Origin of the sequence: Microbacterium sp. Au-Mic1, from assembly GCF_021341785.1 — a bacterium.
Lineage (GTDB): Bacteria > Actinomycetota > Actinomycetes > Actinomycetales > Microbacteriaceae > Microbacterium.
Genome location: NZ_JAJTTF010000004.1, coordinates 56612 through 171954, shown reverse-complemented (window position 1 = coordinate 171954; position 115343 = coordinate 56612). Strand labels below are relative to the sequence as shown.

The following is a 115343-nucleotide window of genomic DNA, read 5'->3' as shown; positions in this document are numbered from 1 at the left end:
ACCTGGCGAGGGCGCGCCGCCGCAGTCGCGCCGGCAGACGGCATGACCACTCCGCGGCGGCGCCTGGCGAGGACCCTCGCCTCGGTCGAGATGGCGCGCGCCTACACGACCTGCGCGCTGCTGAGCGTGTTCGGATCGTTCGCGATCTCGGCGTTCACCTCGTCGCTGACCCTCAACACGATCATCGCCGTGCTCTGCGTGATCGGCATCGGGATCCTGTGGGTGCGCCGCGAGGAGCTCACCCCGTTGCGGATCGCTCCGTCGACGCTGCTCGCCTTCCTCGCGTGGACCCTCGCGAGCGCGGTGTGGTCGACGGCTTCGACGTCGACGTTGAAGGCCTGGGCCGCACTCGCGGGGTACGCGGTGATCGCGGTCGTCGTGGGACACATCCGCGATACTCTGCAGACCGTGCGCGCGCTCGGCGATGCGTTGCGGATCCTGCTCGGCGCATCGCTGGTCGCCGAGATCATGAGCGGGATCCTGCTGGACATGCCGTTCCACTTCCTGGGCATCCAGGGCGAGATCGCCGCCGGGGGTCCGATCCAGGGCCTGTTCGGCACCCGGAACATGCTCGGCCTGATCGCCGTCATCGCGGTTATCACGTTCGTCGTGGAATGGCGATCTCAGTCGCTGTCGGCGGCGATCGCCATCCCGTCGGTCGTGCTGGCGGGCTTCCTGGCGCTCTTCTCCGCCTCCCCGACCGTGCTCGTGCTCGCGGCCGTCGTGGGCGCGGCGAGCGTCGCACTGGTCATCGTGCGCCAGGCTCCGGTGGCACGACGGCGCCCCCTGCAGTGGGCGATCAGCGGGGTGGTGCTGGCCGCGCTCGCCACGGCGGCGATCTTCCGGAGCCGGATCATCGCCCTCCTCGACGCGGGCAGCGACTTCAACATCAGAGTCGAACTGTGGAGCAACCTGCTCACCTACGTGCAGCAGCGGCCGGCGCAGGGATGGGGCTGGTTCGGTCTGTGGAGCGACGCGCTGTACCCGTTCAACTCGATCAACTACTTCACGAACGACCACCACGGCAGCGCGTTGAACGCGTACTTCGATGTCCTCCTGCAGGTCGGAGCCGGCGGACTCCTGCTGTTCTGCCTGCTCGGCGGCATCGCGCTCGTGCGCTCCTGGCTGGTCGCGAGCGTGCGGCGCTCCGTGGTCTACGCATGGGCGCCGCTGGTGCTGGTCGCACTCGCCGTCGACTCGGTCTTCGAGAGCTTCACGATCGTCGGCGCGGGATGGTTCCTGCTCGTGCTGTGCGCCCTGCGCGCCGGCCAGTCGCGGTCCTGGCGGGAGAACATCGACGCCGTGCAGACGAGCTCGACGCCGCTGCCGGATCACTGAGACACCGCGGCGGGGCCGGACGCGCGTGGCGCGCGCACGCGTTCGCAGGGTTGCCCAAGTCCCGCGGGTAGGCTGGAGGCCTCCCCAACCTCTCTGGAGCGACATCCGTGACCCCTGACCCCCAGAACGCCGCCGCCGGCTTCGACCCGGCCACCGCGACGATCGTCGTCGTCACCTACAACCGCTCGCACCTGCTGACGGGGCTGTTGGACAGCATCGTGCAGATGGATCCGAAGCCGGGGCGGGTCGTCATCATCGACAACGCGTCCTCAGACGACACCACGGACGTCGTGGACTCCTACCGCTCGCGGATCGACGCGGAGATCGTGTACCGGCGCCTCGAGACGAACACCGGCGGATCCGGCGGATTCAGCGAGGGCATGCGCACCGCGTACGAGCTGGGTTCCGAGTGGATCTGGATGATGGACGACGACGTCGAAGTGCTGCCGGACGGCCTGGCCAGGATGGGCGCGTGGGCGCCGCGGTTCAAGAGCATCCAGGGGCGCCGCTACGACTACGACGGCAGCGCGTTCTACTGGCAGTACCGGATCGCCGAGCGCATGGGCATCCCGATCCCGTTCGCCCCCGCCGGTTTCGACGCCACGGGCTTCAAGCCGATGAACAGCGGCTGCTTCGAGGGCATGTTCATCCACCGCTCGATCGTCAAGGAGATCGGTCTGCCGGATCCCCGGTTCTTCATCTACTGGGACGACCAGATGTACGGCTGGCTCGCCTCCCGGCGCACCCAGGCCGTGATCGTGGACGAGTTCGTGCTGCGACGCACCCGCGAGATCAAGCAGTGGGACATGGGCGTGCGGCACATGAACGCGTCCAGCAACGCCTACCGCTACTACATCATGCGCAACCGCGCCTATCTGAAGCATTACTACCGCGCGCACAACGTGTACAACCCGGTGCTGTTCGGCCTCGGCACCTCGATGACCTTCGCCAAGGAGCTCATCCGCCTGGTGTTCGTCGAGCGCACGGTGCGCGGCACCAGCAACCTGTTCCGCGGGCTGCGGGATGGCGGGAAGATCGGCCGCGACCACAGCTGGCGCCCGATGCCGGCCCTGGAGGACTGATGAGCGAGCAGAAGCCCGAGGCGGTCTGGATCTTCCCGGAGGAGCCGAAGAAGCGCGGTGGTCGCATCGCTCTGATCGTCGGACTCATCGTCGCGGTACTGATCGTGGCGGCCGTCGTGGTGCTGTTCCTCATCCCGCGCGACGACGGCACTCCCTCGCCGACGGCGAGCCCCACGACGACCAAGACCGCGACCCCGACGCCCAGCGCCTCGCCCACGTCGACGACCGGCCCCAGCGGCGCGCCCACCACCTCGCCGACGACGCCGCAGACCGCTCCCCCTCCGGTGCCGGATCCGTCCGTCGATCAGTTCCGCACTCAGGTGCAGCCGCGCCTCGACGACGGGTCGACCGGCCTCGACCTGGTGCAGAACCAGAGCGGCGACGCGGCGGTGCAGGTCGTCGACTCGCTGCAGAACGATGCGCAGAACCTCGCGGGCCAGCCCGCGCCGTCCTCGATCGCGACGCAGTGGGGCCAGTCCGTCAGCACCTACGCGTCCACGCTGCAGTCGCTGCGCTCGGCCTACGCCGGCGGATCCGACCCATCCGGCCCCCTGGCCGACGCTCGTGCGGCGCTCGGTCAGCTGCGCTCGCTCGTGGGCCTCTGATCGAGCCCGATCCGTCGGCTCGCCGCGGCTCCCGTCGGCGCATCGCTCCGTCGTGGCCGGCGGCGTTTCACGCGTTGTCGGCGTTGTAGCGGTCCAGCACCTCGTCGATCGGCGCGTCCAGCACGAGCCCGCCCTTGTTCAGATACAGGCCACGCGTGCAGAACCGGCGCAGGTCCTTCTCGTTGTGCGAGACGAAGAACAGCGTGCGACCTTCGGCGAGAAGCTCGTCGATGCGCTGATAGCACTTGTCCCGGAACGCCTTGTCCCCCACCGCGAGCACCTCGTCGACGAGCAGGATCGGCTCCTCGAGCTGGGACACGACCGAGAACGCAAGGCGCACCTTCATGCCGTTCGAGAGATGCTTGTAGGGGGTGTCCTGGAACTTCTCCAGTTCGGCGAAGTCGATGATGTCGTCGTAGCGCGCGGTGACCTCGGCGCGGCCCATCCCGTGCAGGCCCGCGGTCAGTCGCACGTTCTCGCGCACGGTGAGGTCGCCGACGAAACCGCCCGTGAGCTCGATCAGCGGTGCCACGCCGCCGTGCACGCGCACCTGCCCCTCATCCGCGAGGAGGACGCCGGCGACGAGCTTCAGGAGCGTGGACTTGCCCTGGCCGTTCCGACCCACCACGCCGATCGCCTCGCCCTGCCGCACGCGGAAGGAGACATCGCGCAGCGCCCAGAACTCGCCGGGACGGTTGCGCCGCTTCTTACCCGCGAACAGGTCCTTGAAGCTGCGCCGGCCGCGCCGGCCGAGCCGGAACCGGACGCCGAGACCGTCGACCTCGATCGCGGACTGCTGCTCGGTCATCACAGCTCCTTCAGCACGTCGCGCTCGAGCGAGCGGAAGGTGAACAGTCCGAGGACGAGGAAGATCACCGTCACGATGGCGCCGATGATGACCGGCTCCGGCTGCCACTGCCCCGGGAACAGCCCGACGCGGTAAAGCGTGAAGATCCCCGACAGCGGGTTCAGCGCTCCGATGATGTGCAGCTGGTGCGGCAGGTCCTTGAAGCCGTAGATGATGGGAGACACGTAGAACAGCGCACGCAGGATCAGCGCGGTCGTGCGCTCGAGATCCGCCCACAGCACGCACAGCGGCGCGACGAGCAGTCCGAGGCCGATCAGCAGCACGGTCTGCCAGATCATGGCGACCGGGAACAGCAGCAGCGACCAGTTCGGCTTCGCCCCGGCGAACACCGCGAAGAGCACGAGCACCGGGATCGCGAACGCGAACTCCAGTCCCTTGGTGAGGATCACGCGCACGACCCAGATCGACCGAGGGATCGCCGTGGAGCGGATCAGACGCGCGTCCTTCTTGAAGGCGCGCGTGAACTCCCCCACCGCCGTGTTGAACCACACCCAGGGCAGCAGTGCGGTGATGAGGAACACGATGTAGGGCTGCTCCCCCACCTGACCGCGGTGGAACACCTGCGTGAACACGAACCAGTAGATCGCGCTCATGACCAGCGGATCCAGGACCGACCACAGGTAGCCGAGCACGCTCGTCGCGTACCGGACGCGGAGGTCGCGAGCCGACAGCAGCCACAGCGAATGGAAGTAGCGCCGGGGCGTTCCGGGTGCGCCGGCCGTCGTGTGACTCACGGATCCGAGTCTAGGCGGCGTCGATGATCGTCCCTGCGTCACGGCTTCAGGAAGTCGCCCAGCTGCTGGTCGAGAGCGGGCGCGAGGGTCTTGACGAACGGGAAGCTGAGATGGTTGTTGTCGAGGTAGACCGAGACGTGTCCGAGCTCCGTGTAGCAGGTTCCGTTCGGGCATATCCACGGGGTGAAATCGATGAGACCGATGCGAGCGGACAGACCTTCGGCCGGGTTCGTCTCGGCGAGGGCCCCCGACAGGGGGAAGTCGCAGGGCTCTCCGTTGTACGCGCACTCGTAGTAGTTGTAGATGCTGCTGCGCGGATTGTCGCGGACGCCGAACATCGGGATGCCCGCTGCCGTGACCTCGTCGATCACCTCGTCGATACCGTTGATGACGCGCTCGTCCGGGCTGTCCGGGGCCGCAGCGGTCACGATGGTGAACATCGCGTCGGGATGGATCGCGATCAGCTTGTCCAGGGCCGCCCGCTGCCAGCCGCCGCAGTAGCCGTCGGCCTCTGTCCCCTCATCGTGCTTGTCCAGTGAGCACCAGGGCCGCATGAGCATGACGATGCCCCAGTCCCTGTCCTTCGCGACCGGCTGCAGCGCGCCGGCGAACTCGTTCGCATGAGAATCGCCGATGACGACGACGAGGTGCTTCGCCGTCTCGGCGTTCGACGTCTGCGTGCAGCTCTCCTGCACCTCGGCGATCTCGGACGCGAACCGGCCCTCGCAGGCGCGATCGAGCTTCGCCCAGCGGCTCTCGTCATCGCCGGGGATCGGGATCACGGGGATGCCTCTGCCGTCCCGCGCCGTGTCGCCGCCCATGGCTCCGGTGTACTCGTCCGCGTACGTCGTCTGCTGCGCGGCGGCATTGCTCGTCGTGAGCAGCTGCCAGGGCAGCAGCACAGCCGCCACCAGAGCCGCGCAGACGAGGATGACGCCGGCGTTGCGCCATGCCGAACCGCGCTGTCCCGATGGCAGACGAAGGGGCTTCTCGACGAGCGTCGTCACCAGCCGCGCCAGCATCAGGGAGATAGCGATGATCGCGACACCGTCCAGCAAGGAGGCCTGAGGGCGCTCGCGGACGTTCAACCAGAGGATCAGCACCGGCCAATGCACGAGATACAGTGCGTACGCGTCACGGCCGAGGAGAAGCACCGGACGGGTCGCCAGCATCCGGGAGGGCCCGAACTCTCGCATCTCGGGGTGCTCCCCCTTCGACCTCGTCCCCGCAACGATCACGAGAGCCGCCGAGACGATCGGCCACAGCGCCAGGAACCCGGGGAATCCGCCGCGGACGTCGATGACCATCCCGCACACGACGATGCCGGCCAGCCCGATCCAGCCGAGCCCTGCGCGCAGGAAGCGGTTCATCCGCAGATGGGGAACGGCCAGTGCCAGCAGAGATCCCGCGGAGAACTCCCAAAGCCGCGCACCGGTGTCGAAGTACGCGAAGGTCTGCTGCTCGGCCGTCTCCCAGACCGAGAACGCCAGCGATCCGGCGAACACGAGACCGAACAGCACTCCCATGACTGTCGTGACGGATGCCCTGGTCGCACGGACCGCGAGCGTCCCCACCAGGAACAGCAGCGGCCAGAGCACGAAGACCTGCCCCTGCACGGACAGCGACCAGAAGTGCTGGAGGGGGGACGCCAGCGCGGAATCATGCGCGTAGTAGTCCACGCCGTCGACCGCGAGCACCCAGTTCTGCACATAGCCGAGCGAGGCCCATCCTTCCTTCCACAACTGCGGCCAGGCCGTCTGCGGCAGCAGCAGCCAGCACGCGCCGAGCGTGGCGGCGAGGACGGTCGTCGCCGCCGGCATGAGCCGGCGGAACCGGCTCAGCAGGAAGGTTCCGACCGCCAGAGGTCGACCCGCTTCCATCCGACGCACGAACGACCCCGTGAGGAAGAAGGCCGAAACCATCAGGAACACGTCGACGCCGCCGGATACGCGTCCGATCCACACGTGATAGACCACGACCAGGAGGATCGCGACGGCGCGAAGCCCATCGATGTCGCGCCGATAGCCCCGCGCGCTCTCGGCGTTCGTGGCGGTGCGCGCCGCCGTCCTCAGAGCCCGTCGGGAATCTGCGTCGACCGTCATGCCAGCTGGTTGTTCCACATCGACAGAGCGGACCCGATGGCCATGTGCATGTCGAGGTACTGATAGGTGCCGAGGCGCCCGCCGAAATGAACCCCCTGCTCACCCTTGCCGAGCTCGCGGTACGCCAGCAGACCGTCGCGGTCCGTCGCCGTGTTGACGGGGTAGTAAGGCTCATCACCGCGCTCGGCGAACCGGGAGAACTCCCGCATGATCACGGTCTTGTCCGTCGGGTACCGGTCCGCACGCTCGGGGTGGAAATGCCGGAACTCATGGATCCGCGTATAGGGGACCTCCGCGTCCGGGTAGTTCATCACGCTCGTGCCCTGGAAGTCGCCGACGTCGAGGACCTCTTGCTCGAGATCGATCGTGCGCCAGCCCAGCTCGCCTTCGGCGTAGTCGAAGTAGCGATCCACAGGCCCGGTGTAGACGATCGGCAGCTGACCGACCGTCGCCTTCTTGCTCAGAGGCTGCGCGTCATCGAAGAAGTCGACGTTCAGTCTCACGTCGATGTTCGGGTGGTCCGCCATGCGCTCCAGCCATGCGGTGTACCCGTCGGTGGGCAGGCCTTCCCAGGTGTCGTTGAAGTAGCGGTTGTCGTAGTTGTAGCGCACCGGCAGCCGACTGATGATCGACGCGGGAAGCTCGCGAGCGTCGGTCTGCCACTGCTTCGCCGTGTAGTCGCGGATGAACGCCTCGAACAGGGGCCGCCCGATCAGCGCGATGCCGCGCTCCTCCAGGTTCTTCGCCTCGTGCGCGTCGAACTCCCCCGCCTGCCCGGCGATGAGCGCTCTGGCCTCTTCCGGGCTGTAGGCCGAGCGGAAGAACTGGTTGATCGTGCCGAGGTTGATCGGCAGCGGGTAGACCTCACCGCGGTGCGTCGAGTACACGCGATGCACGTAGTTCGTGAACGTCGTGAAGCGGTTCACGTACTCCCACACGGTCGCGTTGGACGTGTGGAACAGATGCGCGCCGTAGCGATGCACCTCGATGCCGGTCGTCGGCTCGTCCTCGCTGTACGCGTTGCCGCCGATGTGATGACGGCGATCGATGACGGTGACCTTGCGACCGGACGCGGCGGCGCGCTCGGCGATGGTGAGGCCGAAGAAACCCGACCCGACGATGAGGAGATCCATCCCCTGCCCTTCTAGACGGTGCGATTCTGCGAGCATCGGGAGCGATCGCAAAACACATCAAGCCTACGGGTCTTACCTCAACGATGGCTGGGCCGCGCCCGAGAGCCGGGATGATGAGGAGAGTTCGCGCACAGATTGCGTGCGGGCCCTCCCGATAGCATGGACTTTCGCTCCGGCCGAAGCTCGAACGGCGGCCGCCGACGAAGGATGTTTCATGACTCTGGAGATCTTCTGCCCCTTCTGGGGCGATCCCGACCTGCTCTTCGAGACCGTCGATTCGGTCCGCGCCCAGCGCAACGGCGACTGGCGACTCATCGTCATCGACGACTGCTACCCGGACGAGACCGTCGCGGGGCGCTTCGCCCAGATCGAAGACGAGCGCATCACTTACGTGCGCAACGAGAAGAACCTCGGGATCACCGAGAACTACCGTGAGGCGATCCGTCGCGCGAGCACGCCGTACATCGCGATCCTGGGCTGCGACGACCTGCTGCACCCGAACTACGTCGACGTCGTGCTGCGCACCATCGCCGACGCGCCGGAGGCGGATGTCATCCAGCCCGGCGTCGTCGTCATCAATGAGCACGGCGCCCGCGTGACGCCGCTGGTCGACCGCGTCAAACAGGGACTGCTGGCACCCAGGACAGACGGGGCGACCGCCGTGCTGACGGGGCAGGAGATGGCGAGCAGCCTCATCCGCGGTGACTGGCTGTACTGGCCTTCCCTGGCCTTCAGGACCGCGACATTGAAGCGCATCGACTTCCGGGAGGGGCTCCCCATCATCCAGGATCTCGCCCTGCTGATGGACATCGCATTCGACGGCGGCACCCTCGCGTACACCCCCGAGGTCGCGTTCTCCTACCGCCGGCACGGTTCGAGCGCGTCGCAGAAGACCCTCATGGACGGAAGGCGCTTCCGCGACGAGCGCGCCTACTACCGCACCGCTCGGGGTCTTGCCAAAGCCAAAGGCTGGCGGCAGACGGCCCGCGTCGCCGCGATCCGAATGATGTCGCGCCTGCACGCGGTGACCGAGCTGCCGGGCGTCATCCGGCACGGCAACGGGGCTGCGCTAAAATCGACGCTGGCACACATCTTCGCGGGCTGAGGCCTTGCCGACGCGTCGAACCGCCGAGCACTGTCTGACCGTCCCGAGGAGAGCATTTCGATGTCGGAACACGTCCTGATCACCGGAGGAGCCGGATTCATCGGCACCCGTCTCGCTGCGAGGTTCGCCGCCGACGGCCACGCCGTCACGGTCCTGGACTCGCTGATCGCACAGGTGCACGGCGACGACCCTGCGACGACGTCCCCGCTGCTGCGCTCCCTCGACGGGATCGCCGACGTCATCACCGGCACGGTGACGTCGAAGGATGACCTGCGACAGGCGCTCGCCGGCGCGACCATCGTGATCCACCTCGCCGCGGAGACCGGCACGGGTCAGTCGATGTACGAGATCGACCGCTACGTCGACGCGAACGTCGGCGGCACCGCGAAGCTGCTCGACATCCTCGCGAACGAGGAGAACTCCGTGCGTCGGGTCGTCATCGCCTCGTCTCGCTCGATCTACGGCGAAGGCGCGTACGAAACCCCGGACGGTCGCCGCGTCTACCCCGGTCATCGCGCTGACAGCGACATGGCGGCCGGAGACTTCGATGTGCACGTCCCCGGAGAGGGAGCACTCCGGCTCATCCCCACCGATGAGTCGGCGCTGGTCCATCCGTCGTCGGTGTACGGCATCACGAAGCAGATGCAGGAATCCCTCATCATGACGGTGGCGCCCACCATCGGTGTCGAGCCCGTGTCCGTGCGCTACCAGAACGTCTACGGGCCCGGTCAGTCGCTGAAGAACCCCTACACCGGAATCCTCTCGATCTTCTCGACCCTGATCCGCCAAGGCAAGGACATCAACATCTTCGAGGACGGCGAGGAGAGCCGCGACTTCGTGTACATCGACGATGTCATCGAAGCGACCTTCCTCGCTGCCACGGTCCCCGCCGCCGCGGGCGGCATCTTCAACGTCGGCTCCGGCGTCGCGACGAGCGTGAACGAGGTCGTGGCCGCACTGTTCGACGCGTACGGCACGGAGGTGCCCACCCACATCTCCGGCAACTATCGTCTGGGCGACATCCGTCACAACGTGGCCGACACCACGGCCCTGCGAGAGGTGCTGGGCTTCACCCCGCGAGTCGCCTTCGCGGTTGGGGTCAAGCAGTTCGCAGAGTGGGTGCTGACCGAGCCCATCGAGGCGGACGGGTATGAGCGCTCGCTCAAGGAGATGGCGGATCGGAAGCTGCTCAAGTGACTCTCGCCGCCCTGCGCGGCCGGCCGTTCCCGTACCGTGACAACAGCCTCAACCTGTTCCGGCTGGTCCTGGCCGGCCTGGTGCTGATCGCGCACTCGTTCTACACCACAGGCAACGGCGTCGGTCCGCAGCTGCACGGAGAGAACATCGGCGGCTGGGCGGTCGCCGGCTTCTTCGTCATCAGCGGGTTCCTGATCACGCGATCGCGCCTGCGCAGCACGGCAGGCGATTACCTCTTGCACAGGATCGTGCGGATCTTCCCGGCGTTTCTCGTCTGCCTGATCGTGACCGCCGTGGTGTTCGCGCCCGTGGCGATCCTGATCCAGTACGGCACGCTCCGCGGCTACCTGTCCACGCCGGTCACTCCCCTGCAGTTCGTGTGGAGCAACATCACGCTGTTCATGAACCAATACGGGATCGGGCGTTCTCTCAGCGCCGTCCCCTACCCCTCCGTGTGGAACGGCTCGCTGTGGACGCTCTACTACGAGTTCCTCTGCTATGTGCTGGTCTGGCTGCTCGGCGCGCTCGCGTGGTTCCGCCGCAACGCCGTGCTCGCAGCGATCGCCTTCGTTCTCGCGACGGCGGCGCACGCGCTGGAGTCCCAGGTCGCACGCCTGGGTCTCGATGTGAGCTTTCTGCTCTTCCTGAAGCTCGCGCCGTTCTTCCTCGGCGGTGCTCTCGTCTACTTCCTGATCGATCGCTGGGGCGTTAACCGCTGGGTCGGCATCGGATCCCTCCTCGTCGCTGCAGGACTCGCGGTGGGCATCCCGGGGTGGGGCGGCCAGATCGCGGCCCCCTTCATCGCCTACGGCCTCCTGTGGCTGTCGACGGTCGCGCCTCAGCCGACGTGGATCTCCCGGAACGACGTCAGTTACGGCTTCTACATCTACGCCTGGCCCGTGCAGCAGCTGCTCGCGCTGGTGGGATTCGGAGTGGGTGCCGGGGCTCTCGGCCTCCTCGCCTATGACGTCGTCGCGATCGTGATCACCTTCTTCCTTGCCTGGCTCAGCTGGGTCCTCATCGAGCGCCGCGCGATGGCTCGCGTGCGCCGCTCACCGCATTCCCGGTCGCCGCTTCCTCAGCTCGACCCCCGAACCTAAGGCTGCACCGATGCCCCGCGTCCTCGTCGACCTCCTCTCCTACACCGGCACCAAAGGCGGGATGGAGACCTACGCCAGGGAGCTCTACCGCACCCTCGGGACGATGCCCGGCGACTGGGAGTACGTGGGCTTCGTCTCGAAGGAGGGCGCGAAGCTCGACCTGTCCTGGTTCCCCGGAAGGATCGTGGAATCGGGAATCAGCGGTGAGAACCGGTTCATCTGGGCCTGGGGAGAACTGACTCAGGTGGCGCGCGCCGCTTCGCGAGAAGGGGCGGACCTCGTGCATTCGCCCGCAACGCTCGGCCCGCGCCGCACGAAGATGCCCTCCGTGGTCACCATGCACGACATGCTCTACTGGAGCCACCCGGAGCTGATGACCACTCCCCTCTACACGGCACCCGTGAAGTGGATGGAGAAGCAGACCTCCCGCAACGCCACCCGCATCGCGACCATCAGCCCGACCTCGAAGAACGAGCTCGTGAAGTACTTGGGCGTTCCGGCCGATCGCATCGATGTCACACCGCTCGCTGGTCAGGCGCCCGCGAACGTCGACCGGACATTGGCCGGCACCGAGGGGCCCCTGATCCTAGCCATGGGGAACCGTCGCCCCCACAAGAACTGGGGCGCGCTGATCCGCGCCGTCGCGCTCCTTCCCGAATCCCAGCGTCCGCGCATCGTGATCACCGGCGGCCGCGGCGAGGATCCGCTGGCGCCGCTCGTCGACGAGTTGCAGGTAGGCGAGTGGGTCGACCTCCGGGGCTGGCTGGACGACGCCGAGGTCGCTCACCTGTACTCCACGGCGACGGCCCTGGCCATCCCGTCCTTCGCAGAGGGGTTCTCGCTTCCTACCATCGAGGCGATGGCCGCCGGGATCCCTGCACTGCTGAGTGACATCGAGGTGCACCGCTACGTCGGCGGTGAGGCCGCGCGCTACTTCGATCCGTCCGATGATCGCTCCCTGGCAGACCTGCTCGCGAAGATCTCCTCGGATCCGGCTCTCATCGCCGACATGGTGGCATCCGGCTACGAACAGGCCCAGTTGTTCACCTGGGAGCGGACGGCCAGGGAGACGCGCGCCGTCTTCGAGGCCGCCCTGGGCGATTCCTCGCGCCCGTAGGAGGTGCACCGTGCCCCGATCGGACCGGTCGTGCACACGGATCATCGCACCCCTAGTCGTCTGCCTGAACCGGTCCGCTCGTCGTCCGCGCCAGGCCCACGGCGTGCACCACGGCGCCGAGGACGGGCGCGGCGACGAGCGCGAGGAGGATGCGGGTCAGAGCATCGGCGGGGCTCGAAAGGACGCCGACCGTCGCGAGCGCACTGAGCAGCCAGCCCGCGACGTACCAGCGATGTCTGCTCGCCGCGAGCAGCGCGGGACCAGTGATGCAGAGCACGCCCGTGAGCCCGGCGCTGGCGACGATCGCCGCGAAGACCGTGCCCGAGAGCGGCTCGAACCCCGGATAGACCGCGTGCAGGATGATCGGCCCCAACCAGGCGGCGAGGGCCGACAGCGCGGCGACCGCGACGAGCAGCCCGCCGACCCAGCGCAACACGGTGGACGCGTGGTGTCTGCTCTCCCGGAAATGCACCAGGAGGTAGCCCTGCAGCGCGACCAGGGGCACCACGAGCGGGGCGCGCGTGAGCGAGATCACCAGGATCAGCGAGGCCAGCTGCCCTTCGCCGGCATCGGACGCGAGGGCACGCAGAAGCAGCGGGAGTCCGCTGATCAGCGCCCCCGTGGCGAGGGACGCGACGAGGGTCGCGGAGGCGTTGCGGAAGAGTTGCGCCATCCCGACGTCGAGGTGCAGATGCGCAGCGATCCGCCTGCCGCGCCACGCCCAGATGATCAGGACCGCGAGGAGGAAAGGCACAGCCACCGCCCACCCCATGAGCGCCGCGCTTCCGCCCATCAGGACGGCGAGCCCCAGCGCCACAGCGCGGATCAGCGAATCGGAGACGGTCATGCCGCCGACTCCGCGCCAGTCCTGAACCCCGTACAGAGCTCCGCTGACCGCCGCGATCAGGCAGTACCCGAAGGCGGCGACCGTGATGGCGAGCACCAGAGGGGCGGTGTCGGAGGGGAAGACTCGCGGACCGATCACCGCGAAGATCGCTGCCACGATCGCGGCGGCGGCGATCGCCGCCGCCACCGCGAACACACGCCATGTGGGGTAACCGCTGCCGTCGGGTCCCGACCGCGAGGCCCGCGTGAGCTCCTGCTGCACGCCCGCAAGGCAGGACACGATCAGGTACGTCGCAGACCAGAACGTCGTGAAGGCGAGGTAGTCGCCCTGCCTCAGCAGCGGCGGGATCGCGGCCTGGATGACGTAGCCGATCCCTCCGGCCAGGACGGTCGCGACCAGGACGGTCCGCAGCCCTCCGCCGGGCCGAGCCTGGTCAGTCATCAGTGAGGGAGGCGCCCGGACGGTCGCTCTCACCCGACTCGAGCACTTCGATGCGGCGCACGAGACCATCGTGATCGGCCCGCAGAATCGCGAGCTCCTCCGCCGCACGACGTATCTCATCCTCCGCCTGGGAGAGTTCCCAGGAAAGATGGAGTGCGACCCCCAGGAGCAGCAGGATCGCCATGGCGAAGAGCAGGTTCGCCGGCAGGACCACGCCGAACGCGGAGGTGAGTCCCAGGAGGAGGCCAGGGAAGACTCCGAGGACCAGCATTCCCAGACCGATGATGATCCACAGGGCGGCGTACTTCTCCCGCAGGCGCCGGGTCAACAGCAACGTCGTGACGATCACGAGCATCGCGAGCCCGAGCACGATTCCGGTGACGGCGATCATGCGGTCTCCTCCGCTCGACGGGGCGACCGCGGACGTCGCAGCAGGGCGAGTCCCAGCGCGAGCACGGATCGGGCGAGATAGATCGTCGAGCCGATGGGCCCCTGGCTCGGCGTCCCGTGCACCCGCGGGCGCATCGCGACGGGCACCTGGGTGACGGTGAGTCCGGCATGGCATGCCACGACGAGGGAGTCCAGCGTGTCCCCCAGATACTCGGCGGGATAGTAGCTCACGTACTGGTCGATCGCCCGAGAGTTCGCGGCCCGGAAGCCGCTCGTGACGTCGGTGAGTCGCGTGTGCGCCACCCGTGAGACGATCCCCGCGAGCACGACCATCGCCCATCGGCGCGGCCCGCGCACCTTGTAATCCCCGACGTCGCTGAATCGCGCGCCGATCGAGATGTCGGCGTCCGCGAGCCCGTCGAGCACACGTTCGATGTCGGCGGGGTTGTGCTGCCCGTCCGCATCGACCTGGATCGCCCGGCGGTAGCCCTTGCGCTGCGCGTAGGTGAACCCGGTGCGCATCGCCCCCCCGACGCCGAGGTTGAACGGGAGGGTGAGGACCATAGCCCCCGCGTCCCGTGCGACCCGGGTAGTCGCGTCGATCGAGCCGTCGTCGATCACGGCGACGTGATAGTCGCGCCCGGTGGCGAGGATCTCGCGCACCGTGTTGCCGACGTTGCGCTCCTCGTTCCAGGCCGGCACGATCACCAGCACGGTGTCAGGAGTCTGCGTCATAGTGCCTCCAGTCTATCGACGCGGTCCGGTGAACCGAGCGGAGCCCGCGGCTCGTCCCGCTTCCCTGACGCCGCCTCGGCTCAGCATCCCGACGAATGCCCGCTGGTAGTGTGTGGGGCGCATCGAGCGGCCGCCGACACGATACGTGGCGGCGATGACGCCCGCACCGCACAGGATCACCCCGGAGGAGAAGCAGTCGTGAGCAAGCGTGCACTGGTGACAGGGATCACCGGCCAGGATGGCCATCATCTCGCAGAGCAGCTCCTCGAGAACGGCTACGTTGTCCACGGCCTGATCCGGGGGCAGAACAACCCGAAGCGCGCCGCGTTCGAGGCCGCCTTCCCTGACGTGCGTCTTCTCGAGGGCGACCTCACGGATCCCGCCGCGCTCGTGCGTGCGGTGGAGGACTCGGATCCGACAGAGTTGTACAACCTCGCTGCGATCAGCCACGTGGGCTACTCCTTCAAGAACCCCTCCCTCACAGCCGATGTCACGGGCAAGGGCGTCCTGAACGTCCTGGAAGCCGTGCGCGTGACGGGGCGCGCCGAGTCCACGCGCGTCTATCAGGCGTCGACGTCGGAGATGTTCGGCGGGCTCGACTACAACCGTCCCGGCAGCGGCTACGACGAGCAGTCGCTGTTCCACCCGCGCAGCCCCTACGGGGTCGCCAAGCTGTACGGGCATTGGATCGCCCGGAACTATCGCGAGAGCTACGGCATGTTCGTCTCGTGCGGGATCCTGTTCAACCACGAGGGCGAGCACCGCGGACCGGAGTTCGTTACCCGGAAGATCACCCGCGCCGTGGCACGGATCAAGCTGGGCCTGCAGGACAAGATCGTCCTCGGGGACCTGTACCCGAAGCGGGACTGGGGGTACGCGGGCGACTACGTGCGCGGAATGTGGCAGATGCTGCAGCACGACGAACCGGACGATTTCGTCCTCGCGACGGGCGAGACCCACTCCATCGAGGACTTCCTCACCCGCGCGTTCGCCGAGGTGGGGATCGACGACTGGCGCCCGTATGTCGTGCAGGACCCGGCCTTCATGCGTCCCGCGGAAGTCGACATCCTGCTCGGCAACCCCGAGAAGGCCGAGCGCGTGCTGGGCTGGCGCCGTGAGACGTCGTTCGAGGGCCTGGTGTCCCTCATGGTGAGCAACGACCTCGCGCTCGAGGGCGCCGGCACCAGATGACGACCGACGCGAAGCGCTCGATCGTCGTCACCGGCGCTTCCGGCTTCGTCGGACGTCATGTCATCGCGGAGGCGCTCGGTCGAGGCCACGACGTTCACGGCATCGCACGCGCCGACGCGTCCTGGCCCGATCGCGACCGGCTGAGCTCCTGGCACGTCGCCGACCTGAGAGACGGCTGGCCGGCCGGCCTGCACGCGGACGCCGTGATCCACCTCGCCGGACTCGCCGCCGTCGGCCCTTCCTTCGCCCAACCGCAGCAGTACATCACCGCGAACAGCGCCATGATGACCGCTGTCGGAGAAGCCGCTCTCGCCGGAGCGATCGGAGGCCGTATCCTGGTCGTGAGCACCGGAGGCGTCTACGCCGGCGGCGGCGAGACGCCACTCACCGAGGACTCCCCTCTCGCCGCGAGCTCACCGTACGCGGTCAGCAAGATCCTCGTGGAGCAGCAGGCCGACTACTATCGGCGCCGCGGCATCGACACCGTCGTCGCACGCCCCTTCAACCACATCGGCCCCGGCCAGGCCCCAGGATTCCTCGTGCCGGACCTCTACACGGCATTGCGAGCGCTACCCGTGGGCGCACCGCTGTCCACGGGAAACCTGTCCACCCGACGCGACTACACGGACGTGCGGGACATCGCCCGCGCCTACCTCGACCTCATCGACGCCGAATCACTGCAGCACACCACCTACAACGTCAGCAGCGGCGCCTCCCTCTCCGGCCTCGAGATCCTCGCGCTCGTCTGCGAAGCGATCGGCCACGACCTTCCCGACCTCGTCGACGACCCCGCACGATGGCGCCCCACCGATCTGATGGAGATCACCGGCTCCAGCGCCCGACTGCGCGACGAACTCGGATGGGCGCCCCAGCGCACACCCCGCACCGCGATCAAGGATTTCGCGGCTAGTCGGCTCACAGCATCCGACCGCATCTGACACCTGGCCCGGTCGGTGCCCCGCGACGGCGTGCAGAGATCGTGGCGACGTCGAACACGCCTGCGGACGGGTCCTCCAGATCGCATCGGTAGCATGGTCGCGTGTCCCCATCGCGTTCCCGCTCCCAGTCCGCGCGCTTGACCGCCGTCATCGCCATCCCTCTTCTGGCGGTGCTTGCACTGTTCTCGTGGTCGTTCAGCTCCGCGGTAGGGTCCAGCCCGGACGACGATTTCCACCTCGCATCCATCTGGTGCGGGCTCGGCGATCGACCCGGACTCTGCGAGGAACCCACTGGCACCAGCGGATCTGTCGAGCGCAAGGTGCCGACACCGGTCGCTCAGGCGATCTGTGCGGCGCAGCACTCCGACATTAGCGGGAGCTGCTGGAAGGAGGACGCCCCCGGACTGGCGCTGGTCAAGCGCGCGAACATCGATCATCTGTACCCCCCGGTGTTCTACGGGGCGATGTCGGTCTTTGCCAGCAAGGACGTCGCCGCGTCCGTGGTCGCGATGCGGCTCGCCAACTCGGTCATCGCAGTCGGGCTCATCACCGCGGTGTTCCTGTTCCTGCCACGACGCCTGCGCCCGGCGCTTGTCATCTCGGTGATCGCAGCATCGGTGCCGCTCGGCCTCTTCGTCTTCGCCTCGACCAATCCGTCGTCCTGGGCTCTGCTGTCCGCCGCGACGGTGTGGGTGTCGCTGTACGGCGCACTCATCGCTCCGGCCCGGAGGCAGACGGTCGTGCTGACCTCGCTCGCCGTGCTCGCAGCCCTGCTCGGCGCCGGCGCCAGAGCCGACGCCGCGCTGTTCGCCGTCTTCGGCGCGATGATCGCTCTCTGGCTCGGTCTGCGACGCGGCCGCGGCCTACTGGTCCCGCTCGTGGGCGGTGCGGCCGTCGTGGTCCTCAGCGCGGCACTGTACCTCTCCGCGTCTCAGAGCAGTGCGGCCACAGGAGGACTCGGCGGCTACGGCAGCCACCTCAGCGGCGGCGAGCTGGTCCGCAACGCGCTGGACATCCCCAGCCTCTGGATCGGCATCTTCGGATACTGGCCCCTCGGCTGGTTCGACACCGGCGTTCCCTCTGTCGTGTGGGTTCTCGGGTCGGCCGTCTTCGGCTTCGTGCTGCTCACAGGTCTCCACGGCGCCACCCGACGCCGGATCGTCGCTTCGCTCGCCACGCTCGCCGCGATGTGGTTCGTGCCGTTCTACATCCTCTGGCAGTCCGGGGCGCATGTCGGCCAGGGCGTGCAGCCTCGCTACATCATGCCTCTGATGATCATCGCGCTCGGTGTCTCGGCAGCGAACGAGAAGGCACGGACGCTGTGGCGCGGATGGCCGCTGATCATCTCCGCGGCCGCCCTGGCGCTGACTAATGCGGTCTCGCTGCACATCAACATCCAGCGCTACACGACGGGCCTCGACGTCACGAATGTGGATCCGGGTTCGCACGCCGAGTGGTGGTGGGGCTGGGCGCCTTCGCCGATGGGAGTGTGGCTGATCGGCTCGGTCGCCTTCGCGCTGCTCCTCGCCGGTCTCCTCTGGGCCAATCGCCTGTTCTCCGACGACGCGGACAATGAGCCCGCGGATGCCGACTCCGCGAACGAGCTCGCGTCCGTCTACGACTCGTCGAAGACGGAGAACCAGGTGGCCGCGCTCGACAGCGACGCCGCGTCGGCGCGGTAGCGCCGCGCCAACGCGGGCCACTTCCACCAGAGCACGATGACGGAGCGCAGCGCACCAAGGAAGTGCTTCGCGGCACTGCGCCGATCGCGGCGCAGCAGGAATCCGCTGCTCCCCGTCGCGCTCTGCAGGAATGCGGTATCGACCAGACCCAGGGACCACCACTTTCCGTGCTCGCGCCGCAGCGTGACGACCTCGCGCATGGGAAGTCCGCCCGGCGCGCCGACCCGGCGTCGGAGCTGATGGGCGAGGACTCGCAGAAGCCGTCCCGCCGTGGCCACCGCGCCCCGCGGCGCGACAGGTACCGCGACTTCCTGCGCCACGGACAGATCTTCGCGGGTCTGCAGAGCCTGTCCCTCCTCGGCGAGGATGGCACGGACACGTCCGGGCGCGCTCCGCAGGCCGGTCACGAGATGACCGGGGCCCTCAAGCACATCGCGCACGGCGGCTCGTCGCACCGCAGCGGATCCGTACTGCAGGCACAGCACATGGTTGACGTCGAGGGCGAGCATGTCGGGCAGCAGAGCGCCGCCACGTCGCCGCGGCGAATGAAGCAGCGCGGCGATCAGACGATTGCGCAACTGGTAGTAGGCCTGCCAGTCGAGCCCGTCATCCTTGGCCGTCCAGGGCACGTGCCAGAGCGCTGCGCCCGGAAGCGTGATGGTCCGATGCCCCGCCGCCGCGGCGCGCAAGCCGAACTCGGCGTCGTCCCATTTGATGAACAGCGGCAATGACGCGCCCACCGACTCCACGACGGAAAGCGGGATGAGACACATCCACCAGCCGTTGAAATCGACCGGACAGGGCTCGCTCAGGACCGGCAGCCGATCCGGACCCGCTTCCGCCAGATCGAGACCGGCGAGCTCGGGGTGCACCGGCTCCCACCAGAACCGGCGACGATTGACCCGCTCGCCCCAGGAATGCAGGCGCGTCGGTTCGGTGAGCCGGAGCATCTGCGCTCCGATCAGCGGCTCGTGCTGCGCGTGCTCCGCGCGCGCGAGCATCCGCAGCAGCGATTCCGGCTCCAGGTTCACGTCGTCATCCAGCACCAGCACGTGGCTGGCGGGGGTGCTGCGGGCCTCCAGCATGCCCCGGCTGAATCCTCCGGAGCCCCCGAGGTTGTCCTGCTCGATGACTCGGAGCAGAGGCCCCCAGGGCCGGGCCGCCTCCGCGAATCCGGGGTTGCTCCGGATCTGCTGCGTGCCCTGATCGGTCACGACCACCTGCAGGATCCTCTTCTTCACCTGGGGATCAGAAGCCAGCCGTGCGATCAGGGCCACACAGTCATCCGAGCGGTTGAAGGTCGTGATCGCGATGGACACGCTCGTCTCCGGTCGCGCTGGTTCCGGGGCCGACCACTCGGCGTCGTGCAGCGTGACCGGCCCAGAGGCGTCGACATCGAACCAGATCCAGCCCGCGGAGCGCTCATCCAGAGGCAGCTCGAGAGACCAGTCCCCGGACGCGGACGAGTCCGCGAGATCCCGCACCATGCCGGCCGCATCGGTTCCCCGCACGTGTATGCGCGCTTCTCCGTCGATGCGCAGCGACAGCCGAAGGCGGTCGAAGCCTGTATCGGCCCACGCCACGCGCGGAAAGCCGCCGAAGTACGTCGCGAATGATGCGTGCGCCTCCGCCCCGAGACGGAGCGAGGTGCGCCCGACGATCTCGGATTCGCCGTCCACGCGCACGTACAGGTCCCGCGTGCCCGGGGGCACGGCATCATCCGGAAGCACGATCCGCTGGACCGGGCGCCACGTGATCTCCGGCCGCGCGCTCATCGCATCCGCCGTGCACGCCACCGGCGCCGAGCCGCGCCGACCAGGCGTTGGCCGATCGTCCGCCGCTCATCCAGCTGACGGGACACCTCGTCCTGCACGTATCGCGCCAGGAACAGCGCAAGCCCATCGCCATGTCCTGCGACGTACGCGCGCAGCGCCTCGTCCCGGATCCGGCGGTCGTAGTACTCGTGCTCGCTTTCGAGCAGGAACATGCTGTTCCCCAGAGCGCCGGTGGAGTTCGGGCGCTGCATCCAGTACGCGAGCACTTGGTCTCCGAGGAATCCGATCGGGTGCCGCGCCGCCACTCGCAGGTTGAACTCCCAGTCCTCGGCCGCGTGGACGTCTTCCCGGTAATAGCCGACCTCATCATGCAGGGAGCGGCGGTAGAGATAGGCGATCGGGACGAAGCGGTTCACCTGCAGGAGTTCCGCATAGGTGATCGCCGTCAGAGCCGGCCAGAACGGCACGCGGCCGGTCTCCTCGAGCCCCGTGGCCGTCTCACGTTCGTACACGATTTCAGTACGGGCCACGACACCGCCATCGCCGGGATTCCGATCGAGCCAGTCGACGGTCGCGGCGAGGAAGTCGGGATGCCAAAGATCGTCGTCATCATGCAGCACGACGTAGTCGCCGGTGAGAGCCTGCACTCCGATGTTCGCGGCCGCTGACCGTCCCCTGCTGTCCGAGTGGTGGACCGCAGAGATCCGCCCCCGGGCCGCACCACGAACCGCGGCGATGACACGGTCGACCGCCGCGGAGTCTCCCCCGTCATTGACGATCACAGCGCGCCAGTCCTCGAAACGCTGCGACAGGATGTCGTCCAGCGCACGAGCCAGCATCGCGGGACGATCCTTAGTGCGCACCACGATGCCGACGCGTTCGGACGCGGCGTCGAGCGTCATGGTCTCGTCCCCGGAACTCGTACTCACAGGCGCTTCCCTCCCGGCCGACCGAACCGTCCGAGGCTATCATCCGCATAGACTTCCACCGTGCTGAGCATGCTTCGGGCGCAGTGGCGCCGATCCCGATCCCTGCCCGTGCTGGGGAGTCTGCTCGCCGCCGCCGACCGGTTCTGGTGGGCCCGCACGATCCGCCGTGCGCGCGTCGTCGATCTCGAATTCGTCCGCGCCCAGCATCCCGGACGTCGGATCGGCATCCGCCGGGCCGTGCGTGCATACGTGCGGGGCGGGTATCGCAACGGACTCGTCCTCAACCCCCTGTTCCTGGAGGGACAGGTCTCCGCACAGCTGCCGGATTCGGATCGGGTCCCCGCGCTCTACGCCTACCTCGTCTCCGATCCAACCGAGATCGAGACCACCGCCGCCTGGAGCGCTCCCGATCATGCGCGCCATCACCCGAGAGCGATCGGAGCGGCAGGCGGCCCCTTGGGGCATGCGTGGCGCATGCTGGAGGACGGGAGCACACTTCCGATGCGCTCCGGCTCGCGGCTCGGTCTGCGCGAGATACGACAGGCGGCCCTCTCCGCGCAGAGGACTCCGTCGGCCGGCGCTCCGGACGAAGGCGGATCCGGGACGTCCGGTGCGGACGCCCTCCTCGAACTCGATCTCGGCGTCGGAGACGAAGACGGCCGCATTCTCGCGGTGCTCACGGCGTTCCTCGGAACCAGGGAGCACGATCGCGCGATCCTCGACCTTCGGGCGGCACGGCAGGATCTGCGGGTCGCCGCGCGGCTGCTCGCGCTGGCCGACCCCCGTGTCGACATCCGGGGCCGCACAGCAGTGGTGCCCGTGGAGGGCACGCTCGTGCTCCGCCGGCAAATCGGCGTGGACGTGGATGCGCGCACGTTGAGGGCCCTTGTCGACGGCGCCGTCGACGGCCCCGTCGCACCTCTGCTTCTGGCCGCGGACGGCACCGTGGCCTCCGCGGGCGTGGTCGCGCACGACGAAACCGGATTCGCACTGCTCGCCGGCTTTCCCGCAGAGGATGCACGCGCTCTCGGCTCCACGGGGCCGTCGGCCGCGCTGCACGCGCCGGTCTCCGCACGACGTGACGGCGATGCCGGCTCGCCGCGTGTCCTGCTCGACCTGACCGTCATCGCCTCGGAGGCGTTCCCGGACTCCATCGCCCTTCGAGGGACCGCGGAATCGGTGCTTCCGCAGCTCGGCCGCGGGCTGGCCTTCAACGGGTGGACCCCGCGGGGCCCGGCCATCGGGCGGACTGCCCACACGTTCGAGCTCCCCGACGGCACCGCGGTTCCGCGGCTCCGCTGGGCGATCAAGACGGCGGCGCCGGCAGGCGCGAAAGGCGAGAGCTGGGGCGACACGCATTTCGCTCGAGCCCTGGCTGCGGCGCTCGAGCGGATCGGGCAGTATGCCGCGGTCGATGCCCGTCCGGCCGCACAGCGCAGCACCACGGAGTACGACGACGTGACGCTCGTCCTGCGCGGGCCGCACCGGATCGCGCCGCCGTCGACGGGAGTGCGGCTGCTCTGGATCATCAGCCACCCGGACGAGATCACGTCAGCCGAACTCGCCGACTTCGACCTGGTGTTCGCCGCGTCGCGCCCATGGGCGCGCGAGGCCGCCCACCGTTTCGGCCGGCCGGTCGAGCCGCTGCTGCAGTGCACCGATCCGACCCGTTTCCACCCCACCGGTGCTCGCCGGGACGGATCCATCGTCTTCGTCGGGACCGCACGTGGCCTGCATCGCCCTGCCGTCGTCGCGCCGATCGCAGCCGGCCTGCCGCTCCGGGTGTACGGCCCCGACTGGCGCGGCTACATCCCCGCGGCGCACATCGCAGCCGCCGGGATCGCGAACGACGATCTGCCCTCGCGCTATGAGACGGCCGGCGTCGTGCTCAACGACCACTGGCCGGCGATGCGGCGGCACGGCTTCATCTCGAACCGGCCCTACGATGTGCTCGCCGCCGGCGGCCGCGTGATCAGCGACGAGGTCGACGGCATCGCGCAGGAGTTCGAGGGCGCCGTGCCGACCTTTCAGGACGGCGACGAGCTCGTCGCCCTCCTGAACGGCGACCTGGACTCGCTGTTCCCCGACGCCGACGAGAGCGCGCGGATCAGCGCGCTCGTCCGCGAGCGCGACTCCTTCGATGCGCGGGCGCGGGCACTGCTGGACGCCGCGCTCACTGCACGCTGACGCTGCCCCCCGCGGGTCCGATCGTCTGCGCCGATCCCGCCACCGTGAAGCTCGCGCCGCCTTCGAGAGAGTGTGCACTCGGCGTGCTGAGACCGACGACATTCGCATTGACGACGTAGCGACCGGATCCGAGGCGGGCATCGCTCACGCGGAGTTCGACGCTGCGCTCGCCGTCGATCGGCTCCAGCTCGACCCCGGCCAGATCCGTGTTGGACGCCAGAGCCATGTGACCGGACCCGGTGTCCACGCTGAAGCCCAGCGCCCAGGATTCGACCCGCACATCGGAGCGGACTCGGATCCGGACGATGAACGGTGATCCGGAGCTGATCTCGTCGACCTTCCGCCCCGACTCATCGCACACCTCGATGCCGAGCACCTTCATCGACTGCATCGACAGGTTGTGCTGCCCGTCGCGCTCCGAGCCTTCTTTGAGGATCTCCCTGAATCGCTCTACCGCCGTCTCCGGGATGCCGTCGAAGACGACCTTCCCGTGGTCCAGCAGCAGCACCCGATCGCAGAGTTCCTCGATCTGTCCCAGCGCATGGCTGACGAAGATGATCGATCGGCCCTCTTTCTGGAACTCCTCGATCTTGTCCATGCACTTCTTCTGGAACGCCTCGTCCCCGACCGCGAGCACCTCGTCCACGAGAAGGATGTCGGGATCGGTGTGGACTGCGACGGCGAACGCGAGACGGACGTACATGCCCGAGGAGTAGAACTTCACCTGCGTGTCGATGAAGTCGCCGATGCCCGAGAAGTCGAGGATCTCCGCGAATCGGGACGCGGTTTCCTCGCGTGTCAGACCGAGCAGGGAGGCGTTCAGGTAGACGTTCTCGCGACCGGTCAGGTCGGGATGGAACCCGGCTCCCAGCTCCAGGAGCGCTGCGACGCGTCCGCGTTGCCGCACCTCGCCCGACGTCGGCTGAATGATCCCGCCGATCACTTTGAGCAGCGTGCTCTTGCCCGAGCCGTTGTGACCGATCAGGCCCAGCGTGCTCCCGGCACGGATCTGCACGGATACGTCGTTCAGCGCCCAGTAGTCCTCGCGATGGCGGCGTCCGGCACGACCGAGCGTGACGATGCGTTCCTTCAACGAAGAGTCGCGGCGTACCGTGAAGCGCTTTGAGACATCGGCGACGTCGACCACCACCGGGCGGTCGAGCACAGCGGGCGCGGCGTTCATCATCTCGTCCATGCTGTCACTCACAGTTCCTGCGCGAAGTTGCCCTGCAGGCGCAGGAAGACACGGTGGCTGAGCACCAGAAGAACCAACCCGACGACCAGTGCGACGAGCTGCCGCAGCAGCAGATCACCAGGCTGGGGCAGGCTGTCGCCGGCCACCCAGAAGGCCTTCTGGAATCCGATGACGGCCAGCGTGAGCGGATTGTTCGTGTAGATCTCGAGGATCCAGGGGTGCTTGATCAGGCCCTTGACCATCGACCACGCGTACACCACGGGCGACGCCCAGAACAGCAGCATGGTCGCAACCTCGACGAGATACTGGATGTCGCGCAAGTACACGTTCAGAGCGCCCAGGAGCAGCGCGAATGCGAGCCCGTAGACGATGATCAGAGCGAGCGCCGGAATGACGTATGCCAGCTGCGGATGGATCGGCGGCTTGCCGGCGACCACGGTCGCGACCAGCAGGACCAGCAGCTGAACGCCGAAGTTGAACAACGCCGATCCTGTCGACGCCAACGGGAACAGCTCGCGCGGCACATAGACCTTCTTGACGAGGCCGGCGTTCGCGAGGATGGAACCGGTGCCGCCGACGGCGATCTCGGTGAACAGCCCCATCGCGGTCAGTCCCGAGAAGATGAAGATCGCGAAATCGGGGATGCCTCTGGCCGCGCCGATGAACTGCCCCAGCACGACGAAGTAGATCAGCAGCTGCACGAGCGGACGAGCGAGCGACCAGAGGAAGCCGAGCGCGGAGTCCTTGTAGCGCGACTTCAGATCGCGCTTGATCAAGAGGTCGAGCATCTCTCGGTGCGCGAGGATGTCGCGGATCGAGCCGGCGAAGCCGCGGGGTGTGAATGGACGAAGCCCCCCGACTTCGCGAAGGGGAAGGGTGCTCAAGCGCGTATAGCGCTCCGAGGCCGATCCGGGTTGGGCCACAGACATAACGTGCAGTTTACCGATCTGGTTGTCGAGCATGCGGGAGGCGGGAGGTTCTCAGCGGTTGCGCCACGAGGACGGATGCCGAAGCCTCCAGAGGATGCCTCTGGCCTGCTCCGTCCGGCGATAGACGCCCTTGGCACGGTCCCGCAGCTGCGGTGCATGGAGGGTGACGAACATCCGACCGAGATCACGAGCCGTGCCGTAATCCCATTCGCCGAGTCGGCGCAGCAGCTGAATCTTGTCCATGGTGGTGCCCGGCATGGTCATGGACAGCTGATCGAGATTGTAGCTGAGCGCCGTGTAGCTCATCGAGAGATACTCGGATGTCGCAATGGTCCGGGTGTGATAGCCGCGCTCACCTGCCGCATAGGACGGCATCCGCTCCAGCACATGCGCGAGCCCTCCGTCCTGATAGGCATCGGCGCCGCCGAAGCCCTCGTAGGTCCACGCATGCTCGACCAGCAGACGCAGCGCGTCGGGCCGTGCGAAGTACATCGACCCGAATGGCGCGAGCGGCGAGCCCTCGTCGAGGGGCACGCGGATACCGAGCGTCCGGCACCACTCCGCGAAGGCGGGCTTGTTCTGCCACCAGCCATGTCCGATCGTGGGATGCCCGAGGTGAACCGTCGGTGGAAAGGCCAGGCCGAGACCCGGCTCGCGCTGGAAGAGCGCGACCACGTTCGCGGCGTAGCCCGGCGAGTTCAGCAGATTGCCGAACTGCTGCTCCTTGAAATGCGCGCCGACGGCCGGTGCGTCCTGCGGGGTCTTCTTGGAGTGGATCTTGACGAGAAGGTCGTATCCGCCGTTCAGGATCTCGTCGCGGCATCCGACCAGGAACGCGCCCTGATCCCGGCCGTTGTTGGACTCCAGGACCCGCACCTGCGCATCGCCACGGAGCGTCCGAGCCGCGAGGCGCTCACGGATGTCGACGGCGCGTGACTCCTCAGGAGTCGTGATCAGCAGATCGTACGCTCCCGGCAGGTTGTCCGCCCGGTCGAGCATCTCATCGGTCATCTCCGGATAGAAGACGTGCGCGATCACCAGAGTGCGCAGCGGCGCAGCCGGGTCGTACGAGTCGTCCTCCTCTGGCAGTACGGACAGCAGAGCCGCCCCCGCGTTCATGACACGAGGCGCGACGTTCCTCGCCATGTCCGCATAGATCAGGTCGATCGGATATCCGTATTCCTGGGCCGAATCCAGCGTCCATCGGCTGACGACGCCCGATTGGTCGAGATACGGCGGCCACTGGAAGAAGGCGCGTCGTTTCAGAGTGGGGCAACCCGCTTCGAGAAGCTGTCGCGCATAGAGCACCGGGTAGTTCTCCGGGGTGTCCAGGAGCAGCGGGAACGCGACGTCCCCGACGAAACCGTGCCCGGTGAAATGCTCGGTGAACACGCCTTCATGCTTGACGACGGCGTCGGAGTAGGTCGTCATCTCGGGCAGATCGCGCCAGTACTGCGCCCACTCCGGCGAAAGGATCATGTCGCGCCGGACCGCGACCCAATAGGACTGCAGGTGATACGGCAGGTACCCGGTGTGGGTGAACGGGTGCGGCTCCACACGAGCGTGATCCGTGAGACCCCAGAAGTGCACGGCACGCTCATCCATGCGTTCGAAGACGTCGGCGAACGAGCGGACAGGACCGTACCAGGTGTCGTTCGCAATGACGACCTCGTCGTACTCGGCGATGCCGTCACCGATGTGATCGAGGCCGAATTTGTAGCCCCAGATGTCGTAGCCGCGGTTCTCGCGTTCGACGACCTCGTCGCTCACCGTCGCGAGACGTTCACGTCCACGCCCGGTCAGGCTGCCGTTCACCACCGCCAGGATGCGCGCCGAGTGTGCACGCAGAGCCGTCAACGCGTGCAGCACGTAGTCCTCGACGTCCCCCCTGGGGTCGTAGACCACGTAGATGAGCAGGCGCCTGCCATCCCTCGGGAAGACCTCGGCCGCGCGCGGATACGCCGGGATCAGCTCGCTCGTCGCGGTCATAGGTCTCCCCCGTCGTCCTTGTGCTCGTTGCGCACCGCCGAGAGGACGCGCTTCCCCATCAGACCCGCGTTGCGCGCCGTGCGATACAGCGGCTGCATCACGCTCGCAACCCGAGGATGGTTCAGATTGATGTACATCCGCGTGAGAGCCACCACCCCGCCGTAGCCCGTCCAGCCGGCGCGGCGCAGCAGGTGGATCTGCTCGACCGGATATCCGCGGGTCGTCATCGAGAGCTCGTCGAGCTTGAACTCGAGAGCGGTGTGCGAGATCTGGGCATGCTCGCGGTTCAGCACCGTGCGGCAGTGATAGCCCGCCTCGGCGGCCGCCAGCCCGAGCAGCCGCTCCTGGACGCGGGTGAGCTCGACCCAACGCGCGCGGCGGCTGCGGTGGTAGTCGCCCACGGTCCAGTCATGCTCGGCGAAGATCCTGAGGGCGGACGGGCGGCCGATCCACATCCCGCCATAGGGCGCGAGAGGCGACACCTCGTCGAACGGGACCGTGATCCCGAGCACGTCAGCGAGATCCTCAGCGGGCTCACGGTATGCGCCCCAGCCCCGCCCCATCGTCCCGTACCCGATGTGCACTATCGGCGGGAACACCATCCCCAGCCCGGGTTCTCTGCGGAAGAAATCGAAGATGCGCTGCACGTATCCGGGGCCGCTCAACAGGTTCTCCAGCTGATATCGCCGCCCGTACTCGCGGATGTTGAGTGTCTTGCGTCGCGGCTCGCGCCCGTGCACGCGGATGACGAGGTCGTAGCGATCGGACAGCAGGATGTCGCGGCAGCCGATGAGGAGAGCCCCCATGTCGCGTCCTCCGGGGACCCACGTCACCCTGACTTCGGCGTTCCTGGCCCAATCGCGCTCGCTCGAACGCAACCGCGCCTTCAGCTTCGCCGCCTTGCGCCCGTCCGTCGTGGTGACGACGAGATCGAAGGGTCCCGGGATCTGTCGGAGCCGCTCAGCGAGCTCGTCCACGAAACCGAGGTGCGGTACATGCGCCAGCACCACGACGCGCAGCGGAGCATTCCCCTTGGTCTCCGCATCCGCTCCCGGAGCCGCGTCGGGCAGTATCTCGAGCATGCCCGCCAAGGCGTTGAGCGCAGCCGGGGGCGTGGTGCGGACGACGGCACGCCAGAGGAGTTCGACCGGATAGCCCTGTCTGTCCATCTCGGCCACGATCGGTCGCACGAGCACGGCGAACCTGTCCAGAAGAGGCGGGAACTGTGCGAACACCGCTCTCAAGAGCACGGGGCATCCCGCGTCGATCAGCGCTCCGGGAGCGAGGACACCGGGATTGCCACGGGGTCCCAGAACGGCGGAGAAGGCTGTGGAGCCGCGTACGCCCCGCGCTTCCAGAGCCTCCGCGAACGCGTCCTCACCGTCCTCCCGCGGGACCGCCCAGTATTCCTGCCAGGCCCGCGAGTCGACGGCGTCCGCGCTGACGGCAGTCCATGTCCACGGCATGAGGGGCCGCGAGAATCCCTCGAGGGGGAAGGCCTCGGGATGACGATCCGTCGTCTCGATCAGCCGCCACACTCCTGCGTCCGATGCGGCCATGCGACCGACGACGTCGTCGAAGGATCCGATGGGGCCGAACCATCCGTTGCCGGTGAACAGCACTTCCTCATAAGGCGTGACATCGATGGTCTGAAGAGCGGTCCTGTAGGCCCTGGCATCGACGGCGACCCCGTCGTGGCGCACGATCTCATCGCTGAGTTCGGCGACGGCGTCGAGATGTCCTGCCGCGAGTCCGGGTTCGACGATCACCACAAGCCGCGCGGCCAGCGGGCGCAGTGCCTCGAGCTGATGCCGAGTCGCGTCGTCGGCGTCACCGCGATCCGAATGCAGCGCAAAGAGGACGATTCGACCCGCGCCGGGGCGGATCCCCGCCTCCGGCTCCACGTGACCCGTCCCGGTCATGCCTGCTGCGCGGGAAGCTGACGACCCTGCGCGAGAGCCTTCAGCAGATAGGCTCCGTAACCGCTCTTGACGAGTGGCTCCGCGCGCTCCCGCAGCTCGTCGTCGCTGAGGAAGCCCATGCGCCACGCCACTTCCTCGGGGCACCCGATGGAGAGTCCCTGACGCTTTTCGACCGTGCGAACGAATTCCGTGGCCTCGGCGAGGGAGTCGAACGTCCCGGTATCGAGCCAGGCGGTGCCACGCGTCAGCAGCTGCACCTGCAGCTTGCCGCGCTCGAGGTACTCACGGTTGACATCGGTGATCTCGAGTTCGCCGCGGGGCGAGGGTTTGAGGTTCTTCGCGATCTCGACGACGTCGTTGTCGTAGAAGTACAGGCCCGGCACGGCATAGTTGCTCTTCGGCTGGGCGGGCTTCTCCTCGAGCGAGACCACCCGTCCTTCGGCATCGAACTCGACCACGCCGTACGCGGTCGCGTCATCGACCCAGTAGCCGAACACCACGCCGCCGTCCAGCTCGGTGTACTTGCGCAGCTGCGTTCCCATCCCCTGGCCGTAGAAGATGTTGTCGCCGAGCACGAGCGCCGCCGATTCGGATCCGATGTGCTCCTCGCCGAGGATGAAGGCCTGAGCGAGACCGTCCGGTGACGGCTGCGTCTTGTAGGTGATGGACACGCCGAAGCGCGAGCCATCACCAAGGAGCCGCTGGAACGCCTCCGCATCATGCGGAGTCGTGATCAGCAGGATGTCGCGGATGCCCGCCAGGATGAGCGTCGACAGCGGGTAGTAGATCATCGGCTTGTCGTACACCGGGACGAGCTGCTTCGACGTGCCGAGGGTGATCGGGTGCAGCCGGGAGCCGGTGCCACCGGCCAGGATGATTCCACGCATGCCCCCATTCTCTCGCATGACGTGCACTTTCCTGTGAATTCGCCGTCGCCCGGCTCATGTTCCGGCCGCACGCGCCGCTACCCTGGAAGCCATGCAGAGACTGCTCGTCACCGGCGGGGCCGGCTTCATCGGTTCGAACTTCGTCCACCACGTCGTGGAGAACACCGACCACCACGTCACGGTGCTGGACGCCCTCACCTACGCCGGCAACCGCGCCTCCCTCGACGGGCTGCCCGAGGACCGGGTGCGGTTCGTGCACGGCGACATCACCGACGCCGAGCTCGTCGACACGCTCTTCGCCGATGCCGACGCCGTGGTGCACTACGCCGCCGAGTCGCACAACGACAACTCGCTGCACAGCCCCCGCCCGTTCCTGGACACGAACATCGTCGGCACCTACACGCTGCTCGAGGCGGCCCGCAAGCACGACCGGCGCTTCCACCACATCTCCACCGACGAGGTCTACGGCGATCTCGAACTGGACGACCCGGAGCGGTTCACCGAGAGCACCCCGTACAACCCGTCCTCCCCGTACTCGTCCACGAAGGCCGGATCCGATCTGCTCGTGCGCGCCTGGGTGCGCTCGTTCGGCGTGCAGGCGACCATCTCGAACTGCTCGAACAACTACGGGCCGTACCAGCACGTGGAGAAGTTCATCCCCCGCCAGATCACGAACGTGATCCGCGGAATCCGGCCCAAGCTCTACGGTGCGGGCGAGAACGTGCGCGACTGGATCCACGCGAACGACCACTCCTCCGCGGTGCTCACGATCCTGGACAAGGGCCGCATCGGCGAGACGTATCTCATCGGCGCCGACGGCGAACGCAACAACAAGGACGTCGTCGAGCTCATCCTCGAGCAGATGGGCCAGCCCCGCGACGCGTACGACCACGTCACCGACCGTGCCGGCCACGACCTGCGCTACGCGATCGACTCCACCAAGCTCCGCACCGAGCTCGGCTGGACGCCGCAGTACGCCGACTTCGAATCGGGCCTCGCCGCGACGATCGACTGGTACAAGGCCAACGAGGCCTGGTGGGCTCCATCCAAGGACGCCACCGAAGCCTTCTACGCCACCAAGGGGCAGTGACGATGGTCGATTTCGGCAAGCAGCTCACGGTGATCGAGACCCCGATCCCGGGGATGATCGTCCTCGAGCTGCCGGTGCACGGCGATGCGCGTGGTTGGTTCAAGGAGAACTGGCAGCGCGAGAAGATGACCGCGCTGGGTCTCGCGGACTTCGGGCCGGTGCAGAACAACATCTCGTTCAACGACGCCGTCGGCACCACCCGCGGCATCCACGCGGAGCCCTGGGACAAGTGGGTCTCCGTGGCGACCGGACGGATCTTCGGCGCCTGGGTGGACCTGCGCGAGGGCGACAGCTTCGGCACCGTGTTCACGATCGAGCTGGATCCCTCCCGCGCGATCTTCGTTCCCCGCGGTGTCGGCAACTCCTATCAGACGCTCGAGCCCGACACCGCCTACACCTACCTCGTGAACGACCACTGGTCCCCGGACGCGTCCTACTCGTTCCTGAACCTCGCCGACGAGACGGCCGCGATCGACTGGCCCATCCCACTCGCCGACGTGGAGATCTCGGAGAAGGACAAGAACCACCCGCGGCTGGCGGACGTCACCCCGATCGCGCCCCGCAAGATCCTCGTCGTCGGCGCGAACGGGCAGCTCGGGCTCGCCCTGCGCGCCGAACTCGGAGACGCCCCGCACATCGAGTACGCCTCGCGGTCCGAGCTCGACCTGGCCGACCCCGGCCTGGACTCGGCACGCCGCTGGCGCGACTACGGAACGATCATCAACGCCGGCGCGTACACCGCCGTCGACCTCGCCGAGACCGCAGACGGCCGCCAGGAAGCGTGGATCGCGAACGCCGAGGGGCCGGCACGTCTGGCGCGCATCGCCGCGGAGAACGGCATCACCCTCGTCCACGTCTCCAGCGACTACGTCTTCGACGGCACGTCCGACCGTCCCTACCGCGAGGACGACGCCCCGGCGCCCCTGGGCGTCTACGGGCAGTCCAAGGCCGCCGGCGACATCGCCGTCGCTACCGCCCCGCGGCACTACATCCTGCGCACCTCGTGGGTCATCGGCGAAGGCAAGAACTTCGTGCGCACCATGGCGTCGCTCGCCGAGCGCGGCATCGACCCGAAGGTCGTGGACGATCAGACCGGGCGCCTGACGTTCACCGACGACATCGCCCGCGCCATCGTGCACCTTCTGGCCTCGGAGGCGCCGTACGGGGTCTACAACGTCACCGGATCCGGCGAGCCGGCCACCTGGGCGGACATCGCCCGCACGGTTTTCTCCGCGACCGGGCACGATCCTGCCAGGATCACCGGCGTTAGCACCGAGGAGTACTTCGCATCCGCGACCGCTCCTGTCGCGCCCCGCCCCGCGTGGAGCGTGCTCGACCTTGCGAAAATCGAGGCGAGCGGGTTCTCACCCGCCGATCACACCGACGCGCTGGCCGCGTATCTGGACTGATCGTCGTCCTCCTGCATCCGGGCCGAGATCCGGATGCAGGAGGAGACGAGCACGGCAAGCGCCGCGCAGAACGACAGCGCACCGATGACCAGCGTCGTCATGGGCGACGGCCCCGCGGCCCACCACCAGTCGATGTGCGAATCGAGATAGAGGTAATCGGGCGCGACGTAGCGGCGCATCGTGAACAGGAGCGCGACCGCGTTCGCGGTCACCAGCAGCACGCCTCCCACAATGGTCTGCATGGCGCTCAAGCGCTGTCCGACTCGCGCGGACGGCGCGAGGTCCTGGGACGGTGCGAGCGCCACGGCCACGAACACGGTGAGAAGGGGCAGCAGATAGCGCGGCTGGACCTGAGAACCCACTAGGACGCCTGAGCTCACCAGGATGTACATCGGGACCACGATCAGAGTCGCGCCCACTCCTGCGAGCGCCAGCGCCTTCCGCCACCCCTGCCATCTCAGCGCGGCGAACACGGTTCCAGCCGTCACGAAGATCACGAAGGCCCAGACGACCGGCGGCATCATGGTCTCGAGCCAGCCCAGTCCCCACGTCTGCCCGAAGGCACCCGCGATGAGCGACGGCAGGTTGAGCAGATTCTGCACGACCAGCATCGAGAGGGATCCGACGGGCTCTGTTGTGCTGAGGCCGCCCAGTGCACTGCCTACCTGACCTGCCGAGACCGTCGCGACGCCCGCGGCGATCACGATGACGGCGGGCAGTATCGCCCGCGTGAGGAAGGACCGTTCGGGCCGGAATGAGAGCACCAGGGCTGCGAGGACGGAGACGGCAGCGTAGGTCGCGGCATCGCCGCGCGAACTGAACGCCATCAGCGCAGCGACGGCCGACATCGCGCCGAGAACGATCCTGCGCTTCCCGGTGGTGTGCAGGAATCCAAGCACACTGGGGAAGAGCACCGCCAAGGACGTGATCGCCCAGGAACTCGGATTGATCGACGCGATGAGGAACATTCCGAGCGGCACGACGGTCACGGCGCTCGACCAGCCGAGGACCGGGCGCAGACGACGCGGCAGGGCGAACCACGTCGCAACCATCAGGATCGCGAAGAGCGCCGCGTTGGTCAGCCGTATCGCGAGCGTCGTCACGGCGACGTTCGGCGTCACGAAGAACGAGTAGATCCAGTAGTAGCCGGGCGGGTAGAGGCCCTTCGAGTTGACGTTCTTCGTCGGCACCATGTCGTCCGTCACGACCAGGTGCTCCTCCGTGCACTTGCCGGTCGTCCTGGGCTGCGCGACGTAGCAGAGACCGATGGACAGCTCATGGGGCACCAGACGCCAAGGCTCCTTGTCGCCCTTCTCGCACAGACCTTCCCGTTCACCCTGACCGCACCAGATGCTGGCGAGGTGGAAGTTGTCATCCGGAGAGGATCCCACCGGAGACGCGAGCGACCAGGCCCCGAGCGAGAGGAAGATCGCCAGCGCTGAGACGATCCCCCAGAGCACTGATCGGGCTGAGTTCACGGATCGCTCCTCACGACGACATGGCGAAGAACAATGCTACCGATCGCACCTGTCTAGAACGAACGGCACCCGAGGAGCGGATTGTTGCCCGGCGCATCGTTGATCGCGTAGGCGCAGACCGTATGGCTCGAGGGCCCTGCGGGGATCATCGTGGCGAACCCGTGTTGTGCGCCTGCTGAGGGGTACGCCGCCCCAACGTCCGGTCGCGGCTGGTCCGCCATCCGCGGCACGCCGACGCCGTCGATGTAGAAGTGCACGGCGATCGGGGCGGTGGTGTCGGGATCGATCGCCCACCCGCTCACCTGCACGCCGCCGCTCACTGCCACCGCGGACTCGAAGTTCCCGAACGGCTGCGCGGAGAGCGTCGGGGCGACGAACTGGCAGCCCAGCATCGTGTTGGCGCCACGACCGTTGTTGATGCCGTAGGCGCACACCTGCGCGCCACCCGGCGGCAGCGTGCGCTGCACGGCGAACCCGTGCGCGTCGCCGTAGCCCGGGAAGGCGGCGGCGATGTCGCCGCGACTCAGGTCGGCCTGATAGGCCGCACCGGACGAACCGACATAGACGTGCACCGGGATCGACCCGTTCGTATCGGGGTCCAGGGTCCAGCCGGCGACCGTCACCTGGTCGCCCTTGACGATGAAGGCGTCGACGCGTCCGATCGGCGCCGTTCCCGGATCGGTCGCGGGCGGAACGAAGATCTGCCGGCAGGGCATGAGGAGCACGTTGCTTCCGGAGGCGACGTTGATGCCGTAGACGCAGACGGTCTGATATCCCGCCGGCGCCGTGACGGTGCTCTGATATCCGTGTGCGGATCCGAACACCGGGAAGGCCGCCCCCACGTCCGTGCGCTGCTGGTTCGCCGTCGTGGGATAGCCCGCGCCCCCGACGTACACGTGCACGGCGATGGGGTCCTTGGTATCAGGATCGAAGGCCCATCCTCGGACGCTGACGGTGCCGGGACCCGACGTCAGCGAATCGATCGTGCCGACCGGCGATCCGCCGTACGACGTGACCGTGGTGCATCCGAACAGCTGATTCGTCCCCGCACCCCGGTTGATCCCGTAGACGCAGACGTCCGCGGCGCCCCACACCGTGGGCGGCACCGAGATGTCGAAGCCGTGGTTGATGCCGAGCTTCGGGAAGAAGGGGGCCAGATCGGGACGAGCCAGCTTCGCCGTCGACGGGTATCCCACCCCGTTCACGTACACGTGGACGTCGATGGAATCGGACGTGTCCGGGTCGAGCGCCCAGCCGGTGACCCGGATCTGACCGGGCACAGAGCTGACGCTCTCGATGTTCCCCGTCGGGTTGTTGGCCGACGAGCCCCCCTGCGTCGATCCGAACCAGTCCGTGAAGTAGTTGTAGAAGTTGCGGTTGCCGTACGCGCCGCAGGCGTCCCCCTCGCCGTAGCCGGCGCGGAGCGCGGAGGCGTTCGGCTGATAGGGCGTGTAGTAGTACAGGGCCGAGGTCGCCTTGTTCGCGATGTAGACCGGACCGCTTCCGCACGCGGTGTTGGGGTTGTACAGGATGTTCCAGGTGTTGCCCGGCGCGTACCAGGTGAACCAGCGGCCCTCCATGTAGATCTGCATCTGGCGCGCGGCGCCGTAGATCTGCTGGAAGAAGCCGACATATGTCGGGTCGCACGGAGCGTCATCCGGGCAGCCCTGCCCGAGAGCACTGTCATAGCGCCAGCCGCTCGGCCAGGTGTGGGTGACCAGGCCCTGCTCCTTCTGGAGCATCACGATCAGCACCTGCGGGTTGATGTTGCACGACTGCGACACGCGGTAGATGATGCTCGCGGCGCTCTCGTTCGCGACGCCGCTGTACCCCTGGCAGTAGGAGTCGGCCGGACGGTTCTGCGATGTCACGCGGAAGTCCTTGAGGCAGGTGTACCCGCTCTGGCACGACGGCACCTTGGCGTTGAAGAAGTCCTGGATCTGCTGCGCCGACATCGTCGACTTGTTCGTGAACACGGCATCGCTGATGATGTTGCCCGCGTTCCATCCATCCAACGTCATCGGACGGACCGATGTCGCAGCGGACGTTCCGCTCCCCCCAGCTGCGACGACGGATGTCGACGGTGGGGCTGCGACGGCAGGCGCCGCGTCGGTGACCGCAGGGACCAGAGCAGAGAGGAAGACGGCGGCGATGGCGAGCATGCCGATCATCCAGCGTCGGGACGCGTGAGCGCGCACAGGACCCGGGGCATGTCCAGTCATGGTGATATTCTGCGGGATCCGGGCGCGGATCGTACTCGGGACACGCACAATTCCGCGGAATATCGCGGTCCGCACGCAGACACTGCCGGTCGAGTGGACCTCCGCGGCCTCTGCATCGTCACAACTCGGCGTGCAACGTCCAGACCCGCTCCGCCGACCCGTTCCAGGAGTAGGCCCTCGAACGGTCTGCCGCGAGCACGGACAGCCGGCGCGCACCCTCTCCCGCCGCATCTCGCAGGGCGTCCGTGAATCCGTCCGGAGGCACGAGCAGGCCGCCCTCGGCGAGCACGTCGCGGTGTGCACCGCTCTCCGCTGCGATCACGGGCACGCCGAGACTGAGTGCCTCGACCAGCCGCCAGGGCCAGACCGGTGCGGGATCCGCCGCCGTGAAGGCGAGCGCACCGGCCAGCAGCGCGGCCCGATCCGGCGTGTCCAGCTGCCCCAGCACGTGCACGCGGGGTGCCGCGAGGCCCGCAGCCGCGGCGGCCTCGGCGAATGCGGCGGCGGATCCCTCCGGCGCATCGAGCACGAAGGCGTCCGCGTCGCCGTCGACAGCCGCGGCGAAGACGGGCGCGAGCGTCTCCGCCGTGCCCGTGGCGACGACGTAGCGTGCCGGCGCGCCGAGCTCGGTGCGACGGGGCCCTGCGTCGAGCGGGATGGCGAACCCCTCCGGCGCGGCACCGGGGATCACCCGGATGCGATCGCCGAACCGGCCGAGCGTGGCGAGCTGCTCGGCCATCGCGTGCGTGGGCACCACCACGGCGTCGGCGTGCTTGACGGCGCGCTTGAGCATGCTGCGCTGCCAGAGCACGCTCGCCCGCGACAGCTGCTCGGGCACGGACCAGGCCCGCAGGTCCCACACTGTGGCGACGGTCTGGTCGTAGTCGTTGGCCCTGTCGTGCTTCGCGAGCGGGGCGAAGAGCGTGGGCGCGTGGATCATGCCTCCCCCGACGCCCGCGATCACGCCGAGCTGCCAGGCGGCGCCGAGCTCGCGGCGCGCCAGCACCAGACGGTGCACCGAGTCGGCGCCGTCGACGACGGGCTCCGACCCGCCGCCCGGCACGATGGCCTCGACCGTGCACTTCTGCGGCGCGGTCGCCGCCAGCCCCGAGGTCAGGGAACGGGCGGCCTCGGCCTGATCGGGGTCGACGACGTCGTTCACCTGATCCAGCACAACCCGCAGCACAGCCATGCTCCGACCTTATCCAGCAGGCGACGGTGAGCACCCGAGGCGCTCCACGGTCTGCGGGATCAGCTCGTGGGCGTCGGCGACGGCGACGGGTGCAGAGCGGCCTTCACCATCTCGTGGATCTGATTCCAGTCCGGCTCGAACTCGTCCACGCCGTTCGCGGGAGTGAGATCGATCGTGGTGAGCTTCTGCTTCTTCGCCTTCATCATCAGGTCGAAGAACTCCGGCAGCTTGTCCTGCGGCAGATCGGTGTCGACCGCGGAGGTCCCCGCGGCAGCGATCTCGTTGAAGTGGGTGAGCACATTCTGCGGCGTGAACTGCTTCAACAGGGCGTCCTGCAACTCGCGCTGACGGCGCATGCGGTCGAAGTCGCTCGTCGTGTAGCGCGAGCGTGCGTACCACTGCGCGGTGTCGCCGTTCATGTGCTGCTGCCCGGCCTCGATCCAGCCGGTCGCCCACTCCTCGGCGTTGTCCGGGCCGCCCCATTCGGGCACGTTGCCCTCGGGCAACCGCTCCTTGACGTTGATGTCGACGCCGCCGAGCGCATCGATGAGCTTCGCGAAGTCGTTCATGTCGAGGAACACGTAGTACGGAATCTTGATGCCGAGCACTCCCTCGGCCGCGTCCTTCGTCGCCTCGACCGCGGGGCGGGATCCGTGCTTGGTCGCCTCCGGATACAGCGAGGGACCGGTGTGGCACGTCTCGACGGCGTTGGTGAGCTGGTTGATGCCGCTCCCCCAGCCGCACTCCGCATCGTCGTGCGCCTGCAGGCCGTCGGGGTACAGATCGTGCATCGGCCCCGGGGCGAACGGCACGTGCGGCATGTCACGCGGGATGCCGAAGATCGTCGTCTTCCCGGTCTCGGCGTTCACCGATACCACGGAGATGCTGTCGTAGCGCATGGAGTCGCGACCCAGTCCGCTGTCGGCCCCGAGCAGCAGCACGTTGTAGTACCCGTCGCTGGGAGGCAGGCTCGGACCCCCGGATCCGAACAGCGTCGTGATGGCGCTTCGGCTGGATCCGACGACCGTCGCGGCGTACGCGGCCCCCGAGCCGCACAGGCTCAGCACCAGCACCGCCACCAGCGGGATCGCGAGCTTCGCGTAGTTCTTGGTCCGCACGAGACGCACCAGGCGCAGCGTGTCGAAGGTGAGCACGACCCAGAGCACGGCATACGCGATGCAGAGGATCTGGATGAGCGTCAGCACGAGCCAGCTCACCCAGCCGCCGCCGACGGTGAGCCAGAGCAGTGCCTGGTGCCAGAGCAGCGCGCCGAGGACGCCGAGCACGACCAGCGCCCACATCACGAGCGTCGCCCCGAGACCGAACCGACCGAGCCGGCGATTGCCCGCGAGCACCTGGGCGGATCCGGGTATCAGCACGTTGAGCACGACGAGCCACCAGCCGCGGCGCGTCATCACCTCGGGAGAGCCGAAGTCGGGGTCGCGCATCGGGCGGGAGCGGATCAGTCCCGCACTCCGCGCCGAGACCCCGCCGGGGTGGGTCAACAGCTGGGTCACAGGCTGTCCTTCAGCCGCCGGTTCTTCTCCTCGACCTGCGCCTCGAGGTCGCGGGCGTAGGACTCGATCCGGTCAGCGAGCGCCGGATCGCCCGCCCCGAGGATGCGGGCGGCGAGGATGCCCGCGTTGCGCGCACCGCCGATCGAGACGGTGGCGACCGGGATGCCGGCGGGCATCTGCACGATCGACAGCAGCGAGTCCATGCCATCGAGGTAGGCGAGCGGGACCGGCACGCCGATCACGGGCAGCGGCGTGACCGACGCCAGCATGCCGGGGAGGTGGGCTGCGCCGCCGGCGCCCGCGATGATGACCTTGAGCCCGCGCTCACGCGCCTCGGTGCCGTAGCGGTGCAGCTTCTCCGGGGTGCGGTGAGCGGACACGACCTCGACCTCGTGCGGGATGCCGAACTCGGTCAGCGCCTGCGAGGCGTCGCTCATCACACGCCAGTCGGAGTCAGATCCCATGACGACGCCGACGAGGGGCGCGGCGGATGCGTGCAGTGTCCCAGTCACCCGTACAGGCTACGGGCGGGGGCTGTGAGAACCCCGCTGCGGCGCGCCCTCGCCGACGAGAACGCGGCGCCGACGTCCGCCGGGGCCGTGCACATCTCGCTCTCAGGCGAACGCGGCCGCGGCGGCTCTGGCCTCGGCCAGCACGACGTCGAGATCGGACCCGCTCGCGTTCACATGCCCGACCTTGCGACCGGGGCGCGGTGCCTTGCCGTAGGTGTGCACCTTCGCGTGCGGGCTCGCGGCCAGCGCAGCCGGGACGCGGTCGAGCATCCCGGCGCCTTCGGGGCCGCCGAGGATGTTGATCATGACCGACCAGTCCGCGTGCGGGGTGGTCTCCCCGAGCGGCAGATCGGCGACGGCGCGCAGGTGCTGCTCGAATTGCCCTGTCACGGCGCCGTCCTGGCTCCAGTGGCCGCTGTTGTGCGGGCGCATGGCGAGCTCGTTCACGAGGATCCGGCCGTCCTCGGTCTGGAACAGCTCGACCGCGAGCATGCCGGTCACGCCCAGGCCGTCGGCGATCTCCCGGCCGATCCGGGCGGCCTCCGCGAGATGCTCCGCATCGACCCCGGGGGCCGGGGCGATCACCTCGGCGCACACCCCGCCCTTCTGCACGGTCTCCACGACGGGATACGACACGGACTCCCCGCCCGGGCGCCGCGCGACCTGCTGAGCGAGCTCGCGCACGAAGGGGACGAGCTCCTCGACGAGCAGGGCGTCCCCGTCGGCGAGGGCCGCGAACCAGTCCGCCGCCTCCTCGGCCGCGGAGACGACGCGCACGCCCTTGCCGTCATAGCCTCCGCGGGGCGTCTTCACGACGCCGCGGCCACCGTGAACGTCCAGAAACGCATGCAGCTCGGCGGCGTCCGCGACGCGCGCCCAGTCCGGCTGGGGCGCACCGAGCTCGGCGAGGCGGGCGCGCATGTCGAGCTTGTCCTGCGCGAAGCGCAGCGCGTCCGGTCCGGGGTGCACGGCGACGCCGTCGGCGACGAGGGCGCGCAGCACCTCCTGCGGCACGTGCTCGTGGTCGAACGTGATCACATCGACGTCCTCCGCGAAGCGGCGCACGGTGTCGAGGTCGCGGTAGTCGCCCACCGCGGTCGCAGCGAGCTGCGCGGACATGCCCTCGTCCTCCGCGAGCACCCGGATGTCGATGCCCATCTCGACCGCCGGGGCGATCATCATCCGCGCCAGCTGTCCGCCGCCGATCACACCCACACGCAACGCCATCGGATCTCCGTTCCTCGGCGTCTATTCTTCCGTACCGGAAGGGCCGGTTCGTCCCGGGGCCCTTCGTCTCGCTTCGCTCGCTCAGAGACCGGCGTCGCTGCGCTCGCTCAGGGGACGGTCCGTCAGGCGGTGTAGGGGTTCTGCGCGGCCTGAGCGTCGCGGTGCGCGAGGATCTGCCCCACCTCCACCTGGTCGGCGAGAGTCTCCTGCACGAGCGCCACGTTCGGCACGTCGCGGATCCGCAGCGGCGCATCCACGCCGTTGGAGAGCAGGATCGTTCCGGCTCCGGCGAGCCTCTGCAGGGGTCCGCGGCGCACCGAGATCGTGTATCCCCGGGCATGGGACATCTCGGTGCTGTTGCGGGATCCGATCCCGTCGCGCACGATCACCCGGCGGGTCGTGATCGTGACCCGCCGCGACAGCCACACGAGGAACGGCACGACCGCGAGGAGCAGCACCAATGCACCGGCGGCGGCCCACAGCATCCAGTCCTTGGCCCACCCGGAGATCGGCGCCGGCAGATTGCTCGTGAAGTACCCGGTCGCCCCCGCGATGACGACGAGCACGAGCGCCGACCAGAACAGGTGGCGCGCATGCGGGTGGAACCGCGCGATGAGACGCTCTTCGGCGGGCACGCCCGGGGGCGGCGTCATCGGCCGCCCGCCCAGACCCATCGGTTGCGTCACGCGTCCATTGTGTCCCGTGAGACCGTGATCCGCACGGCCCGGCACGGGTGTGTCCGGATGCGGAGCGGCTCGCCCCCGGCGCCTCCCGAGGGCACCCGTCACATCACGAGGGCGATCGCCACCCCGTCCCACCCCTTCACGCCGACCGTCTGCAGCGCCGTGGCATCGAAGCGGGGGTCGCGGCCGAGCATCTCGAGCCCTTCGCGTGTACCGACCACCTTGGAATCGGCGGAGGCCGGATCGACGATGTCGCCGTCGCGGCCGACGTTGTCCACGATGACCACCGACCCGGGGCGGCCCAGGCGCGCGGCCCAGTCCAGATAGATCGTGTTCGACTCCTTGTCGGCGTCAATGAAGATCAGGTCGAACGGCTCGTCGTCCTCGAGTTGGGGCAGCACGTCGGCGGCACGGCCGATGCGGATCTCGACGCGCTCCCCCACGCCCGCGGCCTCGATGCTCGCACGCGCGACAGCGGCGTTGTCGGGCTCCGCCTCGATGGTGACGACCCGCCCGCCGTCACCCACTGCCTGCGCCATCCAGATCGTGGAGTAGCCACCGAGCGTGCCGATCTCGAGCACTCGTCGTGCGCCTGCGATCCGCACCAGCAGGTTCAGCAGCTTGCCGCTGACCGGCGCGACCTCGATCGCGGGCATCCCTGCCGTCTGCTGCGCCGCCAGAGCGGCCTCGAGCGCGGGGTCGTGCCCGACCAGGGTCTCGGACAGGTACTCGTCTGCGGCGCGCCAGTTAGCGAGGTTCGGTTGGGCCATGCGCCCAGCTTCGCGCCTGCGGACGCGGCGATCAAGACCGCTGCCGGGTCGGATCCGTCTCGGCATCCGGGCGCGCCCCCGTGACCGGGCTGCCGGAGACGGACGGCTGGGGGAAGGGCGCCGGCAAGGTCCGCGGCCGGTCGGCGGCGAGCGCCGGCTGCCGGCGGAACTGCCCGGTGACGATCAGGACGAGGATGACCACGGCGCCGACGATCCAGCCGGAGACGCCGAGCGGCAGGATGAGGGCCGGATCCGCAGTGCTTCCCCATGCGAAGAACCACAGGTACATGGCCGCGGACGCGTTGAGCGCGCCGTGGGCGAACACCGCGGGCCACATCGATGCGGAGCGCAGGCGCAGCCAGCCCAGCAGCACGCCCCACACCACGCATCCGCCGATCATGAAGAGCACTCCTGTGGCATCCGTGCGGGCGAAGTCGTAGCCGAGCAGGATGATCGGCGCGTGCCAGAGCCCCCAGATCACACCGCTGACGAGCAGGGAGGACCAGGTCCCGAAACGACGCAGCGCCGGCACCAGGAATCCGCGCCAGCCGAGTTCCTCGCCGAATGCCGCGACGGCGTTGATCGTGGCGGCCGCGACCGGGATGCTGGCCGCCTGCGCGGCTATCAGCACCGCGGTGGGGGGCAGCGGTGTGCCGGCCGGGACCTGGGATGCCAGCAGGTGGGAGAAGCCGGAGAAGCCGACGAGGTCGACCTGAAGCCAGCCGCAGAGCACCGCGACCGCGGTCGACACCGCGACGAGCAGCGGCGGCGCCAGCAGGCCGATCACGATCATCCAGACGACGCGCTTCGCCGGGCGCAGCGGCCACAGTCCGAGGAACCGCAGCCGGCGCCCCTTCGGGATCGGCCGGAGCAGCAGCAGCACGAGCACGACCGCGACCGCGGGCGTGTACATCATCACCGACATCAGAGGCACGGCGTACGGCTCTTTCAGCCCTTCGCCGAGCCACAGCGGCAGCGCCACCAGCCATGCCAGTCCGCAGGCCAGCACGACGTAGGCGACGATCGACCCGAGGCCGATGCGCACCCTGGCGTCGTGCGGAAGCTGAACACCCGCGCCGGGCGGGAGGTGGGCACCGGCGCCGGGCGGGAGCGGCGCGTCTGCGCCGCCCACCCGGACCGCGTCGTCGTGGCCGTCGCTCATGATCCGCTCCCCTCCCCGTCGCCGCTGCTCTGCGTCGTCTCGGACGACGCAGAGCGGTCCAGGTAGGCCTGCAGCACGCCGGCGCCGACCGCCGCGCCGTCGACCGTGACGACCAGCGGGCGCTTGTCGCGCCGCTCGATCTCGATCGCGGGGCCGCGCCGGAGCACGATCCCCGTGCGGCCGTCGAGGCCGAGCCGCCAGCCGAAGCCGCCGAACTCGCCGAACGGGTTGCAGTCCACTGCACGCACCGACACGATCTCGGCGAGCGGCACGTGGACACGCGGGAGGCCGATCTGCGACCGCACCGAGAGCCCGTCCGGCCCGACGCGCACCCGGAACGACGCCGACGAAGCGAACGCGCCGCCGATGAGGACCAGGGTGAGCACCGGCACCCACATCCGGTCGGTGAACCGGATCGCCATGAACGCCGTGATCCCGACCACGACCACCACGAGCAGTGAGATGAGGATCATGGCGCGGCGGGACAGCGACGCGGTCGCCAGCCAGACCACCCGTTCGCCGTTCGTGATCGCGGCGACGTGGGCGGGCTGCAGCGGCGCGGCGGGGGCCGGACGGATGTGCGGCTGCAGCAGCCAGCCGATGCCGATCAGCACGACGAAGGCGCCGAATCCCAGGAGCATCAGGCCACCCAGGTCGTCCGCCTGCTTCGCATCGGCGATGCCCCGCTGCGTGCCGACGGCGCCCAGGTTGATCACGGCGCTGAGCCCGGAGATCCCCAGAGCCATCCCGACGATCAGCCTCGCGCCGCCGCCCCAATGGTCGCGCACGCCGATGACCGTCGTGATCGTGAGCGCCGCGGGCAACGCGAAGCCCAGAAGGACCGAGAGCCAGACGAACGTGACCGGCGGTCCGAAACCGTCGACACCCGAGGGGCCCCAGTGCGTGGCGGCCGGGGACGGCAGCTCCGGCAGCCAGGCGAGGACCAGTCCGAGCACGACGGCGGAGAGCACCAGCGGCACCACGACTCCGAGGGTCAGGGCGATCAGCCGCGCCCGGCGCAGGTCGCGTGCCGGGATCGCGGTCACCTCCTGCGAGGCGGGGGTGGAACGGGCGTTCATGATGGGATCCTCCTCATTCCTGGGCGGCGATCAGCGCGGCGAGCGTCGCCGCGCTGACGCCGAGAGCGGCGCCACGACGTACGAGCGCGCCGATCTCCTCTGCGAGGTCGGCAAGGGGCGCCGCAGACGCGGAGAGCACGGCGCCGCGCCCGCGGCGCAGGTCGACGAGCCCCTCGTCGCGCAGCTCCTGGTAGGCCCGCAGCACGGTGTGCACGTTCACGTCGACGGCTTCGGCCAGCTCACGGGCGGCGGGGAGCCGGTCGCCCGGGCGCAGCCGACCCGCGAGCACTTCGGCGCGCACCGAGGCCGCGATCTGCGCAAACAGCGGCTGGGCGCTGTCGGCGTCGATACGGATCAGCATCGAGCTCACCTCCTGTGCACTTATTCTAGGTCAACTAGATCAATTGTGGAAGGGGTCCAGCCGATTCCCTCCCCGCGGCGCACACGGGCGAGACTGGCCGCATGCGCATCACTCCCCGCCGTCTGGCCGTCGGCATGAGCCTGTGGATCCCGAACCTCTTCAGCGGCATCCGGGTGCGCGGGTTCAGCCCCGACTGGACGCGGGCCACCGTCGAACTGCACGTGAACGTGTTCACCCGCAACTACGTGAAGACGGCGTTCGGCGGCTCCATGCAGGCCATGACGGATCCGTACTTCTTCATGCTCGTCATGCATCAGCTCGGCCGTGACTACGTGGTGTGGGACACCCGTGGCGAGATCGAGTTCCTCAAGCCGGGGCGCGGCGTGCTCACCGCGCGCTTCCACGTGCCGTCCGAGCGCGTGGCCGAGATCCGCACGCGCGCCGCGGGTGGTGCGAAGGTGCTCGAGTGGTTCGAGACGGAGATCACCGACGGCGCCGGCGAGGTCGTGGCGCGCGTGCGGCGCGAGGTCTACGTGCGGGAGAAGAAGCGCGTCACCGCGGCGAAGGCCTGACCCCGCGGAGGCTCGAGGCGCGCTCGACCAGCGTCGGTGCCAGGCGCACGGTGTTTCGCGAGTCCGACGTGCCCGACACCAGACCGAGCGCGAGCTCCAGCGCCGCGCGTCCGCTCTCCTCGAACGGCTGCCTCACCGTGGTGAGGCCGAGTCCCTCGGCCAGCTCGCCGTCGTCGTAGCCGATCACCGGCAGCCTCTCGCCCTCCGGCCGGGAACGCTGCAGGTCGAGGACGGCGGCTGCGAACCGGTCGTGGTTCGCGACGATCGCGGTGGCTCCGGCGTCCTGGGCGGCTCGCAGCACCCGCCGATCGATCTCGGCGGGTCCGTCGACCGCCAACCGCGCCACGGAGACATGACGCTCGAGCCCCTCGATGCGCAGCATGCCCGCGGAGATGTAGGACGGCGAACGCTGCGGCTCGTGCACGAACAGCGCGCTCCGATGCCCCAGCTCGACGAGGTGGCGACCGATCTGCTCGCCGCCGTCCTGGTCATCCACGAGGACGACCGGACCGCCGATGTCGCCCTTCGCCGGTACGACGTCCACATAGACAACGGGGATCCTCGCGGCTCTACTCGCACGGCGGGCGGCGCCGCTGAGCGGCACGCCCATCACGATGAGCCCCGACGCGTCGGTGCGCGCCGGCAGCACATCCAGCAGGGGCTCGTCGGCCGCCGCCGCCGAGTCCAGGTCGTAGGGGATGATGTCGACCGCGAGGTCGCGGGCCCGTCGCAGCATCCCCGCCAGTCGGCGCAGATAGGACGGGTAGCTCGTGAAGGGGGCCGCGACCGCGATTCGGGATGCGCCCACCCGACGCCCCTGCACCATCCGATAGCCGAGCGCTGTGGCGGCCGCGACGATGCGCTCCCGCGTCTCCGGGCGCACCCGGTGCGGTGCGCTCACCGCCAGCGAGACCGTCGAGATGCTCACCCCCGCACGCGTGGCGACATCGTAGATCGTGACCCGGCCGGGACGTGCGCGCATGCCTCGATTCCCCTCTTCATCGAAGTACTTCGATTGCTCAGACTAGTCCGCAGCCCGTCGAAGGAGATGACCGATGCGAAGCCCGTCCCGCTACCGCCGACCGATGCTCGACCGCACCGTCGCCGCGCATGAGACGCGGATCGCCCCGTTCCTCGCGCCCGAGCCCGGTGACCCCGCAGGGCGACGCCGCGTCGCAGGGGAGAACGACACCGCGGTCAGCACGGCCCTGGGGATCTCGCCTCTCGACACCGCCACCGCGGAGCACACCGTGCCCGTCGCCGGCCACCCCGACGTGCGAGTGCGCGTCTACTGGCCCGGGCCCGACCCGACCCCGCAGGGCGCCGGGCTGCCGATCCTCGTCTACTTCTACGGCGGAGGCTTCACGATCGCCGGGATCGACTGGGTGTCCTGGGACGCACGGTTCCGCGAGCGGGCGCGCGACGCCGGGATCATCATCGTCGCCGCGGACTACGCGCACGCGCCGGAACAGCGCTTCCCCACCCAGCCGGAGCAGTGCTGGAGCGCCTGGGAATGGACACACGCCCACGCGGAGGAGCTGGGCGGATCCCGCGACCGGCTCGCCGTGGGCGGCGCGTCATCCGGGGGCGACCTGGCCGCGGCGGTGACGCTCATGAACCGCGACCGCGCCGCGCGCCCGATCGCCCTGCAACTGCTAGAGAACCCGGCGCTCGACCTCACCATCGGGCACGCCGACGCGCGCGGCGTCAGCGCGGGGATGCCCGGCGTCATCGTGCGCAAGGCCGGACGGACGCTGGTGCGTCAGTACGTCGGCGACGACGCGAAGGCGGCCCGCAACCCGTACGCGTCGCCGCTGCTCGCCGACTCCCACGCCGGCCTTCCTCCGGCGCTCATCATCACCTCCGAGCTGGATCCCCTCCGCGGCGACGGCGAGGCGTACGCCAGGGCGCTCTCGGACGCCGGAGTCGACGTCACGGCCGTGCGGTTCATCGGTCAGACCCACGGCTCCCTCGGTGCGACCGGCTTCGTCCCGGCCGCCGACGTCGCCCACCGCCTGATCGTGACCGAGCTGCGCCGGCTGCGGGCGGACTCATGAGCACCGCGGACATGCTGCTGCTCGACGCGCCGGTGCGCGCCTGGCTCCGCCGGAACGAGGAGATCGCGGCCGGACTGCCGGGGTACGGCTCCCCCGACCCCGCCGCGCATCGCCGCGCGGCCAAGGTCCTGAGCGATCTGCTGGCCGCCGAGTTCACGGAACCGACTCCCCCGGGCGTGGAGACCGAGGAGCTGCAGCTCACCGGCGCCGCCGGACCTCTCCGCGCCCGGCGGTTCCGCTCGGCGGGCTCGTCCGGCCCTCTCCCGACCATGCTGTGGCTGCACGGCGGAGGCTGGATCGCGGGGACGATCGACGAGGTGCTCAACGAGAGCACCACCGCGGACCGCGCCCTGCGCTCCGCCGTGCAGATCGTGTCGCTCGAGTACCGCCTCGCCCCGGAGCACCCGTTCCCCGCCCCGGTCGACGACGCCGTCGCAGCGCTCGCAGACTTGCGCGCCCGGGCGGGCGAGCTGGGCGTCGACCCGGCTCGTCTCGGCATCGGAGGCAACTCCGCCGGAGCCACGATCGCGGCCTCCGCCGCCCTTCGTGAGAGGGATGCGGGCCGCCGGCTGCACCATCAGGCGCTCGAGGTGCTGCCCGCCACGCTGCGCCCTCTCGACGGCCCCTCCGAGCAGCAACGCCGCGCCTCCGGCATGGACAGCGCCGAGCTCCTGGTCGGCATCTACCGCGCGGGCGCCCCTCTGGCGGAGTGCTCGCCGCTCGACGCCGCCGATCATCGAGGCCTCGCCCCGGCCCTGATCCTCGCCGCGGAGTTCGACCCGCTCCGCAACGGCGCTGTCGCCTACGCCCGCGCCCTGGAGGACGCGGAGGTCCCCGTGACTCTCCGCATCGGCGCCGGCCACGTGCACGGCTCCCCGGGGCTCACCGCCTGGCAGGGAGCCCGCGACTGGCGCGACGTGTTCGTCGCCGAGGTCGCCGCCGCCTACGCGTCCGAACACCCGCACCCGAACACCGAACCGAGAGGGAGACGATGATGTCCACCCATGCCGCAGACCCCGTGATCCCGCTGCCGTCCGCCCCCTCACCCGCGGACGACTCCGTGCCCGGCGAACGTCAGACCTGGTGGTTCTGGGTCGCGTTCGTCCTCACCTGGCTCGCAACCGGCATCGCCCAGGGCGTCGCCGGGGTCGCCGTGCCGCAGCTCCTCAAGCAGTGGGATCCCGAGCAGGCCACGGGGAATCTCAGCATCGTCCTCACCGCCGGCGGCGCCGCGATCCTCGTCACCACTCCGATCTTCGGGCGTCTCAGCGACCGCTCCCTCTCCCGCCTCGGCGTCCGCCGCCCTTGGATCGCGGCGGGCGTGCTCCTCGCGGCGATCGGCTACCTCCTGCAGGCGTTCGCCACCTCTCTCCTCGTGCTCGGAGCGGGCGTCGTGCTCGTGCTGATCGGGTGGGGAGCCGTGTCGATGACGATCCACACCCTCTTCGCCGATCAGATCCGCCGCCGCATCCGCGCGATCATGTCCGCCGTCACAGGCGCCGCGACGACCATCGGCATCTTCGGCGGTGTCGCGCTGGCCGGCGCGGTCGCGGGCACGGGACAGGTCGGCATGTTCCTCATCCCCGGCGGCATCGCCGTCGTTCTCGCGCTCACGCTCTTCTTCGCCCTGCGCGACCTGCACCGCACGGTCCCCGTTCCCCCGCTCGACTGGCGCGGGGTGCTCGAGACGTTCTGGCTGAGCCCCCGCCGCCACCCCGACTTCGCGTGGGCCTGGATCTGCCGCTTCTTCATGACCGCCTCCATCGTGTCGGTGACCAGCTACCTCTACCTCACGATCTCCAGCCGCTTCGGCATCGACGATCCGGCGCGCATCGCGGTCGTCCAGACCCAGGCGACCGCGGCATTCACGATCATGAACCTCGTGTTGGCCTTCGTCTTCGGCGTCATCTCGGACCGCACAGGGCGGCGCAAGCCGACCGTCGTGATCGGCGCGCTGACGAGCGCGGCCGGGCTCGTCGTCGCCGTCGCGGGCGGCGACGTCACCTTCTTCCTGATCGGGATCGGCATCGTCGGCGCAGGTCAGGGCGCCTACATCGCGGCCGACGTCGCCCTCATGACCGAGTGCCTGCCCTCGACCGAAGACGCCGGCAAGGATCTCGGCATCGTGGCGCTCGCCTACCTGCTGCCGGGCATCCTGGTGCCGGTGTTCGCGTTCTTCGTGACGCGCATCGGCTCGCCCACAGGGGAGAACTTCGTCGCGCTCTATGCCGGCGCGGTCGTGATGGCGCTGTTCGCCGCCTTCGCCGTCACACGGGTCAAGGCGGTCCGATGAGCAGGGGCGATCGGCTGCCCTGGACGGCGCGCGCCGAGTACCGCAGGCTGCGCTCGGCCCCCGACATGCCGGCGCCGACGCATCCGGTCGTGCACCGGACCTCGGGCATCGCGGTGCCCGCAGACGACGGGGCGACGTTGCTCACCGACCATTGGGCGGCGGACGACGCCGGCCCGCACACCGTGCTCATCCGCACGCCCTACGACCGGAACGGCGTCGCCGCCGTGGCGCGCTTCCTCGCCGAACGCGGGCATCACGTCGTGGTGCAGAGCTGTCGCGGCACCTTCGGGTCCGGCGGACGGTTCCGGCCGCTGCACGACGAGGTCGCCGACGGGCAGGCGACGCTGCGTTGGCTGCGCGCGCAGCCGTGGGCGACCGGCCTCGTGCACTCCTGGGGCGGCAGTTACTTCGGGGTGACGCAATGGGCGTACTGCGACGGCGAGCTCCGGCCCGACGCCATGGGCATCGCGGTGTCGGCCCGACGCTTCGACGAGGCGATCCTCTACCTCGGGCACGGTTTCTCGATCGACACGCCGCTCGCATGGGCGTACGCCCTCGGCGTCCAGGAGCGCCGGCCTCCGGCGCGTCTGTGGAGGCTGCTGCGAGCACGCAGGGGCCTCACCCGGGGAGCACGGACGGTGCCGCCGTCCGAAGCTGTTCCGGCAGCTCTCGGCAACGACCCGCAGTTCTTCCGCGACTGGGTCGAGCACAGCGATCCCGGGGATCCCTGGTGGGATCCGCTGCACTTCGCCTCCGATCCCGCAGCGATCCCTCCCGTCACGCTGCTGGCGGGATGGCAGGATCTCTTCCTGGTCGGCCAGCTCCACGACCACGCCGCGCTGCAGGGCGCCGGCGTGCGGACGCGCCTGATCGTGGGCGACTGGATCCACGGCGCTGCGGAGATCACCGTGATCGGCGTGCGCGAGGCGCTGCGGGTGTTCGAGGGCGAGTCCGAGGCCGCCGCCGTGCGCGTCGAGATCAGCGGGGGCGGCGGGTGGCGGGATCTGACCGCATGGCCGCCGCCGAGCGTTCCGCACCGGCTGGAGCTGACCGCGGACGGCCGCCTCGCGGCGCCCGGCATCGCACACGACAGCGGCGCCCTCGCGTCCCGCTACGACCCCGCCGATCCCACCCCCGACGCCGGCGGCCGTACGCTCAACCCGTTCAGCGCGGGGCGTCGGGACCAGCGACGCCGCGAACGCCGGGACGATGTGCTGCTGTTCACGGGCGAGCCTCTCGCCGGCCCGCTGCTGGTCATGGGCTCGCCGGAGATGAGGCTGACGTTCGCCTCCACGAATCCGCGCGCCGACGTCTTCGTGCGCCTCTGCGAAGTCGATCGCCGAGGGGTCTCCCGCACGGTGACCGACGGCTACCTCCGACTCTCCCCGCCCGTCGCTCCCGGCGAGCCGCGCGACGTGGGCGTCGTACTCGCGCCGGTCGCCCATCGCTTCGCCGCGGGCAACCGCCTGCGCGTCCAGGTGTCGTGGGGCGCGCACCCCCTGCATCTGCGCAATCCGGGCACGGCCGACCCCGTCCGCGACCATTCGCGCCTCATCGCCAGCATCCAGACCCTTTTCCTGGGAGGCACGACGCCGGCCATGCTCGTCCTCCCGCTTTCCGACGACACGGCGCCCTCCGTTCACCCCACGGTGCCACGATGACGGGATGCCTCTTGCTCGCCGTCTGACGCTCGCCGATGCCGTCGCGATCGGCCTCGGATCCATGATCGGCGCGGGGGTGTTCATCGTCTGGGGCCCGGCTCTGGGCGCAGCCGGCTCCGGCCTGCTCGTCGCGCTGGCTCTGGCGGGCGTCGTGGCGTTCTGCAACGCCACCTCGTCGGCGCAGCTCGCGGCCGTGCATCCGGTCTCCGGCGGCGCGTACGCGTACGGACGCGCCGAGCTGGGACCGTGGTGGGGGTTCGTCGCCGGATGGTGCTTCGTGACCGGCAAACTCGCGAGCGGGGCTGCGATGGCCATGACGGTCGCCGCCTACGTCGCCCCCGCGGGATGGCAGAGGCCCGTCGCCGTCGTGGCGGTCGCCACGCTCACCGCCGTCACCTGCGTCGGGGTGACCCGCACCGCGCGCGTCACCCAGATGCTCGTGGCCGTGACGCTGCTCGGACTGGTCGTGGTCCTCGCAGCGGCCGGCGCCGCGCTGCCCCACGCCGCGCCGGTGCCGCTCCCGTCCGGATCCCCGTACGGTGTGCTCCAGGCCGCGGGTCTGCTCTTCTTCGCCTTCGCCGGCTATGCGCGGATCGCGACCATGGGCGAGGAGGTGCGTGATCCGTCGCGCACCATCCCGCGGGCGATCGGCATTGCGCTCGCTTCCGCGCTCGCGGTCTACGTCCTCATCGGCGGTGCGGTCGTCATGACGCTCGGCGGGGGCGCGGAGAGCTCGACCGCGCCGCTCGCCGACGTCGTCTCAGCGGCCGGCTGGACGGCCGCGGTGCCTGCGGTGCGGATCGCCGCCGCAGCGGCCGCGACCGGGGCGCTGCTCGCCCTGCTGTCCGGGATCGGGCGCACCTCGCTCGCGATGGCGCGGGAGCGCGATCTGCCCCGTTTCCTGGCCGCTGTCGACCGCGGGCATCACGTCCCGCGGCGCGCCCAGCTGGCCGCCGGCGCCGTCGTGGTGGCGGTCGTGCTCGCCGCCGATCTGCGCGGAGCGATCGGATTCTCCTCGTTCGGGGTGCTGCTGTACTACTTCGTCGCGAACGCCGCCGCGCTCCAGCAGGCCGGGACCGCCCGTCGATATCCGAAGCCGCTGCAGGTGCTCGGCGTCATCGGCTGCGCAACCCTGGCCGCGTCGCTGCCGCTGCCCTCGGTGCTGATCGGTGCGGCTGTCGTCCTCGTCGGCGTCGGGCTGCGGGCGATCAGGCTCGGCGGGGACCGGCATCGGCGCGATACGCCGACGGGGTGAAGCCGAGCACTGCGCGGAAGTCGTTCGCGAGGTGCGACTGATCCGCGTAGCCGAGCTCGACGGCGACCGTCGCGAGATCCGTGTCGGCATGCGAACGGATCCGCTCCGCGGCCTCCTGCAGCCGCCGCCGCCGGATCATGGCTGCGGGCGACAGTCCGACGTGGCGGTGCGCCATGCGCTGCAGCGTGCGCACCGAGACGGCGAGGCGGGCTGCCGCCTGCTCAGGGGTGCGGATGTCTGGATCGGACATGAGCAACTCCGCCATGGCGTTCGCGTGCCGAGCCGGAGCGGGGACCTCGCCCACTCGCTCGCCCAGCCAGGCGCACAGCACCGCGACGGCCCGCTCCCGATGCCCTTCGCCCGAGGACATCGCCCGCGCGACCGCCTCCGTCAGTCCCGGAGCCGGGTACGCCTCCACCCGGTCCAGCAGCGTCGAGGGCTCCTCGGTCAGCGCGGCCACGGCGGCCGGTCGCAACAGCGCGCCAACGGCCCACCCCCTGCCGGTCAACTCCCGGGAGCTGGCTCGCGTCGTCGCGCCCGACAGCACCGTGCCTCCGCTCTCGACGACCAGGTTCAGAGCAGGGAACGACACGAGGTCCTGACGCGACGAACGGCCCGGCTCGATATCCCACTCGGGGATCCAGCACCACTCCACGAGCTCGGCGACCTGGGCCGGTGGCGGAAGACGGTGGAACTGCGGCAGGCGCGCCGGATAGAGCACGCCACGCGTCGGATCGACCATCCCTCGAGCGTAGATGGCGCCCCGGACATCGGACCGCCACCAGGGGTCCGTCCCTCCGTCCGACATGGCGCGAATCTGCAAGAACCGCCCTCCGCTCCGGGCCTAGCCTCGGGTCATGAGCGAAGACACCTCCACGACGAACGCCACCGGCATCACCGGCCAGTACACGACGAACGGCCGCCCGAACTCCGCCACCTCCCTCACCCCGTTCCTGGCCATCCCCGATTCCCGGTCCGCGATCGAGTTCTACCGCGAGATCTTCGGCGCGCGCGTCGTCGAGATCACCGAGTTCGGCGGCGTGGTCGCGCACGCCGACCTCGACTTCGGTCTCGGCGTGCTACAGCTGGGCGACCCCAACCCCGAGTACGGGCTCGTCGCCGCGCCCGCCGGCGACGCCGATTGCTACTCAATGGGTCTCTATGTGCCCGACGTCGACACGGTCGTCGAGCGCGCCGTCGCCGCGGGCGCCACCGTCCGCGAGGCGCCGTCGACGTTCGTCTCGGGCGACCGCTATGCGAGCATCCGGGATCCGTTCGGCGTACGCTGGTCGATCATGACGCGGGTCGAGGACCTCTCGGAGGCCGAGAGCACAGCCCGCATCGCCGAATGGGCCGCCTCGTTCACCGCGACGGAGAGCTGAGCGCTCCGGGGGTCGCGCCCACCGCGGCCTCCTCGGCCGCTGCCGCGGCAGCGGGCAGCAGCGCCTCCGCGGTGCGCCGGTAGCCGAGGGCGCTGGGGTGGAACCGGTCCAGGCTGAACATCTCCTCGGGCTCGTCGAAGAACATCGGGCCGACCGCACGGCGCAGGTCGACCGCCGTGGCTCCGTGCTCGATGGCGGCCTGGGCCTGCGCCGCCGCCAGTCGCCGCGACATCCGCGAGGCGATCGAGCGCAGCGGCTGCGGAACGGCCCGCAGCGCCCCGAGGTCGGGGCAGGTGCCCACCACGACGCCGGCGCCGAGCGCATGCAGCCAGCCGATCGCATCTTCGAGATGCTGCACCGACAGGGAGACCGGGATCCGATGCGTCACGTCGTTGCCGCCCACGACGATCACGGCGACGTGCGGCAGGTAGTCCGTCGGAAGCGAGGCGAGCTGGGCATCCAGATCCGGCGACTCGGATCCGACGATCGCAACGGTGCGCAGTCGCACCGGCCGTCGCGTCCGCCGGGCGACGCCCTTGGCGAGCCGTCCGCCCAGCGTGTCCTTGCGTCGTTCGGCACCAAGACCCGCCGCGAGCGAGTCGCCGAGAAGAAGCAGTTCGATGGGCTCCCCCGACAGGCGCGGCCGCCACACGCGGTCTGCATCGATCGCTTCCTCGCCCAGCGGCTTGCCGATGCGACGTCGGGCGATCCTGGCCTGGCGCCGCAGGGCGAGCGGCACGGCGACGGCCGATCCCGCGACCGCGAGCCCGGCGGCTCCGAGAAGCCCCTTCGAGCGGTTGCTGAGCCCGGCGGAGCGCGAGGATCGGGTCCTGCGGCGGTCGGCAACGTCCATACGCCGATCAGACCGCATCGACATGAACGGCGCGTGACGAGCCGCGGTCGCGAAGGCGACGGTCGCGTCAGGACAGCGGCTTGACCTCCAGCGCATCGGAGGAATCGCCCGCGCGGACACCCGCGAATGCCGTGTAGCCGTCGGCGGCGGCACGTTCCAGCAGAGCCTTGAGGTTCTTCGTTCGCCGCTCCAGCCGCACCCGGGCGCCGCCCGCGATGAGCGCCGCCTTGTGGGCGACGAGCTCCGCCACCGGGACGTCGGCGTCGTGCACCAGCACCACGGCCTGGGCTGCATCATCGTCGGCCGACTCCAGCAGATCGACGATGCGCTCGAAGCCGATCGAGAAGCCGACCGCGGGCACCTGCTGACCGAGGAAGCGTCCGATCATGCCGTCATAGCGACCGCCACCACCCAGCGAGTAGGTCACGGAAGGGTGCGCGAGCTCCATGATCGTGCCCGTGTAATAGCCCATGCCGCGCACGAGGAACGGGTCGAACTGCAGCGGGATCGGGTCGATCCCCTCCGCGGCAGGGCGTGCGGCCGCGACCGCTTCGCCGAGTCCCACGAGGTGCGCGACGAGCTCGTCCGGGGCGTTCTCGGGCAGCGCCTTGCGGATCTGCCGTTCGCCGTAGGGGTTGTACTCGAGCGTCTGCGGGCGGTGCAGGAACGCCTCGAACGCATCCACGGCCGCGGCGGTGGCGCCGCGCTCGCGCAGCTCGGCGACGATGCCGTCCGCACCGATCTTGTCGAGCTTGTCGATCGTGATGAGAACACCGGGGCGCTCGTCCTGCGCGAAGCCGAACGCGTCGAGCATCCAGTCCAGCGCGCGGCGGTCGTTCACGCGCACCGTGCCCCCGGTGAGGCCCAGGGCGTCGATCGTGTCGAGCGATGCGACGATGAGTTCGGCCTCGGCGCGCGCCGAGTCGTCCCCGATGATGTCGATGTCGCATTGCACGAACTGGCGGTACCGGCCCTTCTGCGGGCGCTCGGCGCGCCAGACCGGACCGATCTGGATCGAGCGGAACACCCCGGGCAGCTGGCCGCGGTTCGTCGCGTAGAAGCGGGCGAGCGGGACGGTCAGGTCGTAGCGCAGGCCGAGGTCGCTGAGCGCGGCCGGATCCTCGGCCGCCGCGGCGATGCCCTCGGCGTCGAGACCTCGGCGCAGGATGTTGAACGAGAGCTTCTCGTTGTCGCCGCCGATCCCTGCGTGCAGGCGGTCGTACTCCTCGACGACGGGCGTCTCGATCTCGTCGAAGCCATGCGCGCGGTAGCGCTCGCGGATGACGGACAGCACGCGCTCACGACGTGCCTTGTCGGCGGGGAGGAAGTCGCGCATCCCGCGCGGAGGATTGACCGTTGCCACGGAACCATTCTTCCAGGTCCGTCAGACCGACTCGGATCCCTCCGCGGCCCGCACCTCGTCCTCGAGGATCCTGATCCGCTCGCGCAGCGCACGCTCCGCGTCCCAGCCGTGGGTGCGAGCCGCCACGACGAGAGTCAGCAGCTGGTCGCCGAGCTCGGCCTCCGTGAGCGCGGCGGGTTCCGCAGGAGGCGCGGGAGTCGGGCCGACGATCGCCGGCGGCTCCTCCTCATGCCCGGAAGCGGACGGATCCTCGGAGACCACGACCTTCGCCTTCGCGGCCCGGCCCAGGATCTTCTGCGCGCGGGCGAGGGCGGGCATGCCGGGAGGGATGCCGTCCAGCACGCTGCGGCGCTCGCGCTTCTCGGCCGCCTTGGCCGCGTTCCAGTGCACGAGCACCTCTTCCGGCGTGCGCGCGATCGCATCGCCGAACACATGCGGGTGGCGCCGCGTCATCTTCTCGGTGAGCGTACGCGCGACGTCGTCGATGTCGAACGGATCCGCCGGATCCTGCGCCGCGATCGCCGCATGGAACAGGACCTGCCAGAGCAGGTCGCCGAGCTCTTCGCGCAGCTCCGTACGGTCGCCGCGCTCCACCGCGTCGATGAGCTCGGCCGACTCCTCGACGAGGTACGGCACGAGTTCGCGGTGCGTCATGGCCTGCGACCACACGCACTTCTCTCGCACCTGTCGCATGACCTCGGCGGCCGCGCGGAGCGGATCCTCAGTGCTTCCCGGGTCCACCGTGCCGCTCATCGAAGAGCTCCTCTCGAGCCGTCGGGGTCCGCACCTCGTCCGTGTGCGCCACCCAGAGGTCGTCATCGTCGCCGAAATCCTCATCGGAGGCGCCCGCGGCGCGGTGCACCTTCGCCCGCCATGACACCAGCACGGCGCCGACGAGGAGAGAGACGATCGATCCGAGCAGCACCGCCAGGATCGCCTCGTCGCGGACCTCGGCCTGCTTCGCGAACGCGAGATTGGCCAGCAGCAGCGACACGGTGAATCCGATGCCGCCGAGCGCACCGGCCGCGAGCAGGTCGGGGAACCGGATCGCCGGCGGCGTGCCGCGCGGACGGATCCGCTGCGCGACGAGCCCGAACAGTGAGATGCCGAGCAGCTTGCCGACCGGCAACGCGACGAGGATGCCGAAGAAGGCGGGCGACAGCGCCGACAGCGGCACCTGCGGGATCACCACGAAAGCCGCGACGAACGCGAACAGCGGCAGGACCAGGCCGTTCACCCACGGCTCCAGCGCGTGCCGGGTGCGCTCCGATGCGCGCGGCGCCATCACGAGCCCGAGCATGACTCCGGCGATCGTCGCATGCACGCCGGAGAGGGCGAACAGGGCCCACGCGACGACGCCGACGACGATCATGAGCGCCACGATGAGCGGATCCAGGCGCCGGCGTCGCTGCAGCGTGCGGCTGAGCACCGCGAACACGATCACCGCCACGATCCCCAGTCCCAATCGCAGCAGATCCAGACCGTCGGCGAACAGCACCGCGATGAAGACGATCCCGACGATGTCGTCGAGGATCGCGAGGGCGAGCAGGAACACGCGCACCGCGGACGGCAGACCGCGCCCGAACACGGCGAGTACGCCGAGCGCGAAGGCGATGTCGGTCGCGGTGGGGATGGGCCAGCCCGTCGCGCTCGGCCCGCCGCCCGCGATCACCAGATACACGGCAATCGGGACCAGGATGCCGCCGGCCGCGGCGATCGCGGGCTGGACCGCCGCGCGCAGGCTGTTCAGCTCGCCGCGGGTGAGCTCGAACTGCAGCTCCAGGGCGACGACGAAGAAGAAGATCGCGAGGACCCCGTCGGACACCCAGTGCTCGACCGAGAGGTCGAGTCCGGTGCCGGGCACGGCGAGGTGCGCGTCGAGGATCCCGGCGACCGCATCATGCGAGGGCAGGTTGGCCAGCAGAAGTCCGAGCCCCGCGGCCAGGAGCAGCAGGATCGCGGGGAACTGGGCGGAACGGAGAAGGCGAGTCGTGCGGCTCATCCCTCCCACCGTATCGCGCGCCCATGCACGGCGACGAGAGCCAGGGCGCCCGGGATGGCATACCGCTCCCCGCGGAACGTCACGCGGTCGTCGCGCCGACGGCATCGGTTTACGCTCGAACCGTGACCCCCGACACAACTCATACCGAAGCCATCCGCATCGTCGGCAGGTTCGAGGCAGGGCGCGAGCTGCCCGAGGCGATGCGCGCCGACGTGCGCATGCTCGGCGCGCTGCTCGGCCAGGTCCTGCGCGAATCCGGCGGCGACGATCTGTTCGACGACGTCGAGCGCCTGCGCCAGGCCACGATCGAGGCCTACACCGACGAGTCCGCCGAGGCCTTCGACCGCGCGACCCGGATCGCCGAGGAGTTCTCGGTGCAGCGCGCAGACGAGGTCGCCAGAGCCTTCACCGCCTACTTCCACCTCGTGAACCTCGCCGAGGAGCACCAGCGCGTCCGTGTGCTCCGCGAGCGCGGCGACGACCCCACGTCCACCGACACCGTCGCCGGAGCCTTCGCGCAGCTGAGCGCCGAGGTCGGCGAGGACGAGGCCCGCCGCCGCCTCGGCGCGCTGCGGTTCCACCCCGTGTTCACGGCGCATCCCACCGAAGCCCGCCGCCGCGCGGTGTCATCCAGCATCCGGCGGCTCGCCGACCTGCTCAGCGCGCATGACGCCGCGGCCGAGGGCGGCCCCGAGGCGCACCGCGCACGTCGGCGCATGCTCGAGGAGGTCGACACCCTCTGGCGCACGGCGCCGCTGCGCGCCCAGAAGCCGGCGCCGACCGATGAGGTGCGCACGGTCATGAGCGTCTTCGACGAGACGCTGTTCACCACGGTGCCGCACGTGTACCGCCGCATCGACGACGTGCTGCGCGGCGACGAATCCGGTTCCTCCGCCCCCATCGTCCCCGCCTTCGTGCGCATCGGCACCTGGGTCGGCGGCGACCGCGACGGCAACCCGTTCGTCACGGCCGCCGTGACCCGCGAGGCCGCGGCGATCGCGGCCGACCACGTCCTGCGCGGGCTCGAGCGCGCGATCGAGCGGATCGGCCGCACGCTGACCCTCGATGCCGAGGGCACGCCGCCCTCCGCGGAGGCGACGGCGCTGTGGAGCGCGCTGCAGACCGCCCACCCCGACGTCGCGGGCGAGATCGCCACCCGCTCCCCCTCCGAGCCGCATCGTCGGATGCTGCTGCTGCTCGCGCACCGCGTCGCGGTCACCCGTCGCGGGGACGAGGGCGGATACGAGGATCCGGAGCAGCTCCTCGCCGAGCTTCGCACCGTGCAGTCGTCGCTCGTCGCAGCCGGCGCGCACCGGCATGCGTTCGGCGGGATGCAGCACCTCATCTGGCAGGTGGAGACGTACGGCTTCCACCTCGCCGAGCTGGAGGTGCGTCAGCACTCCCAGGTGCATGCGCGCGCTCTCGCGGAGCTCGACGCCGCGGGCGGATCCGGATCACTCAGCGCCGAGACCGAGGAGGTGCTCGCGGTCTTCCGCACCGTCCGCGAGATCCAGCGCACCCATGGCCCCCGCGCCGCAGGTCGCTACGTCGTCTCGTTCACGCAGTCCGCGCAGGACCTCGCGAACGTGCATCGCCTCGCGCAGTACGCGTGCGGAGACGACGGGCCCGTGCTCGACGTGGTGCCGCTGTTCGAGACGTTCGCCGACCTGCAGGCCGCCCCCGGGATCCTCGCCGAGATCGTCACGCACCCTGCCTTCGCGGCGCGGCTTGCTGCGACCGGCCGCCGCCTGGAGGTCATGCTCGGCTACTCCGACTCGTCGAAGGACGTCGGTCCGGTCGCGGCGAACCTCGCCCTCTACGAGGCGCAGGCGGAGATCGCCGCCTGGGCGCAGCGCGAGAGCATCGAGCTCACCCTGTTCCACGGCCGCGGCGGCGCCCTCGGCCGTGGCGGCGGGCCCGCGAACTCGGCGATCCTCGCGCAGCCGCCGCACTCGGTCGACGGGCGATTCAAGCTCACCGAGCAGGGCGAGGTCATCTTCGCCCGCTACGGCGAGCCCGCGATCGCGATGCGGCACATCGACCAGGTCACCGCCGCGACCCTGCTCGCCTCCTCCCCCGGCGTCGAACAGCGCAACAGCGCCGCCGCCGAGCGGTTCGCCGACGTCGCCGCGACCATGGACCTCGCCTCACGCGAACGCTTCTTCTCCCTCGTGAAGGCGCCGGGCTTCGCGCCCTGGTTCGCCACGGTCACGCCCATGGAGGAGGTCGGCCTGCTGGCCCTCGGGTCCCGCCCGGCGCGTCGTGGGCTCTCCGTCGAATCCCTCGAGGACCTCAGGGCGATCCCGTGGGTGTTCGCATGGACGCAGGCGCGGATCAACCTCGCAGGCTGGTTCGGTCTGGGCACCGCGCTCGACGCCGTCGGAGACGAGGATCTGCTGCGCACCGCGTACCAGGAGTGGCCGCTGCTGCGCACCATGGTCGACAACGTCGCGATGAGTCTCGCGAAGACGGATCCGCGCATCGCCCGCCGCTACCTGGGCCTCGGCGACCGCGACGACCTCGCCGGTCTCGTCCTCGAGGAGATGGAGCTCACCCGCTCCTGGGTGATCCGCCTCACCGGTGGCGAGCGTCTGCTGGAGAACAAGCCCATCCTGCAGCGCGCGGTCGCGATGCGCAGCCCCTACGTGGACGCGCTGTCGCTCCTCCAACTGCGGGCGCTGCGCGGCCTCCGCGACGCGGATGAGCAGGCTCCCGCGCCGGATCCGGAGCTGCAGCGTCTGCTGCTCCTGTCGGTCAGCGGCGTGGCCGCGGGCCTGCAGAACACGGGCTGATCCGGGCTTCTCGCGCAGGGTTCACACGGCGCAGGGCGGGCGGCGTGCCGGGTTAGAGTGAGGAATCCGCCGCATCCGGCTGTCTGCGCACGACACGATCACCCGCGCTCCTCTCCGCATCCCCCTCTGAAAGCACCCGAGTGACCGACACCATCAGCGACCCCGTCAACACCGACTTCCATCCCCTCTCCACGCTCGCCCAGCCCGTCTTCGACGACGTCCTCGCCCTGAACCCGCACGAGCCGGAGTTCCATCAGGCCGTGCACGAGGTGCTGCATTCGATCGGGCCCGTGCTCGAGCGGCACCCCGAGTACGTCGACGCCGGGGTGCTGGAGCGCCTCGTCGAGCCGGAGCGCCAGGTGATCTTCCGTGTGCCGTGGGTGGACGACAACGGAAAGCTGCAGGTGAACCGCGGTTACCGCGTGCAGTACTCCTCCGTGCTCGGTCCGTACAAGGGCGGCCTGCGCTTCCACCCGTCGGTGAACATCTCGATCATCAAGTTCCTCGGCTTCGAGCAGATCTTCAAGAACGCGCTCACCGGTCAGGGCATCGGCGGCGGCAAGGGCGGCTCTAACTTCGACCCGCACGGCCGCAGCGACGCCGAGATCATGCGGTTCTGCCAGTCCTTCATGAACGAGCTGTACCGCCACCTCGGCGAGCACACCGACGTCCCCGCAGGCGACATCGGCGTGGGCGGCCGCGAGATCGGCTATCTGTTCGGCCAGTACCGCAAGATCACCAACCGTCACGAGTCCGGCATGTTCACGGGCAAGGGCATCGGCTGGGGCGGCGCTCAGGTGCGGACCGAGGCCACCGGCTACGGCGCGGTCTTCTTCGCGCAGGAGATGCTGGCCGTGCACGGCGAGTCGCTCGACGGCAAGCGGGTGGGCGTCTCCGGATCCGGCAACGTCGCGATCTACGCGATTCAGAAGGCCGCTCAGCTGGGCGCTGTCGCGGTGACCGCGTCCGACTCCTCCGGATACGTCGTCGACGACGCCGGCATCGATGTGGACCTGCTGCGCCAGATCAAGGAGGTCGAGCGCGGCCGCATCGTCGAGTATGCGAACCGCCGGCCGAGCGCCCGTTTCGTCGAGGGCGGATCCGTCTGGGAGGTGCCGGTCGACATCGCGGTGCCCTCCGCGACGCAGAACGAGCTGGACGGTGCGAGCGCCGCCGCCCTGATCGCGAACGGCGTGCGCGCCGTCTCCGAGGGCGCCAACATGCCGAGCACCCCGGAGGCCGTCGCCGCCTTCCAGGACGCGGGCGTGCTGTTCGCGCCCGGCAAGGCCGCGAACGCCGGCGGCGTCGCGACGTCCGCGCTGGAGATGAGCCAGAACGCGGCCCGTCAGCGCTGGGGCTTCGACGACAGCGAGCAGAAGCTCCGCGACATCATGGCGGACATCCACCACGCCGCGTTCGACGCCGCCGAGCGCTACGGCGTTCCCGGCGACTACGTCGCCGGCGCCAACATCGCCGGCTTCGAGCGGGTCGCGAACGCGATGCTCGCCCAGGGCGTGATCTGAACCGCACTCCGAACGGGGAAGCGCCGGCCCGCCTCGAGCGGGCCGGCGCTTTCGTCTCGGACGCGCTCAGCGTTCCGCAGACGGTGCGCGATCATGCCCGTCGGCGACGGGCGGGCGCACCGCACGGTCGCCGCTCGACCGGCTCGCCGCCCAGGATCCCAGCGTCCGCAGCGCGTCGGATGTCCTCTCGTCGGCGGCCGTGTACGTCACGAGCATGAGTCCGGGCTCATCGGGAAGGGTGAGCGTCTCGTAGTCGAGGGAGAGGCGCCCGACCTCCGGGTGGTCGACGAGCTTGCGACCGTGGGTCTTCACGACCACCTCCTGTCGCGCCCATTCCCGCACGAAGTCATCGCTGCCGATGGTGAGCTCACCGATCAGCGCCGCGATCTCCGGGGCGTCGGGGAGCAGACCCGCCATGCGTCGCAGGTGGGCAGCCGTCTCGCGGGCGACCTTCGCCCATTCGGGATAGTACGAGGGTGAGGTCGGATCCAGGAAGACGTGACGGGCCATGTTCCGTGGCCCGTCGGGGAGCGCGATGAGGGCCTCGCCGAGGAGGTTCGTCGCCAGCACGTCCATGGCCGGCCCCAGCACGAACGCCGGCACCTGGGGCATCGCCTCGAGCAGCGCGCGCACCCCGTGCCGTGCGGCGGGAGTCGAGAGAGCCCGGGGCGCCGGCGCCACGGCATCCGGCCGCGCGAGAACCCGGAGATGATCGCGCTCCACGTCGTCCAGGCTCAGCACGCGCGCGATCGCGTCGAGCACCTGGTCCGACGCCGCCCGCGCCCTGCCCTGTTCCAGACGAACGTAGTAGTCGGGACTGATCCCCGCCAGCAGCGCGACCTCCTCGCGACGCAGCCCCGGCACACGCCGCCGGCCACCCGCGGGGAGACCGCGCTCCTCCGGTGCGACCCGTTCGCGCTTCGCGCGGAGGAACTCGCCGATCTCCGATGTCATGGTCCCAGTATCGCGGCCGCGCGCCGGGCGAGAAGGGTCCTGTCAGACCCAGGTTCATCGGAGCGTTCCCGCCCTCGGCGCCGCCCTCGCAGGCTGGTGCTCATGAACACCGAATCCTCCCTCCCCCTGTCCGGACGCACCGCTCTCGTCACCGGTGCCGGCAGCGGCATGGGCGCGGCCGTCGCCGCGCACCTCGCCGCCCTCGGCGCCTCCGTCGCCGCCCTCGGCCGCCGCGAGGATCGACTCGTCGCCGTCGCCGAGGCGTCCGCAGAATCCGCCGGACGCGTGCTGGCCGTGCCGGCCGACATCACCTCGGATGCCGACGTCGAAGCCGCGGTCACGCGCATCCATGCGGAACTGGGGCGCGTCGACATCCTCGTCAACGCCGCCGGCGTGATGCTGCCGAACCCTCTCGCCGACGGTCGCGCCGACGAGTGGGGTCGCATGATCGACACGAATCTCACCGGCCTGCTCCGAATCACCCGCGCCGTGCTGTCGGACCTTGTGGAAGGAACCGGATCCCGCGACATCGTCAACATCTCGTCGATCGCCGCGCACGCGGTGTTCCCCGACTACGCCGTCTACGCCGCGACGAAAGCCGCCGTCACCGCGCTCTCCGCCATGCAGCGCACCGAGATGGCCCGGCACGGCGTGCGGGTCACCAACGTCGAACCCGGTCTCACCTCGACCGAGCTCGGCACCCACATCGAGAACGAGCGGCTGGGGGCCGAACTCGCCGCCATGTTCGACGCGATCGAGGCGATCTCCGCCGATGACATCGCCGATCTGGTCGACTTCGTCGTGACCCGCCCCGCGCACGTGAATCTGCGCCAGGTCGTCGTCCTGCCGACGCAGCAGGCATGATCCCGGTCCGCGCGGTCTCCGCACCGGCGGAGACCGCGCGGACTCACCAGCCCTCGGAGAGCACCCGGTCCAGCGCTGCCACGACCACATCCGCGCTGGACGCCGTCAGGCACAGCGGAGGCTTGATCTTGAGCACGTTCGAGCGCTCGGAGGTCGTGAGCACGACGACGCCCAGCTCGCGGAGCCGCTCGCAGATCGCCGAGGCCTCGGCCGCCGCGGGCACCATGCTCTCCCGGTCCCGGACGAGCTCGACTCCGAGATAGAGCCCTTCGCCGTGCACCGGGCCGATCAACGGATGACGCTCGGCCAACGTGCGGAAGCCTGCAGCCAACTGCGCCCCCACGACGCGGGCGTTCTCCTGCAGCCCCTCGGCCGCCATCGCGTCCAGCACCGCGATGCCGACGCGGCAGCTGAGCGGGTTCCCTCCGGCCGATGAGAAGAACTGCCCCTGGGCGGACAGCGCGTCGGCCACCCGCGTCGACGTGATCACCCCGCCGATCGGGAAGCCGTTGCCCATCGGCTTCGCGATCGTGATGACGTCCGGCACGACGCCGGACTGCTCGAAGCCCCAGAACGAGGATCCCATCCGCCCGAACCCGACCTGCACCTCGTCGGCGATGCAGAGACCTCCCGCCGCGCGCACCCTGGCGTAGGCGTCGACGAGGTAGCCGTCGGGCAGCAGCACACCGCCCGCGTTGCCCAGCACCGACTCGCAGATGAAGCCCGCGACGGGACGCCCCTCCTCGGCGAGCCGGTCCAGGTCGGTCCCCAGGTCGACGGCATACCTCGGCCCCGTGCCCTCCCCGCGGTAGGTGCCGCGGAAGCGGTTGGGCACGTCCGCGACGTGCACCCAGTCCGGACGGGTGGCGAGCGCATCGGGGTTGTCGTAGGCGCTCGTCGTGACGGCATCGCTGGCCATCGTCCACCCGTGATAAGCCTCACGCAGCGACACCACGGTCTTCCGTCCCGTGGCGGCCTGTGCCAGCCGCAGCGCCAGGTCGACGGCCTCGGAGCCGCTGTTCACCAGCAGCACCGTGTCCAGAGCGTCCCGGTCGGCCCCGCCGCGGCGCGCCTCGTCCGGCAGCAGGGCGAGCAGACGCTCGCTGTATTCGGCGAGCTCACGGTACAGGAATCGGGAGTTGGTGTTCAGGATCCGGATCTGCCGGTTCACCGCGTCGGCGACGCCCGGATGACCGTGCCCGAGACCGGTGACGTTGTTCACCATGTCGACATAGGCGCGCCCCGTGGTATCGACGAGATGGTGCCGCCAGCCGCGCTCGATCTGCGGCGGGCGCTCGTAGTACCGTTCCTGGGCGCTCGCGAAGATGCGCGCCCGGCGCGCGAGCTCGGCGGGCGCCTCATCCGACTGCGCGAGGACGGGCAGACCGAGCCAGGGCGCCGGGTCGGTGCTGAACCGGCGCCAGGCGGGCACCACCTCCGGGACGACGAGCGCGGCGTCACCGGCGTCCGGGATCGTCCCCGGGGCGTCGCGGCGCAGAATCGAGATCACGACGGCTCTGGCCGTCGTGCCGTCCGGGACCCAGCTGAGCCCCTGCCCTGCGACGATCTCGGTGCCCTGGTCGGGAGCGGATTCCGTGCCGCGGATCTCACAGACCCACCCGTCGCCGAACGCGATCCGCACCGTGCCGTACCCGGAGCCGTCGATCCGTCCGGACACCGGAGCGACGAGCAGCAGCCGTCCGCCGGCAGGCAGGTGGATCGTCGTCCCGATCGGCCAGGTAGGCGCGGCGTCCGCACTGTCGACGCGCGAACGGGTGAGCCGGTAGACGCCGTAGGGCATGACGGCTGCGGCGGCGCCGCCGTCGAGGGCGGTGCGGACGAGGGTCTCCTCGGCGTCGGACGAGAGCCATGCCCCACCGGCCAGGTCCTCGGACTCGACGCCCGGATCGAGGATCACGACCTCGCCGTCGAGCCCCGGCAGCAGCGATGCCAGCGGCGCTGCTCCGGCCTTCGCCGGCGCGGGCGCCGGAACGTCTGCTGGGACATCGAGACGGTCCTGCACCAGCTCGACCACGGTGGCCAGTCCGATGCGGGTGGCCGCATCGAAGATCGCCTGTTCTCCGGCGATGCGCTCGCGGGCGTAGTCGTTGCCCCCGTCGATCTCGAGCTGACGCCAGCCGCTCGCCACGAGCAGCGCGGCGCGCAGCACGATGAGCGGCCAGACCGCGCGGGCTTCTGCGTCGCTGAGCGGCGCGGTGGCGTGGAACGCCGCGATGGTCTCGAGCACGCGCAGCGGCCGCTCCGGCTCGTGATGCAGCATCGATGACGCGCACACCGCGAGCTCGGCGACGCGCCACCCGAGGCCCAGGTCGCCGAGGTCCAGCACGGTGCGCGGGTGCAGCCGGGAATCCGCGCCGCGCTCCCCCATGACGTTGTCATCGGTGAGGTCGCCGTGGATCGGCTGCACGGGCAGGTCTGCGGCGACGGCCCTCAGGAGGCGTTCGGCCTGCGCGATCGCCCCCTCGACGCGCCGACGCAGCTCCGGCTCCCCGATCGACGGCAGCAGACCGCGCGCCTCCTCGGCCGCGACCCGCATGTCCCACATCTGCGGACGGTCGAGGCCCGGATGATCCAGCGCGGCGAGCGCGTTCACCGACGCGGCGGCGAGGGATCCGAACTCCCGCAGCACCACCGGCGCGAAGTAGCCGGCGTCGACCATCGCCTCCCCCTCGGCGAAGGCGCTGCGCCGTACGGAGAACCCCCGCCAGCGCTGGGTGAGAGCGCCGTCGAGGCCAGGCAGCGCGGCGGGCACCGCGACACCCGCCGCACGGTAGGCCTCCAGCGCGGCATGCTGCGCATCGCGGGCGCTGTCCGGGAAGACGGGGTTGTCGACGCGCAGCACGCTGCGCACGCCGTCCGCGGCGGTGAGCAGGAAGTTGCGGTCCTGATTGCTGCCGAGCTCGGAGGCGGTGACGGTGATGCCCCAGAGCTCGCGCGCGATCACGACGGCGTCGGGCGCGGTGACATCGGGGCGCACAAGACCCCGGGCCTGCTGTTCTTGCACGGCGTTCCTTCGTCGAGAGTGGGAGGAGGATCCGGTCAGAGCGCGTGGTCGTCCACGTGCCGGGCGAGCGAGCGGGCGTAGCGCTCGGTCAGCTGCACCATGAGATCCGGCGTCGAGCGGTCCACGCCGAAAACGTAGCCGGGGAAGTCCAGCTCGTGCTGGGCCTCCCAGATCTGCTCGTGCCGCTCCGGCGAGAGGATGCGCACCGGATCTCCGACCGCGACCCAGCCGATCGGCACCACGGTCTCCGGTGGCAGCGTCGTGCGCAGGTGCACGACGGCGTTGATGCGCACCTCGCTGCGCTCGCCGATCACCGCGCCGTTGAAGATGCGGGTGCCGGTGGCGAGGAACACCTCGTCGGCGATCGTCGCGCCCGAGATGCTCGCCATCGGACCCACCAGCACGTGATCGCCGATGTGCACCGGGTTGGCGGCTGTCGCGCGGATGAGCGCGTTCTCCATCACGATCACGTGCTCGCCGAGCGTGATCGGGCCGCCCTCCGCGGTGATGACGGCGCCGTGCAGCACCTGGCAGTTGTCGCCGATGGTGACGTCACCGGAGATCACGGCGGACGGTGCCACGACAGCCGTGTCGTGGATGCGGGGCCGAGCCCCGAGGTGCTCGTAGATCATGTGACGAGCGTAGTGCTGCGGCGGCGGATCGTCAGGCTCCGACGGGCGGGAGCAGCCCCTTCGCCGCGGCCATCGTACGGGCGACGAGCAGCCCCGGATCCAGGATCTCGCCCTCGGCGATGAGACGGTCGAGCTCGGAGAGCGGGATGCGGACGGCCCGCACCTGCTCGCTCGGGTCGCCTGCGGACGCGCGGCCCGCGTGCACTCCGGGCGCGAAGAACAGGTGCGTCGCCCAGACGCTCCGTCCGGGATTGGCGAAGAAGGTGTGCAGCGGGATCAGGTCGGCCGCGACGACGCCGAGCTCCTCCTCGAGCTCGCGTCGTGCCGCCTGTTCCGGGAACTCGCCGAACGCGCCTGCGCCGCCGGGAAGATCCAGGATCCAGCGATCGATCGGATAGCGGTACTGCCGGGCCAGCAGCAGTTCGGCGCCGTCCTGCACGAGCACCGCGACCGTGAACGGCACGCTGCGGTCGACCTCGAACGTGGTGTGCTCGCCCGTGGGCAGCTGCACGTCGTCGACATCGATGCGCACCCTGCCGCGATGCGCCTCGCGGGTCGAGAGCCAGCGCCAGCGGGGATCCGCGGCCGGTTCCGGGCGCACCCGCGAGCGCCGCGTGGGCTCCGGCGCAGAGGCGGAGCCCACGACCAGGACGGGATCCGTCTTTCGCGCCTTGGACCGCGGACCGCCGACGTCCGCGGGCATCGCCGATGCCACGGCGGGCGCACCCGCGGGCTGCACCTCCTGCCGGCCCCGCATCAGCTGCTCCCGGACGAGGGCGCGCCCCTCTGCCGCCGACAGCGCGCGGTCGCGCCGCCGCGGCGCGGAGAGCTCGGTGCTCACGACGCAGCTCCCGCAGCGACGGCCGCCTCGGCCGGTGCGGACGCCGGGAACAGCGCCGTCAGCAGCTGGCCCGTCCACTCGACCGGATCCGCCTTGTCCGCACCCGGCATGGGCACCACGAGCGCCTCTCCCCCGCCGACGAGCTTGGCCTGCGGATAGAGCCGCTGCAGGCGCACCTTCATCGAGTCCTCGAAGCGCGCCGGCGCGACCCGCAGGTTCGACCCCATCGCCACCACGTCGGTGAGCCCGGCGCGCGCGGCACGACGCCGCAGCCGCGCGATCGCGACGAGGCCCTCGACCTCCGCCGGCGGTGCGCCGTACCGGTCCGTGAGCTCCTCGACCACGTGGTCGATCGCATCGTCCGCCGCGGTCGCAGTCGCCGCGCTGGACAGCTTCTGATACGCCTCGAGTCGCAGCCGCTCGCTGTCGATGTACGAATCGGGGATCCGCGCGTCCACGGGCAGCTCGAGGCGCAGCTCGGCGCCGGTCTCGGTCTCCTCGCCGCGGAACGTCGCGACGGCCTCTCCGATCATGCGCAGGTACAGGTCGAAGCCGACGCCCGCGATGTGGCCGGCCTGCTCAGCGCCCAGCAGGTTGCCGGCGCCGCGCAGCTCGAGGTCCTTGAGCGCGACCTGCATGCCGGATCCGAGGTCGTTGTTCACCGCGATCGTCTGCAGCCGGTCGGCCGCGGTCTCGCTCAGCGGCTTCATGTCGTCGTAGAGGAAGTACGCGTAGGCGCGCTCACGGCCGCGGCCCACGCGCCCGCGGAGCTGGTGCAGCTGGCTGAGGCCGTAGCGGTCGGCCCGGTCGATGATGATCGTGTTGGCGTTCGAGATGTCCAGGCCGGTCTCGATGATGGTCGTCGAGACCAGCACGTCGAACTTGCGCTCCCAGAAGTCGTCGACCACCTGCTCCAGTTGGTGCTCGCCCATCTGTCCGTGCGCGACGGCGATCCGCGCCTCGGGGACGAGCTCGGCGAGCTCGCTCGCGATGCGCTGGATCGACTGCACCCGGTTGTGCACGTAGAAGATCTGCCCCTCGCGGAGGATCTCGCGCCGGATCGCCGCGGCGACCTGCTTGTCGCTCTTCGGCCCCACGAACGAGAGGATCGGATGTCTGTCCTCCGGCGGTGTCTGCAGCGTCGACATCTCGCGGATGCCGGTGACCGCCATCTCGAGCGTGCGCGGGATCGGCGTCGCGCTCATCGCGAGGATGTCGACGTTGGTCTTCATCTTCTTGAGGGCGTCCTTGTGCTCGACGCCGAAGCGCTGCTCCTCGTCGATGATCATGAGGCCCAGATCCTTGAACATCACCTGGTCGGTGAGGATCCGGTGCGTGCCGATCACCATGTCGACGGAACCCTCCAGCAGACCGTCGAGCGTGAGCCGGGCCTCCTTGTCGGTCTGGAAGCGTGACAGCGGACGCACCTTGACCGGGAAGCCGGCGAAGCGCTCCGTGAAGGTCTCGAGGTGCTGCTTGACGAGCAGCGTGGTCGGCACGAGCATGGCGACCTGCTTGCCGTCCTGGATCGCCTTGAACGCGGCGCGCACCGCGACCTCGGTCTTGCCGAAGCCGACGTCTCCCGAGAGCAGCCGGTCCATCGGGATGGGCCGCTCCATGTCGGCCTTGATCTCGTCGATCGTCTGCAGCTGGTCGGGGGTCTCCGCGAACGGGAAGGCCTCCTCCAGCTCGCGCTGCCACGGGGTGTCCGCGGCGAACGCGTACCCCTTGGCCGCCATCCGCGCCGAATAGAGCTTGACGAGCTCGACGGCGATGTCGCGTACAGCCCTGCGCGCCTTGCCCTTGGCGGCGGCCCAGTCGCTGCCACCCATCTTCGACAGCTGGGGCGCCTCCCCGCCGACGTACTTGGAGAGCAGATCGAGCTGATCGGTGGGCACGTAGAGCTTGTCGCCCGGGTAGCCGCGCTTGGACGGCGCATACTCGAGCACGAGGTAGTCCCGCGTCGTCTTCACGGCGTTCCGCCCGCCCGACGAGACCTCGCGCTGGGTCATCTCGACGAAGCGCGCGATGCCATGGGTCTGGTGCACGACGAAGTCGCCGGCCTTGAGCTGCATCGGATCCACGACGTTCTTGCGCCGTGAGGCGAGCTTCTTCACGACGCGGGTGTCCCCGCCGATCGTGCGCCCGTAGAACTCGTTCTCGGTGATGACCGCGATCTTCGCGCTGGCGATCTGGAAACCGGACTCGATGGCCCCCGTGACGAGGGTCGCCACGCCGGGATCGGGGGCGTCCGGGAGCGTCTCCACGACCCGGGCCGCGATGCCGCGGTCGGCGAGCACGTCGCGCGCGCGATCGACCAGGCCTGCGCCGGAGGACACCAGCACCACCCGCCAGCCGTCGGCGACGCGGCCGGCGGTGAACTCGATCGCGCCGTCGACGTTGCCGTGGAACGACGGGATGGGTGCGGCGCTCACGCCGTCGGCGCCCTGATCGAACGCCGCGTCCTCGGCACCCGCGTCGAACGCGCTCAGCCGCCACCACACGCCGTCGCGGGCGTGCGCGGCGCTGCGCAGCTCGGCCACGGAGAGGAAATCGCCGGTCTGCAGGTCGATCGGCGCCGAGGCTCCCGCCGTCGCCGCGCTCCAGGCGGCATCGAGGAACTCGCGATTCGTCTCGCCGAGGCTCGCCGCACGGGCGCCGGACCGCTCCGGATCCACGAGGGCGACCGCCGCATGCTCGGGCAGGTAGTCCGTGAGCGGCACCACGGGACCGGCGACGACCGGCAGGAGCGACTCCATGCCTTCGACCGGGATCCCCTCCGCCATCTTCTGCAGCATCCCGGCAATGCCGGGGAACGCATCGACCAGCGCGCCCGCGCGCTCACGCACCTCCGCCGTCAGCAGCAGCTCGCGGCTGGCCGGCAGGGCGACGCTCGCCGGCGCCGCGGGCAGCGAGCGCTGGTCCGCGACCGAGAAGAGCCGGATCTGGTCCACCTCATCGCCGAAGAACTCCACCCGCGAGGGGTGTTCTGCTGTCGGCGGGAAGACGTCGAGGATGCCGCCGCGTACGGCGAACTCTCCGCGGCGGGACACCATGTCGACACGCGAGTAGGCGCGTTCCACCAGGGAGGCGGCGACGCCGTCGAGGTCGTAGCCGCGTCCGCCGACCGCGAGCTCGAGCGGTTCGACGTCGCCGAGTCCCGCCGCGACGGGCTGCAGCGCCGCGCGCACCGACGCGACGACGACGAGCGGGCGCTCCCCCGACCAGATCCGCATCCGGCGCAGGACCTCGAGACGGCGCCCGACGGTGTCCGGGCTGGGGCTGAGCCGCTCGTGCGGCAGCGTCTCCCAGGCGGGGAAGGACAGGATCTCGGCATCGGGAAGATAAGAGCCGAGGGCCGCGGCGAGGGACTCCGCGCGACGCCCGGTCGGCGCCACGACGAGCAGCGCCGCCGGCTTGCCCGCGGCGGAGCGACGCTCGAGGAGCCCCGCGAGCATCGGCGCGTCCATCCCGGCGCTCGCGAGCAGGTCGGCGTCGGTCTGCGCCCAGGTCAGGGCGTCCCGGAATCCGGACGCCTCCTCTTCCAGAGCGCGGATGATCCCCTGCACAGTCACCGGAAGAGTCTACGTGCCGTCGCCGACACGGGAGCCTTCGATCGCTTCTCGTCGTACGTCGGGTGCCGACCCTAGGATGAACGCGTGACCGATCCGCAGCAGCCCGCCCCCGTTCCGCCGCCCGCCGCGCCGGGATACCCGGCGCCGCCGGTCGCACCACCCGCCTACGGCGCACCACCTGTCTCGCCGTCCGCGTACGGCGCGCCGCAGCCCGGCCTGCCCACCGGGCAGGCCCCGGCGGGCGCACCCGCCTATCAGGCGCCGCCCGGAGCCTTCGCCGGCCCCGCCGGTGGCTACACCGCCCCCTACGCGCCGCCCTCGCAGCCGGCGAGCGGTGCCGGAATCGGTCGCGTGGCTCTGCTGCTCGCACTCGTGGCCACCGTCGTGCTCACGATCGTCGGCGCCGTGCTCGCGGGGATGATCGGACACGGCATCGGCGCCTCGACGGATCTGACGAACCTCGAGAACAGGGTGTCCGCCGACGATCTTTCCATCCTGACCCCCGTGCGCGATCTCGTGCTGTGGGTCGAGATCACGTCGTGGACGGCGACCGCGCTGGGCGTCTGGGCGCTCATCCAGGGCATCGTCGCGATCGCCAGGCGCCGCGGGCGCGGCCCCGGCATCGCCGCGGTCGTCATCGCCGCGATCGGGCCGTTCGTGTACGGCCTCGTCGGCTACGTGGCCTTCGTCGTCGCGCTCGGCCTCGCGGCCTCGCAGAACTGAGGCACGACCGCCTGCGCCCTCCGGCCTGCGGATCGCAGGATCCGGTCCGGGGCTGAGGCGGCGGATCGCGCCCGTCAGCGCGGGGCGTGATGCTTCTGCTGGGCGGCGAGCAGACCGTCCTCGACCAGCTGCTCCACGGCGTCCGCCGCATCGGCGATGAGGATCGGCAGGTTCGGCCGCTCGGTCGCGCCGAACGGCGAGAGCACCCAGTCCGCGGGGTCCTGGCGTCCCGGAGGGCGACCGATCCCGACCCGCACCCGCGGGAAGTCGGGCGTGGTCAGCACACGCGCGACGTCGCGGATGCCGTTGTGCCCGCCGTGCCCGCCGCCGACCTTGAGCTTGATCGTGTCGAACGGGATGTCCAGCTCGTCGTGGACCAGCACGATCCGCTCGGGATCGACCGAGTAGAACCGCGCGAGCGCGCCGACCGGGGCGCCGGAAACGTTCATGAAGCTGTTCGGCTTCGCGAGCACGAGCTTGTCGCCGCCGGGGCGCACCCAGGTCTCCACGACCCTGGCTCCCCCCTTGTGCTCGCGGAACGTCTCACCGCGGCGGGTCGCGAGCTCGTCGACGACCATCTGCCCGACATTGTGCCGGGTCGCCGCGTACTTCGCGCCGGGATTGCCGAGCCCGACTACGAGCCATGTCTGCGCCATGCGTCCATCCTCCCGGAGAGAAAGAAGAGAAGGGGGCGCGATCGAATCGCGCCCCCTTCTCGGAGTTCTAGAACCTGCGGGTCACTCCGACTTGGACTCGATCGCGTCCGCCTCGAGAGCGTCGCCCTCGGCCTCGGCGAGGGAGTCGGCGACGACCTGTGCGGAGACGGCCACGATGAGCAGCTCCGGGTCGGCGACCAGCGTGACACCCTTGGGCAGCTTCACGTCGGCGGCAGTGATGTGCGCACCCTCTTCGAGACCCTCGACGGAGACCTCGACGTGCTCGGGGATGTGGGTGGCCTCGGCCTCGACGGCGAGGTGCGTGTTCTCCAGCTGCACGATCGTGCCGGCGAAGGCCTCGCCCACGACGACGACGGGAAGCTCGATCGAGACCTTCTCGCCCTTCTTCACGACGAGCAGGTCGATGTGCTCGATGATCTGGTGCACCGGGTCCTTCTGGACATCCTTGACCAGCGCCAGCTCGGCGCGACCCTCGATGTCGAGCTCGAGCAGCGCGTTCGCACGACGGATGAGCAGGCCGACCTGGTGGCCGGGCAGGGCGACGTGCACCGGGTCGGTGCCGTGGCCGTAGATGACGGCGGGGATCTGGCCGGCGGCGCGCAGACGGCGGGCGAAGCCCTTGCCGAAGCTGGAGCGGAGCTCCGCGACGACCTTGTTGTCTTCAGTCATGATGTTCTCCTTGTTCACACGCTGCACGAAGGCTGCGCGGGGGTCTGGGTGCGTCGTCTCGACACGACGGAAGGAGAGCCAGAGCTCGCCGCGTCGATCACGGATGTACGCGCACGCGCGCCATCCCTCGCCGAGGACCACCCCATGCTACCCGAGTTCGGCGCATTCTTCTGACGGTAGGCTGTACGGCATGACCGATGGTGCATTCCTCTCCGAAGCGCTCGCCTGGCTGATCGGCCTGATGGCCGTGGGCGCGACGGTGCTCTGCTTCGGCGCGCTGTTCTCGCTCGGCCGCTCCGGCTACCGCAAGGACTGACGAACCACACGAAGAACCGCGCCGCCCATCCGGACGACGCGGTTCTTCTCGTGTGCGGCGAGAGTCACCCCACGCCGAGATAGGCCTCCTTGACGGCTGGATCGGCGAGCAGCTCCTTGCCGGTCCCGGTGCGGGTGATCGCCCCGGTCTCCAGCACGAAGGCGCGGTGCGCGCGGGCGAGCGCCTGGTTCGCGTTCTGCTCCACCAGCAGAACGGTCGTGCCCTGTGCGTTGATCTCGGTGATGATCTTGAAGATCTGCCGGATGAACTGCGGCGCGAGACCCATCGAGGGCTCGTCCAGCAGCAGCACGCGCGGCTGGGACATCAGCGCACGGCCGATGGCGAGCATCTGCTGCTCGCCGCCGGACATCGTGCCTCCCAGCTGCTTCTTGCGCTCGTCCAGCCGTGGGAACAGCGAGAACACGCGCTCATAGGACTCGGCGACGCCCGACTTGTTCTTCAGGCCGAAGGTGCCCATGTCGAGGTTCTCCAGCACCGTCATGCCGGGGAAGATCCCGCGGCCCTCCGGCGACTGCGAGATCCCCTTGACGACGCGCAGGTGCGCCTTCATCTTGGTGATGTCCTCGCCGTCGAACGTGATGGATCCGGAGGACGGCTGCAGCAGTCCCGAGATCGTGCGCATGGTCGTGGTCTTGCCCGCGCCGTTCGCACCGATCAGCGAGACGATCTCGCCCTCGTCGACCGAGAAGGAGATGTCGTGGATCGCCTTGATCCGCCCGTAGTGGACCGAGACGTCCTTCAGTTCAAGCAACGTCATCTTCGGGCACTCCCAGGTAGGCGGCGATCACACGGGGATCGTTGCGGATGGCGGCGGGCAGGTCGTCGGCGATCTTCTTGCCGAACTCGAGCACCACGATGCGGTCGGTGACGCCCATCACGAGCTTCATGTCGTGCTCGATGAGCAGCACCGTGTAGCCCTCATCGCGGATGGAGCGGATCAGGGCCATCAGGTCCTCCTTCTCGGCCGGGTTGAAGCCGGCGGCCGGCTCATCCAGGCAGAGGAGCTTCGGATCCGTTCCGAGCGCGCGGGCGATCTCGAGGCGACGCTGGGACCCGTAGGACAGATCCCGTGACCGCTTCTGCGCATGCTGCGCGATCCCGACGAAGTCGAGCAGGGCCATCGCCCGGTCCACCGACGACTTCTCCTCGCGCACGTGCCTCGGCAGCCGCAGCAGCGCTCCCGGCACCGAGGTGCGGTGCCGCGCGTCCAGCCCGACGACGACGTTCTCCAGCGCGGTCATCTCGCCGAAGAGGCGGATGTTCTGGAAGGTGCGCGCGAAGCCCAGACGTGTGATCTGGTGCTGCTTGCGCCCCTTGACCGACTGCCCTTCCAGCAGCACGTCGCCGCTGGTGGGCTTGTAGACGCCGGTCATCGCATTGAAGCACGTCGTCTTGCCGGCGCCGTTCGGTCCGATCAGGCCGAGGATCTCGCCTCGCTTGATGTCGAAGGACACGTCGTCCAGGGCGGTGAGACCGCCGAAGCGGATGGTGAGGTTCTTCACCTCGACCAGCTTCTCGCCGACCTCGACCTCGATCTCGCGCTCGGACTCCGCACCCTCGACGAGCGGCGGGTCCTCTCCCGGCACGATGTCGGGCTGTGCACCCTCGGGCACCTCGACGGATGCCGCGTCGTCCGTGACGATCTCCTCTCCAGGCGCGTCGGCCGGAACCCGGTTCTCGCTCGCATCGGTCATGACGCACCTCCCTCGGTGCTCGGCGTCGACGTTCGCGGCGGCTCCGCCCGGGGCGGTTTCGGCGGCGCCACCCAGTCGAGCGCCTTGCGCGAGTACGCCATGAGGCGCATCTTCGCGGGGATGAGGCCCTGCGAACGGTAGATCATCAGGATCACCAGGGCGACGCCGAAGATGAGGTACTTGTACTCGGCGATCGCGGTGAAGCGCAGCGGGATGTACGCGACGATCGCGCCGCCCAGGATCGCACCGACCTTGTTGCCCGTGCCGCCGAGGACGACCGCGGCGAGGAACAGGATCGAGGTCTGCACGTCGAACTTCTGGTTGTTCACGAAGCCGATCTGGCCGGCCATCAGCGCGCCGGAGAGGCCGCCGACGCTCGCGCCGATCGCGAACGCCCACACCTTGTACTTGAAGGTGGGCACGCCCATCGTCTCCGCGGCATCCTCGTCCTCGCGGATCGCGATGAACGCACGGCCGACGCGCGAGCGCTCCAGGTTGCCCACCAGGAGCAGCACGATGATCAGGATGGTGATGGTCAGCCAGTACCAGGGCATGCCGTTCGAGTTGGAGAAGATCGGCACCCCGGAGGCGGTCTCCCCCGGCGGGCGGCCGATGTTCTGGAAGCCGACCTGCCCCTTCATCGCCGGGATGATCGTCGCGAGGATCCGCACGATCTCACCGAAGCCGAGAGTCACGATCGCGAGGTAGTCGCCGCGCAGCCGGAGCGTGGGAACGCCCAGCACGACGCCGAAGATCATCGCGACGATCATGGCCGCCGGCAGGGTCCACAGGTAGGGGATCTTCAGGTACGGCGAGTCGGGGCTGGTGAACATCGCGGCGGTGTACTGGCCGACGGCGAAGAACGCCACGTAGCCGAGGTCCAGCAGCCCCGCGTAGCCGACGACGACGTTCAGCCCGACCGCGACGAGCGCGTAGACCGCCATCGAGAACAGTGCGATCGACCAGTTGTTGCCCGGCGAGGTGCTGAGCGGGAAGAAGTCCAGGAAGGGCAGCGCGTACGCGATCGCGACCACGGGCAGCATCCACGCCCACTGCATGGGACGCGACATCTCGTTCCAGCGCTCGCGGAGCCCGCGGAACGGACCGCGACGCACCGTCGCGATCGACTCGGTCTCGATCACCTCGCGGGCTGCCTCGGCCGTGGGCAGCGGGCGGGGACCATCGGATGAGGTGCTCATGCCTTGCTCCTTCCGAGCGTGGTGCCCAGGATGCCGGTCGGGCGGACCAGCAGCACGAGCACGAGGATGACGAAGGCCACGACGTCGGCCCACTGGGCGTCCCCGAGGAGGATCTGCCCGTAGTTGCCCACGATGCCCAGCAGGATGCCGCCGAGCAGCGCGCCGCGGACGTTGCCGATGCCGCCGAGGACCGCGGCCGCGAACGCCTTGACGCCGAGGATGAACCCTCCGTTGTAGATGACGCCCGAAGGCACCAGCATCACGTAGAACAGGGCGGCGGCTCCGGCGAGGAGGCCGCCGATGATGAACGTGATCACGATGGTGCGCTCCTTGGAGACGCCCATCAGGGTCGCGGTGTCCGGATCCTGCGCGACGGCGCGGATTCCGCGTCCGGTGCGGCTGCGGCGGATGAACATGTCCGTTCCGACCATGAGCAGGATGGCGGCGACCACGATGATGATCTGCTGGTTCGTGATGATCGTGCCGAAGACGTCGAAGACCGGCTCCGGGATGAACATCGTCACCGCGGGTTGCGCGTTCGCCCCGCCGATGAACGGCAGGAAGATGAGGTACTGGATCGCGAACGAGACGCCGATGGCGGTGATGAGGAACGCGAGCCTCGGGGCATTGCGTTTGCGCAGCGGTCTGTACGCCACGCGTTCCACGAGGAAGGCGGTGACCGCCGAGGCGAGCATGCCGACCACGAGCGCCAGCAGCAGATCCATGATGATCTCGAGCGGGCCGATCGTCGGGGCGCTCGGGCCGAAGCCGAGCGTGGTCAGGGTCACGACCACGCCGTACGCGCCCACGATGAAGACCTCGGAGTGGGCGAAGTTGATGAGGCTGAGCACGCCGTAGACGAGCGTGTAGCCGACAGCGATGAGGCCGTAGACGGCCCCGAAGGTCAGGCCGTCGAACGTCGCGCTCCAGAAGTTCTGGAAGAGGGCGTTGACGTCGAAGTTGATCCAGGAGTTGTCCGCGTGCACGACGGACAGGGCGAGGAGATCCAGCATTCGGGTTCGCTTCCACAAGGGGGCCGGCGCATCGTCGCGCCGGGAAGGAGCAGGGAAGAGAGCCCCGCGACGCGGTTCGCGCGTCGCGGGGCTCGTGGATCACTTGCCGATCTGGCCGACGTACACGATCTTTCCGTTGTCGACCTTGTAGCCGTAGACCGCCGGGGCCTGCAGCTCACCGGTCGCATCCCACTTGTAGTGCTTGCTCAGTCCGTCCTTGTCGTAGTTCTTCACCCAGTCCTTGAGGTCGGCGCGGGTCTGCTTGCCCGCGTCGATGCCGGCCAGCAGCACCGTGGTCGCGTCGTAGCCCTCGATCGAGTAGGTGCCGGGAGCCGCGTTGGACGCCGCCTGGTACTGCTTCGCGAAGTCGGTCAGCAGCTCGCCCGGGATGCACGGGCAGGTGAAGTACGCGTTCTTCGACGCGTCACCGGCGAGCTTGATGAACTGGTCGTCCTTCACACCGTCGGGGCCGACGAACGCGCCCTTGTAGCCCTTGGAGACGAGCTGCTGGTCGAACGGCGCGCCCTCGGCGTAGTAGCCGGCGTAGTAGACGGCGTCGGGCTTCGCGTTCATGATCTTCGAGATCGTGGCCGAGAAGTCCTTCTGGCCTGTGGTCACCTTGTCCGTGCCCACCAGTGCCGAGCCGAGCGCATCGCTGGTCGCGGTGCCGAGGCCGATGCCGTAGTCGGAGTCGTCCTGCACCAGGTAGACCTTCTTGGCCTTCAGCGTGTCGGTGACGAACTTCGCCGCCGCGGGACCCTGCTGCGAGTCGTTGCCGAGGGCGCGGAAGAAGGTGGTCCAGCCGTTCTTCGTCAGGCCGGGGTTGGTGGCCGACGGCGTCAGGTGCACGAGACCCTGCTGCTCGAAGATGTTGCCGGTCGCCTTGGACTCGCCCGAGAACGGCAGGCCGATGACGCCGACGATGTCGGCCTCGCCGACGGCCTGGGTCACCGGTCCGGTCGCCTTGTCCGGGGTTCCCTCGGTGTCGAACTTCTTGAACTGCACCTGGCAGTCGGGGTTCGCCTTGTTGTGCTGGTCGATGGCGAGCTGCACGCCGTTGAAGATGTTGATGCCGAGCTGGGCGTTCGCGCCGGTCTCCGCACCGATGTAGGCGATCGTGGTCGTCGCGGCGCACTTGCCCTTGCCGTCGCCCGCGGGAAGGACCGCGTCCTTCGGGGTGTCGACCGAGGTGACGGTCGGAACGTCGATCCCGCCTCCTCCGCTCGTGGAGCTCGGGCTGCCGGCCTTGTTGGCACAGCCTGCGAGCAGGAGCAGTGCCGCAACTGCTGCGACGCCCGCGGTGAGGGCCTTCTTTCGCATCATTGTGATTGCCTTCCGATTCGGGTCCACCGACCGCCCCTTTGCGAACGTCGATGTCATCAAGGTGTGGTGAGCGTACCTCGGTGTACGCGCTCCGCGCACGACATTAGTCCGACACCGTCCAGTTTTCGTCCGATAACGCGGAACGTCTGCCCGGATCGTTACACGCCGGACACGCGACCGTCACCTGCGTGCAACCCGGCCGCCTGTCACTCACCTCGTGGTCGCGGGCGGCGGTCCGTCGCGCATCAGCCGGGCGCGCCGGACCGCGCGAGGGCGCAGACGCACAGCCCTGCGCCCTCCCGCAACAGCGATACCCTGAGACCATCCCCCAACGGACACACGAGGAGATCACCGTGCCCACTGCCGCTGCCAACATCGGAGTCGTCGGACTCGCCGTCATGGGCTCGAACCTCGCCCGCAACCTCGCGAGCCGCGAGGGCAACACCGTGGCGATCTTCAACCGCAGCTACGAGAAGACGCAGGGCGTGCTGGACGCGCACCCCGAGGCGGGCTTCATCCCCGCCGCCACCTACCAGGAGTTCGCCGACGCGCTGCAGAAGCCGCGCACCGCGATCATCATGGTCAAGGCCGGTGCGGGCACGGATGCGGTGATCGATGAGCTCGTCAAGGTGTTCGAGCCCGGCGACATCATCGTGGACGGCGGCAACGCCTACTTCCCCGACACGATCCGCCGCGAGAAGGCGGTGCGCTCCACCGGGATCAACTTCGTCGGCGCGGGCATCTCCGGCGGCGAGGAGGGCGCGCTCACCGGACCGTCGATCATGCCGGGCGGATCCGACGAGTCCTGGGTGACGCTGGGGCCGATCCTGCGCTCCATCGCCGCGATCGCCGAGGGCGAGCCCTGCGTGACGCACGTGGGCCACGACGGCGCAGGACACTTCGTGAAGATGGTGCACAACGGCATCGAGTACGCCGACATGCAGCTCATCGCCGAGGCGTACGACCTGATCCGTCGCGGCACCGGCAAGACCCCGGCCGAGATCGCCGAGATCTTCGCCGAGTGGAACAAGGGCGAGCTGGAGTCGTACCTCATCGAGATCACCGCCGAGGTGCTCCGCCAGGTCGACGCCTCCACCGGCAAGCCCCTCGTCGACGTCATCCTCGACCAGGCCGGCGCCAAGGGCACCGGCGCCTGGACCGTGCAGACCGCGCTGTCGCTGGGCGTGCCGGTCTCCGGCATCGCCGAGGCCACGTTCGCACGCTCGCTGTCGTCGCACCCCGAGCAGCGCGCCGTCGCCGGAGCCCTGCCCGGCCCCGACGAGGAGTTCGTCGTGACGGATGAGGCCGCGTTCATCGAGGACGTCCGCCTCGCGCTGTACGCGTCGAAGATCGTCGCGTACTCGCAGGGCTTCGACGAGATCCGCGCGGGTGCGGCCGAGTACGGCTGGAACATCGACCTCGGCGCGATCAGCAAGATCTGGCGCGGCGGCTGCATCATCCGCGCGCAGTTCCTGAACCGGATCGCCGACGCCTACGCGGAGACCCCGGATCTGCCCGTCCTGATGACCGCTCCGTACTTCGCCGAGGCGTTCGCCCGGGCGCAGGCCGCCTGGCGCCGCGTCGTCGTCTCCGCCGCGCAGGCCGGCATCCCCTCGCCCGCGTTCTCCTCCTCGCTGTCGTACTACGACGGGATCCGCGCCGACCGCCTCCCCGCCGCGCTCGTGCAGGGCCAGCGCGACTTCTTCGGCGCGCACACCTACAAGCGCATCGACAAGCCCGGCACCTTCCACACCCAGTGGTCCGGCGACCGCACCGAGATCGAGGCCGTCGACACCCACTGACGCGATTCCACAGACGGGTCGTCCCCGTCAGCGCGCCCTCAGGGTCCGCTGGCGGGGACGACTCGCAGATGGCGGGCTTGCGCCGGGCTGGCGCGCCCTCAGGGGCGGGCCGTGGCGTGCCGGAAGGCCGCGGCGCGCACGGCGAGGGCCGCGAGGTCACCGCCGGGCGTCGCGGCATCGCCGAGGAGCGGCCCTCCGACGCCGACCGCGAACGCACCGGCCTCGAGGTACTCCCCCACCGTCCCGACGGACACTCCGCCCACCGGGATGATCCGCGCATCCGGCAGGGGCTCCCGGACGGCGCGGAGGAATCCGGCTCCGAGTCCCGAGGCCGGGAACAGCTTGACGGCGGCGGCGCCCAGGTCCAGACCGCGCTGGATCTCGGTGGGCGAGTAGACGCCGGGGAGCACGCCGATGCCCTCGCGGATCGCGTACGCGACCGACTCGCTCAGCGTCGGCGTGACCATGAACTGCGCACCGGCCGACAGCGCTCTGTCGACGTCCGCCGGGGTGAGAGCCGTTCCCGCGCCGATCATCGCGCCGGCGGGGGCGTCCTGGACGACCTGCGCGATCGCCTCCTCCGCTCCGTTCAGGGTGAGCGCGATCTCCAGCGTCAGCACCCCGGCATCGAGCAGCGCCATCGCGGCCGCGACCGTGGCATCGACCTCGCTGCCACGGAGAATCGCGATGAGCCTGCTCTCGCCGAGGCGCTCCTGCAGGCGGGCGTTGTCCACGATGCTCACGAGTCGCTCCTGCCGGCCGACGCGTCGCGGTGACCGCCCAGCGGGATCGCTCCACCCCACGGCAGCGCGGGCGCACCGCCGACCTCGACCCGCACGCCCAGGATCGCACCGTCCGCGGCGGCGGGACGCGGCAGTCCGATACTCGCTGTCGTGATCACCAGCAGGCCGTCGATGAGCGCGACCGCGGTCGGCCTCGTCGCGGGGAGCGGGATCGTCTCGTCGAGCGTCCCGTCAGGCGAGTAGCGGCGGACCTCGCCCGCATCCCAGACCGCGACCCAGAGCATCCCCTCGTCGTCGATCGCCATGCCGTCCGGGTTGCCTCCGCCGACGGCGCACACGGTGCGCCGGTGCGACAGCCGTCCATCCGGCGCCACGTCGAACGCCTCGATGCTGCGGTGCGGAAGAGTGTCGATGTAGTACATCGTGGATCCGGTGCGGTCGAAGGCGATGCCGTTGGACACCGTGACCCCGCTGAGGCGTTCGACTGCGACCCCGTACTCGTCGATGCTCCACAGGGCGCTGTGCGGATCCCGCGGCATCGACTGGCTTCCCACCCAGAAGCGCCCTGAGGGATCGCAGACCCCATCGTTCATGTAGTCGCCCGGTGCGGCGAGATCCGTGACGACGGGGGTGATGCCGCCCTCATCGGCCACGTGGACCACCCCGCGCTCCGCGGCGACGATCCACCCCGCCCCCGCCTCGACGAGGGGCGCCGGCGCGCCGATCTTCGCCCCGACGACGACCGACACACCGGGAACCAGTCGTCCGTCCTCGATCCGCCCCCGGTGAAACCGACCGGTCGCCATGTCGATCCAGCCGAGGCTGCCGTCACGGCCGTCCCAGCGCGGCGACTCCGCCTGCACGTATCTCTCGTCGGAGATGATCTCGACGGTTCGTGAGCGACCCGAGCGCGACATGCTTGCCCTCTTTCACTGGTAGGCGATAACCGTTATGTGGCAGACTATCTCACAATATGCATACCTCTTGCGCGAAATGCGATCCGATGATGAAGCGGGGAACCTGCCGATGACTTCCACCCTCCACGGCTTGATGCCGATCCTGGCGACGCCGTTCGATGAGACGGGCGCGCTCGATCGCGCCGGCCTTCGGCGACTGGTCGAGTTCGAGCTCGCCTCCGGCGTCGACGGCGTGGCCGTGTTCGGGATGGCGAGCGAGGGCTTCGCGCTGACGACGGAGGAACGACGCGCGATCCTCGACGATGTGACCTCGGTCGTCGGCGGACGCGTTCCCGTCGTGGCCGGCGTCAACGGCACCTCGACGGCGACGTCGATCGAACAGGCACAGCTCGCCGAAGAGGGCGGCGCCGATGCGCTCATGGTGCTTCCCCCGTTCATGGTGAAGCCGGCGGCGACCACGCTCGTCGACTTCTACGGCGAGGTCGCCGGATCCACCTCCCTCTCGGTCATGGTGCAGGACGCCCCCGGCGTCACGGGCGTCGCCATGACGCCGGCGCTCATCGCAGAGCTCGCCCGCCTCGAGGGCGTCGACTCCGTCAAGATCGAGGCGCCGCCGACCGCACCCAAGGTCGGGGCAGTCATCGACGCGCTCGGCGGGGCCGACTTCGCCGTGCTCGGAGGCCAGAACGCGCAGTTCTGCCTGGAGGAGTACGCGCGCGGCGCCATCGGCACGATGCCCGCCTGCGAATTCCCCGATCTGCTCGGCCCGGTGCTGGCCGATTTCGTCGCGGGGCGCGTCGAAGAGGCGCGCGCGGGCTTCCGTCGTATGCTCCCTCTCGTGCTGATCGGGCTGCAGGGCGGCATCGCGTGGGCGGTGCACAAGGAGGTGCTCGTGGCGCGCGGGATCATCGAGCACGCGACCGTCCGCTACCCGGCGGCCCGCCTCGACGCCGGCAGCCGTGCCGCGGTGCATCTCGTCCTCGAGGAGCTCGCCCTTCCTCCGCTGCCGGCCGCGGTGCGCGCGTGACCAGACGTGTGCTGCTGATCGGCGGCGGCTCCGACATCGGCATCGCGATCGCCCGCGCCTTCGCGGAGCGCGGCGACGCCGTGGTCGGCGTCGGGCTGGAACCGACCGTCGATCCGGCGTTCGCGAGCTATCTCGTCGCCGACTGCAGTCGGGCTGAGGGCGCCGAACAGGCCGTCTCGGATGCGACGGAGGCGCTCGGCGGCATCGACGTCGTCGTTCTTGCAGCTGCGCGCATGCCGATCGGCCGCGCCGAGGCGACGAGCGACGAGGACTGGCGCGGGGCACTCGGGGCGACCCTCGACTCGGCGTTCTTCGTCGCCCGAGCCGCCTTGCCGCTGCTCGCGCGCGGCTCGTCGATCGTGGCGGTCACCTCGGTCAATGCCACACTCGCAGCGCCCTCCCTGCCCGCGTATGCGGCGGCCAAGGCAGGTGTCGAGGCCCTCATGCGGCAGCTCGCGCTGGACTACGGCCCCCGCGGGATCCGTGTCAATGCGGTGCAGCCCGGGAGCATCTCCGCGATCGACACCGGTGAGACCGAGGGCTACCCGCTGGGCCGGATCGGGCGCCCGGAGGAGGTCGCCTCGGTCGTCGCGTTCCTCGCCTCGGAGGGCGCCTCCTTCATCACCGGTGCGACGATCCCGGTCGACGGGGGGCTCTCGATGGCCTCCCCCGCCGCGTGGCTGAAGCCGGTGTTGCGCGACCGCTGGCTCTGACCCCCTGACCGAACAGGAATGCCGCGCCGGAGATCCTCCGGCGCGGCATTCGTGTTCGAGACTCAGGAGTTGGCGTCGAGCAGCCCCTGCACCTCCTTCTTCAGGGCGTTGAGACCCGCCTGGACATCCACCTGACCGGCGAGGATGGTCGCGACGCCGCCGCCGATCGCCGCATCGATCTGCGCCGTCACGGCGACACGGTCCCAGGCAGCAGCCCGCGCGTGCTCCGACACCTGGGTGCGGAACGTCCCCTGGAACTTGTCCGCGGCGAGCGCGGGGATCTTGTCCGCGACGCTCTTCGCCGCCGGTGCCACGGCGGAGCGCTCGTAGAGGGCCGTCGCCGCCGCGACATCGGTCGCCGCGTAGGTGATGAACTCGCGGCTCGTCACCTCGCCCTCGCCGGCCGTCGCGAACAGGCCGCTGCCCCAGGCACGGTTGTACGACTTCTTGCCGTCGACCGTGGGGCGCGAGATCGCGCTGACGTTGTCAACGATGTTCTGCGCTGCGCCGTTCTTCTTGAGGAAGGTCGGCACGAGCGGGGCGTCGTCGTACAGAGCCGCCCGTCCGCTGGCGAAGAGGATGCGGGCGTCGCTGCGCGCGACGTTGGTCTGCGTGAGTCCCGCATCCATGAGGGACTTGTACCAGGTGATGGCCTTGACGCTCGCCGCGTCGCCGATGGTGCATTTCAGGTCGTCCGTGACGACCTCGCTTCCGAAGCCCCACATCCAGTGCACGGCGTCCTTCAGGTCGGGGTTCTTCGTGACGGCCGCGTACGGGATCAGCGCAGAGTCCTGCGCCTTGATCTTCTCGAGCGCCGTCGCGAACTGCTCGACGGTCATGCCGGATTTGATGCCGACGCTCTTGGCGATCTCGCCGTTCGTGGCGATGCCGATGCCCGATGCGGTGAGGGGCAGCACGAGCAGCTTGCCGTCCTTCGTGTAGGAGTCGAGGACGCCCTGGGGGATCCCGAGCCCCTTCGCCAGGTCCGTCAGATCGGCGAGCAGGTCCATCGGCGTGAGCACCTGCCATCCACCCGACTGGCCGACGCCGAGCAGTTTGCCGGAGCGACCCGTGAGCGCCAGCTGGGTGGCGGCCTGGTCGTACGGGTAGATCACCGGTGCGACGGTCACTCCCGCGTCTTTGGAGAATCCGTCGATGATCCCCTGCCAGGCGGGCTTGAGCGCCTCCTCTCCGAGCGAGTTGCCGTAGAAGTTGATGGTCTTGGCCTTGGTCGCGGCGTTGGCCGTGGCGCCGGGCGGCGTCGCGGCCGGCGTCGCGCAGCCGGCGAGCGCGAGGACGCCGAAGGCGGCCAGGGCGGTGCCGCCGCCGAGGAAGGCGCGACGACTCAACTGCGAGTTCGGGATGTTCATGGGCACAGCTCCTTCAGGGACAGTTCGGGAATCGAGGTGTATCGGGACAAGCCATTAGCCCTTCACCGCACCGGCGGCGAGGCCGGAGACGAAGTAGCGCTGGAGGACGACGAAGATGATGACGAGCGGGAGCGAGGTGATCAGCGAGGCCGCCATGAGCGCCGGCCAATCCGCTGTGCCCTCGTGGATGAACGCCTGGGTGAGCCCGGCCGGCAGCGTCTGCTTGTCGGGGCCGGCGAGGGTGAGCGCGAACAGGAGGTCGCTCCACCCGCGCATGAAGGCGAACATCGCCGCGGTGATGAGCCCCGGTACGACGAGCGGGAAGACGATCCGGAACACCGTGGCCGTCCGGGAGAGCCCGTCGACCTTCGCGGCCTCGAGGATGTCGTCCGGCAGGCCGTCCATGATCCCCTTGAGCAGGAAGACCGTGAGCGGCAGCGTGAACGTCGTGAACGAGATGATCAGGGCCGCGTAGGTGTAGAGCAGGCCCGCCGAGCTCAGCATCAGGTACAGCGAGATGAGCAGCAGCGCGCCGGGGATCAGCTGGCCGATGAGGAACATGAACATGATCGCGTTGCGTCCGCGATAGCGGAACTTCGAGAGCGAGTAGGCCATCAGCCCGCCGACGAGCACGGCGAGCAGTGCGGTTCCGCTCGACACGATCACGCTGTTGCCGAGGTTCTTCAGCAGGGCGTCGTTCTGGAAGAACCCGACGAAGTTCTCGATCGTCGGATCCACCGGGAAGAACGGGCGGTTCTGCGCGAACACGTCCTCCTTCTTCGTGAACGCCGTCGCCGTGAGCCAGTACACCGGCAGCAGGCCGAACAGGGCCAGCAGGATGAGCGCGAGACGCCCGGGGATGGACAGATGAGGGCGGATGATGCCCTCGCCGACGTCGCGATTGCGGCGCATCATTTCTCCAGTCGACGGTTGAGGAGCAGGTATCCGCTCGAGATGATCGCGAGCAGGACGAGCCACAGCGCGCCCATCGCGGAGGCCTTGCCGAGCTCATAGCTGCCGAACGCGAGGTGGTAGAGACTCACGGCGAGGGTCGTGGTCGAATTGCCCGGCCCGCCACCGGTCATGACGAAGATCGTGTCGAAGTTGCCGAAGTTGTAGATGAACTCGAGCACCGCGACGAGCGTGACCGGCCCGGCGATGTGCGGCAGCGAGATGTACCGGAAGCGCTGGGCACGGGTCGCGCCGTCGATCGTCGCCGCCTCGATCTGCTCGCTGGGCAGCGTCTGGAGCACGGCGAGCGCCACGACCATGATCCAGGGGAAGGAGTGCCAGGTCTTGGCGATGACGACCGCGGCCATCGCTCCCACCGGGTTCCCGAGCATGCTGATCGGCGGCTGACCGAGGATCTCCAGGACGTGGTTCACGACGCCGTAGCTGTCGTTGAAGATCCATGCCCAGAGGAAGGACACGACGACGCCCGGCAGCAGCCAGGGCAGCATCAACGCGCCGCGCAGGATCGTACGGCCGCGCATCCGGGCGTTCAGCAGCATCGCCAGCGCGACGCCGAGGACCAGCGGGAAGACCGTGGACAGCGAAGCGAAGACGAGCGTGGTGCCGAGCCTCGCCACGAACTCGTCCCAGATCAGTCCGTAGTTGTCGAGGCCGACGAACGTGCGCTCAGGGCGCAGCAGGGACTGGTTGTAGAGGCTGGTGCCGATGCTCGAGACGAGCGGGAAGATCGCGATCACGAGGAACAGCAGGACCGCGGGGAGTGCGATCATGAAACCGAAGGTGCGGTCCTTCGCGCCCAGCGTGGAACGGCGTCCCGAGCGCGGAGCGGGGACCTGCTCGCGGATCTCTGGCCGCTCGAGGGTGGCTTGTGGCATGGCATTCACTTTCCGGGTGGGGAAGGCCCGTGGGCCCCTGCACGCCGTCGTCGCAGTCGTCGGCGATGACGTGCAGTCAGTCAACCACATTGCGGATGCGAAATCCACAAAATGCATAACGCACCCACATTTGCCTTGCCTGGCGCCAATACTCTCATTAGGATGACTGGCGACGGCTTCGCAGATGCGGCGGCCGCAGGAGGAGGAGTCGCAATGGCATCGGAATCGGTGGGTGGCACGCAGACCGTGGAGCGGGCGATGTCCCTGCTCGCCTGCTTCACCGAGGAGTCGGGTGAACTCCGGGTCTCCGAGCTCTGCACGCTGACCGGGCTCGGACAGTCCACCGTCTCCCGCATGATGTCGGCGCTCGACCGGATGAAGTTCGTCGTCCAGGACAGCCGGACGGGCCTCTACCGGCTCGGGCCGGCGGCCGTCGCCCTCGGCACGATCGCGCTCAACGGCTCGCCGATCTTCCGCGCATCGCGGCAGATCGCGCAGAACCTCGCCCGTCGCATCGAGATCGGTGTGAACGTCGCCGAGCTCAGTGGCTTCACCTTCACCTATCTCTGCAACTTCGAGGGCGCGCTCGCGCCCAAGTCGTTCGCCATGGCAGGGCGCACCGGACCGCTGCACGCCACCGGCCTCGGCAAGGCCCTGCTCACCGGCATGACCTCCGAGAAGGTCGACGAATACTTCGAGCACTCCCCCCAGCGCTTCACCCCGCACACGATCGTCGATCGCGACGCCATGCAGGTCGCGCTCGACGAGAGCCGCAGCCGCGGATACGCGACCGAGATCGAGGAGCTCGCCTTCGGACGCGCGTGCATCGCGGCGCCGATCCACAACAGGGCGGGCGAGATCGTCGCCGCGCTCTCGGCGAGCGGCCCCCTCTCCGTGCTCGACCTGCACGCCCCCCACCAGGAGCTCGCCCTGCAGCTCATCGAGGCGGCGGACGAGGTCTCGGTGGCCCTCGGTTACAGCCCCTCCCGCTCGGCGAGCGCCTTCGCAGCGCTCTGACCCCGCTGCCGCGTTCCGATCGCGGCGCCCTGAAGCTCATCGCCGCGGCAGACGCCGTCGGCCTCCTCCGCCACGACTGTCTTCGGAGACCCTTGTGAAGATCACCCGCGTCCAGACGTTCCCCCTCTTCCTGTCGCGAGAGGATGCCGACGACTCCTATGCCGGCGACACGGGCGTGGCTCATCGCGGCTACGTCATCCGACCGCCGTGGCGGAGCCTGTACTCCCCCGGCTACGAGACGCTTCTCGTCAAGATCGAGACGGACGAGGGGCTGGTCGGCTGGGGCGAGGCCCTGGCCCCCGTCGCCCCCGAGGTCGTCGCGGCCGTGGTCGATCACCTGCTCGCCCCGCTCATCCTCGGAGAGGACCCGAGATCCGTGCGGACGCTCTGGCACCGGATGACCGAGTCGATGCGCGAGCGCGGGCACCTCACCGGGCACCAGGCGGACGCCATGGCGGCGGTCGACATCGCGCTCTGGGACCTCTGGGGACACGCGACGGGCCTGTCCGTCTCCGAGCTCGCGGGTGGCCGTTTCGCGGAGATCCTGCCGACGTATGTCTCCGGGATACGCGGGAATGACGATGCGGAGCGGGTCAACAAGGCGACGGTCTTCGTGGAGGCGGGCGTGCGGCGGATCAAGCTGCATCTCGGCACCGACATCCGCACCGACCTCGCCACCTATGACGCGATCCGCGCCGTGCATCCGGAGCTCGAGCTCGCGCTGGACGCGCACTGGACCTACCGGCTCGGCGAGGCGAAGGCCCTGGGGCGCGAGCTCGATGACCGCAGGGCCTGGTTCTTCGAGGCGCCCCTGGCGCCGGAGGACGTCGAGGGCCACCGCGATCTGGCCGCGTCACTGGCCACGCCGATCGCGATCGGCGAGGCGATGCGGAGCCGCTTCGAGTTCACCGACTGGCTCGCCCGCCGGGCTGTCGGTCTGACGCAACCCGACATCGGCCGCACGGGCATCACCGAGGGACTCGCCATCGCCGCGGTCGCCGACGCGTTCCACGCGCAGGTCGCACCCCACCATTCCGCCGCCTTCGGCATCGCCATGGCCGCGGGAGTGCACGTCGCGGCGAGCGCCACCTCGCTGCTCGCCTTCGAGTACCAGCCGTTCACGCTGCCCGTGGCCAACCTCATCCTGAGCACCCCGCTCGAGGTGCGACCCGACGGAGGATTCATCGTCCCCACCGGCCCCGGACTCGGCGTCACGGTGGACGAAGCGGCCGTCGCGCAGTTCGTCCGGCGCTGATCGCACAGCGCCCGCAAGAGGGGGTGGACCGGAGCCGTGCTCCGGTCCACCCCCTCTTCGTCAGTCGCCGACCCGCACGAACTGCGCGGCGCTCACCCGGTGGATGCTCGTGTTGCGGACCTCGAGCCGCACGACGCCGGGAGCGCTCGCGTCGCACCGGAATGTGCCCAGCGCCCGCCAGGCAGCCGCCCCCTGGGTCTGGTCCACGATCACCTCACTGCTGCCGCCCTGGTGCTCGACGACGTAGGCCGCGGACGTGGTGGTCGTCGGATTCGTCGGGTACCAGACCGAGACGCGGTAGAGACCCGGCTGAGGAAGGTCCGCCTTCCAGGTCACCGTGCTGCCGACGGAGCCGGAGTCGCTGTACCGCGTGCGCGTCCCGTTCCAGCCGGAGAGACCGCTCGGATACCACTGCCCGGTCTCGAGGTATCCGGGCCAGGGAGACTGCGTGTGCACGATCACGCCTTCGTCGGCCATTCGCACCAGGACGCCGCGGCGCAGGCTCTGATCCAGCCTCGCCTCGAACCGGGTGCTCGATCCCGGAGCGATGCCCGCCCCTGCCGTCACGGTCCAGGTGTGCGTCAGGTCCGAGCGCGGCGGCACCACGACGGCCGCGTCCCGCTGATCGATGGTCCAGCCGGTCGCACCGTAGAGGGCGAGCGTGCCCTGGAGCGGGGTGACGCCGGTGTTGATGACCAGAGCGGTCAGCTTCACCGTGGCCCCGGGACCAGCGGCAACGTCGGTGTCGGTCGCGAGGGAGACGAGGCGACGGCGATCGATCACCTCGATCGACGCGGGCCTCAACGTGACGGGCGTCGCCCCCGGCGCCGACAGGGATCCGGCGACCTGGACCTCTCCGAGCGGGGCGGACGCCCCGATCACGACGGCGGCCTCCACCCGGACCGTCGCGTGCGCCGGAGCCGTGATCGTCGGCACCGTGCCGTCCGGCTGCCACCCGCCCGGCAGGGTCAGCGCGACGCTGCCGGCGATCGGCTGCGCCGTCCCGTTGCGCACCTCGATGATCAGCGGGACCCTGTCGCCGGCCGTGCCCGTGGCCTGGGCCACCACGTCGCCGGAGACGCCGGCTCCGGAGCCTGCGCCGCCGAGCCGAGCCGGCAGGCGCAGCGTGACCTCGTCGGTGGTGGATCCGCCGGCCGAGACCGTATAGGCGAACGCCTTCGAGGGATCGTCCACGGGGATCGTCCACTCGTAGGGATACTCCTTGGCGGGAGCCTGCTGGGAGGCCTGCCCGCCGATCCGGTAGGAGAGCGTCGCCTGCTGCTCCGTGTCGATCTGCACGTACGCGTCGTACCCCTGCCCGCCGGGCCGCACCAGGAGCATGCCGCGGACGAGTCCATAATCTGTCGCCGGATCGGCGTCGACCTCGCGGAAGCTGTCCGGACCGTGGTCGACGATGTCGTCGAACGGCAGCTCCGGCCGCGCCACCGCCACGTCCCGGACGACCAGGGCGAGCAGTCCGTGCCCTGGCACGGTGACCGCGACCCGGCCGTCGACCGCGGCCTGGGAGGAGCGGGTGCCGTCCGCCGCGACCACTTCGACCCCGGGCGCGGCGGTGCGCGGCAGTCCCGTCAGCTCACCGGCGAGGTCGACGACGACCTGCTGGGCATCGGACGCGGAGTTCGTCAGGCTGATGTAGAGCGCGCCGTTGCCGACGCCGGCGATCCAGTTGATCAGCGGGTTGTCCAGCGCGATCAAGCCCGCCGGGAAGTAGGGCCACACCCCGGTCTCGCCGAAGAACGAGCCGGGCGCATGACCGTACGCGAAGAACTTGAAGTAGGCGAAATCCGCCTCGAACACGTGCGGGAATTCGATGCTTCCGGAGCTGCGGTAGAAGCTCTCGCTGATCAGATAGTCCATGGCCAGGCCGAGCTGCGCCGGGGCGTGGTGGAAGTAGTACCCGGTGATCCCGACGGGGCCGCTCGTGGCGAAGTCCGGTTTCATCTGCGCGACCTGGAACTGCCGGCCGTAGTAGCCGGGATACGTCGTGAACCTGCCGATCACCATGTTGTGCGCGACGTCGGCGAGCAGCGCGTCGCCGGTGTGGTGGGCGAGCCGCAGCAGCGCTCCGGCCCAGCACGGGTTGAACACATACCCGCCGCCGGGATCGGTCACGGCGCTCACCCCGAGCTTGAACGAGGAGAGCGCTTCGAAGGTGAGACCGGAGGGCGAGACATACCAGGCCGGGACGGTCTCGGTCGCGACGCCCGTGACGGGGTACGGCGGCAGCGATGAGCGGGACTCCCAGTCGTACTGCTGCGTGATCACGTGGTCCACGGGGACCGTGACCGTCTGATCCGGAACGGGTCGCACGGCGGTCTGGGTGATGAACCGCTGCACCTCGCGGTGCGCTCCCTCCAGGAAGACGGCCTCACCCGTGACCTCGAACAGTTCGAGCAGGTCGACCCAGTACTTGGAGAAGCTGTAGGCGAAGCCGCCGGGCGGCTGGCCGTTGCCGCGGTAGGGCGTGAGGATCTGCTCCTGTACGTAGCGGTGGCCGATCAGACTCGCCTCCGCCAGGTACGCCGGATCTCCGGTGGCCCGGTAGGTCGCGAGCGGAACGGCGAAGGGGGCGCGGCTCTGCCCGACGACGCCGGACTTCGTGGCCTGCACCGCGAGCCGCTGGATCCCGGCGTTGCGCCCATGGGTGAGCTGGTAGAGGGCCGTCAGGTTCACCGCGTCGGTGGGGATGCGGCCGAGCCGGTACTGCGTCTTGTCGTTGTAGACCGGGCTGCCGATCATGGGCGTGTGCCCGATCCCCTTGCGCGACAGCTGGTACTCGATCAGCGGGCGGGCTCGCCGGTCGTACAGGGTGCCGCCGGTCTTGCCGGTGAGATAGTGCGCGGAGAGCACCACCCCGCTCGCGGCCGTGCGGACGGCATCCTCGTTCTCCACATCGACGAAGCCCTTGGCGCGGTTCCACCAGCCGGAGAAGGACGGGATGTAGTCCACCGAGTCGTCCCCGGCGGGCTCGACGGCGATCAGCTCGGCCATCGCGTGCACCGCGTCGGTCAGCGATCGCTCGTAGACGTTGCGCCGATACGCCGTCAGCCCGTATTCGCCGCGGCACAGCTGGGAGTACGCGGCGTACAGGGTGTCCGCCTGCGCGGCCACCCCGAACGCGAAACCGCGCTCCTCCCCCACAGCCATCGCGGTGCGCAGGCCCGGCTGCGGCGAGTACATGCACGGGACCAGGTCGAGGCTGTCATTGCGCAGGCTCATGCCGTACGGCTGGCGGTCCGACATGAGCTGCCGCTCGTGCACGAACTCCGCGACCTCGGAAGGCAGGTAGATACCGGACGTGACGGGGACGCCGCTCACGGCGTACTGGGTGAGCGCCATCGGGGCGAAGAGCTCCCAGGCTCCGAGCGGGGCGGACCCGTCGAGGACGGAGAGCGCGTGCTGGTACGACCCGCAGAGCACTTCGTCGAGATCGTCGAGCGATCGGGCATCCTGACTCTGATAGCCGACGATGTAGTCCCCGGCATTCTTCGCCGTCAGCACATGGTGGGCCTCCGGGTTGTCGCCCTCGAGACGCCAGCGCACCACGAACTCGACGTCGTCGGTGCTGGTACGCAGCTCGATCGCCTGCGGGCCGAGGACCTGGAACGAGGTGAAGCCGAGCCAGCTCGGCGCCAGCGGCCCGTAGAGCTCCGGCGCGCTGCCGGAGGGCAGCGAGCCCTTCAGCACCACCCATTGCTCGTCGAAGCGGTGCGCCGCGTCCGTCACGGCGAGCCATCCGCCGTCATGCGCGACCTCGAGATCGCGCACGATCGTCGCCCCTCCGTCCCACGTGGCCTGGAAGAACGTCATCCGGTGGTTCGTGCCGACCAGCTGCGCGACCTGCGTCATCGCCAGGTTCGGCTTGTCCAGCCGGCGCAGCGCATCCGCGTAGGCGCCGGTCGCGGTGGGGAGCTCGGTGGCCGCGGCCGAGCCTCCGGCGGTCTGTGCGCCGAGGACCGGCGGGAGCACGCCCGCGATCACCAGCATGCGCAGCACGGATCGCCGGCTCCACTGCAGGGAGCCCTCGTCATCTCTCGCATTCTTCCTTGCAATCATGATGCATATATTGCAATCCGTATGCGATGATGTCAATGGATCCTCCTGCAGGCGGCCGAACGCTGTCTGCGCGGCAGGATCGAGGAGGCGCGGAACCGGTGAGGAGTCAGTCGTTGTCCAACGGAACACCCGAAGAACTGACCGAGTACTCGCTCGGAGCACTGCTCGTACCCCCGCCGCATCTCCCCGAGCCGGACGACTTCGACCGGTTCTGGCAGTCGACCTTCGAGGAGTTCGGCACCGGCTCGGTCGCGTGGCGGACCGTTCGTGATCTGCAGGCCACGCCGACCCATCGTCTGACGGAGATCCGCTTCGACTCCTCCGCGGACGAGCAGGCCGCCGCGTTCGTCATGGTGCCGCACACGATGACCGCCATCCGGCGCGGGCTCGTGATCGGGCACGGCTATGGCGGACGCACAGGTCCCGATGCCGAGCGCGTGCCCGCGGACACGGTCGCGGTCTTCCCCTGCGCACCGGGAACCGGCCCGGATGCGCCGAGCCGCTTCCCGGCGCTCCCCGCGGAGCACGTGCTGGCAGGCATCGCCCACAGGGACAGCTACTCGCTCCGTTTCGCCGCCGCGGACATCTGGCGTGCGGCGACGGTGCTGCTGGACATCGCCGCGGACGCCGCGGACGCCCTCGATTTCAGCGGCAGCAGCTTCGGCGGCGGGATCGGTGCGATGGCGCTCCCCTGGGACGCGCGCTTCCGCCGTGCGGCGCTGGACGTGCCCAGCTTCGGAGCGCACGCGATCAGGCTCACCCGGCACTGCACCGGGAGTGGAGAGGCCGTCCGGACGCATCTGCGCACGCACCCCGAGGCACGTTCCACGCTCGACTACCACGACGCGGCGACCGCGGCACGACGCCTTCGCATACCGGTGCACGTCGGCGCCGCGGTGCTCGACCCCGCAGTCGATCCGCGCGGACAGTTCGCGGTCTACCACGCGCTCGCCGGACCGCGGCGGCTGTCGGTGCGGGCCAACGGTCACATCGACGGCCCGGAGGGCCGGCTCGCGGACGCCCTGGCCCTGCAGGCGGCGATCGACTTCCTGGCACTGCCCGCCGACCGACTGCGGGACGGGGTGAACGCCGCGCCTGCCTGAGCCCCGTGATGCGCAGCTCGCTCCCACCGACGCGTCGTCCTCGTCAGCGTGCCCTCCGGGACGCGCTGACGAGGACGACTCGCAGAGGGAAGGTCACACCTCGGTCAGGCGACCGTTCTTGAGGCGCAGGCGGCGGTGCGCGCGTTTGGCGACCGCCGAGTCGTGCGTGACCACGATGAGGGTCAGCCCGTCCGCGCAGAGCGACTCGAGCAGCACGAGGATCTCATCGCGCATCTCCTCGTCGAGGTTCCCGGTCGGCTCGTCGGCGAGCAGCACACGCGGCTTCTTCACGATCGCGCGGGCGATCGCGACGCGCTGCTGCTGACCTCCGCTGAGCTCGCCGGGCAGGTGATCGCCACGGTCTGCCAGGCCGACGTGGGCAAGCGCCTCGTCCACGCGGGTGCGCCGCTCCTCGGCCGGGATCTTGAGCGGCACGAGCGCCATCGCCACGTTCTGGATCGCCGTGAGCGTGGGGATGAGGTTGAAGCCCTGGAACACGAACCCGATCTCTTCGCCGCGCAGCCGGCCGAGCTCCCGGTTCGAGGCGGTGGACAGCTCGGTGCCACCCAGCACGAGCGACCCGCCGGAGGGGCGATCCAGTGCGCCGAGCAGTTGCAGCAGGGTGGACTTCCCCCCGCCCGTGGGGCCCTGAATGGTGACGAACTCCCCTGCCCGGATCTCGGCAGTCGCGCCGGCCAGCGCCGTGACCTTCCGGCCCTTCGTCTGGTAAGTGCGCGTGACGTCGGTCAGCCGGTACAGCGCCGGCGGCTCGGTCTCGATGATGCTCATGTTGTCGTCTCTCCTGGTAGGGGTGCGGGGTCAGGCTGCGGAACGCAGTGCTTCGGCGGGGCTCAAGCGGGCCGCCCGCCATCCGCCGATGGCACCGGCGACGAGGCCGCCGAGGATCGCGAGGCCCACGGCCGCGACGAGGATCGTCACGCTGAGCGGAGCGTGCAGCACGACCGCCTGCGCGGACTCGCCGAGGCCGCGAAAGGCTCCCCCGCCTCCCCCGCCCTGGAACGCGCCGCCCGCAGCTCCGGCGCCGGCTTGTCCGCCTCCCGCACCGCCGCCGCGCGCGAACCCGGAGGCCGATGCACCCGAGATCGTGGGCTGGACGAGATTCACGACGAGGATCCCGACGAGACCGAGCGCGAGTCCCGCCGCGCCCCCGATGAGCCCCTGCACGAGCGACTCGCCGGCCACCTGGCGGACGATCCGCCCGTTGGACCAGCCGATGGCCTTGAGCGTGCCGAACTCGCGGGTGCGCCGGGCGACGCCGGACAGCGTGAACAGCACGGCGAGGAGTACGGCGACCGCGAGCACGATGATGGAGAGCCACGTGCCGAGGCCCTCGATCATGCCGGCGGCGCTCGCGAGGGATCCGGAGACGGTGGAGGCGAGATCCGCCTGCGAGCTCACGGTCGCGGTCGGAAGCGCCTTGGCGAGCGCGGTCTGCACGGACGCGATGTCGGAAGCGGAGGCCGCCTTCACGTAGACCGTCGACACCACGTCACCCGTGCCCGCGATCTTCTGGGCGGTGTCGAGCGGCAGGTACACGTTCGCCGCGGTGTCGGCGGAGTCTGACGACGAGGCCACAATCCCGACGATCTTCACCGTGGACCCGCCCACGTCGATCGTGCCACCCACGCTCAGGCTCTTCGAGGTGGCGTACGTGCCGTCCACCACGGCGACCAGCTGGCCCGCATCGGCGGCGGCGAGCGCGCGCCCCGACGAGACCTTCACCGATGAGAGCGGGCCCACGCTCGTCCCCGCAGAGGGGTCGACGCCCAGCACCGAGAACGAGTTGAGCCCGAAGTTGCCGCCGCCGAATCGCGGGCGCTCGCCCGTTCCCTGTCCTTCGCCCGCACCGGACTGGCCGGTGCCGGACTGGCCGGTGCCGCCCTGCTGCGTCCCCTGCTGGGCGATCTGCCCGTCGAACGTGATGTTGGTCAGGCTGAGCGCGCCCGTCGCGGCAGCGACGCTCGCCGTGCCCGAGATGGTCTTCACGCCCGCCGCATCGATCGTCCCGCGGGCCGGGGAGGCGCGCAGCACGGACGTCTTCAGGGTCGTGCTGCCATCGCTGCCGGCGGCCCCGCCGCCGGCCCCGAAGTCGAAGCGCTGCCCGGTGTCGCTGCCGCGCTGAGCCGGTGCGCCGGTCACAGTGAGGTCGGTGCCCACGCCGTACACGCGGGCGAGCGCCTGCGTCTGCGCGTCGCGCACTCCCGCCGCCAGCGCGTTGACGACGATCACCAGGGCGATCGCTATCGCGAGGCCCACGGCGACGATCACCGTCTGCTTCTTCCGCCCGGCCAGTTCCCGGCGCAGATACGTCCCGTACATGCTTCTCCTTCGGTCACGCTCGTGCTGGTGACGCTAGGAGCCGGGTCTGGGGCGCGATGATGGTGCGGCTATGCGCGCGCTAAGCACGCTGGACGCCCGGGGCGGCGCGACTCGGCCGTCGCTGCCGGGTCACCGCTCGACCCGACGGCGGCGCATTCAAAAGCTCATAGACCGTTCATAGGAAATTGAGGAGAATAGATCCCATGAACGATCACGCCACTGAGCTGCGCCGCCCCGATGGCTCTCCCCTGCGGATCCTCGCGGTCGACGACGAGCCGATGCTCACCGACCTCCTCGCCATGGCCCTGCGGATGGAGGGTTGGGAGGTGCGCACCGCCGGATCAGGACTCGAAGCGCTCCAGGTCGCCCGCGACTTCGGGCCCGACGCGCTGGTCCTCGACGTCATGATGCCCGATCTGGACGGGCTCGGCGTCCTCAAGCGCCTGCGCGAGCAGGGCAACATGGTGCCCGTCGTGTTCCTCACCGCCAAGGACGCGGTGAGCGACCGGATCGCGGGCCTCACCGCCGGCGGCGACGACTACGTCACCAAGCCGTTCAGCCTCGAGGAGGTCGTCGCACGGCTGCGCGCCGTGATCCGCCGATCCGGCGGCGCCACCACGGACGCGAGCGACTCGATCCTGCAGGTCGGCGACCTCACCCTCAACGAGGACAGCCATGAGGTGGTCCGCGCCGGCGACGAGATCGAGCTGACCGCCACCGAGTTCGAGCTGCTGCGCTTCCTGATGCGCAACGAGCGCCGTGTGCTCTCCAAGGCCCAGATCCTCGATCGCGTGTGGAGCTACGACTTCGGCGGTCGCTCCAGCGTCGTCGAGCTGTACATCTCCTACCTGCGCAAGAAGCTGGACGCGGGGCGCGAGGTGGCGCTGATCCACACCGTGCGCGGGGTCGGCTACATGATCAAGGCACCGCAGCAGTAAGACGACCGCACCGAGCACGAAGAAGGCAAGCCCACGATGAATCCGTTCCGCACCCGCCCCAGGGGACCGCTGTCCCTGCAGACGCGGCTGATGGCGGCGGTCACCGGATTCGTCTCGCTCATCCTCGTCGTGATCGCGATCGCGACGAGCGTGGTGCTCGGCAACGTGCTCAACGGGCGGCTGCAGGACGAACTGGCCGCGACCGCGAAGGGCGTCGGCGGCATCGCCCGGCAGTCGGCCGTGATCGGCCATTTCGTGCCGAACGCGTCCGACCTCGTGGTCGGGCCGACCGGCGTCCCCAACGGCACGCTCGTGATCGTGGTCTCGCAGACCGGGGCCGCGACCGGCACCGTGGTCACGTCCGATCGGGTCGCGCAGGACCTCACCGCCCTGCAGATCCATCAGGTCGTCACCGCGCTCTCAGAGGGACGGTACGCGGAGGATCTCTCGCAGCTCGGCGACTATCAGTTCGTGCATCAGCCCGTGCCGCCGACGGGTCCTACCCAGTTCGAGGTGATCACGGGCCTTCCCCGTGCCTCCACGGAGGCGCAGATCACGACGCTGTTCTCCATGATCGCGCTCACCACGATCGGCGGGCTGATCCTGCTCGCGCTGTCCACGGCGATCACGATCCGGGTCGCCCTGCGTCCGCTCCGCGAGGTCGCGGCGACCGCGAACAGGGTCGCCAACCAGCCACTGGACCGTGGAGACGTGTCGATCACGGAACGCGTGCCGGCCGCCGAGGCCGATCCGCGCACCGAGACCGGACTCGTCGGATCCGCGCTGAACACGCTGCTCGACCACGTCGACGCCTCGCTCGCGGTGCGGCAGCGCAACGAGGAGCGGATGCGGCAGTTCGTCGCCGACGCGAGCCATGAGCTCCGCACGCCGCTGTCCTCGATCCGCGGATACTCGGAGCTGTCGCTGCGCGCGCTGTCGAAGTCGGATGCCCCGGAGGATGCGGCCACGGCCTCCGCGCACACCGCCCTGGAGCGCATCCAGGCGCAGTCGCTGCGGATGACCAGCCTCGTCGAGGACCTGCTGCTGCTGGCACGCCTCGAGGAGGGCAGGGAGCTCTCGCTCTCCACCGTCGACCTGTCCCGGCTCGCGATCGAGGGCGTCGAGGATGCCCGCCCCACCGCGCCGGACCACGACTGGGCGATCGACGTGCCCGAGGAGCCCGTCGAGCTCATCGGCGACACCGGACGGCTGCAGCAGGTCGTCACGAACCTCCTCGCGAACGCGCGTACGCACACCCCCGCCGGAACGCAGATCACGATCGAGGTGGCGGAGGAGGGGCACGAGGCCGTCCTGCGGGTGTGCGATGACGGACCCGGCATCGACCCCGCCGTGCGGGATGAGCTGTTCAGCCGCTTCGCCCGCGGTGATCGCTCCCGCAACCGGGCGACCGGCGGATCCGGCCTGGGCTTGTCGATCACGAAGGCGATCGTGGACGGCCACGGCGGCACGATCTCCGTGCAGAGCGAACCCGGCGCGACGCTGTTCACGGTCCGCCTGCCGAGGGTGCCGCACCCGCAGACGGGCAGCACTCCGTCGGGCACGAAGCCGAGCGGCACGCCGTCGACGGGCCCGGCGCCCTCGACGCCCTCCGGATCCGCCGACAGCTCCCCCGATGGCGACTCCGGCCGCGGCGGGCACGAGATGACCCGCACGCTCGGCGGGCACTGAGACCGCACCGACCGCGCGACTCCGCACATCGCACTGCGTTTCGTCTCGCTCCGCCTTCGGCGGTGCTCGCTCAACGACCCCGAGAGGGACGCGAGAGCCATAAAACGGGGTCGTCGAGCGAGGACGCTCGCAGCGCGACCGAGACGAAACCCGGTGCCCCGGCGGATCCGACGTCAGTAGCCCGCGAACGCGTCGGTAGTGACCCCGCGGGCGCCGCGCAGTGCCGGTGCGATGTCGGCGATCAGCCGCGGCGGACCCGACACATAGGCGTGCCGACGCGCCAGATCCGGCACCAGGGTCCGCAGCAGCGTCGCGTCCAGCCGGGCACCGCCCGCCCATTCGGCGCCGGTCGGCAGGGCGGCAGGGCGATCGGGAGTGACCACCACGATCCGCGCGCCGGATCCGCCCAGCTCGTGCAGGTACGCGCACTCCTCGGCCGAGGAGGCGACGAGCACGAGGACGGCGTCCGTCCGCTCGCGCGCACCGAGCTGCGACACGAACGGCGTCACGCCGATGCCGGCGGCGACCAGCAGCACCGGCGCATCCCCGGCGGGCAGCACGAAATCGCCCCACACCCCTGTCGCGGTGAGGGTGTCGTCGGGCTGGACGGCGCCCAGGGCGCGCTTGTAGCTCGAGCCGCGCTCGGCCTCGCGATACGCGACGCGCACGAAGGGCAGCTCGGCGGGCGTGGAGACGATGCTGAACTCCCGGCGCGTGCCCCGGCTGTCGGGGCGACGGTGCGGCAGCTGCAGCTCGAGGTACTGCCCCGGTGCGAACCGGAAGGGGCGTCGCGCCCGGAACGTCAGCTCCTGCACGGTCGGCGTCAGCGCACGGCGGCGCACGAGCGAGAGCCGGATCCCGGCACGGGCGACGAGCACGGCCGCGAGGAGGTTGCCGACCAGCAGCACCCTCTCCTGACCGAGCGTGATGATCCCGAGGCTGATCGGCCAGCCGGCGAGCGCTCCCACGACCGTCGCGACGAGCAGCTGCTGCCACCGTCGCGACGGCAGAGTCAGCGGCTCGGAGAGCATGAACGCGCCCAGGAACAGCACCGGCGACTGCAGAAGGACCGACGTCACCAGCGCTCCGGGCTCGATCGCGAGCCCCGCCGCCGCGGACTGCACGCAGAACCGAAGGATCGAGACCACGGCGTACACGACGACGAAGAGCAGCACGACCCGGATCCGCTCGGTGCGCCACAGCACGAGCAGGCCGAGCACGATCACGGGGATCGCCATCGCCGGAGTGCCGACCCACCAGGCAGAGAAGCCGAGGCCGGTGATCGTGAGCACGGTCGCGCCGACCGCCGCCGGGTTGAACAGGTGCCGCCCCCGCCACACCAGCAGGTACTTGGAGGCCGCCGCGATCACGCCCGCCAGCGCGATGCCGCCGACCTGGTCGGGGTTCGCACCCGGCTGCACGACGAACAGCAGGATGAGCGCCGTGATCAGTGACGACTCGATACGACGCGGCGCATGCAGCAGTGTCTGGGCGACGGCATCGGTGCAGAGCGTCGCGATCATCAGCAGCGCCAGCGTGGCGAGGATGTCGAGCGGCGTGGAGGAGATCGCGCCGACCGCCGAAAGGATCACGGCGACCGCGGCCAGCACGAGCAGCGCGTACAGGGTGAGCCGGTACATCGACAGCCGCCCGAGCTGCGCGAGCACACGCTGCCGTGCGCCGATCAGCGTCGCGATCATGCGAACACCTCCATCCGATTCCCCGCCGACCATTCGACCGCGCCGTGCGTGGTCATCCGCACCCATTCCACACCGAACCGTGCGGCGAAGGCGGGACCCCCGTCGAAGAACAGCGCCGTGGCGGCCGCATCCGCGACCATCGCCTCGGCAGCGATCGCCCAGGTCGAAGCGTACGTGCGCACCGGTTCTCCGGTTCGCGCATCCAGCACGTGGTGCAACCCGCCGTGCTCCCCCGGCCATGCGCGCCTGTTCACGGCCGACCCGCAGAGCGCGACGTCCGCGACCACGGCGACGCCGATCGCGCTCGTGGTGTCGAACGGATGCTCCAGCCCGACCCGGACCGGAGCCCCGCTCACGCGCAGGTCGCCGCCGGCGTCGACCAGGCGCTCGGCATGCCCCAGGGAACCGAGCAGGTCGTGCACGACATCGACCAGGCGACCCTTGCCGATCGCACCCACATCGATGAGCGCGGGTGCGTGCAGCGCGAGGGCGCCGTCGTCCCAGGCGAGCTGCTCGGCCCAGTCGGCGGGTGCCGGACTCGCACCCCGATCGCGGAACGAGTACCGGGCGTCGTAGCCGCGCGCGGACAGGCTGTCGCCGACGAGCGGCTGCACGGCGCCGTCGGTCGCGAGCGAGAGCTCCCGGTACAGGTCGAGCATCGCTGCCGCGTCCGGTGGCGCCGGCACCTCCTGCGGCTCCTCGCTGAGGGCCGTCACGAGCGAGTCCGCGCGGAACCGGGACCAGGTGTGGTCGAAGTCGTCGATCGTCTCGCGCACGGCGTCGCGCGCCCCGTCCGCAAGAGGGCCGATCGTGCCGATCTCCCAGATCGTCCCGATCGCCTCGAATCGCCAGATGTCCATCAGCACGCGTCTGGACTGCGCAACGGTCGGCCCGGGGCCGGGCACGCGCAGACCACGAGCCCGGGGAGGGTTCGCACCCTAGCCCTTGGCTTCGGTGCGGATGGTGGCCAGCGCCTGGTTGAACCCCTTGCTGGTCAGCGACGAACCGGAGACCCGGCTGACGGAGATGTCGTCGAGTTTCTTGCCGACGACCTGCGCAGAGATCCCGCCGATGAACTGCGACTGGTAGTGCTTCGTCTCCGCCGCCTGCGGGTCGCCGGTGACATCGACCTTCGTGACCGTGTCGCCGACGACCGTGACGGAGACCGTGATCTTCTCCACCGTCTCCGGGGTCTGATACGAGCCGTCGGCGGTGTACGTGCCGTCCTTGTAGGTGGAGCCGGAATCGTTGGAGGAAGCGGTGCTCGTCGCGGACGGCGCAGCACTCGTGCTCGCCGAGGGCGCGGGCGCATCCGTCGTGCTCTCGGCAGAGGACGACTCGGCCGCGCATCCCGCGAGCAGCATCGTTCCTGCGATGCCGATGAGAGCGGATCCTTGACGTACCGAGGGCGAGAGCTTCATGGTTCCAGCTTCCGAGACCCTCCTGTGCGTCACCTTTGAGATGACGCAGCGCGTCGTGAAGCAGTCCCGTGCAGGACGACACGGCACCGGAGACGCCGAGAGGCCGCCCGGTCAGAACCGGCCGGCCTCTCGGGCGCTGTCGGGCGGACGCGTCTCAGGCGGCGCCGTCGAACATGCTCGTGACGGATCCATCCTCGAACACCTGACGGATCGCGGTCGCGAGCAGTGGGGCGATCGGGAGGATGCGCAGGCCCGGGAACCGTCGCGATGCCGACAGCGGGATCGTGTCGGTCACGACGACCTCGTCGATCGCGGAGTCCTGCAGGCGCTCGCTGGCCGGATCCGAGAAGATCGCGTGGGTCGCCGCCACGATGACCTTGCGGGCACCATTGGCCTTGAGCGCCTGGGCGGCCTTCACGATCGTGCCGCCGGTGTCGATCATGTCGTCGACGAGGAGGCAGGTGCGTCCGTCCACGGTGCCGACGATCTCGTGCACCGAGACCTGGTTGGCGACCTTGGGATCGCGGCGCTTGTGGATGATCGCGAGCGGAGCGTCGAGGCTGTCGGACCAGGTGTCCGCGACCCGCACGCGGCCCATGTCCGGGGAGACGATCGTGAGGGTCTCGCGATCCTCCGCGGTGAGCGTCTCCTCGAAGTGGTGCAGCAGCACGGGCTTCGCGAAGAGGTGGTCGACGGGGCCGTCGAAGAAACCCTGGATCTGTGCGGCGTGCAGGTCGACGCTCATCACGCGGTCAGCGCCGGCGACCTTGAGCATGTCGGCGACGAGGCGGGCCGAGATCGGCTCGCGGCCGCGGCCCTTCTTGTCCTGGCGCGCATACGGATAGTACGGGGCGACGACCGTGATGCGCTTGGCCGACGCGCGCTTGGCGGCGTCGAGCATGATGAGCGTCTCCATGAGCCACTCGTTGATCGGCTCACCGAAGGACTGGATGATGAACAGGTCGCAGCCGCGGATCGACACCTCGAAGCGCGCGTAGAGCTCGCCGGATGCGAACGTGCGGTGCTCGACCGGCGCGATCTCGGTGCCGAGCGCTGCGGCGACCGCCGAGACCAGCTCGGGATGCGAGCGACCTCCGGCGACGACGAGCCGCTTCTTCGTCTTGGCGACGAGGCCCGGTGCGATGTCGTTCTCGCGATCCAGCTCGACCGTCGTGTTCTTCTTGCGCCCCATCGGACCCGCCTATTCCGCCGAATCGGCACGCGCCGCGGCATCTGCCGCGGCCGTGCCTGCTCTGTTCTTCTCGACCCACCCCTCGACGTTGCGCTGGGGTGCGACGCTCATCGCGAGGGCACCGGCGGGGACGTCCTTGCGGACGACGGCACCGGCGCCGGTCTTCGCGCCGGCACCCAGCCTAACGGGCGCGACGAGCACCGTGTGCGACCCGGTGTGCACCTCGTCCCCGATCTCGGTGTGGTGCTTGTTCACATCGTCGTAGTTCGCCGTGATCGTCGACGCTCCGAGGTTCACGCCGCGGCCGACGGTGGCATCGCCGACGTAGGACAGATGCGGCACCTTGGAGTCGTCGCCGATCTGGGCGTTCTTGGTCTCGACGTAGGCCCCGATCTTGCCGTCCGCGCCGAGCGTGGTGCCCGCCCGCAGGTAGGAGAACGGCCCGACGGTCGCGCGGGCGCCGATCACAGCGAGCGTCGCCTCGGAGCGACGCACCGTCGCGTCCTCGCCGACCTCGGTGCTGACGAGCGTCGTGTCCGGGCCGATGATCGCGCCGCTCGCGACCGTGCTGGCCCGCAGGACGTGCGTGTTCGGGAGGATCGTGACGTCGGGCGCGAGCGTGACGTCGTCGTCGATCCAGGTCGTCGCCGGATCCTGGATCGTGACGCCCTCGCGCTGCCAGCGGCGCACGATCCGGTCGTTCAGGGTGCGCGCGGCGTCGGCGAGCTGGACGCGGTCGTTGATGCCGAAGGTCGCGGCGGTGTCCGCGGCGATCTCGACGGCGACCTTCTCATCGTGCTCGCGCAGCAGTCCGATCACCGTGGTCAGGTACATCTCGCCCTGCGCGTTGTCGGTGGTGACGTTCGCCAGCTCGGCGCGGAGCAGATCCGCCCGGAACACGTACACGCCGGCGTTGATCTCGCGCGTGGCCTTCTCCGCCTCGTCCGCATCCTTCTGCTCGACGATGCGGGCGACGTCTCCGGCGGCGTCGCGGATGATGCGTCCGTAGCCGTTCGGGTCGTCGACGATCGCGCTCAGCACGGTCGCCGCGGCTGCCGCGGCGCGATGCCCGTCGATGAGGGCCTGCAGCGTCTCGGCCTCGAGCAGCGGAACGTCGCCGGAGAGCACGAGCACGTCGCCGTCGAAGCCGGCGGGCAGCGCGTCGAGGGCGACCTGCACGGCGCGCCCGGTGCCGGGGATCTCGTCCTGATCGACGATGACCGCCTCGGGGTGCTCCGCGGCCAGCGCCGCGACCACCAGATCGCGCTCGTGGCGCACGACCACCTCGACCGTGGCCGCCCCCAGACGGGAGGCGGTGGCCAGCACATGGCCGACCAGGGTGCGCCCGGCGATCGGATGCAGCACCTTCGGAAGGCGCGACTTCATGCGCGTGCCCTGACCTGCGGCGAGGACGACGATGGCGAGTGAGTTCTGCGTCATGCTCCGCCGCCAGGATTCGAACCTGGACCCCGCAGCTCCAAAGGCTGGGGTGCTGCCGTTACACCACGGCGGACCGCGGTCGCCGTGCGTCCGCTCCTCAATTCTGCCATGCGTCGTCTGCGTGACCGGGCCGGAACCCGGCGGCAACATCCTCGCAACGTCGTTGCGCGAGGCTGACGTCATGACGATCCGCATCGCCCGCGTGCAGACCACGACGCCCGATCTCGAGGTCTTCCTGAGCGACCATCTCCACGACATGCAGGCGACCGCGCCGCCGGAGAGCCGGCATGCCCTGGACATCTCGCGCCTGCTCTCGCCCCGCGTGCGCCTCTTCACCGCGACGGTGGACGGCGCGCTCGTCGGCACCGGGGCGCTCGCCGAGCTCGAGCCCGGTCACGAGGAGTTGAAGTCGATGCGCACCGCGCCCCGGATGCGCGGTCGCGGAGTGGGTTCCGTGATGCTGACCGCGCTGCTCGGCGATGCGCGCGACCGCGGCATCGGGCGAGTCTCCCTGGAGACCGGTTCGAGCGACTTCTTCTGGGCCGCGCACCGGCTGTACGCCAAGGCCGGTTTCGACGAGTGCGAGCCGTTCGGGTCGTACGTCGAGGATCCGCACAGCCTCTTCCTCACGGTGCGGCTGGAGACGTGATCCGCTCCGCTCGCCGGAACGCAGCCATGATCGACCGATCGCCGCAGCGACGGCGCCCGCCCGATCCGCCGGGATAATGGACGGATGAGCATCGGCGATCCATCCACGGGCGACGAGGTCGACCGGATCGTCGCGGCGTGGAACACGCAGCGGCCGGACCTGGACTTCTCGCCCCTCGAAGTGCTCTCACGCGTGGATCGGCTGTCCCGGCTGCTGGACCGCGCGCGCCGCGACGTGTTCCGCCGCAGCGACCTCGAGCCGTGGGAGTGGGACGTCCTGTCCGCCCTGCGGCGTGCGGGCGCCCCGTTCCAGCTCAGCCCCAAGCAGCTGCTGCAGCAGACCCTCGTCTCCAGCGGCACGATGACGAACCGCATCGACCGTCTCGTGGGCCGCCGCCTGGTGCGCCGCGAGGCGGATCCCGGTGACGGCCGCAGCGTGCTGGTCACGCTCACCGACGACGGCAGAGTGCGCGTGGATGCCGCGATCACGCGCCTGGTGGACGCGGAGGCGACGCTGCTCTCGGCGCTGTCCCGCAGCGATCGCGAACGCCTCGCTGCCCTCCTGCGCAAGCTCAGCCTGAGCTTCGACGCCTGACCGCGATCAGTCCTGAGGCTCGACGAGAACCACGACCTTGCCGGTGACGCGCCCGGTCTCGACGCGCTCCTGGGCCGCGGCGAGATCGCTCAGGTCGTATGCCGCGTCGAGGTGCACCGTGATCCTGCCGGCATCCGCGAGCGCTGCGATCTCGGCCAGGTGCGCGCCGTTCGCCGCCACCAGGATCCGCCGGATCGGTGCCGCTCCCCAGTCGCCGAGCTCGGCCTCCTGCTCCGCGGAGTACCCCGTGATCGTGACGACTGCGGTGCCCTCACGGATCGCACCGCGGGGCGGGAGCCCATCGGAGACCGTGACGATGACGGCGTCCACGGGGGCGATCGCCGCGAGCGCATCCCCATCTCGGTAGTCGATCACGTCGACGGCGCCCCAGGAGGCGACGAGCGGCTGCTTCTCCGGGCTCGCGGTCGCGATGACGTGCGCGCCGCGCGCCGCGGCGAGCTGCACGGCGAGGTGACCGACACCGCCCGCCCCACCGAGCACGAGAACGCGTGCGTCGCTGTCCGCGCCGACACCGGCCGCGTCGAGCGCCTGCCGGGCGGTCAGCGCGGCGAGCGGCGCCGCGCCCGCCTGGGCGAGGCTCCACGCCCGAGGGGCCGCCGCCACGTCTGCGACGGGCACGGCGACGAGATCGGCGAGCGTATGGGCGGCATCGGGGAACCGGGCCAGAGCGAACACGGCGGCGCCCTCGCTCCATCCGGTCGCATCGGGGCCGACGCCGACGACCGTGCCCGCGACGTCCCAACCGGGTCGGTCGGAGTACCGGATCGAACCGAAGTCGTGCCCCGCCGCCCGGATCTTCACATCCACCGGATTGAGCCCGACCGCCGCCACCCTGACCAGGATCTCGCCCGTGCCGGGCGTCGGCGCATCGGTCTCGATGAGGGAGATGACCTCCGACGCGGCTCCGGGAGCGGCGTACCGCGCTGCGCGCATGGTGATCGCCTGCGCCGTCAGACCTGCGCCGGGGTCCACTCGGAGACGCTGCGGAGACGCACGACCTCGTCGGCGGCGAGTTCGAGCCGCCCTCCGACGAGCAGGTCCTCCACCTGCTCCGCCGTGCGCGCGCTGGCGATCGGAGCGACCACGGCGGGCTGGGCGCGCAGCCATGCGAGCGCGGTCGCCGCGATCGAGGCGCCGTGCGCGCCGCCGATCTCCTCGAGCGCGTCGATGATGCGCAGGCCGTGTTCCGTCGCGTACTTCGCCGCACCGGAGGCGCGCGGCGAGGACTGCCCGGTCGCGTCCGTCGAACGGTACTTGCCCGTGAGAAACCCGCTCGCGAGCGCGTAGTACGGGATGAGGCTCAGTCCGAACTCGGTCGCAACCGGAACGATCGTCTCCTCGACCTCGTTGCGGTGCACGAGGTTGTAGTGCGGCTGCACCGCCACCGGCAGGGCGACGCCGGTGGAGCGGGCGATCTCGATCCAGGCGCGGATCCGATCCGCCGAGTAATTGGACACCGCGATGTTGCGGACCAGCCCGTCCTCCACGAGCTGCCCGAAGGCGGCCACGGTCTCCTCGAGGGGCACGGTCTCGTCGTCGAAGTGTGCGTAGTACAGGTCGATCGCGTCCACCCCGAGGCGGTCGAGCGACGCCTCCGCCGCCCGCCGGACGTTCGCGGCGGACAGCCCGCGGAACTGCGGGTGCTGGCTCACCTTCGTCGCGACCACGAGGCCTTCCGGCCGCCGAGAGGCGAGCCACTCGCCGATGATCGTCTCGCTCTCGCCACCGCTGTTGCCCTCCACCCACGCGCTGTATCCGTCAGCAGTGTCGATGAAGTCGCCCCCGCCCGCCACGAACGCGTCGAGCACGGCGAACGACGCGTCGCGATCGGCGGTCCAGCCGAACACATTGCCGCCGAGGGAGAGCGGGAAGACGGACAGGTCACTGGATCCGATGCGAGTCATGTTCGACGCAACCGCTCGGCCGCGAAGACTATTTCCGTGTGACGCGCGATGACCCGAGCATGCCCTCGAGCCGGATCCGCAAGCCGTTCGGGTTGCCGCCCGGCCACGAGCCGGATCCGCCGTTCGTCGATGACTCCCGTGCGAACTAGGCTGGGCCGAATGGCGATGCGCTCTCCCCTGCCCGTGCGCGACGGCGTCGGCGCGACCCGCCTGCGCCTCCCCTCCGAGGGGCCGTGGCCCACGGTCGGCGCCTTCATGGCCGAGCGCTTCTTCCACCTCGACCCCGAGCGACTGCTGGGCCGGTTCGACCGCGGAGAGATCGTCGCGATCGACGGATCCGCGCTCACGCGGGAGACCCCGCTCGGCCTGCACGACTTCGTCTGGTACTACCGGGAGCCTGCGGTGGAGAAGCACATCCCCTTCGATGTGGAGATCCTGCATCAGGACGAGGACCTGGTCGTGGTCGATAAGCCGCACTTCCTGCCGACCACCCCCGGCGGCAAGTATCTGCAGAATTCCGCACTGGTGCGGCTGCGCAACGCGCTGGGGAACCCGGACCTCACCCCGATCCACCGCCTCGACCGCGCCACGGCGGGCGTGCTGATGTTCTCGGCGCGGCCCGTCACGCGCGGCGCCTACCAGCTGCTGTTCGAGAACCGCCGCGTCGAGAAGGTCTACGAGGCGGTCTCCCTGCTGCCCGAGTCGTGGGATCCGCGGGCACCGGCCCTCGGCGGATCCGCTTTCCCGCTCGTGCACCGCAACCACATCGAGAAGCTGCGCGGACACGTCTGCGTGCAGGTGGATCCGGATCGCGAACCGAATGCGGAGACCGTCGTGGAACTGCTCGGGTTCGACGACCGCGTGCTGCACACCCTGCTGCGCCCGCACTCGGGACGCATGCACCAGTTGCGCGTCCATCTCGCCGAGCTCGGCGCGGGGATCCTGCACGACGCGTTCTACCCCGAGCTGCTGCCCGAGCAGCCGGACGACTTCGACCGCCCGCTGCAGCTGCTCGCTCGCGAACTGCGCTTCACGGATCCGCTGACCGGCACGCCCCGCGAGTTCCGCACCCGACGCACGCTGCAGGACGCTCCGGCCCGGGAGTGACCGCCCCGGCGGCAGCCGCGGCTCCGGCCTCCCCCCGTCCCTCCACCTCCGTTTTGGGGCGCGATCCTGCCGTTCGGGGCGCCCCGCGCCGGGAAATCCTTGCAGACCGCGCCCCAAAACGACAGAACCCGCCCCGAACCGGTCCTCAGCCGCGCGGATCGGGAGATGATCATCCCATGCGGATCGAGATCCTGACCATCGACGGCTGCCCGAACGGGCCCGCCGCGGAGCGCGCCGTGCGCCAAGCGCTCTCCGAGCTGGGACTCGAGACGGAACCCGCGGTCCGCGTGATCCGCACCCCCGCCGAGGCCGCCGCGACCGCCTTCTCCGGTTCGCCGACCGTGCTCGTCGACGGCGTGGACGCGGTGCCGGGATCCGCGCCGATCCAGGATCTGGCCTGCCGGGTGTACCGCACGGCGGACGGCCCCTCGGGTCACCCCACCGCGGAGATGCTCGTCCCGGCCCTGCGCGCGGCGCTCGGATCCTGACCCGCGCGCCCGCCTCACCTCCGGTTCGGGGCGCGATCACACCGTTCGGGGCGCGTCCTGACCGGAATATCGGGTGTGCCGCGCCCCAAAACGACAGAGCACGCCCCAAACAGGGCCGCCGCCCGACCGGTTCAGCGCCGCATAATCCGGCGGGCGAGCCAGGTGCCGAAGGTCTGCACGAGGTGCACGAACACCACGATGAGGATGATCGCGGCCCACATCACCACCGGCTCGAACTGCCGGAAGCCGTAGACCTGGGCGAACGCGCCGAGTCCGCCGCCACCGACCAGACCCGCCATCGCGGTCATGTCGATGAGGGCCACCACGATGAACGTGTAGCCGAGGATCAGCGGCCCGAGCGCCTCGGGCATCGCGACCGTGAGCAGGATCCGCCACGGCCCGGCTCCCATCGAGCGGGCCGCCTCGATCACTCCGGGCGACACCGAGACGAGGTGCTGCTCGACGATGCGCCCGATCGCGAACGACGCGGCGACGCCGATCGCGAACGCGCCGGCGTTGATGCCGATGCCCGTGCCGATGACGATCCGCGTGAACGGCTGCAGCACCGCGATGAAGATCACGAACGGGATCGGGCGGATGAAGTTCACCAGGAACGAGATCAGGATGCTGACCGGACGGTTCGGCAGCAGACCACCGGGACGGGTGACATACAGGCCGATGCCGATGATCGTGCCGATCACGCCCGCCATGGCGAGCGCGAACGTGGTCATGTACAGCGTCTCGAGAGCCGCCTGCCAGAAGTCCGGGAGCAGTTCGATGAGCCGATCCATCAGCGCACCCCGCCTTCGTCCGATGCCGTGCCCGCCGGGGCATCTGATCCGATCTCGGTCACGGTCGCGTGCAGGCGGATCTTCTCCAGCGCCGTGTCGATCCCGTCATCCGCCCCGCGGATCGCGAGCGTGAGGTGCCCGAAGGCGCGTCCGCGGATGTCGTTGATACCGCCGTAGACGAGCTCGAACCCGAGACCCGCCGCAGCCAGATCGAGGAACACCTGCGCCTGCGAGGAGTCGCCGTCGCGGAACGAGAAGGTGACGAGGCGACCGTCGTGGCGCGCCTGCAGCGAAGCCTGCTCGGCCGGCGACGGGACGCCCTTGATGACGGTGCCGACGAAGCGCTGCGACGCCGGGTTCTGCGGGTTCGAGAAGACCTCGAACACGTCACCCTGCTCGACGACGCGTCCGCCCTCCATGACGGCGACCTTGGTGGCCAGCGTCTGGATCACGTCCATCTCGTGCGTGATGACGACGATCGTGACGCCCTGCTCCCGGTTCACCCGGGCGAGCAGCTCGAGCACCTCGTGCGTGGTCTGCGGATCCAGCGCGCTGGTCGCCTCATCGGCGAGCAGGATCGCGGGACGGGTGGCCAGCGCACGCGCGATGCCGACGCGTTGCTTCTGGCCGCCGGACAGCTGCTCGGGGAACGCCTTCGCTTTGTCCGAGAGCCCGACGAACGCGAGCAGCTCCGTCACCCGCGCCTCGATGTCGGCCTTCGCCCAGCCCGCGAGCTTGAGCGGATAGGCGATGTTGGCCCTGACTGTCTTGGCGGAAAACAGGTTGAACTGCTGGAAGATCATCCCGATGCCGCCGCGCACCCGGCGCAGCTCCCGCTCGGAGAGCGTCGTGATGTCGACGCCGTCGACGATCAGATGACCGCTCGTGGTCGGCTCGAGCGCGTTGATCAGCCGCACCAGGGTCGACTTGCCGGCGCCGGAATAGCCGATGATGCCGAACACGTCGCCCTGGGCGATCTCGAGGGTCACGTCGTCGACGGCGACGACGGGCGCACCGTCCCGCGCGGTGGCCGGGTAGGTCTTGGTGACGCCCTGCAGGCTCACGATCGGCATGGATTCTCCGGTTTCGGTTCTGCGTCCTGGGTTCTCGCGACGCGGAACCGGGCGACGCGGTTCCGCGTCGCCCGGTTCTCTTACACGCGGCGGGTTCACCTCCGCCGCATGTGAGTGAGATCAGCCCTTGTGGGTCTTGACGTCGCCCTCGACCTTGGTGAGGGTCTTCTGCAGCTCGGCCGCGTCGACCTTGAGGGGCACCCCGGTGTCGCCGGAGGCCTTGGCGAGGCCTGCCTGCACGGCCTTATCGGTCTGGAAGATCTCGACGAGCTTCTTGTAGGTGGCGTTGTCCTTCTCCTTGGCCGGAGCCGCGAAGATGTTCACGTACGGCAGCGCGTTGGGATCCTTGGGATCGTCCTGCGCAATCGCGTCCTTGAACGTGAGACCGGCGTCCTTGACGAAATCGTTGTTGATGATCGCGGCAGCCACGTCCGGCAGCGACGTCGGGATCAGCGCCGCCTCGAGTGCGGTGACCTTGACCTTCGACTTCGCGGTGTCGACGTCAGCGAGGTCGGAGAAGATCGAGCCGCCGCTCTTGAGCGTGATGAGGCCGGCCGACTGCAGCACGAGCAGACCGCGCGCCTGGTTGGAGGCGTCGTCGGGAACCGCGACGGTCTCGCCGGCGCGGATGTCCTTCACGCTCTTGTACTTCTTCGAGTACAGGCCGAGCGGGTAGATCGCGGTGGACCCGACCGGCTGCAGGTCCTTGCCCGACTTCACGTTGTACTGCGCGAGGTAGACGATGTGCTGGAACTGGTTGAGGTCGATCTCACCCTCGGTCAGCGCGGGGTTCGGCTGTTCGTAGGAGCCGAAGTCCACGAGCTCGACGGTGATGCCCTCCTTCTTGGCAGCGTCGACGAAAGCGGGCCACTGCGGGTCGCTCTTGCCGACGACGCCGACCTTGACGGTCTTGCCGGCTTCCGTGGTGGGGTCGGATGCGGCACCCGATGCGGACGAGCAGCCGACGAGGGAGATGACGAGCGCAGCGGCCGCGGTGGCGGCGGCGAGCGCGGTGGTGAGCTTGCGGGACATGGCTGTGAGTTCCTCTCTTGGGGGACTCGACCACGCTACGAGCGGCGGCGAAGGCGATCCGAATCGACTCGTCACACGGCGTCACAGCTCGGCGCGGGCGCCCGCGCCGACAAGGTCTCGTTCGCCGCCGCCCGTCGGAGCCCTCAGCACGGCGCGGCGCGCGCGACCGCGGCGGACGAGACGGGATCCGAGATCGATCAGCACCCCGATCACGGTCGACATGACGACACCGACCACGGCCGCGAGCAGCGGCGAGTGCCCGAGCCATGCCGAGGCGACGGACGCGATCAGCGCGCTGAGCGCGACCCAGCCGACGGCCGCGATGAGCGACAGCGGCAGGAAACGGCGATACGGCAGCCGGGTCGCTCCTGCGGTCATGTTCACCGCGACGCGCCCGACCGGGATGTACCGCGCGACGAGCAGGTACATCGCCGGACGCCGGGCGAGGCTCTCCCCCGCCCATTCCAGCGCCGAGCGCACACGGTGGCGCCGCATCCACGCCCACCGTTCCGTACCCAGTCGACGACCGATCGCGTAGGCCGCGCTGTCGCCGGCGGCCGCGCCCGCACCCGCCGCGAGCAGGATCAGGACCGCCGTCGGAGTGGCGGCGGGCCCCGTCGCGAAGGCCAGCGACAGAGCGCCGACGACCACCGTCTCGCTCGGCACGGGCGGGAAGAATCCGTCCAGGAAGCAG

100 protein-coding genes and 1 tRNA gene (2 of these 101 running past the window's edge) are annotated in these 115343 nt (G+C 69.8%); 38 read left to right on the top strand and 63 right to left on the bottom strand.

Annotated elements, in window-relative coordinates; all coding sequences use genetic code 11:
- From LXM50_RS06980 to LXM50_RS06965, 4 genes are all read left to right on the top strand, one after another.
- On the top strand, positions 1-46 hold the final stretch of the coding sequence (locus LXM50_RS06980; RefSeq protein ID WP_233310583.1) for an O-antigen ligase. Its footprint begins 1361 nt before the window's first position; 46 of the gene's 1407 nt are visible here — the last part of the coding sequence; the start codon falls outside the window, past its left edge; its stop codon occupies positions 44-46.
- Positions 43-1338 carry an O-antigen ligase family protein gene (locus LXM50_RS06975; protein ID WP_233310582.1) on the top strand — a complete coding sequence of 432 codons (1296 nt, stop codon included), beginning with the start codon at positions 43-45 and terminating at the stop codon, positions 1336-1338. The genes LXM50_RS06980 and LXM50_RS06975 overlap by 4 nt, the downstream gene beginning before the upstream one ends.
- Positions 1339-1445: 107 nt before the next feature.
- Positions 1446-2420, top strand: a complete 975-nt coding sequence (locus LXM50_RS06970; protein ID WP_233310581.1) for a glycosyltransferase family 2 protein — start codon at positions 1446-1448, stop codon at positions 2418-2420.
- The gene (locus LXM50_RS06965) at positions 2420-3025 is read left to right on the top strand and encodes a hypothetical protein (RefSeq protein WP_233310580.1); all 606 of its coding nucleotides are present in this window, start codon (positions 2420-2422) and stop codon (positions 3023-3025) included. The genes LXM50_RS06970 and LXM50_RS06965 overlap by 1 nt, the downstream gene beginning before the upstream one ends.
- Positions 3026-3092: 67 nt before the next feature.
- On the opposite strand, the gene LXM50_RS06960 is transcribed toward LXM50_RS06965, so the two are convergent.
- From LXM50_RS06960 to glf, 4 genes are read right to left on the bottom strand one after another with little or no spacing between them, the layout of a single operon-like run.
- Positions 3093-3833 carry an ABC transporter ATP-binding protein gene (locus LXM50_RS06960; RefSeq protein WP_233310579.1) on the bottom strand — a complete coding sequence of 247 codons (741 nt, stop codon included), beginning with the start codon at positions 3831-3833 and terminating at the stop codon, positions 3093-3095.
- Positions 3833-4627, bottom strand: coding sequence for an ABC transporter permease (locus LXM50_RS06955; protein WP_233310578.1), 795 nt, complete (start codon positions 4625-4627; stop codon positions 3833-3835). The genes LXM50_RS06960 and LXM50_RS06955 overlap by 1 nt, the downstream gene beginning before the upstream one ends.
- A gap of 38 nt (positions 4628-4665) precedes the next feature.
- Complete coding sequence (locus LXM50_RS06950) at positions 4666-6729, bottom strand: acyltransferase family protein (RefSeq protein ID WP_233310577.1); 2064 nt, start codon at positions 6727-6729, stop codon at positions 4666-4668.
- Positions 6726-7862, bottom strand: coding sequence for a UDP-galactopyranose mutase (gene glf / locus LXM50_RS06945; protein WP_233310576.1), 1137 nt, complete (start codon positions 7860-7862; stop codon positions 6726-6728). Before glf ends, LXM50_RS06950 begins: the two co-directional genes overlap by 4 nt.
- A 214-nt stretch (positions 7863-8076) precedes the next feature.
- On the opposite strand from glf, the gene LXM50_RS06940 reads away from it, so the two are divergent.
- Genes LXM50_RS06940 through LXM50_RS06925 form a run of 4 tightly spaced genes read left to right on the top strand, consistent with a single transcriptional unit; the run spans position 8077 to position 12381 of the window.
- Positions 8077-8967 (top strand): glycosyltransferase, encoded by an 891-nt coding sequence (locus LXM50_RS06940; RefSeq protein WP_233310575.1) that lies wholly within the window; start codon positions 8077-8079, stop codon positions 8965-8967.
- Between the two features lie 60 nt (positions 8968-9027).
- Positions 9028-10164 (top strand): NAD(P)-dependent oxidoreductase, encoded by a 1137-nt coding sequence (locus LXM50_RS06935; protein WP_233310574.1) that lies wholly within the window; start codon positions 9028-9030, stop codon positions 10162-10164.
- Complete coding sequence (locus tag LXM50_RS06930; protein WP_233310573.1) at positions 10161-11264, top strand: acyltransferase; 1104 nt, start codon at positions 10161-10163, stop codon at positions 11262-11264. Before LXM50_RS06935 ends, LXM50_RS06930 begins: the two co-directional genes overlap by 4 nt.
- Positions 11265-11274: 10 nt before the next feature.
- Positions 11275-12381 carry a glycosyltransferase family 1 protein gene (locus tag LXM50_RS06925; RefSeq protein WP_233310572.1) on the top strand — a complete coding sequence of 369 codons (1107 nt, stop codon included), beginning with the start codon at positions 11275-11277 and terminating at the stop codon, positions 12379-12381.
- A gap of 52 nt (positions 12382-12433) precedes the next feature.
- Here LXM50_RS06925 and LXM50_RS06920 read toward each other — a convergent pair whose 3' ends face one another.
- The 3 genes from LXM50_RS06920 to LXM50_RS06910 are packed head-to-tail and all read right to left on the bottom strand — an operon-like array spanning position 12434 to position 14794.
- The gene (locus tag LXM50_RS06920) at positions 12434-13669 is read right to left on the bottom strand and encodes a hypothetical protein (RefSeq protein ID WP_233310571.1); all 1236 of its coding nucleotides are present in this window, start codon (positions 13667-13669) and stop codon (positions 12434-12436) included.
- A complete protein-coding gene (locus LXM50_RS06915; protein ID WP_233310570.1) occupies positions 13662-14060 on the bottom strand; it encodes a DUF2304 domain-containing protein in 399 nt (132 codons plus the stop codon). Before LXM50_RS06915 ends, LXM50_RS06920 begins: the two co-directional genes overlap by 8 nt.
- Positions 14057-14794 (bottom strand): glycosyltransferase family 2 protein, encoded by a 738-nt coding sequence (locus tag LXM50_RS06910; RefSeq protein ID WP_233310569.1) that lies wholly within the window; start codon positions 14792-14794, stop codon positions 14057-14059. The genes LXM50_RS06915 and LXM50_RS06910 overlap by 4 nt, the downstream gene beginning before the upstream one ends.
- A gap of 198 nt (positions 14795-14992) precedes the next feature.
- Here LXM50_RS06910 and LXM50_RS06905 point away from each other — a divergent pair, with 198 nt between their 5' ends.
- From LXM50_RS06905 to LXM50_RS06895, 3 genes are all read left to right on the top strand, one after another.
- Entirely contained in the window at positions 14993-15985 is a 993-nt protein-coding gene (locus LXM50_RS06905) for a GDP-mannose 4,6-dehydratase (RefSeq protein WP_233310568.1), read from the top strand.
- The gene (locus LXM50_RS06900) at positions 15982-16923 is read left to right on the top strand and encodes an NAD(P)-dependent oxidoreductase (protein WP_233310567.1); all 942 of its coding nucleotides are present in this window, start codon (positions 15982-15984) and stop codon (positions 16921-16923) included. Before LXM50_RS06905 ends, LXM50_RS06900 begins: the two co-directional genes overlap by 4 nt.
- A 101-nt stretch (positions 16924-17024) precedes the next feature.
- Positions 17025-18605 (top strand): DUF2142 domain-containing protein, encoded by a 1581-nt coding sequence (locus tag LXM50_RS06895; protein WP_233310566.1) that lies wholly within the window; start codon positions 17025-17027, stop codon positions 18603-18605.
- Here the strand turns inward: LXM50_RS06895 and LXM50_RS06890 are convergent.
- Entirely contained in the window at positions 18539-20380 is a 1842-nt protein-coding gene (locus tag LXM50_RS06890; protein WP_233310565.1) for a glycosyltransferase, read from the bottom strand. The two genes, LXM50_RS06895 and LXM50_RS06890, sit on opposite strands and share 67 nt — an antisense overlap.
- On the bottom strand, positions 20377-21309 hold the full coding sequence (locus LXM50_RS06885; RefSeq protein ID WP_233310564.1) for a glycosyltransferase family 2 protein: 933 nt from the start codon (positions 21307-21309) through the stop codon (positions 20377-20379). Before LXM50_RS06885 ends, LXM50_RS06890 begins: the two co-directional genes overlap by 4 nt.
- Positions 21310-21369: 60 nt before the next feature.
- Between LXM50_RS06885 and LXM50_RS06880 the strand changes: the two genes are divergently transcribed.
- Positions 21370-23496 (top strand): glycosyltransferase, encoded by a 2127-nt coding sequence (locus LXM50_RS06880; RefSeq protein WP_233310563.1) that lies wholly within the window; start codon positions 21370-21372, stop codon positions 23494-23496.
- On the opposite strand, the gene LXM50_RS06875 is transcribed toward LXM50_RS06880, so the two are convergent.
- From LXM50_RS06875 to rfbA, 5 genes are all read right to left on the bottom strand, one after another.
- Complete coding sequence (locus LXM50_RS06875) at positions 23483-24682, bottom strand: ABC transporter ATP-binding protein (RefSeq protein WP_374107814.1); 1200 nt, start codon at positions 24680-24682, stop codon at positions 23483-23485. The genes LXM50_RS06880 and LXM50_RS06875 overlap by 14 nt on opposite strands.
- A 17-nt stretch (positions 24683-24699) precedes the next feature.
- Complete coding sequence (locus LXM50_RS06870; protein ID WP_233310561.1) at positions 24700-25479, bottom strand: ABC transporter permease; 780 nt, start codon at positions 25477-25479, stop codon at positions 24700-24702.
- 192 nt (positions 25480-25671) lie between these two features.
- On the bottom strand, positions 25672-27609 hold the full coding sequence (locus LXM50_RS06865) for a rhamnan synthesis F family protein (protein ID WP_233310560.1): 1938 nt from the start codon (positions 27607-27609) through the stop codon (positions 25672-25674).
- Positions 27606-29531 carry a rhamnan synthesis F family protein gene (locus tag LXM50_RS06860; RefSeq protein ID WP_233310559.1) on the bottom strand — a complete coding sequence of 642 codons (1926 nt, stop codon included), beginning with the start codon at positions 29529-29531 and terminating at the stop codon, positions 27606-27608. Before LXM50_RS06860 ends, LXM50_RS06865 begins: the two co-directional genes overlap by 4 nt.
- Complete coding sequence (gene rfbA, locus LXM50_RS06855; RefSeq protein ID WP_233310558.1) at positions 29528-30418, bottom strand: glucose-1-phosphate thymidylyltransferase RfbA; 891 nt, start codon at positions 30416-30418, stop codon at positions 29528-29530. The genes LXM50_RS06860 and rfbA overlap by 4 nt, the downstream gene beginning before the upstream one ends.
- A 91-nt stretch (positions 30419-30509) precedes the next feature.
- Between rfbA and rfbB the strand changes: the two genes are divergently transcribed.
- Both rfbB and rfbD read left to right on the top strand, forming a co-directional pair.
- Entirely contained in the window at positions 30510-31508 is a 999-nt protein-coding gene (rfbB, locus tag LXM50_RS06850; protein WP_233310557.1) for a dTDP-glucose 4,6-dehydratase, read from the top strand.
- A 2-nt stretch (positions 31509-31510) separates the two neighbouring features.
- On the top strand, positions 31511-32917 hold the full coding sequence (gene rfbD, locus LXM50_RS06845; RefSeq protein WP_233310743.1) for a dTDP-4-dehydrorhamnose reductase: 1407 nt from the start codon (positions 31511-31513) through the stop codon (positions 32915-32917).
- On the opposite strand, the gene LXM50_RS06840 is transcribed toward rfbD, so the two are convergent.
- From LXM50_RS06840 to LXM50_RS06790, 11 genes are all read right to left on the bottom strand, one after another.
- On the bottom strand, positions 32884-34395 hold the full coding sequence (locus tag LXM50_RS06840; protein WP_233310556.1) for a DUF2142 domain-containing protein: 1512 nt from the start codon (positions 34393-34395) through the stop codon (positions 32884-32886). The two genes, rfbD and LXM50_RS06840, sit on opposite strands and share 34 nt — an antisense overlap.
- Before the next feature lie 53 nt (positions 34396-34448).
- Positions 34449-36617 carry a hypothetical protein gene (locus LXM50_RS06835; protein ID WP_233310555.1) on the bottom strand — a complete coding sequence of 723 codons (2169 nt, stop codon included), beginning with the start codon at positions 36615-36617 and terminating at the stop codon, positions 34449-34451.
- 118 nt (positions 36618-36735) lie between these two features.
- Positions 36736-37809 (bottom strand): glycosyltransferase, encoded by a 1074-nt coding sequence (locus LXM50_RS06830; RefSeq protein WP_233310554.1) that lies wholly within the window; start codon positions 37807-37809, stop codon positions 36736-36738.
- 59 nt (positions 37810-37868) lie between these two features.
- Positions 37869-39326, bottom strand: a complete 1458-nt coding sequence (locus LXM50_RS06825) for an LCP family protein (protein ID WP_374107811.1) — start codon at positions 39324-39326, stop codon at positions 37869-37871.
- Entirely contained in the window at positions 39323-39790 is a 468-nt protein-coding gene (purE, locus tag LXM50_RS06820) for a 5-(carboxyamino)imidazole ribonucleotide mutase (protein WP_233310741.1), read from the bottom strand. Before purE ends, LXM50_RS06825 begins: the two co-directional genes overlap by 4 nt.
- Positions 39791-39940: 150 nt before the next feature.
- Positions 39941-41065: a 5-(carboxyamino)imidazole ribonucleotide synthase gene (locus tag LXM50_RS06815; RefSeq protein ID WP_233310553.1), complete on the bottom strand. Its 1125-nt coding sequence runs from the start codon at positions 41063-41065 to the stop codon at positions 39941-39943.
- A gap of 122 nt (positions 41066-41187) precedes the next feature.
- Positions 41188-41751, bottom strand: a complete 564-nt coding sequence (locus tag LXM50_RS06810) for a PH domain-containing protein (RefSeq protein ID WP_233310552.1) — start codon at positions 41749-41751, stop codon at positions 41188-41190.
- A gap of 98 nt (positions 41752-41849) precedes the next feature.
- Entirely contained in the window at positions 41850-42518 is a 669-nt protein-coding gene (locus tag LXM50_RS06805; protein ID WP_233310551.1) for an O-methyltransferase, read from the bottom strand.
- Positions 42519-42549: 31 nt separating this feature from the next.
- Positions 42550-43680, bottom strand: coding sequence for a CPBP family intramembrane glutamic endopeptidase (locus LXM50_RS06800; RefSeq protein WP_233310550.1), 1131 nt, complete (start codon positions 43678-43680; stop codon positions 42550-42552).
- A complete protein-coding gene (locus tag LXM50_RS06795; protein WP_233310549.1) occupies positions 43677-44759 on the bottom strand; it encodes a DUF1648 domain-containing protein in 1083 nt (360 codons plus the stop codon). The genes LXM50_RS06800 and LXM50_RS06795 overlap by 4 nt, the downstream gene beginning before the upstream one ends.
- A 13-nt stretch (positions 44760-44772) precedes the next feature.
- On the bottom strand, positions 44773-45120 hold the full coding sequence (locus tag LXM50_RS06790) for a GntR family transcriptional regulator (protein ID WP_233310740.1): 348 nt from the start codon (positions 45118-45120) through the stop codon (positions 44773-44775).
- Between the two features lie 101 nt (positions 45121-45221).
- Here LXM50_RS06790 and LXM50_RS06785 point away from each other — a divergent pair, with 101 nt between their 5' ends.
- Positions 45222-45692 (top strand): DUF4442 domain-containing protein, encoded by a 471-nt coding sequence (locus tag LXM50_RS06785; protein WP_233310548.1) that lies wholly within the window; start codon positions 45222-45224, stop codon positions 45690-45692.
- Here LXM50_RS06785 and LXM50_RS06780 read toward each other — a convergent pair.
- Positions 45673-46674, bottom strand: coding sequence for a LacI family DNA-binding transcriptional regulator (locus LXM50_RS06780; protein WP_233310547.1), 1002 nt, complete (start codon positions 46672-46674; stop codon positions 45673-45675). The two genes, LXM50_RS06785 and LXM50_RS06780, sit on opposite strands and share 20 nt — an antisense overlap.
- 73 nt (positions 46675-46747) lie before the next feature.
- Here LXM50_RS06780 and LXM50_RS06775 point away from each other — a divergent pair, with 73 nt between their 5' ends.
- Genes LXM50_RS06775 through LXM50_RS06755 form a run of 5 tightly spaced genes read left to right on the top strand, consistent with a single transcriptional unit; the run spans position 46748 to position 52958 of the window.
- Complete coding sequence (locus LXM50_RS06775) at positions 46748-47749, top strand: alpha/beta hydrolase (RefSeq protein ID WP_233310546.1); 1002 nt, start codon at positions 46748-46750, stop codon at positions 47747-47749.
- Entirely contained in the window at positions 47746-48744 is a 999-nt protein-coding gene (locus LXM50_RS06770) for an alpha/beta hydrolase fold domain-containing protein (protein ID WP_233310545.1), read from the top strand. Before LXM50_RS06775 ends, LXM50_RS06770 begins: the two co-directional genes overlap by 4 nt.
- Positions 48744-50042 (top strand): MFS transporter, encoded by a 1299-nt coding sequence (locus tag LXM50_RS06765; RefSeq protein ID WP_233310544.1) that lies wholly within the window; start codon positions 48744-48746, stop codon positions 50040-50042. Before LXM50_RS06770 ends, LXM50_RS06765 begins: the two co-directional genes overlap by 1 nt.
- Complete coding sequence (locus LXM50_RS06760) at positions 50039-51703, top strand: CocE/NonD family hydrolase (protein WP_233310543.1); 1665 nt, start codon at positions 50039-50041, stop codon at positions 51701-51703. The genes LXM50_RS06765 and LXM50_RS06760 overlap by 4 nt, the downstream gene beginning before the upstream one ends.
- 4 nt (positions 51704-51707) lie before the next feature.
- Positions 51708-52958, top strand: coding sequence for an APC family permease (locus LXM50_RS06755; protein WP_233310542.1), 1251 nt, complete (start codon positions 51708-51710; stop codon positions 52956-52958).
- Here the strand turns inward: LXM50_RS06755 and LXM50_RS06750 are convergent.
- Entirely contained in the window at positions 52912-53700 is a 789-nt protein-coding gene (locus LXM50_RS06750) for a helix-turn-helix domain-containing protein (protein ID WP_233310541.1), read from the bottom strand. The two genes, LXM50_RS06755 and LXM50_RS06750, sit on opposite strands and share 47 nt — an antisense overlap.
- Before the next feature lie 115 nt (positions 53701-53815).
- Here LXM50_RS06750 and LXM50_RS06745 point away from each other — a divergent pair, with 115 nt between their 5' ends.
- Complete coding sequence (locus tag LXM50_RS06745) at positions 53816-54340, top strand: glyoxalase/bleomycin resistance/extradiol dioxygenase family protein (protein ID WP_233310540.1); 525 nt, start codon at positions 53816-53818, stop codon at positions 54338-54340.
- On the opposite strand, the gene LXM50_RS06740 is transcribed toward LXM50_RS06745, so the two are convergent.
- The 4 genes from LXM50_RS06740 to nhaA all read right to left on the bottom strand — a co-directional run bounded on the left by LXM50_RS06740 (position 54321) and on the right by nhaA (position 58558).
- Entirely contained in the window at positions 54321-55193 is an 873-nt protein-coding gene (locus LXM50_RS06740; RefSeq protein ID WP_233310539.1) for an SGNH/GDSL hydrolase family protein, read from the bottom strand. The genes LXM50_RS06745 and LXM50_RS06740 overlap by 20 nt on opposite strands.
- Positions 55194-55260: 67 nt before the next feature.
- Positions 55261-56529 (bottom strand): HisS family protein, encoded by a 1269-nt coding sequence (locus tag LXM50_RS06735; RefSeq protein ID WP_233310739.1) that lies wholly within the window; start codon positions 56527-56529, stop codon positions 55261-55263.
- A 48-nt stretch (positions 56530-56577) separates the two neighbouring features.
- Entirely contained in the window at positions 56578-57309 is a 732-nt protein-coding gene (locus tag LXM50_RS06730; protein WP_233310538.1) for a MazG family protein, read from the bottom strand.
- Positions 57278-58558 carry a Na+/H+ antiporter NhaA gene (nhaA, locus tag LXM50_RS06725; RefSeq protein WP_233310537.1) on the bottom strand — a complete coding sequence of 427 codons (1281 nt, stop codon included), beginning with the start codon at positions 58556-58558 and terminating at the stop codon, positions 57278-57280. Before nhaA ends, LXM50_RS06730 begins: the two co-directional genes overlap by 32 nt.
- 200 nt (positions 58559-58758) lie before the next feature.
- On the opposite strand from nhaA, the gene LXM50_RS06720 reads away from it, so the two are divergent.
- Complete coding sequence (locus tag LXM50_RS06720; protein WP_233310738.1) at positions 58759-61350, top strand: phosphoenolpyruvate carboxylase; 2592 nt, start codon at positions 58759-58761, stop codon at positions 61348-61350.
- 152 nt (positions 61351-61502) lie between these two features.
- Positions 61503-62873, top strand: a complete 1371-nt coding sequence (gdhA, locus tag LXM50_RS06715) for an NADP-specific glutamate dehydrogenase (protein WP_308192511.1) — start codon at positions 61503-61505, stop codon at positions 62871-62873.
- A 66-nt stretch (positions 62874-62939) separates the two neighbouring features.
- Here the strand turns inward: gdhA and LXM50_RS06710 are convergent, their stop codons facing one another.
- Complete coding sequence (locus LXM50_RS06710; RefSeq protein ID WP_233310536.1) at positions 62940-63827, bottom strand: helix-turn-helix transcriptional regulator; 888 nt, start codon at positions 63825-63827, stop codon at positions 62940-62942.
- A gap of 102 nt (positions 63828-63929) precedes the next feature.
- On the opposite strand from LXM50_RS06710, the gene LXM50_RS06705 reads away from it, so the two are divergent.
- Positions 63930-64691: an SDR family oxidoreductase gene (locus LXM50_RS06705; protein WP_233310535.1), complete on the top strand. Its 762-nt coding sequence runs from the start codon at positions 63930-63932 to the stop codon at positions 64689-64691.
- 43 nt (positions 64692-64734) lie between these two features.
- Here LXM50_RS06705 and LXM50_RS06700 read toward each other — a convergent pair whose 3' ends face one another.
- From LXM50_RS06700 to mfd, 4 genes are read right to left on the bottom strand one after another with little or no spacing between them, the layout of a single operon-like run.
- Positions 64735-67716: an aminotransferase gene (locus LXM50_RS06700; protein WP_233310534.1), complete on the bottom strand. Its 2982-nt coding sequence runs from the start codon at positions 67714-67716 to the stop codon at positions 64735-64737.
- A gap of 35 nt (positions 67717-67751) precedes the next feature.
- Positions 67752-68348, bottom strand: coding sequence for a gamma carbonic anhydrase family protein (locus LXM50_RS06695; RefSeq protein WP_233310533.1), 597 nt, complete (start codon positions 68346-68348; stop codon positions 67752-67754).
- A 31-nt stretch (positions 68349-68379) separates the two neighbouring features.
- On the bottom strand, positions 68380-69189 hold the full coding sequence (locus tag LXM50_RS06690; protein WP_233310532.1) for an NUDIX hydrolase: 810 nt from the start codon (positions 69187-69189) through the stop codon (positions 68380-68382).
- Positions 69186-72764, bottom strand: a complete 3579-nt coding sequence (gene mfd, locus LXM50_RS06685; protein WP_233310531.1) for a transcription-repair coupling factor — start codon at positions 72762-72764, stop codon at positions 69186-69188. The genes LXM50_RS06690 and mfd overlap by 4 nt, the downstream gene beginning before the upstream one ends.
- Positions 72765-72848: 84 nt before the next feature.
- Here mfd and LXM50_RS06680 point away from each other — a divergent pair, with 84 nt between their 5' ends.
- Positions 72849-73487, top strand: coding sequence for a hypothetical protein (locus tag LXM50_RS06680; protein ID WP_233310530.1), 639 nt, complete (start codon positions 72849-72851; stop codon positions 73485-73487).
- Between the two features lie 74 nt (positions 73488-73561).
- Here the strand turns inward: LXM50_RS06680 and pth are convergent, their stop codons facing one another.
- Both pth and LXM50_RS06670 read right to left on the bottom strand, forming a co-directional pair.
- Positions 73562-74143, bottom strand: a complete 582-nt coding sequence (pth, locus tag LXM50_RS06675; protein WP_233310529.1) for an aminoacyl-tRNA hydrolase — start codon at positions 74141-74143, stop codon at positions 73562-73564.
- An 81-nt stretch (positions 74144-74224) separates the two neighbouring features.
- A complete protein-coding gene (locus tag LXM50_RS06670) occupies positions 74225-74833 on the bottom strand; it encodes a 50S ribosomal protein L25/general stress protein Ctc (RefSeq protein ID WP_233310528.1) in 609 nt (202 codons plus the stop codon).
- A gap of 190 nt (positions 74834-75023) precedes the next feature.
- Here LXM50_RS06670 and LXM50_RS18515 point away from each other — a divergent pair, with 190 nt between their 5' ends.
- Positions 75024-75149, top strand: a complete 126-nt coding sequence (locus LXM50_RS18515) for a hypothetical protein (protein WP_258955456.1) — start codon at positions 75024-75026, stop codon at positions 75147-75149.
- Between the two features lie 64 nt (positions 75150-75213).
- Here LXM50_RS18515 and LXM50_RS06665 read toward each other — a convergent pair whose 3' ends face one another.
- The 5 genes from LXM50_RS06665 to LXM50_RS06645 form a co-directional block, all read right to left on the bottom strand.
- On the bottom strand, positions 75214-75921 hold the full coding sequence (locus LXM50_RS06665) for an ABC transporter ATP-binding protein (RefSeq protein ID WP_374107813.1): 708 nt from the start codon (positions 75919-75921) through the stop codon (positions 75214-75216).
- Positions 75914-76864: an ABC transporter ATP-binding protein gene (locus LXM50_RS06660; protein ID WP_233310526.1), complete on the bottom strand. Its 951-nt coding sequence runs from the start codon at positions 76862-76864 to the stop codon at positions 75914-75916. The genes LXM50_RS06665 and LXM50_RS06660 overlap by 8 nt, the downstream gene beginning before the upstream one ends.
- A complete protein-coding gene (locus tag LXM50_RS06655) occupies positions 76861-78063 on the bottom strand; it encodes a branched-chain amino acid ABC transporter permease (protein ID WP_374107810.1) in 1203 nt (400 codons plus the stop codon). The genes LXM50_RS06660 and LXM50_RS06655 overlap by 4 nt, the downstream gene beginning before the upstream one ends.
- Positions 78060-79076 carry a branched-chain amino acid ABC transporter permease gene (locus tag LXM50_RS06650; RefSeq protein WP_233310525.1) on the bottom strand — a complete coding sequence of 339 codons (1017 nt, stop codon included), beginning with the start codon at positions 79074-79076 and terminating at the stop codon, positions 78060-78062. The genes LXM50_RS06655 and LXM50_RS06650 overlap by 4 nt, the downstream gene beginning before the upstream one ends.
- A gap of 99 nt (positions 79077-79175) precedes the next feature.
- Positions 79176-80399 (bottom strand): branched-chain amino acid ABC transporter substrate-binding protein, encoded by a 1224-nt coding sequence (locus LXM50_RS06645; protein ID WP_233310524.1) that lies wholly within the window; start codon positions 80397-80399, stop codon positions 79176-79178.
- A gap of 353 nt (positions 80400-80752) precedes the next feature.
- On the opposite strand from LXM50_RS06645, the gene gndA reads away from it, so the two are divergent.
- Positions 80753-82201: an NADP-dependent phosphogluconate dehydrogenase gene (gndA, locus tag LXM50_RS06640; RefSeq protein WP_233310523.1), complete on the top strand. Its 1449-nt coding sequence runs from the start codon at positions 80753-80755 to the stop codon at positions 82199-82201.
- A gap of 98 nt (positions 82202-82299) precedes the next feature.
- Here gndA and LXM50_RS06635 read toward each other — a convergent pair whose 3' ends face one another.
- Together LXM50_RS06635 and LXM50_RS06630 are read right to left on the bottom strand one after the other, a co-directional pair.
- Positions 82300-82944, bottom strand: coding sequence for a bifunctional 4-hydroxy-2-oxoglutarate aldolase/2-dehydro-3-deoxy-phosphogluconate aldolase (locus LXM50_RS06635; RefSeq protein ID WP_233310522.1), 645 nt, complete (start codon positions 82942-82944; stop codon positions 82300-82302).
- Positions 82941-83861, bottom strand: a complete 921-nt coding sequence (locus LXM50_RS06630; RefSeq protein WP_233310521.1) for an SMP-30/gluconolactonase/LRE family protein — start codon at positions 83859-83861, stop codon at positions 82941-82943. Before LXM50_RS06630 ends, LXM50_RS06635 begins: the two co-directional genes overlap by 4 nt.
- A 109-nt stretch (positions 83862-83970) precedes the next feature.
- Between LXM50_RS06630 and LXM50_RS06625 the strand changes: the two genes are divergently transcribed.
- Entirely contained in the window at positions 83971-84888 is a 918-nt protein-coding gene (locus tag LXM50_RS06625; protein WP_233310520.1) for a dihydrodipicolinate synthase family protein, read from the top strand.
- Positions 84885-85601: an SDR family NAD(P)-dependent oxidoreductase gene (locus LXM50_RS06620; RefSeq protein ID WP_233310519.1), complete on the top strand. Its 717-nt coding sequence runs from the start codon at positions 84885-84887 to the stop codon at positions 85599-85601. The genes LXM50_RS06625 and LXM50_RS06620 overlap by 4 nt, the downstream gene beginning before the upstream one ends.
- Positions 85602-85663: 62 nt before the next feature.
- Here the strand turns inward: LXM50_RS06620 and LXM50_RS06615 are convergent, their stop codons facing one another.
- The 3 genes from LXM50_RS06615 to LXM50_RS06605 all read right to left on the bottom strand — a co-directional run bounded on the left by LXM50_RS06615 (position 85664) and on the right by LXM50_RS06605 (position 88818).
- On the bottom strand, positions 85664-86971 hold the full coding sequence (locus LXM50_RS06615) for an ABC transporter substrate-binding protein (RefSeq protein WP_233310518.1): 1308 nt from the start codon (positions 86969-86971) through the stop codon (positions 85664-85666).
- A 54-nt stretch (positions 86972-87025) separates the two neighbouring features.
- Entirely contained in the window at positions 87026-87586 is a 561-nt protein-coding gene (locus LXM50_RS06610) for a carbohydrate ABC transporter permease (protein WP_374107812.1), read from the bottom strand.
- 296 nt (positions 87587-87882) lie between these two features.
- Positions 87883-88818, bottom strand: coding sequence for a carbohydrate ABC transporter permease (locus LXM50_RS06605; protein ID WP_233310516.1), 936 nt, complete (start codon positions 88816-88818; stop codon positions 87883-87885).
- A 213-nt stretch (positions 88819-89031) separates the two neighbouring features.
- Here LXM50_RS06605 and LXM50_RS06600 point away from each other — a divergent pair, with 213 nt between their 5' ends.
- On the top strand, positions 89032-89835 hold the full coding sequence (locus tag LXM50_RS06600; RefSeq protein WP_233310515.1) for an IclR family transcriptional regulator: 804 nt from the start codon (positions 89032-89034) through the stop codon (positions 89833-89835).
- Positions 89836-89929: 94 nt separating this feature from the next.
- A complete protein-coding gene (locus LXM50_RS06595; RefSeq protein ID WP_233310514.1) occupies positions 89930-91090 on the top strand; it encodes a mandelate racemase/muconate lactonizing enzyme family protein in 1161 nt (386 codons plus the stop codon).
- Positions 91091-91150: 60 nt separating this feature from the next.
- Here the strand turns inward: LXM50_RS06595 and LXM50_RS06590 are convergent, their stop codons facing one another.
- Positions 91151-95167 (bottom strand): hypothetical protein, encoded by a 4017-nt coding sequence (locus tag LXM50_RS06590; RefSeq protein WP_233310513.1) that lies wholly within the window; start codon positions 95165-95167, stop codon positions 91151-91153.
- A 113-nt stretch (positions 95168-95280) separates the two neighbouring features.
- On the opposite strand from LXM50_RS06590, the gene LXM50_RS06585 reads away from it, so the two are divergent.
- Entirely contained in the window at positions 95281-96270 is a 990-nt protein-coding gene (locus LXM50_RS06585; protein ID WP_233310512.1) for an acetylxylan esterase, read from the top strand.
- Positions 96271-96363: 93 nt separating this feature from the next.
- Here LXM50_RS06585 and LXM50_RS06580 read toward each other — a convergent pair whose 3' ends face one another.
- Positions 96364-97059, bottom strand: coding sequence for an ABC transporter ATP-binding protein (locus LXM50_RS06580; protein WP_233310511.1), 696 nt, complete (start codon positions 97057-97059; stop codon positions 96364-96366).
- A gap of 30 nt (positions 97060-97089) precedes the next feature.
- Positions 97090-98610: an ABC transporter permease gene (locus LXM50_RS06575; RefSeq protein WP_233310510.1), complete on the bottom strand. Its 1521-nt coding sequence runs from the start codon at positions 98608-98610 to the stop codon at positions 97090-97092.
- A gap of 203 nt (positions 98611-98813) precedes the next feature.
- Here LXM50_RS06575 and LXM50_RS06570 point away from each other — a divergent pair, with 203 nt between their 5' ends.
- Together LXM50_RS06570 and LXM50_RS06565 are read left to right on the top strand one after the other, a co-directional pair.
- Positions 98814-99548 carry a response regulator transcription factor gene (locus LXM50_RS06570; RefSeq protein WP_045270808.1) on the top strand — a complete coding sequence of 245 codons (735 nt, stop codon included), beginning with the start codon at positions 98814-98816 and terminating at the stop codon, positions 99546-99548.
- A gap of 36 nt (positions 99549-99584) precedes the next feature.
- Positions 99585-101237 (top strand): ATP-binding protein, encoded by a 1653-nt coding sequence (locus tag LXM50_RS06565; protein ID WP_233310509.1) that lies wholly within the window; start codon positions 99585-99587, stop codon positions 101235-101237.
- Between the two features lie 173 nt (positions 101238-101410).
- On the opposite strand, the gene LXM50_RS06560 is transcribed toward LXM50_RS06565, so the two are convergent.
- The 6 genes from LXM50_RS06560 to LXM50_RS06535 form a co-directional block, all read right to left on the bottom strand.
- A complete protein-coding gene (locus LXM50_RS06560; protein ID WP_233310508.1) occupies positions 101411-102937 on the bottom strand; it encodes a ferredoxin--NADP reductase in 1527 nt (508 codons plus the stop codon).
- Positions 102934-103797 carry an FAD:protein FMN transferase gene (locus LXM50_RS06555; RefSeq protein WP_233310507.1) on the bottom strand — a complete coding sequence of 288 codons (864 nt, stop codon included), beginning with the start codon at positions 103795-103797 and terminating at the stop codon, positions 102934-102936. Before LXM50_RS06555 ends, LXM50_RS06560 begins: the two co-directional genes overlap by 4 nt.
- A gap of 78 nt (positions 103798-103875) precedes the next feature.
- Positions 103876-104358, bottom strand: a complete 483-nt coding sequence (locus tag LXM50_RS06550) for an FMN-binding protein (RefSeq protein ID WP_233310506.1) — start codon at positions 104356-104358, stop codon at positions 103876-103878.
- A 154-nt stretch (positions 104359-104512) separates the two neighbouring features.
- Entirely contained in the window at positions 104513-105550 is a 1038-nt protein-coding gene (locus LXM50_RS06545) for a ribose-phosphate diphosphokinase (protein ID WP_233310505.1), read from the bottom strand.
- A gap of 9 nt (positions 105551-105559) precedes the next feature.
- On the bottom strand, positions 105560-106990 hold the full coding sequence (glmU, locus tag LXM50_RS06540; protein ID WP_233310504.1) for a bifunctional UDP-N-acetylglucosamine diphosphorylase/glucosamine-1-phosphate N-acetyltransferase GlmU: 1431 nt from the start codon (positions 106988-106990) through the stop codon (positions 105560-105562).
- Between the two features lies 1 nt (position 106991).
- Positions 106992-107063, bottom strand: a tRNA-Gln gene (locus tag LXM50_RS06535).
- A 108-nt stretch (positions 107064-107171) separates the two neighbouring features.
- On the opposite strand from LXM50_RS06535, the gene LXM50_RS06530 reads away from it, so the two are divergent.
- Complete coding sequence (locus LXM50_RS06530) at positions 107172-107639, top strand: GNAT family N-acetyltransferase (RefSeq protein ID WP_233310503.1); 468 nt, start codon at positions 107172-107174, stop codon at positions 107637-107639.
- Between the two features lie 84 nt (positions 107640-107723).
- Positions 107724-108233, top strand: coding sequence for a MarR family winged helix-turn-helix transcriptional regulator (locus LXM50_RS06525; protein WP_233310502.1), 510 nt, complete (start codon positions 107724-107726; stop codon positions 108231-108233).
- Between the two features lie 6 nt (positions 108234-108239).
- On the opposite strand, the gene LXM50_RS06520 is transcribed toward LXM50_RS06525, so the two are convergent.
- Together LXM50_RS06520 and LXM50_RS06515 are read right to left on the bottom strand one after the other, a co-directional pair.
- Positions 108240-109226, bottom strand: coding sequence for a zinc-binding dehydrogenase (locus LXM50_RS06520; RefSeq protein ID WP_233310501.1), 987 nt, complete (start codon positions 109224-109226; stop codon positions 108240-108242).
- Positions 109205-110158 carry an aldo/keto reductase gene (locus LXM50_RS06515; RefSeq protein WP_233310500.1) on the bottom strand — a complete coding sequence of 318 codons (954 nt, stop codon included), beginning with the start codon at positions 110156-110158 and terminating at the stop codon, positions 109205-109207. The genes LXM50_RS06520 and LXM50_RS06515 overlap by 22 nt, the downstream gene beginning before the upstream one ends.
- A 165-nt stretch (positions 110159-110323) precedes the next feature.
- Between LXM50_RS06515 and LXM50_RS06510 the strand changes: the two genes are divergently transcribed.
- Together LXM50_RS06510 and LXM50_RS06505 are read left to right on the top strand one after the other, a co-directional pair.
- Positions 110324-111265: a pseudouridine synthase gene (locus LXM50_RS06510; RefSeq protein WP_233310735.1), complete on the top strand. Its 942-nt coding sequence runs from the start codon at positions 110324-110326 to the stop codon at positions 111263-111265.
- A 176-nt stretch (positions 111266-111441) separates the two neighbouring features.
- Positions 111442-111753: a thioredoxin family protein gene (locus LXM50_RS06505; protein ID WP_233310499.1), complete on the top strand. Its 312-nt coding sequence runs from the start codon at positions 111442-111444 to the stop codon at positions 111751-111753.
- Positions 111754-111884: 131 nt separating this feature from the next.
- On the opposite strand, the gene LXM50_RS06500 is transcribed toward LXM50_RS06505, so the two are convergent.
- From LXM50_RS06500 to LXM50_RS06485, 4 genes are all read right to left on the bottom strand, one after another.
- Positions 111885-112544: a methionine ABC transporter permease gene (locus tag LXM50_RS06500; protein ID WP_233310498.1), complete on the bottom strand. Its 660-nt coding sequence runs from the start codon at positions 112542-112544 to the stop codon at positions 111885-111887.
- Positions 112544-113617 (bottom strand): methionine ABC transporter ATP-binding protein, encoded by a 1074-nt coding sequence (locus tag LXM50_RS06495; protein WP_233310497.1) that lies wholly within the window; start codon positions 113615-113617, stop codon positions 112544-112546. The genes LXM50_RS06500 and LXM50_RS06495 overlap by 1 nt, the downstream gene beginning before the upstream one ends.
- Before the next feature lie 120 nt (positions 113618-113737).
- Positions 113738-114649: a MetQ/NlpA family ABC transporter substrate-binding protein gene (locus LXM50_RS06490; protein ID WP_233310496.1), complete on the bottom strand. Its 912-nt coding sequence runs from the start codon at positions 114647-114649 to the stop codon at positions 113738-113740.
- An 81-nt stretch (positions 114650-114730) separates the two neighbouring features.
- Positions 114731-115343, bottom strand: the 3' portion of a protein-coding gene (locus tag LXM50_RS06485) for a DedA family protein (protein ID WP_233310495.1). The gene runs 62 nt beyond the window's last position; only the last 613 of its 675 coding nucleotides appear in the window; its start codon lies beyond the right edge, outside the window — the gene reads right to left on this strand; the stop codon is at positions 114731-114733.

Excerpts from the sequence above, each read along its gene's own strand:
- LXM50_RS06515 (WP_233310500.1), bottom strand. The coding sequence starts at position 110,158 with ATGACTCGCATCGGATCCAGTGACCTGTCCGTCTTCCCGCTCTCCCTC.
- LXM50_RS06590 (WP_233310513.1), bottom strand. The coding sequence starts at position 95,167 with ATGATTGCAAGGAAGAATGCGAGAGATGACGAGGGCTCCCTGCAGTGG.
- LXM50_RS06505 (WP_233310499.1), top strand. The coding sequence starts at position 111,442 with ATGCGGATCGAGATCCTGACCATCGACGGCTGCCCGAACGGGCCCGCC.
- rfbD (WP_233310743.1), top strand. The coding sequence starts at position 31,511 with ATGGTCGATTTCGGCAAGCAGCTCACGGTGATCGAGACCCCGATCCCG.
- LXM50_RS06730 (WP_233310538.1), bottom strand. The coding sequence starts at position 57,309 with ATGAGCGGCACGGTGGACCCGGGAAGCACTGAGGATCCGCTCCGCGCG.
- LXM50_RS06770 (WP_233310545.1), top strand. The coding sequence starts at position 47,746 with ATGAGCACCGCGGACATGCTGCTGCTCGACGCGCCGGTGCGCGCCTGG.
- LXM50_RS06555 (WP_233310507.1), bottom strand. The coding sequence starts at position 103,797 with ATGGACATCTGGCGATTCGAGGCGATCGGGACGATCTGGGAGATCGGC.
- LXM50_RS06705 (WP_233310535.1), top strand. The coding sequence starts at position 63,930 with ATGAACACCGAATCCTCCCTCCCCCTGTCCGGACGCACCGCTCTCGTC.
- LXM50_RS06975 (WP_233310582.1), top strand. The coding sequence starts at position 43 with ATGACCACTCCGCGGCGGCGCCTGGCGAGGACCCTCGCCTCGGTCGAG.
- LXM50_RS06795 (WP_233310549.1), bottom strand. The coding sequence starts at position 44,759 with ATGAACGCCCGTTCCACCCCCGCCTCGCAGGAGGTGACCGCGATCCCG.
- LXM50_RS06800 (WP_233310550.1), bottom strand. The coding sequence starts at position 43,680 with ATGAGCGACGGCCACGACGACGCGGTCCGGGTGGGCGGCGCAGACGCG.
- LXM50_RS06600 (WP_233310515.1), top strand. The coding sequence starts at position 89,032 with ATGGCATCGGAATCGGTGGGTGGCACGCAGACCGTGGAGCGGGCGATG.
- LXM50_RS06780 (WP_233310547.1), bottom strand. The coding sequence starts at position 46,674 with ATGCGCGCACGTCCCGGCCGGGTCACGATCTACGATGTCGCCACGCGT.
- LXM50_RS06545 (WP_233310505.1), bottom strand. The coding sequence starts at position 105,550 with ATGGGGCGCAAGAAGAACACGACGGTCGAGCTGGATCGCGAGAACGAC.
- LXM50_RS06785 (WP_233310548.1), top strand. The coding sequence starts at position 45,222 with ATGCGCATCACTCCCCGCCGTCTGGCCGTCGGCATGAGCCTGTGGATC.
- LXM50_RS06575 (WP_233310510.1), bottom strand. The coding sequence starts at position 98,610 with ATGTACGGGACGTATCTGCGCCGGGAACTGGCCGGGCGGAAGAAGCAG.
- glf (WP_233310576.1), bottom strand. The coding sequence starts at position 7,862 with ATGGATCTCCTCATCGTCGGGTCGGGTTTCTTCGGCCTCACCATCGCC.
- LXM50_RS06925 (WP_233310572.1), top strand. The coding sequence starts at position 11,275 with ATGCCCCGCGTCCTCGTCGACCTCCTCTCCTACACCGGCACCAAAGGC.
- LXM50_RS06935 (WP_233310574.1), top strand. The coding sequence starts at position 9,028 with ATGTCGGAACACGTCCTGATCACCGGAGGAGCCGGATTCATCGGCACC.
- LXM50_RS06490 (WP_233310496.1), bottom strand. The coding sequence starts at position 114,649 with ATGTCCCGCAAGCTCACCACCGCGCTCGCCGCCGCCACCGCGGCCGCT.
- nhaA (WP_233310537.1), bottom strand. The coding sequence starts at position 58,558 with ATGAGCCGCACGACTCGCCTTCTCCGTTCCGCCCAGTTCCCCGCGATC.
- LXM50_RS06645 (WP_233310524.1), bottom strand. The coding sequence starts at position 80,399 with ATGATGCGAAAGAAGGCCCTCACCGCGGGCGTCGCAGCAGTTGCGGCA.
- LXM50_RS06530 (WP_233310503.1), top strand. The coding sequence starts at position 107,172 with ATGACGATCCGCATCGCCCGCGTGCAGACCACGACGCCCGATCTCGAG.
- LXM50_RS06860 (WP_233310559.1), bottom strand. The coding sequence starts at position 29,531 with ATGACCGGGACGGGTCACGTGGAGCCGGAGGCGGGGATCCGCCCCGGC.
- rfbB (WP_233310557.1), top strand. The coding sequence starts at position 30,510 with ATGCAGAGACTGCTCGTCACCGGCGGGGCCGGCTTCATCGGTTCGAAC.
- LXM50_RS06710 (WP_233310536.1), bottom strand. The coding sequence starts at position 63,827 with ATGACATCGGAGATCGGCGAGTTCCTCCGCGCGAAGCGCGAACGGGTC.
- LXM50_RS06750 (WP_233310541.1), bottom strand. The coding sequence starts at position 53,700 with ATGGTCGATCCGACGCGTGGCGTGCTCTATCCGGCGCGCCTGCCGCAG.
- LXM50_RS06670 (WP_233310528.1), bottom strand. The coding sequence starts at position 74,833 with ATGACTGAAGACAACAAGGTCGTCGCGGAGCTCCGCTCCAGCTTCGGC.
- LXM50_RS06500 (WP_233310498.1), bottom strand. The coding sequence starts at position 112,544 with ATGGATCGGCTCATCGAACTGCTCCCGGACTTCTGGCAGGCGGCTCTC.
- LXM50_RS06565 (WP_233310509.1), top strand. The coding sequence starts at position 99,585 with ATGAATCCGTTCCGCACCCGCCCCAGGGGACCGCTGTCCCTGCAGACG.
- LXM50_RS06870 (WP_233310561.1), bottom strand. The coding sequence starts at position 25,479 with ATGCTCGACCTCTTGATCAAGCGCGATCTGAAGTCGCGCTACAAGGAC.
- LXM50_RS06510 (WP_233310735.1), top strand. The coding sequence starts at position 110,324 with ATGCGCTCTCCCCTGCCCGTGCGCGACGGCGTCGGCGCGACCCGCCTG.
- LXM50_RS06655 (WP_374107810.1), bottom strand. The coding sequence starts at position 78,063 with ATGAGCACCTCATCCGATGGTCCCCGCCCGCTGCCCACGGCCGAGGCA.
- LXM50_RS06890 (WP_233310565.1), bottom strand. The coding sequence starts at position 20,380 with ATGAGCGCGCGGCCGGAGATCACGTGGCGCCCGGTCCAGCGGATCGTG.
- LXM50_RS06570 (WP_045270808.1), top strand. The coding sequence starts at position 98,814 with ATGAACGATCACGCCACTGAGCTGCGCCGCCCCGATGGCTCTCCCCTG.
- pth (WP_233310529.1), bottom strand. The coding sequence starts at position 74,143 with ATGGCGCAGACATGGCTCGTAGTCGGGCTCGGCAATCCCGGCGCGAAG.
- LXM50_RS06625 (WP_233310520.1), top strand. The coding sequence starts at position 83,971 with ATGACTTCCACCCTCCACGGCTTGATGCCGATCCTGGCGACGCCGTTC.
- LXM50_RS06560 (WP_233310508.1), bottom strand. The coding sequence starts at position 102,937 with ATGATCGCGACGCTGATCGGCGCACGGCAGCGTGTGCTCGCGCAGCTC.
- LXM50_RS06630 (WP_233310521.1), bottom strand. The coding sequence starts at position 83,861 with ATGTCGCGCTCGGGTCGCTCACGAACCGTCGAGATCATCTCCGACGAG.
- LXM50_RS06875 (WP_374107814.1), bottom strand. The coding sequence starts at position 24,682 with ATGATGAACGCCGCGCCCGCTGTGCTCGACCGCCCGGTGGTGGTCGAC.
- LXM50_RS06900 (WP_233310567.1), top strand. The coding sequence starts at position 15,982 with ATGACGACCGACGCGAAGCGCTCGATCGTCGTCACCGGCGCTTCCGGC.
- LXM50_RS06835 (WP_233310555.1), bottom strand. The coding sequence starts at position 36,617 with ATGACTGGACATGCCCCGGGTCCTGTGCGCGCTCACGCGTCCCGACGC.
- LXM50_RS06830 (WP_233310554.1), bottom strand. The coding sequence starts at position 37,809 with ATGGCTGTGCTGCGGGTTGTGCTGGATCAGGTGAACGACGTCGTCGAC.
- LXM50_RS06660 (WP_233310526.1), bottom strand. The coding sequence starts at position 76,864 with ATGACCGATGCGAGCGAGAACCGGGTTCCGGCCGACGCGCCTGGAGAG.
- LXM50_RS06920 (WP_233310571.1), bottom strand. The coding sequence starts at position 13,669 with ATGACTGACCAGGCTCGGCCCGGCGGAGGGCTGCGGACCGTCCTGGTC.
- LXM50_RS06740 (WP_233310539.1), bottom strand. The coding sequence starts at position 55,193 with ATGGACGTTGCCGACCGCCGCAGGACCCGATCCTCGCGCTCCGCCGGG.
- LXM50_RS06720 (WP_233310738.1), top strand. The coding sequence starts at position 58,759 with ATGCGCGCCGACGTGCGCATGCTCGGCGCGCTGCTCGGCCAGGTCCTG.
- glmU (WP_233310504.1), bottom strand. The coding sequence starts at position 106,990 with ATGACGCAGAACTCACTCGCCATCGTCGTCCTCGCCGCAGGTCAGGGC.
- LXM50_RS06815 (WP_233310553.1), bottom strand. The coding sequence starts at position 41,065 with ATGGCGTTGCGTGTGGGTGTGATCGGCGGCGGACAGCTGGCGCGGATG.
- LXM50_RS06805 (WP_233310551.1), bottom strand. The coding sequence starts at position 42,518 with ATGGCCCAACCGAACCTCGCTAACTGGCGCGCCGCAGACGAGTACCTG.
- LXM50_RS06580 (WP_233310511.1), bottom strand. The coding sequence starts at position 97,059 with ATGAGCATCATCGAGACCGAGCCGCCGGCGCTGTACCGGCTGACCGAC.
- LXM50_RS06790 (WP_233310740.1), bottom strand. The coding sequence starts at position 45,120 with ATGCTGATCCGTATCGACGCCGACAGCGCCCAGCCGCTGTTTGCGCAG.
- LXM50_RS06695 (WP_233310533.1), bottom strand. The coding sequence starts at position 68,348 with ATGATCTACGAGCACCTCGGGGCTCGGCCCCGCATCCACGACACGGCT.
- LXM50_RS06950 (WP_233310577.1), bottom strand. The coding sequence starts at position 6,729 with ATGACGGTCGACGCAGATTCCCGACGGGCTCTGAGGACGGCGGCGCGC.
- LXM50_RS18515 (WP_258955456.1), top strand. The coding sequence starts at position 75,024 with ATGACCGATGGTGCATTCCTCTCCGAAGCGCTCGCCTGGCTGATCGGC.
- LXM50_RS06775 (WP_233310546.1), top strand. The coding sequence starts at position 46,748 with ATGCGAAGCCCGTCCCGCTACCGCCGACCGATGCTCGACCGCACCGTC.
- LXM50_RS06550 (WP_233310506.1), bottom strand. The coding sequence starts at position 104,358 with ATGAAGCTCTCGCCCTCGGTACGTCAAGGATCCGCTCTCATCGGCATC.
- LXM50_RS06605 (WP_233310516.1), bottom strand. The coding sequence starts at position 88,818 with ATGCCACAAGCCACCCTCGAGCGGCCAGAGATCCGCGAGCAGGTCCCC.
- LXM50_RS06495 (WP_233310497.1), bottom strand. The coding sequence starts at position 113,617 with ATGCCGATCGTGAGCCTGCAGGGCGTCACCAAGACCTACCCGGCCACC.
- rfbA (WP_233310558.1), bottom strand. The coding sequence starts at position 30,418 with ATGCGTGGAATCATCCTGGCCGGTGGCACCGGCTCCCGGCTGCACCCG.
- LXM50_RS06865 (WP_233310560.1), bottom strand. The coding sequence starts at position 27,609 with ATGACCGCGACGAGCGAGCTGATCCCGGCGTATCCGCGCGCGGCCGAG.
- purE (WP_233310741.1), bottom strand. The coding sequence starts at position 39,790 with ATGGGATCTGACTCCGACTGGCGTGTGATGAGCGACGCCTCGCAGGCG.
- LXM50_RS06965 (WP_233310580.1), top strand. The coding sequence starts at position 2,420 with ATGAGCGAGCAGAAGCCCGAGGCGGTCTGGATCTTCCCGGAGGAGCCG.
- LXM50_RS06910 (WP_233310569.1), bottom strand. The coding sequence starts at position 14,794 with ATGACGCAGACTCCTGACACCGTGCTGGTGATCGTGCCGGCCTGGAAC.
- LXM50_RS06765 (WP_233310544.1), top strand. The coding sequence starts at position 48,744 with ATGTCCACCCATGCCGCAGACCCCGTGATCCCGCTGCCGTCCGCCCCC.
- LXM50_RS06760 (WP_233310543.1), top strand. The coding sequence starts at position 50,039 with ATGAGCAGGGGCGATCGGCTGCCCTGGACGGCGCGCGCCGAGTACCGC.
- LXM50_RS06940 (WP_233310575.1), top strand. The coding sequence starts at position 8,077 with ATGACTCTGGAGATCTTCTGCCCCTTCTGGGGCGATCCCGACCTGCTC.
- LXM50_RS06745 (WP_233310540.1), top strand. The coding sequence starts at position 53,816 with ATGAGCGAAGACACCTCCACGACGAACGCCACCGGCATCACCGGCCAG.
- LXM50_RS06735 (WP_233310739.1), bottom strand. The coding sequence starts at position 56,529 with ATGCGCGACTTCCTCCCCGCCGACAAGGCACGTCGTGAGCGCGTGCTG.
- LXM50_RS06650 (WP_233310525.1), bottom strand. The coding sequence starts at position 79,076 with ATGCTGGATCTCCTCGCCCTGTCCGTCGTGCACGCGGACAACTCCTGG.
- LXM50_RS06615 (WP_233310518.1), bottom strand. The coding sequence starts at position 86,971 with ATGAACATCCCGAACTCGCAGTTGAGTCGTCGCGCCTTCCTCGGCGGC.
- LXM50_RS06960 (WP_233310579.1), bottom strand. The coding sequence starts at position 3,833 with ATGACCGAGCAGCAGTCCGCGATCGAGGTCGACGGTCTCGGCGTCCGG.
- LXM50_RS06525 (WP_233310502.1), top strand. The coding sequence starts at position 107,724 with ATGAGCATCGGCGATCCATCCACGGGCGACGAGGTCGACCGGATCGTC.
- LXM50_RS06915 (WP_233310570.1), bottom strand. The coding sequence starts at position 14,060 with ATGATCGCCGTCACCGGAATCGTGCTCGGGCTCGCGATGCTCGTGATC.
- LXM50_RS06755 (WP_233310542.1), top strand. The coding sequence starts at position 51,708 with ATGCCTCTTGCTCGCCGTCTGACGCTCGCCGATGCCGTCGCGATCGGC.
- LXM50_RS06610 (WP_374107812.1), bottom strand. The coding sequence starts at position 87,586 with ATGGCCTACTCGCTCTCGAAGTTCCGCTATCGCGGACGCAACGCGATC.